Annotated in this window: 101 protein-coding genes, 1 tRNA gene and 1 other RNA gene (2 of these 103 running past the window's edge); 34 read left to right on the top strand and 69 right to left on the bottom strand. The window is 43.9% G+C overall.

Annotated elements, in window-relative coordinates:
• A protein-coding gene (ctlX, locus tag LX99_RS08835; protein ID WP_109607617.1) for a citrulline utilization hydrolase CtlX crosses the window boundary here: on the bottom strand, window positions 1–622 show its 5' portion. 296 nt of this gene lie to the left of the window's left edge; the window shows 622 of its 918 coding nt (coding positions 1–622); it begins with the start codon at window positions 620–622; its stop codon lies off the left edge, out of view.
• Window positions 623–747: 125 nt separating this feature from the next.
• The gene (locus tag LX99_RS08830) at window positions 748–2,193 is read right to left on the bottom strand and encodes an arginine deiminase family protein (RefSeq protein WP_109607515.1); all 1,446 of its coding nucleotides are present in this window, start codon (window positions 2,191–2,193) and stop codon (window positions 748–750) included.
• Between the two features lie 380 nt (window positions 2,194–2,573).
• Here LX99_RS08830 and LX99_RS08825 point away from each other — a divergent pair, with 380 nt between their 5' ends.
• Window positions 2,574–4,826, top strand: a complete 2,253-nt coding sequence (locus LX99_RS08825; protein ID WP_109607514.1) for a GH92 family glycosyl hydrolase — start codon at window positions 2,574–2,576, stop codon at window positions 4,824–4,826.
• A 31-nt stretch (window positions 4,827–4,857) separates the two neighbouring features.
• Here the strand turns inward: LX99_RS08825 and LX99_RS08820 are convergent, their stop codons facing one another.
• Together LX99_RS08820 and LX99_RS08815 are read right to left on the bottom strand one after the other, a co-directional pair.
• Window positions 4,858–5,574: a ZIP family metal transporter gene (locus tag LX99_RS08820; RefSeq protein ID WP_109607513.1), complete on the bottom strand. Its 717-nt coding sequence runs from the start codon at window positions 5,572–5,574 to the stop codon at window positions 4,858–4,860.
• On the bottom strand, window positions 5,574–6,137 hold the full coding sequence (locus tag LX99_RS08815; RefSeq protein ID WP_109607512.1) for a phosphatase PAP2 family protein: 564 nt from the start codon (window positions 6,135–6,137) through the stop codon (window positions 5,574–5,576). The genes LX99_RS08820 and LX99_RS08815 overlap by 1 nt, the downstream gene beginning before the upstream one ends.
• 273 nt (window positions 6,138–6,410) lie before the next feature.
• Here LX99_RS08815 and glmM point away from each other — a divergent pair, with 273 nt between their 5' ends.
• Together glmM and LX99_RS08805 are read left to right on the top strand one after the other, a co-directional pair.
• Window positions 6,411–7,802: a phosphoglucosamine mutase gene (gene glmM / locus LX99_RS08810; RefSeq protein ID WP_109607511.1), complete on the top strand. Its 1,392-nt coding sequence runs from the start codon at window positions 6,411–6,413 to the stop codon at window positions 7,800–7,802.
• Between the two features lie 123 nt (window positions 7,803–7,925).
• Window positions 7,926–9,062, top strand: coding sequence for a cysteine desulfurase family protein (locus LX99_RS08805; protein WP_109607510.1), 1,137 nt, complete (start codon window positions 7,926–7,928; stop codon window positions 9,060–9,062).
• A 156-nt stretch (window positions 9,063–9,218) separates the two neighbouring features.
• On the opposite strand, the gene LX99_RS08800 is transcribed toward LX99_RS08805, so the two are convergent.
• Both LX99_RS08800 and LX99_RS08795 read right to left on the bottom strand, forming a co-directional pair.
• The gene (locus LX99_RS08800; RefSeq protein WP_022830172.1) at window positions 9,219–9,467 is read right to left on the bottom strand and encodes a hypothetical protein; all 249 of its coding nucleotides are present in this window, start codon (window positions 9,465–9,467) and stop codon (window positions 9,219–9,221) included.
• 4 nt (window positions 9,468–9,471) lie between these two features.
• The gene (locus tag LX99_RS08795; protein ID WP_109607509.1) at window positions 9,472–10,170 is read right to left on the bottom strand and encodes a DUF3291 domain-containing protein; all 699 of its coding nucleotides are present in this window, start codon (window positions 10,168–10,170) and stop codon (window positions 9,472–9,474) included.
• Between the two features lie 75 nt (window positions 10,171–10,245).
• On the opposite strand from LX99_RS08795, the gene LX99_RS08790 reads away from it, so the two are divergent.
• Genes LX99_RS08790 through LX99_RS08765 form a run of 6 tightly spaced genes read left to right on the top strand, consistent with a single transcriptional unit; the run spans window position 10,246 to window position 15,049 of the window.
• On the top strand, window positions 10,246–10,722 hold the full coding sequence (locus LX99_RS08790; RefSeq protein WP_022830170.1) for a GAF domain-containing protein: 477 nt from the start codon (window positions 10,246–10,248) through the stop codon (window positions 10,720–10,722).
• Entirely contained in the window at window positions 10,722–11,381 is a 660-nt protein-coding gene (locus LX99_RS08785) for an alpha/beta hydrolase (RefSeq protein ID WP_109607508.1), read from the top strand. The genes LX99_RS08790 and LX99_RS08785 overlap by 1 nt, the downstream gene beginning before the upstream one ends.
• On the top strand, window positions 11,368–11,970 hold the full coding sequence (locus LX99_RS08780; protein WP_022830169.1) for a DNA-3-methyladenine glycosylase: 603 nt from the start codon (window positions 11,368–11,370) through the stop codon (window positions 11,968–11,970). Before LX99_RS08785 ends, LX99_RS08780 begins: the two co-directional genes overlap by 14 nt.
• A 25-nt stretch (window positions 11,971–11,995) precedes the next feature.
• Window positions 11,996–13,279, top strand: a complete 1,284-nt coding sequence (gene kynU, locus LX99_RS08775) for a kynureninase (protein ID WP_109607507.1) — start codon at window positions 11,996–11,998, stop codon at window positions 13,277–13,279.
• A 12-nt stretch (window positions 13,280–13,291) separates the two neighbouring features.
• A complete protein-coding gene (locus LX99_RS08770) occupies window positions 13,292–14,140 on the top strand; it encodes a bestrophin family protein (RefSeq protein ID WP_109607506.1) in 849 nt (282 codons plus the stop codon).
• A gap of 6 nt (window positions 14,141–14,146) precedes the next feature.
• Window positions 14,147–15,049: a histone deacetylase family protein gene (locus LX99_RS08765; protein ID WP_109607505.1), complete on the top strand. Its 903-nt coding sequence runs from the start codon at window positions 14,147–14,149 to the stop codon at window positions 15,047–15,049.
• Here LX99_RS08765 and LX99_RS08760 read toward each other — a convergent pair.
• The 4 genes from LX99_RS08760 to LX99_RS08745 are packed head-to-tail and all read right to left on the bottom strand — an operon-like array spanning window position 15,046 to window position 18,065.
• Entirely contained in the window at window positions 15,046–16,425 is a 1,380-nt protein-coding gene (locus LX99_RS08760; RefSeq protein WP_109607504.1) for an MATE family efflux transporter, read from the bottom strand. The two genes, LX99_RS08765 and LX99_RS08760, sit on opposite strands and share 4 nt — an antisense overlap.
• A 48-nt stretch (window positions 16,426–16,473) precedes the next feature.
• The gene (locus tag LX99_RS08755; protein WP_109607503.1) at window positions 16,474–17,106 is read right to left on the bottom strand and encodes an AlbA family DNA-binding domain-containing protein; all 633 of its coding nucleotides are present in this window, start codon (window positions 17,104–17,106) and stop codon (window positions 16,474–16,476) included.
• Window positions 17,107–17,120: 14 nt separating this feature from the next.
• Window positions 17,121–17,579 (bottom strand): GNAT family N-acetyltransferase, encoded by a 459-nt coding sequence (locus LX99_RS08750; protein ID WP_211318977.1) that lies wholly within the window; start codon window positions 17,577–17,579, stop codon window positions 17,121–17,123.
• A gap of 6 nt (window positions 17,580–17,585) precedes the next feature.
• Window positions 17,586–18,065 (bottom strand): DUF4442 domain-containing protein, encoded by a 480-nt coding sequence (locus tag LX99_RS08745; RefSeq protein WP_109607502.1) that lies wholly within the window; start codon window positions 18,063–18,065, stop codon window positions 17,586–17,588.
• Window positions 18,066–18,235: 170 nt separating this feature from the next.
• On the opposite strand from LX99_RS08745, the gene LX99_RS25345 reads away from it, so the two are divergent.
• Window positions 18,236–18,427 carry a hypothetical protein gene (locus tag LX99_RS25345; protein WP_022831701.1) on the top strand — a complete coding sequence of 64 codons (192 nt, stop codon included), beginning with the start codon at window positions 18,236–18,238 and terminating at the stop codon, window positions 18,425–18,427.
• A gap of 92 nt (window positions 18,428–18,519) precedes the next feature.
• On the opposite strand, the gene LX99_RS08740 is transcribed toward LX99_RS25345, so the two are convergent.
• The 9 genes from LX99_RS08740 to LX99_RS08700 all read right to left on the bottom strand — a co-directional run bounded on the left by LX99_RS08740 (window position 18,520) and on the right by LX99_RS08700 (window position 28,700).
• Window positions 18,520–19,314 carry an SDR family NAD(P)-dependent oxidoreductase gene (locus LX99_RS08740; RefSeq protein WP_109607501.1) on the bottom strand — a complete coding sequence of 265 codons (795 nt, stop codon included), beginning with the start codon at window positions 19,312–19,314 and terminating at the stop codon, window positions 18,520–18,522.
• A gap of 249 nt (window positions 19,315–19,563) precedes the next feature.
• Window positions 19,564–20,826 (bottom strand): tetratricopeptide repeat protein, encoded by a 1,263-nt coding sequence (locus LX99_RS08735; protein ID WP_109607500.1) that lies wholly within the window; start codon window positions 20,824–20,826, stop codon window positions 19,564–19,566.
• 9 nt (window positions 20,827–20,835) lie between these two features.
• Entirely contained in the window at window positions 20,836–21,954 is a 1,119-nt protein-coding gene (locus LX99_RS08730; protein WP_109607499.1) for a tetratricopeptide repeat protein, read from the bottom strand.
• 3 nt (window positions 21,955–21,957) lie between these two features.
• Window positions 21,958–24,555 carry a DNA gyrase subunit A gene (gene gyrA, locus LX99_RS08725; protein WP_109607498.1) on the bottom strand — a complete coding sequence of 866 codons (2,598 nt, stop codon included), beginning with the start codon at window positions 24,553–24,555 and terminating at the stop codon, window positions 21,958–21,960.
• Window positions 24,556–24,715: 160 nt separating this feature from the next.
• Entirely contained in the window at window positions 24,716–25,114 is a 399-nt protein-coding gene (locus LX99_RS08720; RefSeq protein ID WP_146203083.1) for a hypothetical protein, read from the bottom strand.
• Between the two features lie 76 nt (window positions 25,115–25,190).
• Window positions 25,191–26,105, bottom strand: a complete 915-nt coding sequence (gene hemF / locus LX99_RS08715) for an oxygen-dependent coproporphyrinogen oxidase (RefSeq protein ID WP_109607496.1) — start codon at window positions 26,103–26,105, stop codon at window positions 25,191–25,193.
• Window positions 26,106–26,374: 269 nt separating this feature from the next.
• Window positions 26,375–27,607: an MFS transporter gene (locus LX99_RS08710; protein ID WP_109607495.1), complete on the bottom strand. Its 1,233-nt coding sequence runs from the start codon at window positions 27,605–27,607 to the stop codon at window positions 26,375–26,377.
• Between the two features lie 120 nt (window positions 27,608–27,727).
• A complete protein-coding gene (locus tag LX99_RS08705) occupies window positions 27,728–27,925 on the bottom strand; it encodes a cold-shock protein (protein WP_109607494.1) in 198 nt (65 codons plus the stop codon).
• 139 nt (window positions 27,926–28,064) lie between these two features.
• Window positions 28,065–28,700, bottom strand: a complete 636-nt coding sequence (locus tag LX99_RS08700; RefSeq protein ID WP_109607493.1) for a peroxiredoxin — start codon at window positions 28,698–28,700, stop codon at window positions 28,065–28,067.
• A 147-nt stretch (window positions 28,701–28,847) separates the two neighbouring features.
• On the opposite strand from LX99_RS08700, the gene LX99_RS08695 reads away from it, so the two are divergent.
• Window positions 28,848–30,632, top strand: coding sequence for a glycoside hydrolase family 15 protein (locus LX99_RS08695; protein ID WP_109607492.1), 1,785 nt, complete (start codon window positions 28,848–28,850; stop codon window positions 30,630–30,632).
• A gap of 200 nt (window positions 30,633–30,832) precedes the next feature.
• On the opposite strand, the gene LX99_RS08690 is transcribed toward LX99_RS08695, so the two are convergent.
• From LX99_RS08690 to LX99_RS08675, 4 genes are all read right to left on the bottom strand, one after another.
• Entirely contained in the window at window positions 30,833–31,891 is a 1,059-nt protein-coding gene (locus LX99_RS08690; protein WP_109607491.1) for a P63C domain-containing protein, read from the bottom strand.
• Between the two features lie 90 nt (window positions 31,892–31,981).
• Window positions 31,982–32,419, bottom strand: a complete 438-nt coding sequence (locus LX99_RS08685; protein ID WP_146203082.1) for a transposase — start codon at window positions 32,417–32,419, stop codon at window positions 31,982–31,984.
• A 244-nt stretch (window positions 32,420–32,663) separates the two neighbouring features.
• A complete protein-coding gene (locus tag LX99_RS08680; protein WP_109607489.1) occupies window positions 32,664–34,703 on the bottom strand; it encodes a glycosyl hydrolase family 95 catalytic domain-containing protein in 2,040 nt (679 codons plus the stop codon).
• 32 nt (window positions 34,704–34,735) lie between these two features.
• Window positions 34,736–36,064, bottom strand: coding sequence for a vanadium-dependent haloperoxidase (locus LX99_RS08675; protein ID WP_109607488.1), 1,329 nt, complete (start codon window positions 36,062–36,064; stop codon window positions 34,736–34,738).
• Window positions 36,065–36,980: 916 nt separating this feature from the next.
• Between LX99_RS08675 and LX99_RS08665 the strand changes: the two genes are divergently transcribed.
• Window positions 36,981–37,910 carry a hypothetical protein gene (locus tag LX99_RS08665; protein WP_109607486.1) on the top strand — a complete coding sequence of 310 codons (930 nt, stop codon included), beginning with the start codon at window positions 36,981–36,983 and terminating at the stop codon, window positions 37,908–37,910.
• 78 nt (window positions 37,911–37,988) lie between these two features.
• Here LX99_RS08665 and LX99_RS08660 read toward each other — a convergent pair whose 3' ends face one another.
• The 5 genes from LX99_RS08660 to LX99_RS08640 form a co-directional block, all read right to left on the bottom strand.
• A complete protein-coding gene (locus tag LX99_RS08660) occupies window positions 37,989–41,330 on the bottom strand; it encodes an FG-GAP repeat domain-containing protein (protein ID WP_170122658.1) in 3,342 nt (1,113 codons plus the stop codon).
• Window positions 41,317–44,619: a VCBS repeat-containing protein gene (locus LX99_RS08655; RefSeq protein ID WP_170122657.1), complete on the bottom strand. Its 3,303-nt coding sequence runs from the start codon at window positions 44,617–44,619 to the stop codon at window positions 41,317–41,319. Before LX99_RS08655 ends, LX99_RS08660 begins: the two co-directional genes overlap by 14 nt.
• Window positions 44,620–44,690: 71 nt before the next feature.
• Window positions 44,691–46,232, bottom strand: coding sequence for a RagB/SusD family nutrient uptake outer membrane protein (locus LX99_RS08650; protein WP_109607615.1), 1,542 nt, complete (start codon window positions 46,230–46,232; stop codon window positions 44,691–44,693).
• A 10-nt stretch (window positions 46,233–46,242) separates the two neighbouring features.
• Window positions 46,243–49,284: a SusC/RagA family TonB-linked outer membrane protein gene (locus LX99_RS08645; RefSeq protein ID WP_109607483.1), complete on the bottom strand. Its 3,042-nt coding sequence runs from the start codon at window positions 49,282–49,284 to the stop codon at window positions 46,243–46,245.
• Window positions 49,285–49,794: 510 nt separating this feature from the next.
• Window positions 49,795–51,405 carry a DUF6377 domain-containing protein gene (locus LX99_RS08640; RefSeq protein ID WP_146203081.1) on the bottom strand — a complete coding sequence of 537 codons (1,611 nt, stop codon included), beginning with the start codon at window positions 51,403–51,405 and terminating at the stop codon, window positions 49,795–49,797.
• Window positions 51,406–51,797: 392 nt separating this feature from the next.
• Here LX99_RS08640 and LX99_RS08635 point away from each other — a divergent pair, with 392 nt between their 5' ends.
• A complete protein-coding gene (locus tag LX99_RS08635; protein ID WP_109607481.1) occupies window positions 51,798–52,397 on the top strand; it encodes a hypothetical protein in 600 nt (199 codons plus the stop codon).
• A 137-nt stretch (window positions 52,398–52,534) separates the two neighbouring features.
• Complete coding sequence (locus tag LX99_RS08630) at window positions 52,535–52,996, top strand: RNA recognition motif domain-containing protein (RefSeq protein WP_109607480.1); 462 nt, start codon at window positions 52,535–52,537, stop codon at window positions 52,994–52,996.
• A gap of 75 nt (window positions 52,997–53,071) precedes the next feature.
• On the opposite strand, the gene LX99_RS08625 is transcribed toward LX99_RS08630, so the two are convergent.
• From LX99_RS08625 to LX99_RS08605, 5 genes are all read right to left on the bottom strand, one after another.
• A complete protein-coding gene (locus LX99_RS08625; protein ID WP_109607479.1) occupies window positions 53,072–54,808 on the bottom strand; it encodes a phospho-sugar mutase in 1,737 nt (578 codons plus the stop codon).
• A gap of 287 nt (window positions 54,809–55,095) precedes the next feature.
• On the bottom strand, window positions 55,096–56,487 hold the full coding sequence (locus tag LX99_RS08620; RefSeq protein WP_109607478.1) for a serine hydrolase: 1,392 nt from the start codon (window positions 56,485–56,487) through the stop codon (window positions 55,096–55,098).
• 187 nt (window positions 56,488–56,674) lie between these two features.
• The gene (locus LX99_RS08615) at window positions 56,675–56,980 is read right to left on the bottom strand and encodes an HTH domain-containing protein (RefSeq protein ID WP_109607477.1); all 306 of its coding nucleotides are present in this window, start codon (window positions 56,978–56,980) and stop codon (window positions 56,675–56,677) included.
• Window positions 56,981–57,052: 72 nt separating this feature from the next.
• Window positions 57,053–57,817 (bottom strand): universal stress protein, encoded by a 765-nt coding sequence (locus LX99_RS08610; protein ID WP_109607476.1) that lies wholly within the window; start codon window positions 57,815–57,817, stop codon window positions 57,053–57,055.
• 311 nt (window positions 57,818–58,128) lie between these two features.
• Window positions 58,129–58,884, bottom strand: a complete 756-nt coding sequence (locus LX99_RS08605; RefSeq protein ID WP_109607475.1) for a ThuA domain-containing protein — start codon at window positions 58,882–58,884, stop codon at window positions 58,129–58,131.
• Between the two features lie 434 nt (window positions 58,885–59,318).
• On the opposite strand from LX99_RS08605, the gene LX99_RS08600 reads away from it, so the two are divergent.
• The 6 genes from LX99_RS08600 to LX99_RS08575 all read left to right on the top strand — a co-directional run bounded on the left by LX99_RS08600 (window position 59,319) and on the right by LX99_RS08575 (window position 64,786).
• The gene (locus tag LX99_RS08600; RefSeq protein ID WP_109607474.1) at window positions 59,319–59,756 is read left to right on the top strand and encodes a PTS sugar transporter subunit IIA; all 438 of its coding nucleotides are present in this window, start codon (window positions 59,319–59,321) and stop codon (window positions 59,754–59,756) included.
• Window positions 59,749–60,219, top strand: coding sequence for a PTS sugar transporter subunit IIB (locus LX99_RS08595; RefSeq protein ID WP_109607473.1), 471 nt, complete (start codon window positions 59,749–59,751; stop codon window positions 60,217–60,219). Before LX99_RS08600 ends, LX99_RS08595 begins: the two co-directional genes overlap by 8 nt.
• 41 nt (window positions 60,220–60,260) lie before the next feature.
• Window positions 60,261–61,847: a PTS system mannose/fructose/sorbose family transporter subunit IID gene (locus tag LX99_RS08590; RefSeq protein WP_109607472.1), complete on the top strand. Its 1,587-nt coding sequence runs from the start codon at window positions 60,261–60,263 to the stop codon at window positions 61,845–61,847.
• Between the two features lie 13 nt (window positions 61,848–61,860).
• The gene (ptsP, locus tag LX99_RS08585) at window positions 61,861–63,573 is read left to right on the top strand and encodes a phosphoenolpyruvate--protein phosphotransferase (protein WP_109607471.1); all 1,713 of its coding nucleotides are present in this window, start codon (window positions 61,861–61,863) and stop codon (window positions 63,571–63,573) included.
• The gene (locus tag LX99_RS08580) at window positions 63,570–63,836 is read left to right on the top strand and encodes an HPr family phosphocarrier protein (protein ID WP_109607470.1); all 267 of its coding nucleotides are present in this window, start codon (window positions 63,570–63,572) and stop codon (window positions 63,834–63,836) included. Before ptsP ends, LX99_RS08580 begins: the two co-directional genes overlap by 4 nt.
• A gap of 191 nt (window positions 63,837–64,027) precedes the next feature.
• On the top strand, window positions 64,028–64,786 hold the full coding sequence (locus LX99_RS08575; RefSeq protein WP_109607469.1) for a 6-phosphogluconolactonase: 759 nt from the start codon (window positions 64,028–64,030) through the stop codon (window positions 64,784–64,786).
• A 209-nt stretch (window positions 64,787–64,995) separates the two neighbouring features.
• Here the strand turns inward: LX99_RS08575 and LX99_RS08570 are convergent, their stop codons facing one another.
• The 3 genes from LX99_RS08570 to LX99_RS08560 all read right to left on the bottom strand — a co-directional run bounded on the left by LX99_RS08570 (window position 64,996) and on the right by LX99_RS08560 (window position 69,345).
• Window positions 64,996–66,135 (bottom strand): glycoside hydrolase family 18 protein, encoded by a 1,140-nt coding sequence (locus LX99_RS08570; protein WP_109607468.1) that lies wholly within the window; start codon window positions 66,133–66,135, stop codon window positions 64,996–64,998.
• Window positions 66,136–66,159: 24 nt separating this feature from the next.
• A complete protein-coding gene (locus tag LX99_RS08565; protein ID WP_109607467.1) occupies window positions 66,160–67,419 on the bottom strand; it encodes a heparan-alpha-glucosaminide N-acetyltransferase domain-containing protein in 1,260 nt (419 codons plus the stop codon).
• 1,179 nt (window positions 67,420–68,598) lie between these two features.
• Complete coding sequence (locus LX99_RS08560) at window positions 68,599–69,345, bottom strand: hypothetical protein (RefSeq protein ID WP_109607466.1); 747 nt, start codon at window positions 69,343–69,345, stop codon at window positions 68,599–68,601.
• A gap of 225 nt (window positions 69,346–69,570) precedes the next feature.
• On the opposite strand from LX99_RS08560, the gene LX99_RS08555 reads away from it, so the two are divergent.
• Window positions 69,571–71,187, top strand: a complete 1,617-nt coding sequence (locus LX99_RS08555; protein ID WP_109607465.1) for a carboxylesterase/lipase family protein — start codon at window positions 69,571–69,573, stop codon at window positions 71,185–71,187.
• A gap of 271 nt (window positions 71,188–71,458) precedes the next feature.
• Here the strand turns inward: LX99_RS08555 and LX99_RS08550 are convergent, their stop codons facing one another.
• Both LX99_RS08550 and LX99_RS08545 read right to left on the bottom strand, forming a co-directional pair.
• The gene (locus tag LX99_RS08550; RefSeq protein ID WP_170122656.1) at window positions 71,459–72,088 is read right to left on the bottom strand and encodes a dihydrofolate reductase family protein; all 630 of its coding nucleotides are present in this window, start codon (window positions 72,086–72,088) and stop codon (window positions 71,459–71,461) included.
• A gap of 38 nt (window positions 72,089–72,126) precedes the next feature.
• Window positions 72,127–72,549 (bottom strand): DoxX family protein, encoded by a 423-nt coding sequence (locus LX99_RS08545; RefSeq protein WP_109607614.1) that lies wholly within the window; start codon window positions 72,547–72,549, stop codon window positions 72,127–72,129.
• A 157-nt stretch (window positions 72,550–72,706) separates the two neighbouring features.
• Between LX99_RS08545 and LX99_RS08540 the strand changes: the two genes are divergently transcribed.
• The gene (locus tag LX99_RS08540) at window positions 72,707–73,687 is read left to right on the top strand and encodes a GlxA family transcriptional regulator (protein WP_109607463.1); all 981 of its coding nucleotides are present in this window, start codon (window positions 72,707–72,709) and stop codon (window positions 73,685–73,687) included.
• A 102-nt stretch (window positions 73,688–73,789) separates the two neighbouring features.
• On the opposite strand, the gene LX99_RS08535 is transcribed toward LX99_RS08540, so the two are convergent.
• From LX99_RS08535 to LX99_RS08525, 3 genes are all read right to left on the bottom strand, one after another.
• Window positions 73,790–76,162 (bottom strand): response regulator, encoded by a 2,373-nt coding sequence (locus tag LX99_RS08535; RefSeq protein ID WP_109607462.1) that lies wholly within the window; start codon window positions 76,160–76,162, stop codon window positions 73,790–73,792.
• Between the two features lie 198 nt (window positions 76,163–76,360).
• Window positions 76,361–76,864: a glycosyl-4,4'-diaponeurosporenoate acyltransferase CrtO family protein gene (locus LX99_RS08530; RefSeq protein ID WP_146203080.1), complete on the bottom strand. Its 504-nt coding sequence runs from the start codon at window positions 76,862–76,864 to the stop codon at window positions 76,361–76,363.
• 52 nt (window positions 76,865–76,916) lie between these two features.
• Window positions 76,917–77,810 carry an SMP-30/gluconolactonase/LRE family protein gene (locus LX99_RS08525; protein ID WP_109607460.1) on the bottom strand — a complete coding sequence of 298 codons (894 nt, stop codon included), beginning with the start codon at window positions 77,808–77,810 and terminating at the stop codon, window positions 76,917–76,919.
• Between the two features lie 192 nt (window positions 77,811–78,002).
• Here LX99_RS08525 and lysS point away from each other — a divergent pair, with 192 nt between their 5' ends.
• Window positions 78,003–79,724, top strand: coding sequence for a lysine--tRNA ligase (gene lysS / locus LX99_RS08520; RefSeq protein WP_109607459.1), 1,722 nt, complete (start codon window positions 78,003–78,005; stop codon window positions 79,722–79,724).
• 96 nt (window positions 79,725–79,820) lie between these two features.
• Here the strand turns inward: lysS and LX99_RS08515 are convergent, their stop codons facing one another.
• The 15 genes from LX99_RS08515 to LX99_RS26250 form a co-directional block, all read right to left on the bottom strand.
• The gene (locus LX99_RS08515) at window positions 79,821–80,204 is read right to left on the bottom strand and encodes a TraR/DksA family transcriptional regulator (RefSeq protein WP_109607458.1); all 384 of its coding nucleotides are present in this window, start codon (window positions 80,202–80,204) and stop codon (window positions 79,821–79,823) included.
• Between the two features lie 171 nt (window positions 80,205–80,375).
• The gene (locus LX99_RS08510) at window positions 80,376–80,531 is read right to left on the bottom strand and encodes a lmo0937 family membrane protein (protein WP_022833880.1); all 156 of its coding nucleotides are present in this window, start codon (window positions 80,529–80,531) and stop codon (window positions 80,376–80,378) included.
• Window positions 80,532–80,868: 337 nt separating this feature from the next.
• Entirely contained in the window at window positions 80,869–81,231 is a 363-nt protein-coding gene (locus LX99_RS08505; protein WP_109607457.1) for a response regulator, read from the bottom strand.
• On the bottom strand, window positions 81,231–82,778 hold the full coding sequence (locus LX99_RS08500) for a PAS domain-containing sensor histidine kinase (RefSeq protein ID WP_245927877.1): 1,548 nt from the start codon (window positions 82,776–82,778) through the stop codon (window positions 81,231–81,233). The genes LX99_RS08505 and LX99_RS08500 overlap by 1 nt, the downstream gene beginning before the upstream one ends.
• Before the next feature lie 134 nt (window positions 82,779–82,912).
• On the bottom strand, window positions 82,913–83,623 hold the full coding sequence (locus tag LX99_RS08495; protein WP_109607456.1) for a MarR family winged helix-turn-helix transcriptional regulator: 711 nt from the start codon (window positions 83,621–83,623) through the stop codon (window positions 82,913–82,915).
• A gap of 41 nt (window positions 83,624–83,664) precedes the next feature.
• Window positions 83,665–84,732, bottom strand: coding sequence for an oxygenase MpaB family protein (locus LX99_RS08490; protein WP_109607455.1), 1,068 nt, complete (start codon window positions 84,730–84,732; stop codon window positions 83,665–83,667).
• Window positions 84,732–85,979: an NAD(P)/FAD-dependent oxidoreductase gene (locus LX99_RS08485; protein WP_109607454.1), complete on the bottom strand. Its 1,248-nt coding sequence runs from the start codon at window positions 85,977–85,979 to the stop codon at window positions 84,732–84,734. The genes LX99_RS08490 and LX99_RS08485 overlap by 1 nt, the downstream gene beginning before the upstream one ends.
• 3 nt (window positions 85,980–85,982) lie before the next feature.
• Complete coding sequence (locus LX99_RS08480) at window positions 85,983–86,630, bottom strand: flavin reductase family protein (protein WP_109607453.1); 648 nt, start codon at window positions 86,628–86,630, stop codon at window positions 85,983–85,985.
• A 4-nt stretch (window positions 86,631–86,634) separates the two neighbouring features.
• Window positions 86,635–87,351: an SDR family NAD(P)-dependent oxidoreductase gene (locus LX99_RS08475; protein WP_109607452.1), complete on the bottom strand. Its 717-nt coding sequence runs from the start codon at window positions 87,349–87,351 to the stop codon at window positions 86,635–86,637.
• Complete coding sequence (folE, locus tag LX99_RS08470) at window positions 87,348–88,031, bottom strand: GTP cyclohydrolase I FolE (protein ID WP_109607451.1); 684 nt, start codon at window positions 88,029–88,031, stop codon at window positions 87,348–87,350. The genes LX99_RS08475 and folE overlap by 4 nt, the downstream gene beginning before the upstream one ends.
• Before the next feature lie 101 nt (window positions 88,032–88,132).
• The gene (idi, locus tag LX99_RS08465; protein ID WP_109607450.1) at window positions 88,133–88,654 is read right to left on the bottom strand and encodes an isopentenyl-diphosphate Delta-isomerase; all 522 of its coding nucleotides are present in this window, start codon (window positions 88,652–88,654) and stop codon (window positions 88,133–88,135) included.
• A 145-nt stretch (window positions 88,655–88,799) separates the two neighbouring features.
• A complete protein-coding gene (locus LX99_RS08460) occupies window positions 88,800–89,636 on the bottom strand; it encodes a phytoene/squalene synthase family protein (RefSeq protein ID WP_109607449.1) in 837 nt (278 codons plus the stop codon).
• Window positions 89,637–89,879 (bottom strand): hypothetical protein, encoded by a 243-nt coding sequence (locus LX99_RS25340; RefSeq protein WP_146203079.1) that lies wholly within the window; start codon window positions 89,877–89,879, stop codon window positions 89,637–89,639.
• Between the two features lie 522 nt (window positions 89,880–90,401).
• A complete protein-coding gene (locus tag LX99_RS08455) occupies window positions 90,402–90,923 on the bottom strand; it encodes a DinB family protein (RefSeq protein ID WP_109607448.1) in 522 nt (173 codons plus the stop codon).
• Between the two features lie 235 nt (window positions 90,924–91,158).
• On the bottom strand, window positions 91,159–91,287 hold the full coding sequence (locus LX99_RS26250; RefSeq protein ID WP_281270934.1) for a hypothetical protein: 129 nt from the start codon (window positions 91,285–91,287) through the stop codon (window positions 91,159–91,161).
• 122 nt (window positions 91,288–91,409) lie between these two features.
• Here LX99_RS26250 and LX99_RS08445 point away from each other — a divergent pair, with 122 nt between their 5' ends.
• Window positions 91,410–92,951, top strand: coding sequence for a L,D-transpeptidase scaffold domain-containing protein (locus LX99_RS08445; RefSeq protein WP_109607447.1), 1,542 nt, complete (start codon window positions 91,410–91,412; stop codon window positions 92,949–92,951).
• A gap of 65 nt (window positions 92,952–93,016) precedes the next feature.
• Here LX99_RS08445 and LX99_RS08440 read toward each other — a convergent pair whose 3' ends face one another.
• From LX99_RS08440 to LX99_RS08430, 3 genes are all read right to left on the bottom strand, one after another.
• Window positions 93,017–93,781 (bottom strand): murein L,D-transpeptidase catalytic domain family protein, encoded by a 765-nt coding sequence (locus tag LX99_RS08440; protein WP_245927876.1) that lies wholly within the window; start codon window positions 93,779–93,781, stop codon window positions 93,017–93,019.
• 248 nt (window positions 93,782–94,029) lie between these two features.
• Complete coding sequence (locus LX99_RS08435; protein WP_109607445.1) at window positions 94,030–94,611, bottom strand: nitroreductase family protein; 582 nt, start codon at window positions 94,609–94,611, stop codon at window positions 94,030–94,032.
• 64 nt (window positions 94,612–94,675) lie between these two features.
• Window positions 94,676–97,111 (bottom strand): alpha-ketoacid dehydrogenase subunit alpha/beta, encoded by a 2,436-nt coding sequence (locus LX99_RS08430; RefSeq protein ID WP_109607444.1) that lies wholly within the window; start codon window positions 97,109–97,111, stop codon window positions 94,676–94,678.
• Between the two features lie 135 nt (window positions 97,112–97,246).
• Here LX99_RS08430 and LX99_RS08425 point away from each other — a divergent pair, with 135 nt between their 5' ends.
• The 5 genes from LX99_RS08425 to LX99_RS26360 all read left to right on the top strand — a co-directional run bounded on the left by LX99_RS08425 (window position 97,247) and on the right by LX99_RS26360 (window position 100,876).
• Window positions 97,247–97,645: a DUF1573 domain-containing protein gene (locus tag LX99_RS08425; RefSeq protein ID WP_109607443.1), complete on the top strand. Its 399-nt coding sequence runs from the start codon at window positions 97,247–97,249 to the stop codon at window positions 97,643–97,645.
• Window positions 97,646–97,806: 161 nt separating this feature from the next.
• Entirely contained in the window at window positions 97,807–99,039 is a 1,233-nt protein-coding gene (locus tag LX99_RS08420; RefSeq protein WP_031266819.1) for a pyridoxal phosphate-dependent aminotransferase, read from the top strand.
• Between the two features lie 123 nt (window positions 99,040–99,162).
• Window positions 99,163–99,531: a transfer-messenger RNA gene (gene ssrA, locus LX99_RS08415) on the top strand.
• A gap of 311 nt (window positions 99,532–99,842) precedes the next feature.
• Window positions 99,843–100,106, top strand: a complete 264-nt coding sequence (locus LX99_RS26365) for an Arm DNA-binding domain-containing protein (protein WP_342769419.1) — start codon at window positions 99,843–99,845, stop codon at window positions 100,104–100,106.
• Complete coding sequence (locus tag LX99_RS26360) at window positions 100,100–100,876, top strand: site-specific integrase (protein WP_342769418.1); 777 nt, start codon at window positions 100,100–100,102, stop codon at window positions 100,874–100,876. The genes LX99_RS26365 and LX99_RS26360 overlap by 7 nt, the downstream gene beginning before the upstream one ends.
• Window positions 100,877–100,942: 66 nt before the next feature.
• Here the strand turns inward: LX99_RS26360 and LX99_RS26355 are convergent, their stop codons facing one another.
• Window positions 100,943–101,074 (bottom strand): hypothetical protein, encoded by a 132-nt coding sequence (locus LX99_RS26355; protein ID WP_342769417.1) that lies wholly within the window; start codon window positions 101,072–101,074, stop codon window positions 100,943–100,945.
• A 70-nt stretch (window positions 101,075–101,144) separates the two neighbouring features.
• Between LX99_RS26355 and LX99_RS08395 the strand changes: the two genes are divergently transcribed.
• From LX99_RS08395 to LX99_RS08380, 3 genes are all read left to right on the top strand, one after another.
• Window positions 101,145–101,609, top strand: a complete 465-nt coding sequence (locus tag LX99_RS08395) for an ORF6N domain-containing protein (RefSeq protein WP_245927874.1) — start codon at window positions 101,145–101,147, stop codon at window positions 101,607–101,609.
• Between the two features lie 882 nt (window positions 101,610–102,491).
• A tRNA-Ser gene (locus LX99_RS08385) sits at window positions 102,492–102,581 on the top strand.
• A gap of 244 nt (window positions 102,582–102,825) precedes the next feature.
• Window positions 102,826–103,041 carry an Arm DNA-binding domain-containing protein gene (locus tag LX99_RS08380; protein WP_109607439.1) on the top strand — a complete coding sequence of 72 codons (216 nt, stop codon included), beginning with the start codon at window positions 102,826–102,828 and terminating at the stop codon, window positions 103,039–103,041.
• 139 nt (window positions 103,042–103,180) lie between these two features.
• Here the strand turns inward: LX99_RS08380 and LX99_RS08375 are convergent, their stop codons facing one another.
• The 6 genes from LX99_RS08375 to LX99_RS08350 all read right to left on the bottom strand — a co-directional run bounded on the left by LX99_RS08375 (window position 103,181) and on the right by LX99_RS08350 (window position 110,580).
• Complete coding sequence (locus LX99_RS08375; RefSeq protein ID WP_109607438.1) at window positions 103,181–104,809, bottom strand: acyl-CoA carboxylase subunit beta; 1,629 nt, start codon at window positions 104,807–104,809, stop codon at window positions 103,181–103,183.
• Between the two features lie 209 nt (window positions 104,810–105,018).
• Window positions 105,019–105,603 carry an LOG family protein gene (locus LX99_RS08370; protein ID WP_109607437.1) on the bottom strand — a complete coding sequence of 195 codons (585 nt, stop codon included), beginning with the start codon at window positions 105,601–105,603 and terminating at the stop codon, window positions 105,019–105,021.
• 228 nt (window positions 105,604–105,831) lie between these two features.
• The gene (locus LX99_RS08365; protein ID WP_245927873.1) at window positions 105,832–108,216 is read right to left on the bottom strand and encodes a phosphoketolase family protein; all 2,385 of its coding nucleotides are present in this window, start codon (window positions 108,214–108,216) and stop codon (window positions 105,832–105,834) included.
• 13 nt (window positions 108,217–108,229) lie between these two features.
• On the bottom strand, window positions 108,230–109,408 hold the full coding sequence (locus LX99_RS08360) for an acetate/propionate family kinase (RefSeq protein WP_109607436.1): 1,179 nt from the start codon (window positions 109,406–109,408) through the stop codon (window positions 108,230–108,232).
• A 93-nt stretch (window positions 109,409–109,501) separates the two neighbouring features.
• The gene (locus LX99_RS08355; RefSeq protein ID WP_109607435.1) at window positions 109,502–110,074 is read right to left on the bottom strand and encodes an HdeD family acid-resistance protein; all 573 of its coding nucleotides are present in this window, start codon (window positions 110,072–110,074) and stop codon (window positions 109,502–109,504) included.
• Between the two features lie 74 nt (window positions 110,075–110,148).
• On the bottom strand, window positions 110,149–110,580 hold the full coding sequence (locus LX99_RS08350) for an Hsp20/alpha crystallin family protein (protein ID WP_109607434.1): 432 nt from the start codon (window positions 110,578–110,580) through the stop codon (window positions 110,149–110,151).
• A gap of 224 nt (window positions 110,581–110,804) precedes the next feature.
• Here LX99_RS08350 and LX99_RS08345 point away from each other — a divergent pair, with 224 nt between their 5' ends.
• A complete protein-coding gene (locus LX99_RS08345) occupies window positions 110,805–111,665 on the top strand; it encodes a universal stress protein (protein ID WP_109607433.1) in 861 nt (286 codons plus the stop codon).
• A 315-nt stretch (window positions 111,666–111,980) separates the two neighbouring features.
• On the opposite strand, the gene LX99_RS08340 is transcribed toward LX99_RS08345, so the two are convergent.
• The 3 genes from LX99_RS08340 to LX99_RS08330 form a co-directional block, all read right to left on the bottom strand.
• Window positions 111,981–112,859: a universal stress protein gene (locus tag LX99_RS08340; protein ID WP_109607432.1), complete on the bottom strand. Its 879-nt coding sequence runs from the start codon at window positions 112,857–112,859 to the stop codon at window positions 111,981–111,983.
• A gap of 23 nt (window positions 112,860–112,882) precedes the next feature.
• Entirely contained in the window at window positions 112,883–114,220 is a 1,338-nt protein-coding gene (locus LX99_RS08335; RefSeq protein ID WP_109607431.1) for a L,D-transpeptidase scaffold domain-containing protein, read from the bottom strand.
• Between the two features lie 110 nt (window positions 114,221–114,330).
• Window positions 114,331–115,161, bottom strand: a complete 831-nt coding sequence (locus LX99_RS08330; RefSeq protein ID WP_170122655.1) for a universal stress protein — start codon at window positions 115,159–115,161, stop codon at window positions 114,331–114,333.
• A gap of 155 nt (window positions 115,162–115,316) precedes the next feature.
• Here LX99_RS08330 and LX99_RS08325 point away from each other — a divergent pair, with 155 nt between their 5' ends.
• Window positions 115,317–115,343: the start of a universal stress protein gene (locus tag LX99_RS08325; protein WP_109607429.1), read on the top strand. It continues 849 nt past the right edge of the window; the window shows 27 of its 876 coding nt (coding positions 1–27); the start codon lies at window positions 115,317–115,319; its stop codon lies off the right edge, out of view.

Below are 115,343 nucleotides of genomic sequence, written 5' to 3'. Positions count from 1 at the left end.
TAGGGATGCTATCCAAACAAATTACGGCAAAACCGCTGCCTACGCACATCAATACGTTGGTATGATAAATTGGCTGCCCTTTCTCATCGGCGGCATCAAAACTAACCGCGGTGTATCCTGCATGCGCGCAAAAAAGGTTTAACACCTCTTTGTCGGTACGGGGCGAGAGGCAGGCGTAGGCTATTTTATTTTCCCTGTCCAACACCATGCTGCCGGTTCCTTCTAAAAACCTGTGTTCGTTTTCAAAGCGGCTCAGATCTATCACATGGGCTACCTTAAATTTATCTTCAATTCCTGTAATGATATCTTCCCTTCGCTCCAGGCGGCGGTTTTCGGCCTGCATCGGGTAAAGGAACACCGTGCCATCGGCATGAAAGGAAACCCAGTTGTTGGGAAATATGGAATCGGGGGTGTATGGCTCCGGCGTATCTTCAATAACGGTAACGTCAACCCCGTTGTGCCTTAAAATATTAACCATGCTGTTAAATTCCTTTAAAGCTTTTTCTTGTACGCCCTGTTTTTCGGCATTACGGTTTTGAAATGCGTTGCTGGCTGCGGTTTCCTCGTTAAACCCGAAGTTTACCGGGCTTATCATTAATATATGTGATGTTGACTGGCTCATTTTTTTGGTCATTATGTCTGAACCGGGATTTGGGGAGATTTTGGGGATTAACGGGATTCCTGTTTTTGACTATCCAAACAAAATCTTTTGAATCAAATAAATCCCCCTAATCCCGGTTCTGATAATTAAAGTACCTGATCTCTTAATAACGGCATGCTCATGCAGTGAAAGCCGCCCCGCGCACGCGAAAGCTCGGCTGATGGCATCAGGATCAGGGTATCTTTCATATCCTGCGGGTTAAGTTCGTTGTTTTCAAATTTCTGAAGCAGATCTGTTACCCTGATGATGTTAAAACCAGCTTCTTTAAAAGCTTCCGCGGTTTTATCATTACGGTCGTAGCCTACCACAACACCCTCCTTCAGGGCCAGCAGGTTGCAGGAATCGGTCCATTGTTCGCGGGCGTCAAACGGGAATGTATTATTGCCCGAATAAATGAACCTGGTTTTGGTGCCGCTTTTTAAATCATTTTCGCTGATATCAGCCAGCAGGTCTTCAATACAGGCAAACACCTTTGGCTTTTCGTCCTTTTCAAACTGAACAATCTCGGTACGTTCTTTTGATTTTTTATCGGTGAAAAACGAAATCGGCTCGCGTTCTTCAAGTGGCGCTTCGGCAACCGCCAACGAGCGCAATAATACCCAGGTATCGCGTTTTACCTGGGTAAATACCGTATCGATGTGCATGTAATCGCGCTTGTGGGGGATTTTCACGATGGTCACCTTTTTTACCACATTATTGGCAAACAACAGCCTGATAGCCTCGTTGGCGCCGCTGATAGATGTTCGTTCGCTGCAGCCAATCAGTAAATGATCGGGGCTTACCATCATTACGTCGCCACCCTCTAAAGTAGTGCGGCCTTCGGCTTCTTCGCCGGGGCGCAAAAAGTGCTGCGGTGTTTCAGGGATCTCTAAAATGTTATCGCGATAGCCTGCAAACAAAGGATGGTTAAAAAATATATAACGCATGAGCAGGGTTTCGCGGAAACGCGCCTTTTTTGCCGGCTTGTTCAGCAGGATATGATTATTGACGGTAATACCCAAATCGCGCGAAAAAATGAGATTGGGGATAGGGGCAAAGATCATTTCTTCGGCGGTAAGCGAGCCTGAAATGAAGATCTTTGCCAGCTCAATAGGGTCGGTATCTATCAGCCGTTGTTGCAGGCGGTAGTTGCAGCTTTCAATAGCGCAAACAGAAGCTACCATTTTTTTACGGATATCTGCCTGCTGCAAAATATCGGAAAGGAGCGTTTGAATCTCTATCACTTTACCCGAGGCATGAAAAGCCGGGTTGTCCGGTTTAAAAAAGGCACGGCGGGTTTCTGTAGCATCAACCTTGTTCTTCTTTCCTTTTATTTTGGCAGGATCAAGAAAGTAAAGCAGCAGTTTTACGTAGTGGTCGTACTCGTTTTTGCGCATGGTATCCAGGTGCACAATATCTTCAAAAAGCCAATCCTGCGCTTTGGATGGCACCACTTTGCCCAGTCCGCTGTCGGGGCTGTGAATAAGCAGTGAACGCAGTGTACCAAACTCGGACGTTACATCTATTTTAAAATCATCATTTTGGGGTATCATAAATAAGTATCGTGTAATGCAAATCTATCAGAAATAAGATAACAAAATACCAGCTGGAAAAAATTGCAGCCATACGAGGCGCAATTGACTATATAAGGAACTGTTGAATTAGCTAATAACGCTGATATGTTTTGAAGCAGATAAATCCCAGTTTTCCGGGATTTGCAATTCTTTACATATTTAAAAAGACAGGGAATACACGGTGAGGGGGCAATTCTTAAAAATAACTTTTTTAGCGAAAAGTAAAGGCATTGGGGTAGTTCAATAATCCTGGATGCCTTAAAAAAAACCGAATTTTCCAAAATTATTCCTAATCATAAATCATTGCGTGTATTTTTACATCACCTGTAAAAACGTTTTATCAAAAAAAGTAAATAAACATGCCAAGTCCACTTTCCCGGTTGTTAAAACCGCTGTTTTTGTCTACGGTCATCAGTATCAGTACCTTTTTTTCGGCGGCGTATTCGCAAACCAAAGACGACGGCAACCTGCAATACATCGATCCGCATATTGGCAATGTCGGCGCACTGCTTGAACCTACCCGACCAACTACACATCTGCCCAACCAAATGATCAGGATGGTTCCTGTACGTAACGATTACATCGATGATCAAATCTCAAGCTTTCCGCTTAATGTGGTATCGCATCGCCTTGGTGAGGTATTTTCTGTAAAGCCGGATAACCAGGCTTTAACACCCGCCTCCTGGGACGAGCGGATGGCTTACGATCATGATTTAGAAGTTAGCCGCCCCTGGTATTATTCAACCTATCTGATTGATAAAGACATAACCGTTGAGTTTGCTCCAGGAAAAAAAGCAGGCGATTATAAGTTTTCATTTCCCGCCAAAAGCGCGTCGAAAAGCATTTTGTTTGGTTTGTATAACGATGGCGTTGCCAACCTGACTTTCACCGGCAATAATGAATTAACCGGCTTTGAAACCTATAATGATGATATTAGGGTATATGTTTACGGGCGTTTTAACGCGAAAGGAATAGCAGGTGTAGTAAAAGATAATGCTTTGATTAAGCAGAACGCTGCCGATGGAAAAGGGTTGAAATCGTATATCACTTTCACGGCAGACGCGCCAGATGTAATTGAATTTAAATACGCCATATCCTATGTAAGCCCTCAACAGGCAAAGCAAAATTTTAATAATGAGTTTGCCGATGCCGGGTTCGAAATCTTAAAGCAGAACGCAAAAGCCATATGGGCAAAAGTAGTTGGCCAAATTGAAACTGAAGGCGGTACCGAAGCCCAGCGCCGCTCATTTTACACTGCCTTATACCGTTGCAACGAACGTATGGTTGATATTAACGAAGATGGTCATTACTATAGCGGATATGACAAAAAGATTCACGATAGCAATCGCCCGTTTTATGTAGATGATTGGGTTTGGGACACTTACCTGGCTTTGCATCCATTGCGTACGATACTTAACCCTCAGCTCGAATCGGATATGTTGAACTCATATGTTAACCAGTACGAACAAAGCGGTTGGATGCCCACTTTTCCCGTACTTTTTGGTGATAACCCTTGCATGAATGGCTTTCACTCAACGATAATGTTTTTGGACGATTACCGCAAAGGTATCCGCGGTTTCGACATTAATAAAGCTTATGAGGGCGTGTTGAAAAACGCAAGGGAAGCCACTATGCTGCCCTGGAAAAATGGCCCTAAGTGTGAACTGGACGATTTTTACTATGAGAAAGGTTATTTCCCCGCTTTGAAAAAAGGCGAGAAGGAAACCGTAAGCCTTGTAGACGGCTTTGAAAAGCGCCAGGCAGTGGCTGTAACCCTTGGCGGCAGCTACGACGATTGGGCTGTTGGGCAATTAGCGGGTGAGCTTAATAAAACTAAAGATGAGCAACTGTTTGCCAAACGGGCCCTTAACTATAAAAACCTGTGGAATAATGATAAACAAATGTTTATCCCCAAAGATAAAGACGGTAACTGGATTGATATCGACCCGAAGTTTGATGGCGGTTTAGGTGGCCGGGAATTTTACGATGAAAACAACGGTTGGACTTACCTGTGGCAGGTTCAACACGATATCCCTGGTTTGGCCAATTTGATGGGTGGGCAAGATAAATTCCAGAACCGTTTGGATCAGTTATTTCGCGAGAGCCTTGATCGGAGCAAATACCAATTTTGGGCTAAATTTCCGGATGCCACGGGCCTGGTTGGACAATTTTCGATGGGTAACGAGCCGAGTTTCCATATACCGTACCTGTACAATTTTGCCGGCGCGCCCTGGAAAACGCAAAAGCGTGTGAGGTTTTTACTGGATGTTTGGTACAAGGATAATATTTTCGGTATCCCCGGTGATGAAGATGGCGGCGGCATGTCGGCATTTGTAGTGTTCTCTTCGATGGGTTTTTATCCTGTTACACCCGGTAAACCGGTTTATACTATTGGCAGCCCTGTATTTAGCAAGGTTACTATTAACCTGCAAAACGGCAAGCAATTTAAGCTGGTTGCTAACAAATGCTCCGTGATCAATAAATATATCCAGAGTGCTAAGTTTAACGGTCAGATACTTAACAAGCCGTTGTTTACACATAAACAGTTGATGGCTGGTGGCACACTTGAACTGGAGATGGGGCCGAAGCCTAATAAAAGTTGGGGGATCTGATTGAGGACCTTGTCACCTTTATAGGCCGTGGCTACAATTGCTTCAAAAATCCCAACAAGGCAATAGCAACACCTGCCAGTACGGCAATCATCTTCCGCATATTAAACCGGTGATCAGCGCTCGATTCAAACAGAATAGTGGTGGAAATGTGCAGAAAGATCCCGATAACCACGCCCATAATCCGGTTAAAATAATGCTGCAGGTTGCCAATATTGCCGTTGCTTAGCGCATCGCTAAAAAAGTACCCTGCCGGAGCCATCAGCGCGAATACAGCCACGAAAAATATGGTTTTGTTTTTACCTTGTTTATTAGTGAGCAGCACGGTAGCCAGCGCGAAAGCTGCCGGGATATGGTGCAGCGCTATACCGTAAACCAGTTGGTCCTGGTTACCCTGCGCAAGGGGCATACCCTCTAAAAAGGCATGAAGGCACAGGCTGGCCATAATGCCTATCGGGAAAACTGCAAGGTCATGCGGGTGTTTGTGCATATGGCCATGTTCAATCCCGTCTGAAAACTGTTCCAGCACAATTTGAAACAGGAAACCGATCAGTATAAACACGCCAACATAGTTGTCGTTATCATGATAGGCGTCTGGTACCAGGTGTAAAACGGTTATGCCAAACAGGTAAGCGCCGCTAAAAGATAGTACCAGTTTAAGGGTTTTATGATTATCGCCCTTAAATAAAAAAACAGATGTGCCGCCAAAAAAGGCCGCGAAAAAAAGCAGAAGTATTTTCCAGTATCCCATTAAAAGGAAGGTTGTAATTTTTTAAATAATAATGAAAATAGCCAGCCAACAAATGCACCGTAAATAGCCCCGCAAACCACATCTACCGGGAAATGTACGCCTACATAAACCTGCGCGAAGCAAATGCTGCCCGCCCAAAAAACACACCAAAGCCAGATCCATTTCCATTTACGGCCCAATACAAAGCATAGAAATATGGCTATAGCAAAATGGTCGGTAGCGTGCGTTGAGGGGAAACTATAGCCGCTACCGCAAGGTACACGACTGATATCGGTTGCAGCAACAAGCGGATCGCGGCAGGGGCGGAGGCGTTGGATGTTATGTTTCATGAGCACGCCGCTTGTAAAGTCGGCCATGCCCACCGCGGCAATTAACAGCAGGATGATAACCAGGCCCGTTTTTTTATATTTCCATAAGCAGAAAGCGATGATAAAAACATACAACGGGATCCATGTTTTGGGTTCGCGCAAAATAGGCATGATCCAATCAAAAAAAGCATTTGACAGATCATGATTAATAAAATAGAATAAATGCCTGTCGAGGTTTAAAATAAAATCGGGCATTGTTTTTTACTATAGGTGTTTGATGCTGTAAGCTCCAAAGGTATTAAATAGCGTAAAAAATCCCTTAAGTTTTAATGTATGATGGCCCTGATTAACCGTTAAAGCTTTAAATAATGCCAAATAATGACAAACAGCAGGTAATCGCATCGCATGAAAAGCGTTGATTTAACCGTAGCATTGCATGTCGGCAGCAGCGTAATTACGTAAAACGACACTATTTATTTAAGGTATAGCTTATATTTTTTAATTTTACCTCACCAAAAACAGTTCATTTTGACATTAATAAAATCTATTTCGGGTATACGCGGTACCATTGGTGGCGCTGTTGGCGATGGTTTAACACCGCTTGATATTGTAAAGTTCACATCGGCCTACGGTTCGTGGGCCGTTAAAAAATCGGGGATCAAAAAAATTGTGGTTGGCCGTGATGCCCGTCTTTCGGGCGAGATGGTGAACAACCTTGTAATTGGTACTTTACAGGGTTTGGGTATTGATGTGATCGACCTTGGTCTGTCGACAACCCCGACTGTTGAGGTTGCCGTTACCGGCGAGCAGGCCGCGGGGGGCATTATCCTCACCGCAAGCCATAATCCTAAACAATGGAATGCCCTTAAGCTTTTAAACGCTGCCGGCGAATTTATAAGCGACGCCGACGGTAAGGAAGTATTAGCCATTGCGGAGGACAGCGATTTTCAATATGCCGAGGTAAACAATTTAGGCAAAGTAACCCACAGTAACGCCTGGCTGCAAAAGCATATCGATTTGATATTGGCCTTACCGTTGGTTGACGTGGCCGCTATAAAGGCCGCCAATTTTAAAATAGTAATTGATTGCGTTAACTCTACCGGTGGTATTTTCGTTCCGGCTTTATTAAAGGTACTGGGGGTTGAAACAATACACGAGCTATATTGTGAACCGGATGGGAACTTCCCGCACAACCCCGAACCGCTTCCTGAAAACCTGGTGGCATTATCGAAAGAGGTTTTAAACAAACGCGCCGATCTGGGTATAGCTGTAGACCCGGATGTTGACCGACTGTGCTTTGTTTGCGAAGACGGTAATATGTTTGGCGAGGAGTATACGCTGGTTGCCGTAGCCGATTATGTGTTGAAAAACAATGTGGGTAATACGGTATCAAACCTGTCGTCGACCCGTGCCTTAAGGGATGTGACCGAAAAGGCGGGCGGTGAATATCATGCTGCCGCTGTGGGAGAGGTGAACGTGGTTAACCAGATGAAAGCGGTAAACGCTGTGATTGGCGGTGAAGGAAACGGTGGGGTGATCTATCCGGAATTACATTACGGCCGCGACGCATTGGTAGGCATCGCTTTGTTTTTAACGCATCTGGCTAAATACGGCAAGTCGGTTTCGAGCCTGCGCGCTTCATACCCGGGTTATTTTATTTCGAAAAACAAGATTACCTTAACGCCCGAAATGGACATAGACGCCCTTTTGAGCAAGGTAGAAGAAAAATATATCAAACAGCCACACTCCACGATAGATGGCCTGAAAATAGAATTTGATAAAGAATGGGTACATTTGCGTAAGTCAAACACCGAACCTATTATCAGGATTTATTCTGAAGGCAATTCTGAAACGGTGGCAAACGGGCTGGCCAATAAGATCATCGCTGATATCAAGGAGATCTTACAGCTGAAGGGTTAATTTTTCCGGCATTCAAATAACGGGCAACCGGCGATAAAATCGTTGGTTGTTCGGCATTTATCGTATTTCCGGGTTTGTGTTTTGAAGTTTACTGATCCATTAATTTATAAATTTTAAAAAAGAATGCGCGTTTATTTTGATAATGCCGCTACTACACCGCTTGATCCTGACGTAATGAAGGAGATGTACAAGGTAATGGAGAACCAGTTTGGTAACCCATCATCAATACATGCCCACGGCAGGGAGGCCCGCACCCTCATTGAGCGTTCGCGTAAAACCATAGCCGGTTTGCTGCACACCTCGCCCGCCGAAATTTTCTTTACATCAAGCGGTACCGAGGCCGATAATACCGCTATCAGGTGTGGTATTATTGATCACAACATTACCCATGCCATCACCAGTCCTATTGAGCATCACGCAGTGCTCCATACCCTGGAGGCCATGGAGAAATCTGGTTTAATTAAACTGAGCCTGGTAAATATCGATAGCAAGGGCGCTGTTGATTATGATCACCTCGAAACTTTGCTCAAGGAAAACGAGCGTAGTTTTGTATCACTGATGCACGCTAATAATGAAATAGGCACACTATCGGATATGGAACGCGTTGGTGATCTGTGCGAAGCGTACAACGCTATTTATCATTGCGATACCGTGCAAACCATGGGGCATTACCCGCACGATCTGAGTAAACTAAAAGCTCATTTCCTGGTATGTGCAGGGCATAAATTACACGGCCCTAAAGGCGTAGGCTTTTTATACATCAACCATAAAATAAAGATAAAACCTTTTATTTACGGCGGCGCTCAGGAACGCAACATGCGCGGCGGTACCGAAAATATTTACGGTATAGTAGGTTTGGCCAAAGCGCTGGAGCTGGCTTATCGCGAAATGGAGCAGCACCAAAACCATATTCAAGGCTTGAAATCTTACATGATGGAGCAGTTGACTGCCCATGTTCCGGGTGTAAGCTTCAACGGCGAAACGGATCCGGCTACAAGTTTGTATACGGTATTAAACGTAGCTTTCCCCGAAATGGAAATGAGCGACATGTTGTTGTTTAACCTGGATATTGCCGGGATCTCGGCATCGGGTGGCAGCGCGTGTAGTTCGGGTAGTGATATTGGCTCGCATGTATTAACCGCTATCGGTGCAAGTTCATCCAGGCCATCGGTGCGTTTCTCGTTCTCAAAGTATAACACTAAAGATGAGGTTGACTTTGTGGTAGCCAAAGTGCGTGAGCTTTGCGCGGTGAATGTGTAGTGCTGAAATTTCAAGAGAAATAGCAAAGGCGGATACAAAACCTATCAGTATTTATAACCGAGCAATACATTCGTAAACAACATAGCCGGATTTTAAACCGGCTATGTTGTTTACGAATGGTTCGAAAAAAAACTGTTACCGGTATTTTAAAAATACCTAATAGTTGTACCTGAAATAGGCGTCCTTATAATCGTTGCGCATATCAATAAACCGGGTTGACACTTTTTTTAGAAATTCTTCATCCAAAAGTTCAAAAACACTGTTAACACCATCTGTTAAATCCATCTCCGGGATCTTGTAACTTTGCTCCAGCGCGCCCTGTTCTATCTTCACAATAAATTTATTGTTCATGCTGAGGATAGATATTTTAAAATCGGGGTGTGGTAATTCGGCAATAATTCTCATTTTTTTAGTTTAATAATCCGTTTAAAGGATCCCGTCCGTTTAATGTTCCGAAGCTTGCAATAGGTTTAAACCGGGCGAATAATTCTTCGCTGTACCAATTTTCGCTTCTTGTTTTTTTTATCACTTCCGCGTGTTCCCTGCTTTGGTAGGCAAAGGCCTTTACATCGTCCATGTTTTTCCAAACCGAAAAGGTAGCCTGTTTGTAAAACGGCGCCTCTCCAACTCCGAACGAGGTGATATAGCCTGGGGCCCTGGTCATGATATTGGCTACGGTATCAACATTGGCCCAAAAGTTTTTCAAGCGGCTAAACCTGATGGTGGCGCGGGTGAGCACGGCCACCGGCCCGTCGGGTATGATTTCCTTTGGATGGCCGAAGGGTTCTTTGCTGCTCCATTTGCCGTGGCTTTGAAGCGGAATGCATAACATCGTCCATTGTTCGGTGCCGAAAAACTTCCACCAACCCGCAACGAATGACGTATTTCTGAATCTCTCAAAATCCTCCCGGCTATCCCAGCAGGCCAGTAAGCCCCATTGCTGCCAGTCGGGTGCGAGATCAAATGTGCCGTTTTTGCCCGAGCCAAGTAACTTGTAAAAACTGCAGCCTTTTTGATAAAATAAAGGGAGCCGGTGTATAGCCATGGCCAACAAGGCAAAAGGCATAAGTAACCTGCGGTAGCGCACAATGGTAAGACTAACGATCATATAAATGCGAAATAAAAAATTTAATATGATATTAGACTTATTTACTTTCAATACTACATTATTAAGTTTGCAGCTATGGCAGAAGATTTGAAAATAACCTTATCGACAAATAAAACAGAGCAATACACCACACTGATTCCGCAGATTGAAGCTCTGCTTTCGGGCGAGGCAGACCTTGTGGCAAACCTTGCTAACATTACCGCAGCACTTAAAGAGCAGTTTAAATGGTTTTGGGTAGGTTTTTACCTGGTAAAGCATAACGAGCTTGTTTTAGGGCCTTTCCAGGGGCCGGTAGCCTGCACAAGGATCGGTTTAGGCAAGGGAGTTTGCGGAGCGTCATGGCAGCAGGCAAAAACTTTGATAGTGCCCGATGTAGAGGCTTTCCCCGGACATATTGCTTGCAGTTCACTTTCGCGTTCGGAAATTGTTGTGCCTGTATTTAAAAACAGCGAGGTTGTGGCAGTGCTGGATGTTGATAGCGAACACCTTGATCAGTTTGACGAAACCGACGCCCAATATCTTGAGCAGATTGTTAAACTCGTTAATTTTTAATGGACAGGATATACCTGATAGCCGGCCTCGGCGCCGATACGCGCGTTTATAATAACATCAGCTTGACCGGCGACTGCGAGCTGATCCGTGTAGATTGGGTTGAACCTGATTTAAACGACACTTTAACAGCTTACGCGCAAAGGCTTATCTTTCAATATAATATAAAGCCTGGTTCGGTATTGATAGGTAATTCTTTAGGAGGTGTAATCGCGGTTGAAATGGCCAAATTTATGCCTGTTAAAAAAGTGATCCTGATCTCAAGCATCAAAACAAGCGATGAGGCGCCCTGGTATTTTAAACTTTTTCGCACGCTGCCGGTTTATAAACTAATACCCGGTAAAGTTTTTAATTTGATGGCGGTATTTATAAAACCGGTGTTTGGGCATATGAGTGCAGAGGATGCGTGGCTGTTTGGCGATATGCTCAGAAAGTCATCGCTGGTATTTATTAAATGGGCCATGTATGCCATACTACATTGGAAAAACAGCGTTGTTCCTCCAAATTTATATCACATCACCGGCGATAAAGACCTGGTTTTTGATTACAAGCGGATTAAAGGCGCTACCATTGTTAAAGGCGGTACCCATATCATGATCTTTGATAAAGCCGAAGAGATTAATAAAATACTTAAAGGTATCCTCGAAAATGAAGCTTCCTGAAAATTATTATTTGGGCAATGATGTAGTGGCCATCAGCAGAGATTTGATAGGTAAGTTTCTGTTTACCTGCATTAACAATGTAGTTACCGGTGGATATATTGTTGAAACGGAGGCTTATAACGGGGTTATAGATAAAGCATCGCATGCTTACGGTAACCGCCGTACCGCCCGTACCGATACCATGTTTAAGCGGGGAGGGATCAGCTACGTTTATCTGTGTTACGGTATTCACGAAATGTTTAACATAGTAACTTCGGTAGAGGGAAATCCCCAGGCTATCCTGATCAGGGCCATTCAGCCAACCGAGGGCATTGGCGAGATGCAGGTACGGCGCAATATGCCCCAGCTTAAACCCACGGTAACCAAAGGCCCCGGATCTGTAGCTAAAGCTTTAGGTATTTCACGTAACATCAACGCTTTCAGTCTTCAAGGTGATGTTATATGGCTCGAAGACAGGGGCCTGACTTTTCCTGACGATCAGGTAGCCGCCGGTCCGCGGATTGGTGTGGCTTACGCACAGGAGGATGCTTTACTGCCTTACCGATTTTACGTAAAAGGCAATATTTACGTAAGCAAGCCCAACAAATAAGAGTTTGAATTTGTAATATTGGGCAATGAATTACCAGAATGATTTAGCTTTTGCCCGGGAGCAGGACCGCCTCGACCCGCTTAAAAACTTCAGGGAACAATTTCTTATACCTCAGCATAACGGGGCCGATGCAGTTTACCTTTGTGGAAACTCACTTGGCCTACAACCCGTGACGGCCCGAACCTATTTGAATGACCAGTTAAACAACTGGCAAAACCTGGCTGTTGAAGGCTGGTTTCAGGGTGAAGATCCCTGGCTTGATTATCATCAATCCTTATCAGGATCCATTGCAAGGATAGTTGGGGCGCAGGAGAATGAAGTAGCGGTGATGAATTCACTTACAGTGAATCTTCATTTACTAATGGTAAGTTTCTATAAACCAAATAGTAAAAGGTTTAAAATAATCATAGAGGGAGGCGCTTTTCCTTCAGATCAATATGCCGTGGAGAGCCAGGTAAAACACCATGGTTTCGATCCGCAAAGCGCTGTCATTGAAATTTTTCCTCGCGAAGGTGAGCTTACCTTACGTACCGAAGATATCGTCAATACCATCGAACAGCATAAAAACGAGCTGGCGGTTGTACTTTTTGCCGGCATCAATTATTACACAGGGCAGTTTTTTGATTTAAAAGCTATAACCGATGCCGCTCACCAGGCCGGAGCTTACGCGGGTTTTGATTTGGCCCATGCTGCCGGTAATGTGCCCTTGCAGCTCCACCAATGGGGCGCTGACTTCGCTTGCTGGTGTTCTTACAAGTACATGAATTCGGGCCCGGGCGGCATAAGCGGTATTTTTGTACATGAACGGCATTTTACCGATACTACAATGAACCGCTTTGCCGGATGGTGGGGATACCGCCGGGATATGCGTTTTTTAATGGCCCCTGGCTTTGATGCGGAGCAGGGAGCCAATGGCTGGCAGGTAAGCACAAGTCCAATACCTCTTCTTGCGCTTTTTAAGGCCTCTATGGCAATTTTTGATAGTGCAGGCAATATGAGTATCATCCGCGATAAAAGCTTGCGATTGACGGCTTATTTGGAGTTCCTGATTAACGAAATTAATTTAAGGCAGGGAGAGGAGCTTTTCAGGATCATAACCCCGGCAGATCCGCAGGCGCGGGGTAGCCAGCTTTCGGTGGTTTGCAAGCGCAACGCCAAGTCGACGTTTCATTTTCTTGCCCAAAACGGTGTAATAGGCGATTGGCGCGAACCCGACGTAATCCGCTTAAGCCCTGTGCCTTTATACAATACTTTTGAGGATGTTTATAAAACGGCGGCACTCATGGAAGCCTCAATTAAAGCTATATAGAAATTTCATAACATGGTATATTACAACCCAAAAGAGTGGTTTTCTTCAATATTTAAAATAAACAGGGCCGATACCGTACGCGAGCTTTTTCCGCTCATTTTGGCGGTTAGCGCTTATGCCGGTGTAGTTACCTACCTGTTAACGGATGTATGGGAATTGCCCGATAACAGCATCTTGAAAAAAGTAAGTTTTATCCACCAAACCATCGGGTTTGTGTTTTCGTTGTTACTTGCCTTTCGTATCAACTCCGCTTACGACAGGTGGTGGGAGGGTCGCAAGATCTGGGGTAGCCTGGTGAACAACAGCCGCAATTTCGCCATCAAACTAAAACATCTCGTAAGCGAACAGGATATGGATTTCTTCAAATTCGCTATTCCGTTTTATGCCCGCTCGCTTAAAAATCATTTGCGTGACGAATATGTACCTGAAGAACAGCAGTATATAGTGATTGATCCTAAAAAGCATGTGCCCAACCAAATTGCTTCGGCAATGGTTGAGCGGGTATACAACCTCAATAGGGCGCAGGTGATTAACCCGGAGCAACTGTTTAGTATAACATCCGAAATCACTTCTTTTACAGATAATTGTGGCGCCTGCGAACGGATCAAAAAAACACCGATACCTTTCTCGTACAACGTATTTATCAAAAAGTTTATTTTTACTTATATCATGACGTTGCCCTTTACCTGGGCCTTTGAATTAAAGTATCTTATTGTTCCGATCATCGGCTTCGTGCTTTTTGTATTTGCAAGTATTGAAATCCTGGCAGAAGAAATTGAAGATCCGTTTGGCCGGGATGCCAACGATTTGCCATTGGAAGGAATTTGCGATACCATCAGGAAGAATATCGAAGAGTTATAAACCGATATGCTCAAGATAGCTTACGATCCCAGTTATGCGCATCCGCTGCCTGAGGGACACCGTTTCCCGATGCTTAAATACGAGCTTATTCCTGACCAGTTGTTACATGAAGGCGTAATCACTTCCACAAACCTGTTTTCGCCAGGTTTGCTTGCAGAGAATGTGATCACACAAACACATGATGTTGATTACTGGCATCAGTTACGCGATTTAACCTTGCCCGCTAAAGAACAGCGCCGCACCGGCTTTCCGTTATCCGCCCGGCTGGTTGAGCGCGAAATACGTATTGCCCAGGGAACAATTGATGGTTGCAGGTTTGCTGCTGAGTACGGCGTAGCCTTTAATGTAGCCGGTGGTACACACCACGCGGGCAGTAACTGGGGCGAAGGGTTTTGTTTGCTTAATGATCAGGCTATAGCTGCTAATTGGTTGTTAAATAACAATTTAAACAATTCTATCTTAATTATTGATTTAGATGTACACCAGGGTAATGGCACCGCGCAGATATTTGAAAACGACGCGCGGGTGTTTACATTTTCTATGCATGGCGCCAACAACTTTCCGTATAGAAAGGAAAAATCAGACCTTGATATCCCCTTGGCAGATGGAATATCGGATGATGAATATCTCGGGACGCTCACCGCTGTACTGCCACAGCTGATAGCCCGGCATCAACCCGATTTTGTTTTTTATCTTTCCGGGGTGGATATCCTGGCTACAGACAAACTTGGTAAACTTGCCTTAACCAGGGAAGCTTGTAAAGCCCGCGATCAATTTGTGTTTGAACAGTGTATCAAAAACGGCCTCCCGGTGCAGGTAAGCATGGGAGGAGGCTATTCGCCGGATATCGGGGATATTGTAGACGCCCACTGCAATACCTTTAAAGTTGCCGCCGATCTGTATTTTTAATCCTGAGCTACTATCGGCACTTCGTGATAATGCCTGGTTTTGCTAATGATGTTAAAGCGGATAAACAGCAGCACCGATGCTGTGGCGAGGCCCAATACCAGGCCGTACCAAACACCATTAATACCCCAATGCAGCGTAATACCTAATACATAACCAATTGGTAAACCAACTACCCAATAGGCCAGAAAGGTGATAAGCGTAGGGATATTCACGTCACCCATTCCGCGTAATACGCCAAGGCCAACAACCTGGGCGCCATCAAACAATTGAAATAGTGCCACGATGATAAGTATCTGTACTGCAATATGTATAACACTTTCATCTGAAGTATAAATCCATGGTAGGTAGCTGCGCAAAACGGTGAACAGCAAGGCAGTTATGCTCATAAAAATCAACACGATGTGGTAGTTGGCTATTGCCGAGAGCCTTAACTTATCGCGTTTTTTTGCCCCGAAATAATTCCCCGATTTGATCGCTGCTGCTGCCGAAATTCCGCTCGCGGCCATATAGGTCATGGATGCCAGACTGATAGAAACCTGGTGAGCGGCCTGCTGTACTAAGCCTATAGTACCAACTAAAATAGCCGCGCCGCCGAAAGCGCTCACCTCAAAAACATATTGAAGCGCAACCGGCGCACCTATTTTCATGATCCGCAAGCCACGGATGCGGTCGATGTTTCTGATAGAAAAATCCTTTAGGTATGCTTTGAAGTTCTTTGATCTGAAAACGTAGAAAGCCATTACCACGGCCATCACACAACGATCAATTAACGTGCTGTACCCAACGCCCCTGATCCCCATTGCAGGTATCCCGAACAAGCCCTTAACAAAAGTGATCCCGAGGCAGATATTGATTACGTTTCCCCAGATAGAGATCATCATGGCCTGCTTTGTAAAGCCTAAACCTTCGGCAAACTGCTTAAAGGTATTAAACACCAAAAGCGGGATCAACGATAAACTCAGCAGCAACAAATAGGGCCTGGCTTCGGCTACCACAGCGGGCGATTGACCAAGGTGACCAATCAGCAGCATCGTACCAAAATAGATCAATGCAAACAACAGTACCCCGCTAAGCATATTGATCAACAAACTGTTTGATAACAGCATTCCGCATTCGCGCTTATTACCGCCGCCGTTATTTTGTGCAACCAGTGGCGTTAACCCGTACGAGATGCCCATCCCGATTACCAGCGGAACCATAAATAAACTATTAACCAGCGCTACAGCCGCCAGCGACGATGTGCCCGCAAAGTGCCCCACAATAATGGTATCCGATGTTTGCACCAGCGTATGGCCCACGTTGGATAGTACAACTGGGATGGCAAGCTTAAGGCTTTCGCGGTAAAATGGTTTATATTTTGAGAAGGTACCAGACATTACTTTTAACACAGGGTGCCAAAAGTAGCTATTTACATGTTAACAAATTCAGCAGGCCGTGTAATATTCTTCTTTTTCGGTGGTGTTTATTTTGATAATACCTGAAAGGATCAAATCTACCAGCAAATTTTGCGCCCTTCGCCTGCCCACTTTTAAAAGTTCGGCACATTCTTTTATGGTAACACGCCCTGCTTTTTCCAGGTGCCCCAGTAAGGTTCGTTCGTTGTCTGAATATTCAATTAAAACACCCTGATCATTTGATGAGCGCTTCAAAACTTCCAGTACAATTTTACTGGCCAGTACGCTTTTATCCTGCACGCGCACATACACCCACCACTTGCCGTCTTCGGCAAGCGCGTAATGGGGTTTGAGGTCGCTTGGCGGGATATCAACCAGTAGCACTACTTTATCATCAACATAAACTTCCTCAAAAACGGGTTCGAGTGCCGGGCGAGAAAAAAGGTGCGCGGCCCGGGTTATCATGTATTTTTCCTCTTCTTCGGATTTTACGCCTTTAATAGTGCCGTCATCAGCAACGCCGATCAATAATTTGCCGCCCTTGTTATTGGCGAATGAAACCATGGTGCGGGCTATTTTTTCGCAACTTGTAATTGTTTTTTTGAAGTCGAGTATCACGCTTTCGCCTTCAAATATCAGCTTCTTTACGTTTGTTTTATTCATAGCCTGGGGGTTAATTATTGCGGTTTACTGTAAGGGGTATAAATCTCCATCCAGCTTTCGGGCTTGGCAATGGGCGAAAAACCAAATTGGCTGTAAAGGTTATGCGCATCGGCCGTAGCCAGCGACCATCTTCTTAAACCTTTTAAGTCGGGATGTTTAACGATAGTTTGAATCAGCCATTTTGATAGGCTTTTGCCGCGATATTTGGGTAACACAAACACATCGCATATATAGGCAAAAGTTGCGTTATCGGTAACAACACGGGCAAAACCGGCTTGCTCGCCATTATGATAAATACCAAAGCACATGGAGTTTTCAATTGCCCGCGCCATTTTTTGACGTGGGATGCCTTTTGCCCAATACGAGTCGTTATTTAAAAAATCATAAATAACGTCAACATCCAGCAAGTTCTTATCTGTCGAAATTTTAAATCCTTTTTTTTCAAAGGCCTCGTCATTCATGATCACAGTCATCAGCAGCTATATATTAGTAGTATCAATAAAGTTTAAGTTTCGTACGTATACCTCGTTCATCAACGATACGCATATTTCGCCATCTTTATCGTAAATGTCAATAGGGAAGGAGCTTATAAATTTTCCGGCTGTATTTAAAACCTGTTCTGCCTGCTCAATGTCACTGTCGTTCAGCCTGATACTGAAATGTAAATTTGTAGTAGCCGGTTTTAAATACTGTATGGTGGCTGATTTTGACCATACAATCAACTTATATCCTTTGCGGGTTAACAGTTGGTGAAAGAGTAGGGGGTAAAAGGGATCGGCCGCGCAAAAAAGCGTACCGCCAAATATGCTGTTATTATAATTTTTATTCAGAAAACTTTTCCTGATCCGTACATCAACGCCCTGGTAGCCACTTAAAAACTTAACAACCCAAATACGTTGAAAAAGGAGAGGGGGATAGAGCCTCATCACCCATTTCAATAATCCTTCGGATATTACCATAGCGCTTAAATATCAGAAAAAACGGCGGATAAAACTGAAAATGTTGATCAAAACGCTCAATGTTAAAAAAAATGCCGCCTTTTTAAATATTGGTTAAACAATAAGCGTATCACCGGGTTTATAGTAAGGTTCACCATAAATTGACAATCTTAATTCTAAAACAAATAACTATGAAAAAGCAATTTTTAAGTTTCGCGCTTGTCGCGGCAATGATCGGCGCTGTTGCTACCGGCTGCAGTTCAGAAAAAAAAGCAGGCGACGGCTCAGACACTACTAAAATGGATTCAACAAGCCAGAGCGCTCCGGCCGGTGCCGATACCATGAAAACAGATACTACTAAAAAAGACACCACCAAAATGTAATTTTAAAGGTGCATTCATAAAGAACCCCCGTACTTGAATTGGTACGGGGGTTCTTTATTTCGTTAAACTGACGATTTAAAACGAAATGACGTTTAAAAAGCAGTTTTTATAACACCACCATCGGCACGTAAAGTTGCTCCGTTGGTGGCTGCCGATAAGGGACTGGCAACGTAGGTTACCAGGTTGGCGATCTCATCTGTAGTAATGAAGCGTTTTAACAGCGAAGTACCGCGGATATTTGCAAAGAAGTCTTTTTCAATCTCGGTTGTGGTAACACCTTGTCCGTCGGCTAAGGCTTTAACAAAATCGCCTACGCCTTCAGATAATGTTGGCCCAGGTAATATGGTATTTACGGTAACGCCGGTATTGGTAGTAAGTTCGGCCAGGCCGCGGGCCACGGCAATCTGGGCGGTTTTGGTCATGCCGTAATGAATCATTTCGGCAGGGATTTGGTAAGCAGATTCGCTGGAGATAAAGATGATCCGGCCCCAGTTTTTGCTCAGCATTTTATTGAAATATGCCCGCGCCATGCGCACGCCGCTTAAAACGTTAACTTCATAAAATTTCAACCAGTCTTCATCAGTTATCGCCAAAAAATCTTTAGGTTCAAAAATGCCGACGTTGTTTACCAAAATATCAACCTCGGGCAATTGTTCGATCAACGCGGAAATCTGCGCGGGGTTAGCAAAATCAGCGGCTATTCCTTTGATATTTTCATTGCCGGTTTCTGCAATCAGTTTCCGCGCGGCTTCATCAACCTTAACCTGGCTGCGGCCATTTATATAAACGCTAACGCCTTCGGTTGCCAAAGATTTTGCGATAGCATATCCAATACCGGCTGTTGATCCTGTAATCAGCGCGGTTTTATTTTTTAAATTAAGATCCATTTCGTGGGTTGTTTTTGGGGTTAAGTTTACAACTGTAATGCCGCTTTGGGCGTTTGGCAGCGTTTTAATCTTAAAATTAAACTAAGCTGACATTTGATGAGCTTTGGCGGTTAACTGACACTGAGAACTAATGATTATGTGTTAATTATACCGTCGATTTTTGCTTAATGATTTATTTACTATAATTAACATTATGTTAAATAGTAATTTTAAGAGAAAAGGCTTTTGCAAGCCCTTTCTCTTTTAGTTTTATTGATTTGCCGGTAAAGCGTCAATCTGTGCTTTGATCTTTGCAGCATTGGCATCATCCCTTACACCCTGGTAGTAAGTTCTGAGGTTTTGTAATGCATCAAGTGATTTTGGCTGTAACTCAACTGCTTTTAACAAATATGGTTTAGCCAGGTCAAACTGTGCTTTCGCTTTAGCGATAGCCGCGTCATACTCTTTTTGTTTATTAGCCGGTAATTTATTGGCCGCGTTATACGAATCAATGGCCGGGTTCAAAATAATATAGCCCAGGTTTAAATTGGCTTCAAAATAATTCGGATCTAATTCCAAGGCTTTTTTATACATCTCGCCAGCTTTGCCGTAGGCTTCGGCTTTTGATGCCTGCAATTTGGTTTTGGTAGCCGGGTCTTTAGCGGTTTTCGCCGAATTTGCGTAACCATCGCCTGCCTGCGAGTAAGTTAAGCCTGCGTAGTAGTACAAGGTTTTATTTTTTGGATCATTAGCTAAAGCAGCCTGAATTTTATCAACAACCTCCTTTTCCTTGCCGGTTTGCAGGCTGATCTCGATTTCGCGTTTGCGTAACTCACTGTTGGCCGGATATTTGGCAACACCATCGGTTACGGTTTTCAGCGCGTTTGTGGTATCTTTGCTTGCCAGGTACAACGACGAAAGATCAAGGTAAGTTGTTTGATTTTTTGAAAAGTTGGTTGTAAGCAGTTTAGTGTAGTTGGTGATAGCAGCCGGGTAGTTTTTCGCGTTAGCGGCAGCCAAACCGGTGTAATAAATAGCGTTGGTATCCTCAGGCGCAACGGTACGGTAAAAATCGAACGATTTGTAAGCCTGGTCATATTTGCCTGCTGAGTATTCTTTAACTCCTTTGGTAAGCTGGTATTGGGCCAGGTTTAAATAAGCATCGTTAATCATTTTAGCGTTATCGCCTTTGGTATCTACTTCCTTGGCTTTTTTCAAAGCTTCTTCTGCCGTGTTAAATAATGGAAGCGAAGTTGCCGCAACGGTATCCTGTAGCGCGAGCGCTGAATAAATCGAACCTTTTACCGCGTAGGTAAGCGGCATTGTTGCGGTTTTTTCATTTGCCGCAGCTTTATCTATAGATTCTTTGGCGGTGCTTAAGCTTTTATTCGCCATTGTTGCCATAGCTGCCTGGCCCCTTAAACCGGAATATTTTTCGTATTCTTCTTTAGCCGTGTTAAGCTCGCCTTTTTGTGCAAACGCTGTTGCTGAAACTAAGCCCAACAGGCCCGCCATCAAAAGTTTGATTTTCATGATGCTTTGTTATTGATTGGTTAACTGTTTTAGTTTATTGTTTACTCTTTCTAACATGTCCTGGTTGTCAGACCGTTGATAGGCCGTTCGTAATACCTGCAGACTTTTAACGTTGTTCGGTGATATTTCATTAGCTTTTTCAAGCCATTGTATCGCCCTGCCTAAATCCTGGATGTCGCTTCCCTCCTTTTTGCCAGCGCTTTGTTTTAAATATAACAGGCCAAGATTAAAAGCCGGATCGAAATCGGTGCCGCCCAGTTCAATCGCACGTAAATATAATGATTCGGCCAATTCAAATTTATTTAAATGATCATAGCAATTAGCGGCAACAAATGCTATATCCGCGTTATTGGGGTTGATGTCAAGCAGCGAAGGCAACAGCGGCTCTAACGCTTTATAATCTTTTTTGTTGTTGTAGATATTCGCCTCATCCAGCAATAAAAACCTGTCGTTAGGTAACAATTTCCTGCCTTTTTGTAGTATTTGCAGGGCTTTGGCGGTATCACCCAAGGCTTTATAGATATTGGAAGCGGTTTCGATATACTCGGTTTTTGCGCTGTCTGTTTTTAATAAACTGGTATAATATTTAGCGGCGTCCTGTAAATTTCCGGCTTTATTGTTTGCAAAAGCTATATAGGTATTGATCTGGTTCATGCCCGGAGCATACTTTTTTGCATTTTCAAACGAGGTTTTGGCGTTGTTGAAATCGGAGTTATTTACAAATTCAAAACCTTTACGGATATAAACATTGGCCAGGCAGCGTTTGGAATAATCAAGTTCCGGCTGATACCTGAAAGCTTTACTCTTGGCAGATAGTTTATCAACCAGTTGCGAGGTTTGCGTAAGTAAATCGGCCGGCATGCCCAGCTTGTTCAGCGAATCGATATATAAAATGCTTGAATTTACAATTGCCCTGTAAAGGTTTTTTTCGATATCGGTGGTGTCTGATTTTTTAATGATCAAACTATCAGCAGATTTCTTTGCCGCCGCCAGGTATTTCAGATCGCCTTTTTGTTTATAAAAGGCCAGGTTGTTCACTACAACTTTCAGCGCCTCCTTTTGGGCAAACGCGAAAGTTGTAGTAATAAATGATATTAAAACCGTTAAAAAGATTCTGCGGTAATGCATAATTTATTCAGTTGTATCGTCGGATGATGTTTCTGCGTTATCATCGGCCGTATTGCTGTCGCCGGTCGTTTCTCCGGTAGCATCAGTGCCTTCAGCAGCAGCAACATCCCCCTCGCCTACTTCTTCCTGCTCTTCGTCGTGCTCAATTTTGGCTACTGAAGCAATTTCGTCATCGTTTTTAAGTGTGATAAGTCTTACGCCCTGTGTAGCGCGGCCCATTACCCTCAACTCGCTAACTGCAATCCGGATGATAATACCTGATTTGTTGATGATCATCAGGTCTTCCTTATCTGTAACACCTTTTATGGCTACAAGGTTTCCGGTTTTTTCGGTAATATTTAAAGTTTTTACACCTTTACCGCCACGGTTGGTAACGCGGTAATCTTCAATATCGGTACGCTTACCGTAGCCTTTTTCAGATACCACCAGTACGGTAGTTTCAGCATCGTCAATACTGATCATGCCTACTACTTCGTCCGTCTCATCATCAAGTGTAATACCACGAACGCCGGTAGCTGTACGGCCCATCGGCCTTACTGTTGATTCGTTAAAGCGGATTGCACGGCCCGATTTCAAAGCCATCACAATCTCGCTGTTACCGCTGGTTAAGCTTGCTTCCAGCAGCGAGTCGCCCTCATTAATGTTAATGGCATTAATACCGTTTGAACGCGGACGCGAATAGGCTTCGAGCGAGGTTTTCTTGATGGTACCTTTTTTGGTACACATGATGATGAAATTATTTTCAAGGTAATTCTGATCTTTCAGGGAGATCAGTTTAATATAGGCCTTGATCTTTTCTTCTTTAGGGATATTAATGATATTCTGGATGGCGCGGCCCTTGGAGGTACGTGTGCCTTCCGGAATTTCAAATACCCTCAGCCAGAAACATTGACCCGACTCAGTGAAGAACAACATGTAGTTGTGGTTCGAAGCGATGAGCAGGTGCTCGATAAAGTCTGCATCACGGCTATTGCTGCCTATCGCGCCTTTACCACCTCTGCCCTGCCTGCGGTATTCGGTAAGCGGGGTACGTTTGATATAACCTTCGCGCGAAATGGTGATTACTACGTTCTCGTCCTCAATAAAGTCTTCAGTCTGCATTTCGGCAGATGAATGAACCATTTCGGTGCGGCGCTCATCGCCATATTTTTCTTTGATCTCGGTCAGCTCATCTTTGATAATCTGCATCCTCATGCCTTCGTCGCTCAGGATGTTTTTCAAATGCTCGATGAGTTTCATTAAAGCGGCGTATTCGTCTTTGATTTTATCACGCTCAAGTCCTGTTAACCTGCGCAGGGTCATATCAAGGATAGCGCGGGCCTGGATATCTGTCAGGCCGAAGCTGCTCATCAATCCTTCCCTTGCTTCATCCGGGGTTTGTGAAGCGCGGATCAGGCGGATCACTTCGTCCAGGTGATCTAAGGCGATCAACAAACCTTCAAGGATATGCGCACGTTTTTCGGCCTCGTTAAGCTCAAATTTGGTGCGGCGTATAACCACCTCATGACGGTGCTCCACAAAGTGATGAATAAGGTCCTTTAGGTTAAGCAACATCGGGCGGCCATTTACCAGCGCGATATTGTTTACGCTAAATGAAGTTTGTAAAGCCGTATATTTGAATAAGTTATTCAGCACGATAGCTGCGTTGGCATCACGTTTTATTTCGTAAACAACACGTATACCTTCCCTGCTCGATTCATCGCGGATGGCTGAAATGCCTTCCAGTTTTTTCTCGTTAACCAGTTCGGCGGTACGCTCAATCATCAGGGCCTTGTTTACCTGGTAAGGTATTTCGGTTACCACAATGCGCTCACGTTCGCCGCCATAAGTTTCAATTTCAGCACGGGCACGGATCACTACGCGGCCACGACCGGTTTCCAGCGCCTCGCGTGGGCCGTCATAACCGTAAATGATACCGCCTGTAGGGAAATCGGGGCCTTTTACATATTTCATTAACTCGGCAACCTCAATCTGGCGGTTATCTATCAACGCTACGGTGGCATCAATAACTTCCGAAAGGTTATGCGGAGCCATGTTGGTGGCCATACCTACCGCTATGCCCGAAGCACCGTTAACCAGCAGGTTAGGGAATTTTGACGGCAGTACAGTGGGTTCCTGTAACGAGTCGTCGAAGTTTAACTGGTAATCGATGGTATCTTTGTTGATATCGGCCAGCATCTCTTCGGCAAGCTTTTGCAGGCGGGCCTCAGTATAACGCATGGCCGCGGGCTCATCGCCGTCAACAGAGCCGTAATTACCCTGGCCTTCAACCAGCAGGTAACGTAAGCTCCATTCCTGGGCCATACGTACCATGGTGTCATAAACTGATTTATCGCCGTGCGGGTGGTATTTACCCATCACCTCACCTACTATACGGGCTGATTTTTTGTAGGGTTTGCCGTTGGTTAAACCAAGGTCGAGCATACCATATAATACACGCCTGTGCACTGGTTTCAGTCCGTCGCGGACATCGGGCAGCGCCCTCGAAACGATAACCGACATTGAATAATCAATGTAAGCCGATCGCATTTCTTCATCAATATTTATCGAAATTATCCTGTCTTCTGCGTGTGAATTATCGTTTTCTGTTCCTTCAGCCATTTTTAATTATTTGTAGAACCTTCTCTTATAATTGCGTTTTAAAATTGATTTTTCAACGACCTGCGAAGTTAAAAAAATAGTTGAAACCACGCCACTTTTCGTAATAATAAACGGTGGATTTACAGGTTTACGTATCAAAATTCCGTTACACTAAGCCGGTTTATTTCAGCTTAACCCAATAGTCCTCAACCTTGTTCCCGTTTGGTAACACCGACAGCAATTTCAGGGTATCGTTAGTAAGGATATAGTTGTATTTGATGGTTTTATTAAGCAGCTTTGATTCCTGCATGCAATAGGTTTGCGTTTCAAAGCAGGTATCGGCACTGAGGCGGTAATCGCCTTTTTCATAGATCTGCGTTTTCTCCCCATCTTCTATCACCCTGGCTTTATAGTGCTCATCATCATAAACTCTTTGAAGCCTATAGTCTTTTGGAGCACCGTCAAGCTTGCCGTTGATCATGCCGCCGCGGTATTCCCAGGTGCCTTTTAGCGGACTACCATCGGGCCGGAAGGCACATAAAAATAACGTAAAGATTATAGATAGAACAGATTTCCTCATAGGTAATGATTTTAACCCCAAGCCCTCATATTTTATATAGGCTTCCAGCTTTAAGCCTTTCGCTTTTAGCTCCAACCTAAGCCCAGTTAATCCCTTTTTTTAATAAAGATAATGTTTTTTCTTCGTCACTGCCGGGCTGCGGGTGGTAATCGTACAACCATTTGGCGGTTGGCGGCAGGCTCATGAGTATGGATTCGATCCTGCCATTGGTTTCCAGGCCAAATTTGGTACCGGCATCATATACCAGGTTAAACTCGGCGTAGCGGCTGCGGCGCTGGTATTGGAAAAGCTGATGCTGCGCGGTAAATTCCTTGTCACGGTTACGGTTTACCAGTTCGGTGTATAACGGCGCAAATGAGCGGCCTACTGATTTTGAAAACTCAAAGATCTGTTCCCAGCTCAGTTCGTCGTTGGCGGTAAGCCTGTCGTAAAATATACCGCCTATGCCGCGGGTTTCCTGGCGGTGTTTGATGAAGAAGTAGTCGTCAGCCCATTTTTTAAAACGTGGGTAAAAATCGGCATAATATTGATCGCATACGGCTTTAAGTCCGCCGTGGAAAAAGCGGGCATCCTCCTCAAAAACATAATGTGGGGTGAGGTCGATACCGCCGCCGAACCAGCGCACCGGTTTGCTCTCGCCGCCCATGGTTGATGGCATTTCAAAATAGCGGATATTCATGTGGATGATGGGCACCATCGGATGGTTGGGATGGATCACGATGGATACGCCGGTGGCAAAAAAATCGTCCTGCTCAACCTGAAGGGCTTTTTTCATGGTATCGGGCAGATGGCCATGAACCGCCGAAAAGTTAACGCCGCCTTTTTCGATGATACTGCCGTTTTGGATAACCCGGGTACGGCCCCCGCCCCCGCCTTCGCGCTCCCACAATTCCTGTTCAAATCTGGCTACACCGTCTAACTGTTCAAGGGCGGCGCAGATCTCATCCTGTATCAGTTTATAATCTTCGGCTATTTGTTCTTTGCTGATCATAGGGCGTAAAAGTAATGAATTTTGAGGACTGCCGGGGAGGTGCTATACAGGCCTGTGTTATAAAAAATGAAGGTGTTCATTTTTTTAAAGTGTGAACACCTCGCAAAAATATCATTATTGATAATCAGCGACTTATGTGTTCGGTTTACATCAGGTAAAATGTTAAGTTATTGGTAATCAACACATAAATATTTTTTATTATAAAACCATGAACACCCTGTTTTTAAAAAATGAACACCTGCTTTTTACACATTTGACCAGTTGCCGGTTTAGCTTATCTCCAGGTAATCCAAATCCTTACCGAAGGTTTCTTTTAATTGGCTTAAAGCAAACAGAGACACAATGGTAAGTATCACCATCATAATATAACCGGCATGGATATATCCGTATTTGTCTTTAAAAGCGTTAAATGCCAGGGTTATCGGTATAAGTGATCCGCGTACAAAGTTTGGAACTGTAGTGGTAACGGTAGAGCGGATATTAGTACCAAACTGCTCGGAGGCGATGGTAACAAAAGTTGCCCAGTAACCAACGGTACACCCCATAAAAAAGCTTAGTACCGCAAACCTTTCGGGAGTAATACCGGTATCGCTCAGGTAAAAATATACACTTACCAACGACAGGATTAAAAATACAGCCATAGTGAGTTTCCGCGACCTGGTGAACTGGGCAAGCAGGCCGGCTACGATATCGCCTATCGCGATACCTATGTAACTGTAAAAAATGCCGTCGCCGGGTTTGATCAGCGTTTTTGCACCCAAGGCCGCGCCAAATTTATCTGAAAAACTGATGAGCACTCCAACAACGTACCATAACGGCGCACCTATCAAAATACAAAAAACATACTTTTTCAACCTTTCCCAATTGGTAAAGAGCATCAGCATGTTGCCTTTAGATACCTTGCTGTTTTCCACGTTTTTAAACATGCCCGATTCAAAGGTACCTACCCTTAATAACAACAACAGTATACCCAGCCCGCCGCCCACAAAATAAGCGTTACGCCAGCCAAATTTAGCTACCGCATAAGCCGCGGTGGCCCCAAATAAACCAATAACAGCTACCATCATGGTGCCGTAACCACGGTTCTCCTTACTTAAAGTTTCGCTCACCAGGGTTATACCCGCGCCCAATTCGCCCGCCAGGCCGAGGCCAGCAATAAAGCGCACCAAAGCGTAAGTATTTACATCATGCACTAATCCGTTGGCAAAATTGGCTAACGAGTAAAGCAATATCGAACCGAAAAGCACTTTAATGCGGCCAAGTTTATCGCCAATTATGCCCCAAACAATACCGCCTATGAGCAAGCCTGCCATTTGTACGTTGATGATAAACAGGCCTTTGTCAGTCACATCCTGGTCATTTAAACCTATAGCTTTAAGGCTCGGAATCCGGACAATCGAAAAAACCAAAAGATCATAGATATCAACAAAATAGCCAAGTGAAGCTACAAGCACTAAAAAAAATGCGTTCCGTGTATTTTTGGAAGCAACGCTGTCAATCATATATAAAGTGTAAAAATTGGTTGGCTAAAGTAGTTGATTTATAAAAATAAAAGCAAAAAATCAGGCACAAAAAAACCCCTGACCGTGCAGGGGCTCAATTAGTAAAGTTTATCAATAATTTTATACTTTTTTTACGTTAACGGCCTGCAACCCTTTTCTTCCCTCTTCCACTTCGTACGTAACGCTGTCGTTATCTTTTATGGCATTTACACCGCCTTGTACATCTTTAAAGTGAACAAAAAGGTCTTTACCTTCTTCGGTAATTATAAAGCCATAGCCTTTTTGTGTGTTAAACCATTTTACTTTTCCAGTTTTCATAATTATAATAATCGTAATAAAAAATTCAATTAAAGTCGACTAAAACCAAACTGAAAATAAAATAGGTTTATATTGTTCAGGAGAATTAGCTATTCAGTCTTTACCAAATATATAAAATTATTAAATAAACCAAATAAAATTATTTATTTGGTTGAGGGGTTATGCGTAAATAGGGTTTAACCGCTGTATAACCTTTCGGAAATTTGGCAGGGATGTCTTCAGTTTTAATGGCAGGCACCACTACAACGTCCTCTCCTTCCTTCCAGTCGGCCGGTGTAGCCACACTGTAGTTGGCGGTTAATTGCAGCGAATCAATCACACGTAAAATCTCCTGGAAGTTACGGCCTGTTGATGCCGGGTAAGTGATGATCAGCTTAACGGCTTTATCCGGCCCGATAATAAACAGCGAACGCACGGTAGCGTTAACCGAAGCATTAGGGTGGATCATATCATAAGCTTCAGAAATTTTGCGGTCTTCATCGGCAATGATCGGGAAGTTAACTTCAACTCCCTGGGTTTCGTTAATGTCGTTGATCCAGCCATGGTGCGATTCTACCGAGTCGACACTCAGCGCCAGTACCTTAACATTACGCTTTTCAAACTCATTTTTTAAAGCCGCGGTTTTGCCCAGTTCGGTGGTGCAAACCGGTGTATAATCGCCCGGGTGCGAAAATAATACGCCCCAGCTATCGCCCAGATATTCGTAAAAGTCAATGTCGCCTGCTGATGTTTTTGCCTGGAAGTTTGGCGCCTTATCGCCTAATCTTAAACTCATAATGATAGATTTTTATATTAAATTAATACTACTAAGTTACTATACATTATTACACAAATGCAAACAAACTTTAAATAATCCTATTATTTACGCCAACATTACAAAGGTTGTGTTGTTGAGTTTGGAAAATAACCACAACCGCTACCAATGAGCAAACACACCTATAATACCGGCATTATTGGCAATTGCGCCTTTTTAGCCCATATTAATAAAAATACCAATGTTGATTGGCTTTGCTGGCCCCGTTTCGACAGCACATTTATCTTCGGCGGCTTGCTTGACCATGATAAGGGAGGCGAGTTTTCTATCCGCCCCGAAGGCGAGTATGAATCAGAACAGCATTACCTGGAAAACACCAATGTACTGATTACCGAAATAACCCCCAAAAGCGGCGGCAAGTACCGGATCACAGACTTTGCGCCGCGCTTTTACCAGCACCAGCGGTATTACAAACCTTTAATGCTGATCCGTAAGATAGAAGCCATAGAGGGCTCGCCAAGAGTGATCGTTAAATGCGAGCCGGTATCTGAATACGGCGCGGTAAAATTAACCGTTAACCGCGGCAGCAACCATATCCAGTACCAGGGCGGCGAAGAGAATATCCGCCTTACCACCAATATCCCGATCAGTTATATTTTTGATGAGCAGGCTTTTGTGCTTAACGAAACCAAATACCTGGTAATGACCTATGGCGAACCGCTTGAAGCGCCGCTGAACAGCACTGCCGAGCGTTTTTACTCCGAAACGGTTCAGTACTGGCGCACCTGGATCAAGCATTCATCCATCGCTACCTATTTTCAGCCCTTCGTAATCCGGTCGGCCCTGGCCCTTAAAATACACCAGTACGAAGATACCGGCGCCATCATAGCCGCAAGTACTACCAGTTTACCCGAGTCGCCGGGAAGCGGCCGTAACTGGGATTACCGTTATTGCTGGCTGCGCGATACCTATTATGTGATCACGGCGCTTAACCACATCGGCCATTTTGAGGAGATGGAAAAATATTTCAGCTATGTTACCGATATTACCATCTCTGAAATGGAGCGTTACCAGCCCCTTTACGGCATCACCGGTAAAAAAGACCTGGTAGAAACTATCCTGACCGACCTGAACGGCTATATGGGCAACCAACCGGTACGTATAGGTAACCAGGCTTCAGAACATATTCAAAATGATATTTACGGCCAGGTGCTCATCTCCCTCCTGCCATTGTATACCGATCACCGCTTTGTGTTTTCTGAAAGAAAGGATTCGGTGCACTGGATCCAGTTTTTACTGGATAAGATAGAGCACACCATCGATGAGAAAGACGCCGGCATCTGGGAGTTCCGGAACATGGCCAATATTCACTGTTACAGCAACCTGTTTCAGTGGGCCGGCGCATCGGCTGCCGAGAAAATGGCGCGTACCATTCAAAACCAGCAACTGATTGATAAAGCCGTTTCGTTAAAAGAACGCGCGGCGGCACATATAGAAAGCTGCTACGACCCGGTGAGGAAGGTTTATACCAATTCGGCAGGGAGCAGTAACCTGGATGCCAGTACCCTGCAACTGATCATGATGAATTACCTTGATCCGGCTTCAGAAAAAGCACGTGACCATTTAGCTGCATTAGAGAAAGAGCTAAGAACACCCAATGGTTTATTTTACAGGTATTTATATGCTGATGATTTTGGCAAACCTAAAACCACTTTTCTGATTTGCGCATTCTGGTATGTAGAAGCTTTGGCAGCCGTTGGCCGTTTGGATGATGCCCAGCGCGAATTTGGTAACCTGCTGCAATACTCAAATCACCTGCAGCTTTTCAGCGAGGATGTTGATGAAAACGACGGCAGCCAGTGGGGTAATTTTCCGCAGGCTTACAGCCATGTAGGCCTGATGAACGCCGCTTACCGCATAGCCATGAAGCTGGACAGGCCGATATTTTTGTAGGGCATGATTTGGGTTGGGTATTAATTTGCTGATTCTTTTGCAGGGGGATTTAACATAGGGTTGCGTGGTTTTTTAAACGCAAGCTTATGTTAAGCAACCCGTTATAAACACTAACGGATATTTACAGATAATTTGATAAGTATATATTAGTTTACAGCAATTGGTTATCATTAAAGCACTGCTTTTAGTGGGCTTATTATTTATTCTTCTTTTTTCGGATTAAAACTAAGCGCTGTTTTCAGATTTGTGTTGAAATCTGATAGAGGCTTTTCTTCTTCTGGTATTTGCCCTATAGGTTTTCCAAATAAATCAGTTTGGCCAGGTTCAAACATCAGATATTGTTTTGCAGATACTTTTGGAGTTGACTTTTTGAATTTGGGCTGCACCGATAATTGCATTAAATCCTTTTGAAACTTTTTACCGAATAACCTCAAAAATTCATCCCAATTTGATGAAATATTCATTAACGTTATAACAGATATAAGTTGCTTTTCGAGGTGTGGTTCTCCAATATCAAGTGTGAGGCTTTGATGAAATCTCGCAGTTCTGTTTCCAGCTTGGCTTATAGGCGTTTTTCTCTCTAATTCTTCCAAAACGCCCTTAGGCAATAAATTATAGATTAGCTTTTTTGTCCATGTCCCTATTACTCCTGGTCTATTCTGTATGCCGTTTACAGTATAATCCCATCCGTTTAACCTAAATATTTCCTGATAAAATTCGTCGGGAAAACGTTTTTGCCACGGCAGTAATTCAGCAGCTATATAAGCACTTAAAATCTTTTGAAGTTCATCCTTTTCACGATTATGCTGATAGCCGGTAGCCTCGTCAATTAAGGCAATTATACCTACCTTTGCTACCGATCTAATTATGACCTCTGCCTGCTCCGCAAAAATCTTTTGATTATCTCTTAAAATGCCGGCTTTATTTAGGGTTATCAGTGCGTCACACAAGTCTATAAGAGCCGTAGCGTCATATCCATAAGTAGTTGGCTGTGAGCCTCCTGCGTCAACTCTTTTAAATTTTATTGGCTTTAAAATGCCGGCTAAAATTTCAGGAGGAATATTATTATTGATGTTTTTATTGGCAATAAAATTTTTAAGCCAATCTCCACTACTACCTTCATATCCAAGGGCCTTTTGCATAGCTCTGCCGGATAAAACCCTTGTGCCGTCTTCTAACACATAACATGGTATTTCAACTGCCCCTAACTTTAAAGGGGTCTTGTCAGAGCCGTAAGCGGCTTTTAAAATCTTACTCATTTTGTTAATTGGTTATTATTGTGTCTGCCCGCTCCTTTTCCAGATATAACTTTATTGCGCTTTTTAATATGTTCTTAACCTTCCCTCTTCTTATGTTTCATCCTCCTCAAATATTACATCTGAACCACTTAACTTGCCATCGTTATCAATATCTGTTTCAACAGAATCAATACCAAAGCAATTACGAATCCTCTTCAACATAAACCAAGCAGTTTTTTGGGTTACATTTAGTTCTCTGCCTAATTGGATAGATGAAATGCTTTTTTTATGAGCGGTTGCTAAAAATATGGCTAAAAACCAAGTCCTTAATTGAATCTTAGTATTATCGAAAAGGGTTAAGGTACGAACGTTGAAATATTTGCCAGTGTTACGACATTTGTATTTATTCCCGGTACATTTGTAAACCTTAGAAGTTGCGTCAAATGGGCTAACAACATTACCATTCCAACGTAATTGCTCTAAATGGTTAATGCAAGTTTGCTCATCGGGGAAAGCTTTTATTAACTCCCTAACTGATTTAAACTCCATGTTTATCATATTGCAATTGGATTACAATATAAATATAGTAGTTATTTACACAATTTGCAATTTTTATTTGTGTAAAATTATATATTGTCGTAATTTTCTGAATTGTCGTCTCCCTTAGTTAAACTGTTAAGTAACCTATATTTAGTCAGCGTTACCTTGTTGTTTTCGGATATTTAGGTTTACCAAGCATCTATAAATAATGTGTATGAAAACAAATATCAATCAAATCCGGATGGTAAAAAACTCACTTAATGGTGTACGTTTCCTTATTCATGCCCACGCCGGTTATTTTTAATGATTTCCAATTACCCGGCAATTTACTTTTAACCTGCACAATACCCGCCGGGGTAATATCCAAACCGCCAAAACCCATCAATAAACTCTGAATAATACCGCCTGCTCCTGTGGCAAAATAAGGATTGGTGCCGCCTTTGGTTTCGGCAATTACCCTAAACGGCGGGTTCAGGTTTGGCTCATAGGCGTCTTTAAAAAAGTGATAAGCCTTTTCGCCGTTACCCAAACGCGCATAAAGTAAGGCGAACACCGCCTGGGTCATGGCCGGGGTGCCCTCATTAGGCACACGCGTTTCATAATATTCCAGGTCTTTTTTTATCTGTACCGGGTTTGTTATGGTTTTAAGCGGGTAAGCCAGCAGGTTTACATCGGCTTGTTTAATGCCCTCGCCGTTGTAGGAAGCATGTTCGCGGGTAACGCCGTTATCCAGTTTTAGTATCGGGATATTCTGAGCAACGTTAGCCCAATCGGCATCGGCCTTTTCGCCTAATATTTTCGCCGCGGCTGCTGCGTTTAGCAGGTTGGCTTTGGCTGCGGCATTGGTAAACGCATTGTTGTCAATATTTTCGGCCCACTCATCGGCTGCTACCACATTTTTGATATCATAGTGCCCCGGCCCGTTGCGTTCAACGCGACTGGCCCAGAAATCGGCAGTGGCCGAAAGGATAGGCCAGCCTTTTTCGCGCAGCCATTGTTTATCCTGGGTAACGCAATAATAATTCCAGGCGGCAAGTGCCACACAAGCGGTGATATGGTGTTCAAAGGGGCCGCTCAGCGCCCAAACAGGGGTTTCCTCTACCCCGCTGTCGGCGCTCTCCCAGGGGAACATGGCCCCTTTATAACCGTGCGAAAACGCGTTTTTGCGGGCCGCCTCCAAACGCTCAAAACGGTATTCGATCATCGATTTCGCTATTTCGGGATGTAAAACCAGCATGGCCGGGTACATCCACACATCGCAATCCCAAAAAACATGGCCATTGTAGCCCAGGCCGGATAGGCCCATCGGCGATGGCGAATAAGCCGTACCCGCGCGCGAAAAGGAATATAAATGGTAAAGCATGCTATGGATATCCTGCTGCGACTGGTCGTCGCCCTCAATCCGGATATCGCTCGTCCATAAATCATCCCAGGCCTGGTTATGGAATCTGATCAACCTGTCGCGGCCCTCCAGTTTGGCAAAAATGGTAAGGCGCTCGGCTTCATTGAGCGGATCGGCATGGTGAGCCGAAGTTATGGACGAGCCCGTTACCGCGTAACTGTAAGTTTGCCCGGCGCTTATCGCCTTGCTAAACTTCATGAGGTGCATGTTGTTATCCCACATCTCATGTATAATGCGGGGCTCCTGCCCGTGCGGTTCGTTAAACAAAAACGACGTTGACGCGCAGAGTTGCATTTTGCCGGTTGGGCTTTTAGCTGTTGAGGTGAGCAGGCTGATGGTAACATGCGGCCTGTCAATCTCATTATAATAATTCTGCACATCTTTTAGGGCGTCGGGCGCTTCCATCACGCTGGCCGATGTGATATTGATAGCCTGTTTGGCAGTTATGGAAACATCCATCAGCACCGTAAATGGCAGCTGCCTTAATGAGTAGTACGTGTATTTGATAGCAGCCTTATCACCATAATCAAAACTGGTGGTAAAGGCGGCATGCTGCATATCCAGTTCCTGTTTAAGGTTGCTTATATTTTTGGCGTCAATGCGCCTGCCATCAATCTCGAGGTACATATTGAGCAGGTTGAAACTGTTCAGAAAGTTGCTCACCCTGCCCCTGCCGTAAAGATCATAAGCGCCGGCCAGCACCACGTTTTTAACCTTAAAAGGTTCGGGGGCCGATACGATGCCGATCATGCCGTTGGCTACGGTTATGCCGTAGTAATTGGCCGGATCAATCTTATCCGCCTTTATCTTCCAGGTATCGATATTTTGCGCCCTGCTTATTGACGGCAATAGTAAAGCTAGGTATAAACTATATTTTAATTTCAAACTCATTATCAGTAACTTAAATTGCTAAAACTAAAATATTACTTAACCTTCAATTGCAGTTTTTTAACAACCAGCTGCCCAATCTCTGCTCCTTGTTTTGTTCCGATTAAACAGGCGTTTTTAAAGTGTATCCCACCCAGCACCCGCGACATGGATGCCGATCTTGCAGCTTCGCGGAAAGACTTGAAGGATAAGGGCTCGATGCCAAACTCCATCTCCGACGAATCGGTATAGGCGAAATGATCACCGATCCTGCTGGTTAGCACTTCGGCCGCGGCCGACGAAATTACCGCATGCCCGCTGCTGTATTCCGGGAAAGGCGGGGTTTGAATATATGGCCGCCAGTCGGCATTGATATACTTGGTAATAATGGTTTCAGGGCGTACGTAGTTAGACCGGTACTTGAGGTACCAGCAATTGATAAAACCATCAAACAGGGCTATCGATGTTTCGGCATAAACGCTTACCGTGGTGCCAAAGTCCATTTTTTTGGCGCGGGTGGCCATGGCGGTGATATTCATCCAGTGCCCTCCCGGCGAAAACTTTTTGGTGGCGAACGAGGCATGCCCCACTACATTAAGTTTGAAGGCATTATCATCCCAAAAATCGGCCTGGTGCTTTTGCTCTTTGGTAAGGCTGTCTACAATCTGCATCACCTCAACCGCCTGTTTATAAAAAGGACTGTTATGATCTTTAATATTGAAAACCGGCGGATCGGGCGGTATAAACTGGGCCGTGGAGTCAAGCACCATCGGCCTGATTTCGCCCCAGTGCGCTTCGAGCGCCTGGGCGTACATAGGCGGCGTGGGGATCCAGCGCCCATCCTGCTGTTTTACCACATATTTACTGGCCGAACGGGTTTGCGCGTAATTATCGCCCTTGCTCCATTTCAGTATAAATTTGGCAACTTTAGCGGCGTAATTTACCGAACCTTCAAACAAATCAGAGGGCATGCCCGCGTCTTTAGCCTTTTGTTTCAGGCTATCAACATATACGTCCATACTGCCTTCAGGAAAGGTAACCGCGTTACCAACCGTACAAAAGGCCAGTAAAGCGGCAAACTGGTAATCAACCGCTGTATCTTTTGATGCCGCAGGCACTGCGGGCAGGTGCCTGATCTGCCCGGATAAGGAACGGTAATGCGCCGGATCGCCGGAGGCTATTACCTCGTAGGCGGCTATGTTGGCATATACATAATTACGCGAGGCCGTAACCGGGGGGAAGTTATTTTCCAGCACAATATCGTTCAGTTTTTTTACTGTGGCACGATATAGTTCAGGATCATGTATTACTTTTTTATAATCAGTTTTTTTACAGGATGTAAATAAAAACAATATGCCCAAAAGGTAAAATACAAAGGGTTTCATCAGTTATAAAATAGGTTAAAAATCAGGAAGGGGTACCGGGAGATAGCCACCATTCGCTTACATTGATCAACAGCCAATATAAGGTTTTTTTAGCAGGCTGCCGCATAACCGGCACCGTTTTTAGGTAAATAAAACAAACTTTTTGTTTTATTTTTCGCTGCTGTTTTTGGGAGAATTGCTTTTAAGATAGTATGCTACTTATAAAAAATTGTATGGAGAAATTTTCACACGGATTATCTTTTAAGTCGGACACAATCAAGGGAAATCTCTTTTAAACAACATCCTAATTATAGCCTCACCTAAATTCTCTACAAAGGAGAGGACTTTAAGAAACAAGGCGCTCCCTCTCCTTGGGAAAAGGTCGGGGTGAGGCCTTTTAGCACAGGCGATGACAACTTCTTTTAAAGTGATTTCCCTGGGCCCAATTAAACGAATTACACGAATGGTCATTTTCCTGTTATTACAGCATTCGTGTAATTCGATAATTCGTGAAGTCAGTAGAAATTTTTAACACGAATGCTTGGCACGTCGTACACAATTCAACAAATTACACAAATCATGGCACAGAATAATATTCGTGTAATTCGATAATTCGATAAAATTCGTGTAGAAATTTTTAACACGAATGCTTGTCACGTCGTACACAATTCAACAAATTACACAAATCATGGCACAGAATAATATTAGTGTAATTCGCTAATTCGATAAAATTCGTGTAGAAATTTTTAACACGAATGCTTGTCACGTGGTACACAATTAAACAAATTACACAAATCATGGCGCGGAATAATATTGTTAGCTATACAGATCGATGGTTTTGTAACAGTTAAAAGCAATTCGCTGCTGTTTTTATCCTTGAATGCGCTAAATATTATTTAAATTTATCACCCTTGTTACCCGTGCTCTTATAAACCAAATGAAGAAGATTGTTCTGATTGTTTTAGCTGTTATTATACTATCCGCGGTGAAATTGATGTTCATGTCCGCAAAACTTAATATTAACCAGGGAGTTGCTATCGACGCTTCGGATGCGATCGCCTCGAAATTCCTGATCAACAAAAACGGATGGGATAAATGGTGGCCGGGACAGAAAGTGAACGATAATCATTACCGGTTTAAAGGCTCAGACTTTTATATCACCAAAATAACCAATGGCGATGTATACCTTCAAATAAAAAATAACGGACTAACATATGACAGCGACATCAGTTACCTTGCCGGTGAAGAGGGTTCGGTTAATGTTAGCTGGACCGGCCGGGGGAAAGGAAAAACAGGCTTGCTTTCGATTGTAAACAATGCCACTACCAACAGAGCGGTAAGCGAACAAATCGTGGAAATATTAGACAGCATGAACCATTTTTTAACGGATGAACGCAATACCTACGGCTATAAAATATACCTGAACCATGCAAAAGATACCGTTTTGCTTGCAACATCGGGCAGTTACGTTGCCGCGCCATCTATCGAATCAATTTACCGCATTATTGATAGCTTAAAATACCAGGCAAAGCAACAGGGCGCAACCCCAACCAATTTCCCGATGCTTAATGTTACCCAAACAGATCAAGATGCATACACGTTAAACGTTGCGCTGCCTATCAATAAGCCAATTGCCCCGGCGGGGAAGACAACCATTAACCATATCCCTAAAGGTGGGAATTTATTGGTGGCCGATGTGCGCGGCGGGCAAAAAACAATTGATAACGCCCTGGCACAGATGAAAATGTATATGAAAGATCATAGACTGATTTCGCCGGCCATGCCTTTCCAGTTACTCATTACCGACAGGCTGACCGAAAGGGACACATCAAAATGGGTTACTAAAATTTATTACCCTATCTTTTAAAGGCAAACTTTCCACCGCGAAAAGAACGTAAAGTCATGTAGTTTTTGCTGTAGATGAACCCGGAAAGTTTACTGTTTTTCAGCGGTTTATCAAAATCACCCTACCGTCGTAAGTTACCGCTATATAACTATTTGGTTTGCTGCCTTTAAGTTCAGCAAAATACGTAAGCTCCTGTCCGTTAAGCGCGGCATTGACAAAATACTTTGGCGCTTTAAGTTGTTTTTGTTGCTGGTCATAACCAAGCGAAACCAAACCAAGCGCATCGTATTTACCTTCGTACGGCACAACACCCCAGAAATTTCCATTCAGCAGGATTTCGCCAGTGCTGCTTTTCAATATCGATTTAACCGGGGCTTGCTGATATAAATAAGGCAACGCCGTTGACGACGATGCATGCAACACATCGCTTACAAAAATGCTGTTAAACTGGTTTGCAGAGAGCTTTTTGCTATCATCCAGTTTATCTTTAAAAACCTCGTCGGTGGTTTTATCGGCCATTTTTTGATAGCTGAGCCATTCTTTTTTGATATAGGGCAGTTCCTGCTCCAGGTCGTTTTTGGGGCGGAAAGGATAGTAAAGCCCTTTGTAGCAATATGATAAAATCAAATCATTTTTGCCATCGTTATCCAGGTCATTATTGTAGGCATAAAGCGGGGCATCGGCGGTTACATTGTATTTGTTGTTTTGCCCCCAGTTTCCGGCAATTAAATCCGCCTTGCCATCGCCGTCAACATCGGTAATTAAAGCCGATTGCCACCAGCCCTTTTCCTTATCCAATACCGGCGAAGCAAACCGGTTTAATTTTTTTCCGTCGTTTAAAAATAAATAAACAGGCTGCCATTCGGCAGTAATCAGTAAATCCGGCTTACCGTCGTTATTGGCATCTGTAACCGATATATCGGTTATGTGCGATAAATTGCGGATTTCGTCGTAGTTTTTATCCGTACTTATTTCAAACCTGCCGTTGCCCTTGTTAATCAATATTGTCGAGGGTACCGTAGCGGTATAATCTCTGAAGGATACGGCGCTGGTAAATAAAAGATCTTTTAAACCGTCTCCATTAAAATCAAACGGGGTGATTTTTGAAGCCTGGTAGTTGAGCTTAGGCAAAGGTTGGTATTCAAACTGTAAATCACCTTTGTTGATGTAGAGGCGAGGCTGTACCAGTTTTCCAGGTTCTAAAAAAGGGTGATTGGCAGTGATCACGATCAAATCGGGCTTACCATCGGCGTTAACATCAGTCCAGATTGCCTGCTCATCGCCGAGCTCTTTATCATGATCAAAAGCCGGTACGGTAACCTTCTTAAAATCCCCGGATTTATCGGCAACAAGCAGATATTTTTCTTCACCTGCGGTGCCGCCCACATAAATATCATCAAGGCCGTCGCCGTTCGCGTCGGCTACGGCTATGGCTGAGGTGTGCGGCAAATAGGTATGCGGCAATAAAGCGTAGTAGTTAAAATCGGGCGTATCAAAAGTTTTTACTTCGGTTAAAACTTTTGACCGGACAGGCTGCGTGCCGAACTGTTTACTATTGCTGATGAAACCGGCAATTACCTGCGAAATCTGCTTGCCGGTATCAACCGATTGCCTGTTGTAACTGATGGCGATCTTTTCGCCGGGCATAAAATCATTGATCACCTGGTAACTGTTATCCGGCCAAACCACTAAAAGCTGCTCGGGCTTATCGCCGGGCGCGAAAGTAAATAGCAATTCGTTATTCAGGTTACTTTCATAAGCGCTGCTGGTTTGAATTTCCTGGTGATCTATATGTCCGCCCGATTTCAGGAATAATTTAGTGCCAATACCGTCGCGGTTTCCCCCCTTGTACTTCACATTGTATTTCAAAAACAGTGGCCTTGCACCCTTTTGGTTTTCGGCAGTGGTATTTTGGTAGATGTAAGCCGGTTCGTCCATATTATTGGTTACGATATCCAGATCGCCGTCGTTATCAAGATCCACAGCTACCGAGCCGGCAGATATGGAGGCCCGCTGCATATCATTAACCGATGAAACATCTGTAAACTTCAGCTTGTCCCCGCCGTGATAAAAATAATTGTGAACGCCGCCTTCGGGCATTTTATTGATCTTATCTTTATCAAACACCCGGCTTTCTTTGTAAGCCTGCATCACCGAAGGATCGCCGAGGTATTTCAGGTAGTCCATATCATTAAGGCGGCGCTTAATGCCGTTGCTAAAAAACAGGTCTTTGGTTCCGTCCATATCAAAGTCCTGCACCAGGGGGCTCCAGGTCCAGTCGGTTGCGGATACGCCGCTGTACAAGCTCATGTCTACAAACTTTTGGCCGTTGCCCACATTTAATTGTAGGCAGTTTTTTGAATATTGATAGTAGTACCCGGCGTTAACTTCCTGGTTGTAAATATCCAGCGGTTCATCGTTAATGGTGGATTTAAGCACCTTCATTTCTTCGGGTAGCATATCGGTGGTAAGCACATCAAGGTAGCCATCCTTATTGATATCGCTGATGGCGTTCCCCATCGAAAAGAGGCTGGTATGCCCGAAGGCGCTTTTCAACTGCTCCTTAAACGTGCCGTTGTGCTGGTTGATATAGTAATAATCCTGCTCAAAAAAATCATTGCTTACGTAAATATCGTCCCAGCCATCATTGTTTAAATCGCCAATGCTAAGGCCGAGGCCGTAACCTATCGGGGCCGAGTAAATGCCCGAGCCGGCGGTAACATCGTTAAAATGACCGTTATCGTTTCTGAAAAGGTGGTCGCCTGCATCATGGCTGTATTTAAACCTCTGGGTCGAATCGCCGTAGGTATCATTGCTATGCACCGATGATGTTAGCAGGAACATATCCAGGTCGCCATCTTTATCATAATCAAAAAATGAAGCCTGGGTTGAAAGGCCCGCAAAATCAAGGCCGTATTTCGCTGCACTTTCGGTAAAGGTAAGATCTCCGTTATTGATAAAAAGCTGGTTTTTACCTTTAAAAGTTTTGTAGCCCGATACCACACTCAGGTAAATATCCTTTAAGCCGTCGCCATTGATATCCACAACGGTTACCCCTGTTTTCCAGTTACCGGTACCCGCTACACCAGCCTTTACGGTAATATCCTCAAACTTCATCCCTCCTTTATTGAGGTAAAGTTTGTTATCGCCCTGGTTAGATACAAAATACAGATCGGGCAGGCCATCGTTATTAAAGTCGGCTGAGGCCACGCCTGCTCCGTTATAAAAATACAGGTAGTCTAAAATATTAACCGAGTCGGTTACAATGTTTTTATTGACAAAGCCAACCCCGGTTTCGGCAGCAGGCAACAGTTTAAATATTTTAGTCTCCACCGCTTTCTGTTTGCACGAAAACCAACAGGCCATTGCAAGCCACACACCAATACAAAGCAGCAAGCGTTTTTTAACATTCAGCATTGAATTGATATTAACGTAGTTCATAAGCTTTAAGCGGTTGGTCATTAATACCAAAAAGGTAATATTTGCTACCCTTGCTGTTTTTTATTGTTAAAGATGATCGTACCTGCCCGTTCAGGTCCAGGCCCGTTACTGCGGCAGGCGAATACACGAACCCGTTTTTGGCGTACCGGTAAACCAAACCACGGTTGGCGTCTAAACGCCCAACCTCGGGTTTAAAGCCGTAAAAGTTACCTCCCAGTATTATTTCTGTCGACCCGGTGTTGCCTATATCATCGCACAAAATGGTATTCACCATGGATAGCTGCGCATCGGCAGGTAAGGGTTTGCAGGTAAATTTGCCGCCCTTATTAAAAAATACTGCCGAAGCCAGGAAATTCATCTGGTGGGTTTCGGCGCCATCCAGCATATCGTTGGTAAACACTTCGTTAAAAGGTTTCCCGGCATAGTCCACATATCTCAGAAAACGCTTTTTCAATATGGGCATCTGCCCTACCAAATCGGGCTTCATATGGAAAACGTAGTTTACACCATCGCTTTTATACATGGATGTAACACACTCTTTGGTGCCGTTATTGTCAAAATCCTTGATATGAATTTCCATCGGCTGCGTAAACGAAGCCTTGAATTTGGAGTTGAGACCTATATTGCCGCCAATAATATCCAGGTTACCATCGCCGTCAACATCGGCTACTTCTAAACTGCTCCACCAGCCTTTATAATTATTAAGCTGCTTATCCTCAGTAAATTTGCCTTTGTTGTTTTTAAAGATCCGGATGCCCATCCAGTTACCGGCAACTATTAAATCGGGCGAACCATTTTTGTCGATATCCACCCATTTTGCGGCTGTTACCATCCCAAGTTTTGTATCGGCTCCCAAAACCTGCTTTGATACATCGGTAAAATGGCCGTTGCCATCATTATGAAAAACATACGATTTTGGGTAACAGCCATAGAGCCCCGGTACGCTCCTGCCGCCGATAAACAGATCGGGCTTACCGTCGCCATCATAATCGGCAGCTACAATTACCGAAGCATTAACGGCCGCAGGCAAGGTGCGGCCCGCGTCGCGCGTGAAATTCCCTCTACCATCATTTACAAAAAAGCGGGGGGTGTAAACCGGTGTTTCCGCCTCGTCGGCGTTGCCACCAACGCCGATAATTAAATCCTGGTCGCCATCGCCGTCAAAATCACCAAAAACAGCTCCGGCGTTTTCGATGTACTCCTGTTTGGCAAAATCGGCAGGGATAGTTTGTTTAAACCTGCCGTCCTTTTGTTGAATATAAATAGCGGCGAAGCTGTTTTTAGAACTGCCGAAGTAAAAATCAGTCAGGCCATCACCGTTAACATCGGCGGCTGCCATGTATGGATTTTCGGTAGAGAGCATCTGCAGCATCAGGCGCTCATTATCAAAATCGATAAAATCATCTTCCCTGTGCTTCGGGATGCTATCAAATATGGCTTTGGTAACATCGGCAAACAGGGTTTTAGCAGTGGGCTTATCCCAATTATATTTTAAGTGCGCGTTAGTTTGTTGAAAGGTATATGCGCTATCGGCCTTTACATTTTTTATCAACTGGTAGTTGCCCCCCGGCCAAATTAACTGTACCGAGTCGGCAATGGTATTTTTACCTATTCCTATGGTTAGCAAATTGGGCGCGGTGCAGCTTTCAAAACCACGCGTAGGCTGGTTGTAATACAATACCGATGTGCCTTTCATAAATACTTTCACAGTAGCGCCTATGCCCGAAGTATTTAATCCACTGCCTTTTAGTTTGATCCTGATATAATGATTACCGCTTTTATCGGCGTTGTTTTTATACACGTAAACCGGCGAATTCTCGTTGTTAACAATCAGGTCGTTATCCCCGTCGTTATCCAGATCGGCATAGGCCGATCCGTTACTGAATGCAGGCTTGTCCAAACCAAAATCTGCCGATTTGTTGGTGAAGGTAAGGTTGTGATTATTCAGATAGGCGTAGTTGGATAATGGCGTTGAAGCCATTTTGTCGGTAAAGTCTTTATAATCAAACTTCTTCCTGCCCTCGGCTATTTTGGCCATGTTATCGCGGTTACCTAAAAACTCAATATAGTCCTGATCGGTAAGGTCTTTATAAATACCGTTTGATACAAAAATGTCTTTCCATCCGTCGTTATCCATATCAAACATCAGGGCACCCCAGCTCCAGTCGGTAGCTGCTACGCCCGAGTAAAACGCGGTTTCGGAGAAGGTACCATCTGCATTGCCGATCTGTAAACAGTTTTGCATGTATTGATTGTAATAACCATCGCGCTGTTTGGCCTTGATCACGTCGTACGATTCGAACGAGGTCATTTTTTTGAGGCGTTTATCGCCCTCTGGCAGCATCTCGGTGGTAAAAATATCATAACGCCCGTCGTTATTGATATCAGCAATATCCGATCCCATCGAGGCCAGGCTCAGGTGACCTGCAACATTCTGGATCTCTTCTTTAAAAGTTCCGTTTTTTTGATTGATGTAGAGGTAATCGCGCTCAAAAAAATCATTGGAAACATAAATATCCGGGTACCCGTCCTGGTTGATATCGGCAACTGATACGCCCAAACCGAAACCGATATCGCTTGAATAAATGCCGGCCTGTTTGGTTACATTGGTGAAATGGCCCCCATCGTTGCGATATAGGCGTGCACCGCCCAGTTCATCAACCACCGCCCGGAGGTTTTTACTGAAATCGAACGATTCGATAGGCCTGAACGAGTTATTCAATACAAAACAATCGAGGTCGCCATCGTTATCATAATCAAAAAATATGGCCTGGGTTGATAAACCATTATCTACCAGCCCATATTTTTCGGCTTCTTCTTTAAACGTGCCATCGTGTTGATTGATGAAAAGTTCGTTCCCTTTTTCTTTACCGTGGGCGTTACCGCTATGGCAAACATAAATATCCAGCCAGCCATCGCCGTTAATATCAACCATGGTAGCGCCGGTGCTCCAGTATTTGGTGCCCTTTACCCCCGCCCTATCCGTCACGTTCTCAAATTTCCAGTTCCCCTTGTTAATATATAACTGGTTACCCCCCATGTTGGAGGTGAGGTAAACATCATTAAGCCCGTCATTATTCACATCGCCGATGGCTACGCCACCGCCGTTGTAGTAATTGCGGTAGGTAAACACATTGGTGCGGTCCTGATCGTTTAACTGATTGATGAAATTGATACCAATCGCTTCATTATCCTGCAAGGTAAACAAGGTTTGCTTGTTGCCCCCCTTGCATGAGCACAGGATAACCATCGCGGCAAAAAAAAGTAACCGGGGTATTTTTGGAAGCATATACATGAAGATAAAACAAACGTAGCGGAGTTTTTCCGCTACGTTGCTTTCAATCAAATAAATCTCAATTATTAATAACCTGCGTTTTGTTTCAAGTTAGGGTTGGTGTCGATAGCGCGTTGTGGTATCGGATAAACAGTTTTGCTTTTGTCTGTTTTGTTAGGACGCTGATCAACCGGGTCATTAAATTTCTCAAAGCGGATCAGGTCGTTCCTTCTCCAGCCTTCCCAGTAAAGTTCACGGCCACGCTCAGCAAGCATCACAGTCAAGTCTACTGAAGTTAAAGCCGAGGCACCACGGGGAACCCGGATCTGGTTAACAAGCTGCAACGCGGTCTGACCTCCTGTAGGTGTACCTCCACGTAATATGGCTTCTGCTTTTTCAAGCACCACGTCGGCATAACGTAAAAGCACATAGTCGTTTGACGAGTTGTCGTCGTTAACGGTATTATCGGCTTTAGGCTGAGGGAAGTACTTAAATACCCTGATACCCTGCGCCTCGGTAGAGAAGTTAAGATTTACATCCGGCGTAAAAACCAGGGGTTTACCGCTACGCTGTGTTAAGGCTTTATGGCCGGGACCATATTGCTGTCCAACGGCAAAGCCTGCCCTTAAACCAACCCTGTCGGTAAGGCCCGGATAATCTACGCCACGGCGTTCGTCGGTAGCTTCAAACGAATTGTAAAAATCGGCAAGCGTAGTAAAACCGTTCCATCCATCAGGAGTCTGGTTGTAGTGCAAGCCCATCCTCCAGCGGTTTTTAGCAGAAGCCGGCGCATTGGTTTCGGTGTTATAAAAACCAAAAATATTTCCGTGCGATTTTTCTGAGTTATCCCAGGCAAAATCCTGGAAGTATTTACCGGCTGGCTCTAAGGTATATCCTGCCGCAGTTACCTTATCGGCATATTCAATAACCTTATCCATATCGGCCTTATCAAAAGTAAACGGGCCGCCTACTGTAGTGGCTTTATAAACAGCTTTATTCAAATAAATTTTTGCCAATAAGGCCTGCGCAGCAGCTTTATTAGCTATACCTATATTGGCAGTGGTTGTAGCCAGGTTAGCTTCAGCAAACTCCAGGTCTTTGATCATGAAATCTGTGGCCTCCGGGCGTTTCATAACTGTTGGTATAGATGATGTTGGGGCATCAGGATCGCGAAATGGCTGTTGTCCGTACAAATCAACTATCTGGAACATAAAGTAAGCCCTCAGGAAACTGGCCTGTGCTTTGATATTATTATCAGTAGCTTTATTTACAACCTGCGTTGCTCGAAACACACCTATATTCAACTGGTCCCAGGTATCATTAACCTGGTTATGTATCGGTGTCCAGGTATGGGTATGCAACTTACGCCAGGTACCAAAATCTCCCCAGTCTGTACCACGGGTCGGTCCCATCATTTCGTCTGTTGGGTGCTCTTGTAAGGCATATGTATTTGCCTGGTCAGTTTGTCCGTAAAGCTGAGAGTAGACACCGTTAAGCTGAGCGGCAGACCCGGTAGGGTTATCATCTATATATTTTGACCCGTATGTTTTCTCATTCAGTTTTGCGCAACCGCTTGCGACCATCAAAGCAAAGCAACCGATAGCTGCCTGTGATGTAATTTTTTTCATTTTCATGTTGTTAAAAACTTGCGTTTACACCTAAAGTAAATATTCTGGCCTTGGGATAAGAGGTATAATCAATACCCTTAGATGCCACGTCGTTTCGTTGTTTATCTGTATTAACTTCAGGATCAAGACCTGAATAATTGGTGAACAGAAGCAAATTCTGTCCTGTAAGTGATACCCTAAGCGTTTTAATCGCATTTGATTTAATTGGGAAAGTATAGCCTAACGTAGCGTTACTTAGCCTCAGGAAATCGCCTTTTTCAAGGAACCGGGTAGATACCTCACCCGAGTTAAGCGGATTTTCGTTAGTTGCCGCTACTGCTTTAGTTACGTTACGGCCGCTAAGCAGGTTGCCTTTGTAGAAGAACGCGTTGGCTGTATTGTTGTAAATATAAAAGCCGGTAGCCGCGTTTAAGAAAAAACTGAAGGTCCAGTTTTTATAACCAAAATTGTTGGTTAAGCTGGCGGTAAATTTAGGATTCGGACTACCCTGTAATGACGGTACGTCAATACCTTGCGGATAAATACCAAAACCATTTTTATCCAACCCTGCATAGTTTGGCATGTTGAAAGTATACAAAGGTACGCCATTGGTAATAATCTGCGCGTAAGCACCGGAAAGGCCCTGTCCATCAATATTACCGGTAACAATATATGCATTGAAATTTTTAAGCGTGTTTTTAATAAACGTCATGTTATAGGCCACATCCCATGAAAAATCTTTACCCTGTACCGCGGCAAAATTCAAACCTACTTCGACACCCTGATTGATCACGTCGCCATCAAGGTTTCTGTAAAGGCGTGGCGCGGCTGTTGGTTGAGGAAGATCCTGGAGGAACAATAGGTCTTTTATAGACTTATGAAAATAATCTACCGAACCGTTCAAGCGTCCGTGAATGATTGAGAAATCCAAACCGGCTCCATAGGTAATGTTAGACTGCCATTTTAAATCAGGGTTGTTTTGGTGTAATTGTTCTGTTCCATCACGAGGGAAAGTTATGTATTGCCAAAGGTTTTGTGAACCTAAATCAGGAATTTCCTGATTACCGGTTTTGCCGTAATTTAACCTCAAACTTAAATCATCAAACAAACCGCCCTTAGGCATAAATTCTTCATTGGTAATACGCCATTTTACCGCAACCGCCGGAAAATTGCCATATTTATGACTATCACCAAAACGCGATGAACCATCTCTCCGGATAGTTCCAGTTACGATGTACCGGTCTTTATATGAATAATTTACACGCGCAAAGTATGACTGCAGCTTGTAGCTTGAACTATCGCCAACAGGGTAAGGCAGATGGGTTTTAAAATCGTCATAATTTTTAACCAAAACTCCCGGCGTAGAGGTTCCAAAGCCAAATTCGTTGCGGTTAAAGTTTTTGAAAGTCTGGTATGAATAACCGGCCAACGCTGTGATCGAACTGCCGTCCTTCCACTTCTTATCATAATTCAAGGTATGTTCGGTAGTGTAATTGGTAACCTCGTTGTGCGTGATAATAGCTGTACCATTACCGGTTGGTGAAGGGTAGTTTATTTGCTTAATACCTATTGCATCGGTAAAACCCACGATTTTAGGATCATAGAAAGCTTTTCTTTGTCCTCTTGATATATCCGCGCCGACGTTGCCCTTATAGTAAATGCCGCCAAATAACTTTAAGGTAACAGTTAAGTTGTTCAGGAACCTGTTGATGTTATCACGGTCATCTAACTGATTTAGTAACGAAACCGGGTTCCTGAAACTATTTCCGTTTGGATATCCTGCATCATTATACCCGTTTATATCATAATACCTGCCCTGCGTGTCAAACACCGGAACTGTTGGATTTAATTGTATCGCCGCACCAATTAAACTACCATTAAAACCGGCGTTGTTGGTAATGGGCGCAAACTGATCTTTTACATTTGAATAAGTTGATTGCAGATCAAACTTAAGCCTGTCGTTTAGGAAAGATTGTGAAGCATTGATACGACCATTCAAACGTTTTAAACTTGAATTTTTAACTATACCCTGTTGATTGTCATAGCCAAAAGAAGCACGGAAACTCCCTGTGTTATCTTTACTTGCACCACCGAAGCTAAGGTTATAGTTTTGCGATACCGAAGTGCGGAAAATCTCTTTCTGCCAATCGGTATTACCGCCATAATCAACACCACCCTCAGAAACCGGCCCTGCATTGGCACCAACTGAGGCAACCGCCTTCAAAAAGGCGTCCCGGCCAAGCACATCGTAACGTTTTGCCGGCGATGAAACACTTGTATTTGAAGAAAACTGGATACCCTGACCTTTGCGGCCTTTGCGTGTAGTAATTAAAATTACACCGTTTGCTCCACGAGAACCATAAATTGCTGCCGAAGAAGCATCTTTTAAAACAGATATATTTTCTATATCTGCCGGGTTTAAAAATGATAATGGGTTACGTGCAGACGAGCTACCGGCACCAACGCCATAGCTGCCAGTTGTACCGCCGCTGTTATCGATGGGGATACCATCAATCACATACAGCGGTGCATCGTTTGCACGAAGTGAACCGGCTCCACGTATAGCGATAGTTGCACCTGCACCGGGTTCACCGCTTGAAGGAGTTACCTGTACGCCAGAGATACGACCCTGCAGTAACTGATCGGGAGTTGAAATAACGCCTTTGTTAAAGTCCTTTGTACCCAAAGTAGCTACCGAACCTGTTGCGTCTTTAACTTTTTGGGTACCGTAACCAATTACCACAACTTCGTTCAGAGCGCGGTTAGCCTCTTCCATCTGTACGTCAATAGCGGAGCGACCGTTGATAGGCACGGTTACATTCAGGAAGCCTACATAAGTAAACGTAAGACTGGCAGCGTTTGCAGGTACCGAAATTTTGTAAGCGCCGTTTGCATCCGTAATTGCGCCGCCCCGGGCACCTATGGCTGTTACTACCGATACCCCTATTAAAGGAGAGCCATCTTTTTTGTCAGTTACTTTACCTGTTATCACCTTATTCTGCGCCATGGCGGGCTGCAGCATAAGGCATAACACGGCAAAGAAACATACACTGAGTAAATGTTTAATTTGCATAAAACTTGAGATTTAGTTGAAATTGGTTTGTTGTTTGGCTTAGATTTTAACAGGTAAAATTGTTAGCCGCTGTTTTATACGAAGTTGCGCTCATATAGTTCGGCATTATATTGAAAATAATACCTAAAATATAAGCATACAGTTAGCCAGGCATCACAGGCACCAAACAGCTGTGCAGGTTAGTACAGGACCAAGGTTAACAAAAACAAGGTTGTTTAAAACGTAATGGTTTACAATTATTACAGATCAAAATCTAACGCAATTTAGATATAAAAAAGATCAGAAAAAGATGTTGCCGGGGCCGGAAAGTTTAAAACCGCTTATTTTAATATTTTTATAACTTTTTTCGGCGTTTTTAAAATGTAAATAATTGAAAAACAAATTTTTATATTTTATGATAGGCAAAAAAATATAACGCTTTTTTAATGCTTTATAATACTGAAAAAGCAAAAAAGCGGGCTAAAATCAGGTTTAAGCCGACTTGCGGGGCATAGTGATATCGCGAAATAATCAATCATAGTCGAAAGCTTTGATATCCATAATGCGTTGCTCAAAATGCTCGGGGTGTAATGATTTGGCTTTGATGCGCATTTTATAAACGTAAATGGTATTAACCGAATACTCCAGTATTTTTGCTATGGTTTCGTTATCGTTAATACCCATCCTGATAAGCGCGAATATCCTCAGGTCGGTATTTAATACTTCGTCTTCGTCCGGCCAGATCTGGTCTTTCTCGGCGAACAGGCTGTTAAAAACGGTTATAAAGTTAGGGAAGATCTTAAGGAAAATATGGTCAAAGCTGTAATATAAACTTTCGCGCTCCTTTTTAATGTCTATCGCATCAATAAACGTATGGATAGCATCATACTTTTTCATGGAGAGCTTGGCATCTATTGAGATTTTTAAATTTTCGAGTTTAACAATGTAACCCGATATCGCTTTAAAAAACTGGCCGATATACTCTTCCTTGATCCTGGCATCTTCAATCAGCTTGCCGTTGATGTTTTTTAACTGGATGTTTTTAGCCTCTATTATACTTTCCTTAACTTTAAGTTTCTTTAACTGCTTCGCTATCATCACCAGGAAAAACACAACCAGAACAGCCAGCAACGTGATGATGATTAAAAAAACCAGAAACCTGTTTTTTTGATGTTCCGTGTTATCCAGTTCGGCAGCTGCTATGAGCGGTAAAACGGCAGCTATCCTGATTTTGCGTTGCCGGGCGCCATAAAAATCCGCGTCTTCTTTTGCTATCTGTATAAAATTATAGGCGTCCTTGATATCGCCTTTTTTGTAAAGAATTTCCGCTACGCTGTGTATTGCCATGTTTTCGCGGGTGGACGACCTGATGTCAGCAATAGCAGACTGGATCATCTGGTCAAGCGCCTCATCACTGCGCCCATCTTCGAGGTTGATTAAACCAAGGGTACATGACACCATCGCCCTTAAATGCATAGAAATGGGCATATTTCGTTCCAGCAGCGCGGCAAACCTCGCCCTACCCTCTTTAAAGTCCTTTTTGTGAAAACCCTGTAATCCGATGAGGTAGGTTCTGGAAATCTGATCTGTACCGCAATAAACTATCGCCGAATCGATACTTTTATTACCGGCTTCAACATAACGGGGACTAAAATACCGGTCGTCGTTATAATTGGCGAGATCGTAATAGCATCGCGCCAAAAAAAAGTAATAATCAACTTTATCCGGGTTACTGAGCGCCTGAACATTAATTTTGCGCAGGTAATCGAAAGTTTCGTTAAACATGCCCGAAGAAAGCAGGATGAAGGCCATTTTAACATAACTGTGGTATTCTTTAGGTTTATTGCCTGTAGCCTTGCTCAACCCGATCATCTTATCAACATAAACGTAAGCCGAATCGAACTGGTATGATTTATATTCGGTGTACAGCTTATCCCAGGCATCAAAGCGCGCATCCTGCTCTGTAGACGGCAACCTGAGCAATAATGATTTTATACTTTTTATCCGTTGCTCCTTCGCCTCCTCATACGCCGGCTTCTTCGCTATTTCGGTTTTCAGTTCTTCCAGTAAAGCATCCGTGTTGGTAAAAGCATTTACATTCACACTTATCAATAAGAATAGCAGGCAAAAAAAATATCTCATTTTGGTTTAACAGCTGAAAGAATAAGCAGGCTTTGCTTAATACCGGTTTATATATCCAAATATATACATTACAGGCATTGCTAATACCTGTTATAATCGATTTGTTTTTAACATAAGCCTCTTGTTAAAGCATATTGGTTGATAGTTACCGGTAATAAACAAACCACATGTATCAAATTAAGAATTTTATTAAATAAAAGCTAAAGTGTTAGTAATAAAAACTATACGCTGTTTGATTTTTGATACAACAAATAAGGTGCAACGACAAGCATTTTTTGATAAATTATCGCTTAACAGACCTGAATTATATGAATTACATAAAAGTTAATAAAAATTAACCTATAGGCAGCTATGGCATCGGCCTTGTTTGGTTTTGTTTAAAAAATCCGACTATGAAAACAAGCCAAAGCTCCGCGGTTCACAGCCTGTTAACCGGGCTGATCTTAGTTATAGCCTGCCTTTCGCCTTTATCGGGCTGGTCGCAATCGTCAAAACCCGGTTCGGTTGAATATCTGAATTTTTGTAACGGCATCGGGAACCTGCTGCTCGGTCAGAACATTAAAGATCTACCAGCCGGCAATCTCAGCTATCTTGACGGCGACAGCCGTATTGACCAGGATAGCTGTCTAAAATATCAATACCACGACGAAAACCTGATGGCCCTGGGCGACAGTTTATCGTTAGATGCTATCGGCTTACGAACCTACCGGGATAAAATAGTTAATATATACCTGTTTTTTAAAATACGTGATGCCTACAAAGTGCTAAGTAACTTTTTAAAAGCCTACGGCCCCTGCACCTCCCGGCCCGATGATTACGCCGATATTTATAATTGGGATACCAACCAGCTGAGCCTGAGCCTTAGATATGAAGTCAAAACAGATCTCGGGGTGGCCATATTTACCAGCAGAGACCTTGAAAGCAGGATCACTGCCAATAAAACCAATCAGGGCATCAGCACTTACAGCCAGTCATTATCTGCATTGCGTTGATTATCATGGCATGCTATAATTTCTCGTTAGGTGAAAAAAACTTTGTACCAGGTTGAAAACATCCTTTTATTTTAAAAAAATGAAACGAAATTTGCGCCAGGTGGTTTTTTTATCATCATAAATATTTAATTTTATAAATGGTCAAATTATTTGTCGGCGGATTTCCATTGGAAATGACCGAACTGGAAATTGTTAAAATGATAGGTCCGCATGGCGATGTGGAAACGATTAAAATTGTACGCGATAAAAAAACCCGGGTTTGCAAGGGTTACGCCTTTCTTGAAATGAAAGATAGGACCGGCGCTGAAAACGCCGCAATAGCCCTTGATGGTATGCAGATAGGAGACCGTGTGCTGAGCGTTAAAATAAACGATGATTTTGTAAAAAAGGCACCGCCTCCACGTAAATCATTCGGCGGCGGGTATGGTAACAATAACCGGGGTACTAATTCAGGTCCGCGCAGCTATGGTACAGGTAGTTATGACCGTAATAAAAGCGGCACAAATTACGGAGCCAATAATAACAACAACAACAATGGTAACCGCGATTCATCAGGGGTACCATCTGAGCGCCCGCGCCGCCCGAGAAAAACAATGTAAAACCTTTTACCTGCAAATAAAAAATCCCATCGGTGTATAACACCGATGGGATTTTTTATTTGTGGAACGTTTATATTAAACGCCCAGGTCCTGCATAATTGAAGCTACTTTGGCATCAAGTTGCTTGTCGGTTTCGGCATAAGCCTCTTTACTTTCCAACTTGCCATTCACGCTGCAATAAAACTTAATTTTAGGCTCGGTACCCGATGGGCGGGCCGAAATGATGCTGCCATCTTCGGTAATAAACTGCAGCACGTCTGATACGGGCAGTTCGATAGGCCTGGTTGTATTGGTGGTTAAATCAGTTTCCACACGTTTTTCGTAATCTTTCAGCGTAACCACTTTTGATCCGCCTAAGGTAGCCGGAGGATTAGTGCGGAATTTCTCCATCATCTCTTTAATCTCTTCGGCGCCGGTTTTACCTTTTTTGGTTAAGGAGATCAATTTTTCTTTATAAAAACCGTATTGCACATAAGTTTCAAGCAGGGCTTCGAACAGGCTGCTGCCTTTATCCTTGTAATAAGCGGTCATCTCGGCAATAAACGCGCTCGATACTACGGCGTCTTTATCCCTCACCAGTTCGCCAATTAAATAACCGTAACTTTCTTCGCCGCCGCCGATAAAGGTTTGCTTGCCCTCAAATTGGGTCATCAGCTCGCCGATATACTTAAAGCCGGTAAGCGTATTGTAGCAGGTTACATTTTTGGCTTCGGCGATGCGATCAATTAAATTAGTGGTTACAATAGTTTTTACAATATACTCCTTGCCGGTGAGCTTGCCTTTATCTTCCCAGGCGCTTAACAGGTAATTGATGAGCATGGCGCCGGTTTGGTTACCATTCAGCAAAATAAACTCGCCATCGGTATTTTTAACGGCTATACCTACGCGGTCGGCATCAGGGTCGGTTGCCAGTACCAGGTCGGCATCGGTTTCCTGCGCTTTTTTAAGGGCAAGCGTTAAAGCCTCCTTTTCTTCAGGGTTAGGATAAATTACGGTCGGGAAGTTACCATCAGGGGTAATCTGCTCTTCAACCAGGATCACGTTTTCAAACCCAAAGCGTTTTAAGGCCTGCGGTGTTAGGGTGATACCGGTACCATGGATTGGTGAATAAACAATTTTAAGGTCTTTCTGACGCTGAATAGCTTCCGGAGAAACAGATAATTCAGCAATCTTGCTCAGGTAAAGCTCGTCGATATCCTCTCCTATTTCTTCGATGTTGGCATCAACGCGGGTAAATTTAATTTCGTCGATGCTGCTGATGGCTGCAACTTCGTCCATCACCGCTTTATCATGCGGCGCAACAAACTGGCCGCCATCGGCGCCGTAGGCTTTGTAGCCGTTATACTCTTTCGGATTGTGCGACGCTGTTAACATTACGCCGCTTTTGCAACCTAACTGGCGCACAGCAAACGAAAGTTCGGGCGTTGGGCGCAGGGCTTTGAAAAAGTAAACGTAAATATCATTGGCCGAAAACACTTCGGCGGTAATAGTTGAAAAAAAGTCGGCGTTATTGCGGCTGTCATGCGCGATAGCAACCTTGATCTTTTCGCCGGGATAAGTTTTTTTCAGGTAGTTGGCCAGGCCCTGTGTGGCCGCGCCAATGGTGTATTTGTTGATACGGTTTGAGCCGGGCCCCATAATGCCGCGTAAACCACCGGTACCAAATTCCAGGTCGCGGTAAAAAGAGTCTGTAAGTTCGGTGTACGCTTTGTCATCAATTAACTGTTGAATTTGCTGCTTTACATCAGCATCATAATTTCCTTCGAGCCATGAATTGGCTTTGGCGAGAATGGTAGGGTCTAACTCCTGCATAGTGGGTATGTGTTTTCAGTTTTTCGGGTTTGGTCCTGTTTTACTGCCGACCATAAGTGCCGGTTTATAAACAGGCTAAAGTTAAATCATCTTTTTCAATATGCCAGTTCAAAATACAATAAGTTCAAAAAAATGCTGTCAATTTCGGTACGGCGCGTCTTTGGCAATCAACAATACCGGCAACGTAAAGTTTGAATGGGCCTATATATTAAAACGATGCAGGCTGAGTAACTACCCTACTCCTGCCGGTGTTACAATTCAAATTTCTCACTCTGATGAGTTCGGTACTATTTATCGAGTTCGGCTATTATCTTTTTTGCGTTATCATTGGTTGGGTCGAGCTGCAACGACTTTTTGTAGTTGAGCAACGCCAACGGCTTATTTCCCTGGTTATAATACGCTTCGCCTAAACTGTCGAAAACATTGCCGGATTTAGGAAATAATTTGGTGTTGTATTCAAAAACGGTGATAGCATCGGCCAGGCGCTTATCTCCCATCAGGTAGTAACCTAATTGGTTAAGGGTGTCCTCACCGTCAAAGCTATATTCATCCGCGTGTTTAGCTTTAACATCATTATAAAAAGCGATGATCTGTGCACCATTTAAAGAATCAATTTTAGCTCGAAATTCGTCTGTAAACGATTTTTTGATCTGCGCGTAAGGTTTTCCTTTTAAAATAGCTTCTATTGATCTGCTGATGGCGTAAAGGTTTCCTTGTTTGTTGTTGGTCATTAAAATGATGGTGACACCCTCGGGTACTTTGCTTACCAGTAATGCCTGGTAATTCCTGCTGGTGCCATCATGAATGTGGCTTATCATTTTATCGCCACTCATGCTCCCACCGCCAAGCCCCGATTGCCGGTTTGCGCTAACGCCGTTAATGATCTCGCGGGTGGTTTGAGGGGTAATTAGTTTAAATTTGGTTATGGCGTTCGCCCAGGCATAAAAGTCATCAAGTGTTACAGCCGTCCATCCCGATATGGGGTTAAAAAACGGATCGGTGTTGCCTTTATTATCATAAGCCCGTGCTATAAGAGGATCTTTTTCTGTAGGATCGATAACCGCTGTGTTCATTCCTAAGGGTTTCAGTTCGTAGTCTTCAACAAACTGTTTAAAGCTTATGCCTGTTATTTTTTCGATAACCCGGCGTTGCAAAAACACATTGTTATTGTTGTAGTTATATTTCTTTCCCGGTTCTGAATTAAGCTGCTTGATCTTCATCAAATCGGCCATATTATCGGCGTCGCTTTTAACCGTTTTCCATTTTACATCTGGCAGACCGCTGGTGTACTGTAGCAAATTAATGATCCTGATCGAATCTGCCCAGGAAGGTAATTCGGGCAGATATTTGGATAGCTTGTCATCCAACTTAAGCTTTCCCTGCTGTTGCAGCATCATAATGCCAACTGCGTTAAACTCTTTGGCTATCGAACCGATGTGAAAGCGGTAAGCCGTGGTTAACTTCGTTGTTTTGGAAGCATCGGCATACCCAACTGCTGCTTTGTATATTATTTTGCCCCCTTCGGCCACCAACACGTTACCATTAAACATCCCGAGCCGGTTTGCGCGGCGAATCAGCGTGTCAATCAGTACCTCCTTGTTTTGTTGTGCCTGCACGAAGCTTGTCGCCGATAAAAAAACTATGATTGACAGCAAGTTGTATTTTAATTTCGATTTCATAAGTAAGTTGATGATGATGATATATAGACAACAACAAAACTCTTATGTTACAAGGAAAGTGGTGGTGATTTCATTACTCCAGGCCAGGTTCCGGCAAAAATAATGCACTTCAGCAAACTCAAGAAAAATCAGTTTGATTTTACACCATTTAATTAATGATGAGGCCGGTTACGATGAGAAACTATGATCATCTTGGGGCTCCTTTGGTGAGGGCGATCTGAAGGGTTTCATTTTTAATGGCAGGCGGCACAATCAGCATCGGCTTCGAAACAATTTCTTTACCGCTTAACGGCGAGGTACAACTTCCTGTTAATACAAAGCAACCTTTAGTATCGTTAAAGGTTACCGTTATTTTTAGTTGTTTTAATGCTTGCAGATCCTGATAAGCTGTCCGGGTACTTATCCGGAAATGTTGTTTGAGCAGGTCGATGGTTGCTATCTCCCTGCTTTGCAGCAATACCAATATTTTAAGCAACCTGTCGGCCCGGTTCATACCTTAACACATTTTTTCATACAAATGTGTTAAGGTACGATGACAACAGTATGTCAGCAGATAATTCTGTCCTCAGCACGGAAATATTAAAAATGGGAATTGTGTATGGGGCTCCCCGGCATGCGCTTCATAATGCTCCCAAACCGCGCTTAGCTGCGAACTGCGGTTGCAGAGCACAAAAAGATCAACCTGCATAATATTGGTCAATACATCGATTGTTTTGTTCATGTTTCTTTCCCTGATGTTTATGAGGTTTAGGCCATGGTTTCCGAAGGTTTCTGCAAATAAGGTTTCGGCGTAACCCTCGTGCATAAAAGGAACACCCGGTTCAGCTATGTTAAATAAACCGGCGCTGATGTTTGCCGACGAAACAAGTTGATTAATAAAACAGGTGATCGATTTTTTGGCAAACCTCAAATCGGTTAAGTAGCCCAGGTTATGGAGACTGCAAGCTGCATCTTCCGGAATTGCGAGCACAGGGCAAACGGTATGGTGCAAAACCGGCTTAAGTTCTTCATATGCCTCCTGGGCGGTACCTGAAATACCTTTTACAATAATCCCGATGTCGTACCTCACGATGATGTCATGAAGCGATATGCCCATCGTATCGAGATAGCCAAGGTGAACTATATTGTCGGCATTATGTGCATGCTCGTGCGCATCATCACACAAAAGACTATCGTCGAAAACCGTATGTTGCGTGGATAAACTGCGCGACTCAGGCACCGTGTAGGTAACTACAACCTTAACATTCAATTTTTCACTTAATTCACCGGCATAAGCAAGGGCGTTCCGGCTCTCACTTTTAAGGTTGTGAATTACCAAAATAGATTTCATATATAGCAGATGTTAGATGAGATGTATTTTGATATAACGACAGAAAATTGGATTAGTTTTATTTAATTTCTAATTAATCCGTCATGAAATTGTCAGTTCATTATTGAAAACAAATAATTGGGATTTTCAAGTTAAAAAGGTAAGTAATCCCGGCAAAACAAATATTAACTATAGATTAAAAATACAGATTTTAAAAATAGATAAAGCCTGTAAAGCCTTAATAATTAGGTGGCATGTAAAAAGTATTGTTTCTTTCCGGATAACAAGGGAGTAGCGTGTTTATAGCATAGCATTGCGGGCAATGCCCCACTTTACTTTTCAGCCGCCCAAAAAATAGCGTTACTGAACAAGGTCGTATAGTCCTTGCTATCGAAAAGTACGGGCGAATGCCCCATAAAAATGTAGACATTGCGCGCTTTTTTAACGGGGTTAGTCCAGATCACCGGGTGATCGCCCATGGTGATGCCGTCTTTAGGCTCATAGGTAGCTTCATCCACCGAGGCCAATACATGGACATTGGTCCGCGGACTTTTATCATACGTATACCATTCCTCCTTCTGCACCATAAATGACGGAGATACGCCTTTCATCACCGGGTGTTTTTTGTCTTCCACATTTACCGTCCCCTTAGCAAAGGTGGCTATGTAGTTTTTAAACCTGATGCCGCCCATATAATTCCAGAACCAGTTCCACATGGGGTAGCCGTCAAACTCACCCAGCAGGGTTGCGTGGTGAAAACCGATCCAGCCGCCTTTGCCCTCATCAATATACTTTTCAAAGGCTTTTACAGCCGGTTCCTTCCAGGCATAGGGCGGATAATCCAATTGGATAAACAATTGGTAATTAGATAAGAAAGCGTCATTGATCTTATCCGTATTCTGAATATAATCGATAGAAAAATTACTGTCGGCAGCCAGTTTATTGAGCCAGACTTTAGCCGCTTTTGAATATTCAACGTGGTGGCCGCCGTTTTCGTAAAGGGCGATGACTTTAAAACGCGGCGCTTTTTGCCCGAAAGCGGCTACAGTTAACAGGCAAAAGCTGAATAGCAGGGTTATTTTTTTCATTTGATGTTTACGGTTGATGTTCTATTTATAGATTCTGCCCATCATGGGTATGACTCTCAACTATTCAAAATTAAAAGATAAAGCCGCCGAAGGATATTTTACTGCCCCTACTTTAGCACTACGCTTTGGCAAAATAGCCCTAAGTCTTTAGTCTTAAGTTCAAAGTGTTAAGAATTAAGTCTCAAGTCCTGAGTTGGAAGTCTTAAGTGCGGGGGGCTCCTAAATCTTTATTTTAGGCTCACTGCTTAGAACTTAAGACTTCATACTCAAGACTTAGCACTATTTAACTCAAGCGTAGTGCTAATGTAGTGCCTTCAAAATAGCAATTGAACAAAGTTTCGTGGATAATTGCGGAGGATTAAATTTCATCCATGATATAAACCAATGTTGAAACGCCGCGCCGCAAAGCGCGGGTATAAAACCTTAGATTGTTAATGGAGCATACCAAAAGCACACGAAAATTTCTGATAGCAACGCATGGCAGGCTGGCCGGCGGTGTAAAATCATCCCTTGATTTGATTACCGGCGCTGTAGATAGCATTTTTTTGATAGAGGCTTATGTAGATGAAAACAGGTTGATTGAGGATGATATTAAAGCGGTGATTGACCAGGTTGGCGATCATGAGGAGTTGATTGTTTTCTCGGATATCATGGGCGGCAGCGTTACCAACCAGATTTTGCAGTATGCCCGCAAAAGCAATGTACACATAGTATCGGGCTTTAACCTGCCTTTGGTAATTGAAATTATACTGGCTGATACCAATACCTCCGCCCCGAAAGTGATTGCCGAAGCCATTGAAAACGCCAGACAACAAATAGTTTATGTAACCCAGATTTTAACCACGGCAAAACAGGAGGACTACAATGATTAAACTAATTAGGATTGACGACCGGCTGGTACATGGCCAGGTGGCTTTTACCTGGACACCCGCCCTTGGTGCCGATTGCCTGCTGATAGCCAACGACAAAGTAGCAAAAGACGAATTTATGAAGATGACGCTTAACCTGGCCAAACCGGCTGGCACCAAACTGCTCATCAAAACCGTAAAAGACGCCGCCAATTTTTTAAACGACGAGAAAAGCAGGAACGCCAAAGTGCTGGTACTCACTAACAATATCAAAGATGCAGCAGCTTTAGCTGCCGATGTGCCTGAAATTACATCGATAAACTTTGGCGGCTTACGCTCTAAAGAAGGTTCGAAACTGATCTCCAAAGCCGTAGCGGTAAACGATGAAGATCTTATCATCATCCGCCAAATGCTGGCCAAAGGGCTTGAACTGGAAGTGCGCCAGGTACCTACCGATAACAGGCGGCTTGTGGAAAGCCTGATTTAATTAAACAAATTTAAAATCCATATAAACAAATACTTATATCCTTGTCAGCATCATACTTACTCATCGCGCTGATAGCGATGTTCGGACATTCGGAAGACTTTTTGGGCACTACCCTGCTTAGTCGCCCGCTGGTGCTTGGTCCGCTGGTTGGCCTTGCGCTTGGCGATGTAACGCAGGGCGTGATCATTGGCGCAACCCTGGAGCTTATTTTTATGGGCAACATCAAAGTGGGCGCGGCCATTCCGCCCGATGTAATTACCGGAGGGGTGTTGGGTACCGCTTTCGCCATGATCTCCGGCAAAGGGCCTGCCATCGCCTTAGCCATAGCCGTACCGGTTTCCATCCTTGCCGAAATGGTGATCAGCGGCTTGTTCGTATTGCGGGCTATACTCAATAAAAAGTTCAGCCAATATGCCGATGAGGGAAATTTTGCAGCGATCCAACGCCTCCATATCCTATCCGGCTTGTTAAGGCCACTGCTGATGGGCGTTATCATTCTGCTTGCGCTGCAATTAGGGGCTGGAGCAATGAAATCGTTTTTAGACATGATCCCCGCATGGGTACAAACCGGCTTACAGGTTGCCGGTAATATGCTCCCCGCGTTGGGTTTCGCCCTGCTCATGAACCTGATGTTCAGCAAAAGCATGGCTCCTTACTTTTTCATTGGCTTTCTACTGGCCGCTTATTTAAAACTCCCTGTAATTGCCATCGGGGGTTTTGGGGTGATCATCGCCCTATTGGTGAAACAGGTTGCCCCTAAACCGGCTATGGATGATGATGACAATTTCGGTAGCGAAGATGAACCTGCCGAACCCCTGAAGCTCAATCCCAAACTAAATAAAAAGGATCTCCGTTCGTTGTTTTTCCGCTCGCTGGCTTTAGAGGCCAATTTCAATTTTGAAACCTGGCAAAATACCGGCTTCGCTTTTTCCATCATACCGGTTTTAAAAAAGCTTTACCCTGCTAAAGAAGCAAGGGCGGCGGCCTTGAAAAGGCATTTGCAGTTTTTTAATACCAGTCCCTACGGCTCGACCCTTATTATAGGTATCACCGCTGCAATGGAAGAGCAAAATAGCAGCGACGAAGATTTTGATGAAGAATCCATCAATTCTATAAAGCTTGGTTTGATGGGCCCTTTAGCCGGTGTGTTCGATTCCCTGTTTTGGGGAACTTTTAAGGTGATAGCTGCCGGGGTTGGCACCTCGCTGGCCATTAAAGGGAATATCACGGGGCCGTTATTGTTCCTGCTGATTTTCAATGTTCCTCACTTGTTGCTCCGTTATAAATTAACTTTTGTAGGGTATGGCGCGGGCACAAGGTTCCTGCAAAACCTGGCCAAAAACAATGTGATGGACAGGCTCACTAAAGGCTCATCTATTTTAGGGTTGATGGTTGTTGGCGCGATGCCTGCCACGCTGATGAACATCACCACGCCGCTGCACATCGGCGCGGATAAATCGGCGCTGGGCATCCAGGGTATTTTAGACCAGGTAGTGCCGGCCATGATCCCACTCGGGCTTACCTTTTTAGTGTACTATTTTGTTAAAAAAAATATAAAAACCACCTACCTGTTGTTAGGCCTGCTGTTGCTTGGTTTTGCAGGGAGTATCATTCACCTTTTTGCATAAAGAAAAGAATTAAATGAAGGGAGTTGGAGTTTCACCGGGCATAGCCATAGGCAGGGCGTTTGTAATCAAAAAGAATGCGCCTGCCACCAACGGTATTGTGTTAAAAAGCCAGGCAGAGATAGCGGCCGAGATCGATCGCTTTGATAGCTCGGTGGTAAATGCTTTGGGCGAGATCGATGCCATCAAAAACAGCTCGCAACTGATGCTGACTGATGATGATATCGCGATACTGGAAACACAGGTGGAACTGATCAACGATCCGCAGATCCGCGAGGATGTGGTGGCCAAAATTGAAACCGAAAAAAAGACTGCCAACGATGCTTTAATAGAAATTACGGCGGGCATCGTAGCGCTTTTTGAAAGTATGGATGATGAATACATGCGGGCCCGCTCGTCCGATTTCCAGGATATCGGCAACCGCATCCTTAAATATATTAACCGTACCGGCGATATCAATGCCCGCTCGTTCCAGCCGGATACCATTGTTATTGCTGATGACCTTACCCCTTCTGATACCATTACATTAGACCTTAACCTTGTTACCGGTTTTGCAACACAGGCAGGCAGCCGTACTTCGCACGCGGCCATCATAGCCAAATCAAAAGGGCTGCCTGCAGTTGTAGCCTGCGGCGATGAGCTAATGACCATCAACCATAACGATTTTATTATCCTCGATGGCCTGAGCGGATTGGTTTATGTAAACCCCGGCGAGGAGATCATCAGCCGTTATTCGGCCAAATCGGCATCCTTCAGGCAGCAAGCCGAAGTGCTGAAAGAAGTAAAAGACAAACCGGCTATCACCGCCGATGGCAAACGGGTGACCTTATTTGCCAATATATCCAGCGCCGAAGATTTAGATATGGTGCATGATAACGGCGGCGAAGGCGTGGGCCTGTTCCGTACCGAAATGTTGTTTATGGATAGGGATACTTTCCCTGACGAGGAAGAACAGTTCGGGTTTTATAAAAAGGCTGTACTGCAGGCCAAAGGCAAACCTATTATTATTCGCACTATCGATATCGGCGGAGATAAACACCTCTCCTACTTTAACTTACTGCCCGAACTTAATCCATTTCTTGGCTACCGAGCTATCCGGATCTCGTTGGACCAGGAAGGCTTATTTATGGTACAACTGAAAGCCATATTACGCGCTTCGGCGTTCGGACCGGTAAGTATCATGTTCCCGATGATCTCGAACGTAAAAGAGATCCGCGATGCTAAACTTGTCCTCAATAAAGCTAAAACCGCGCTTATTGAAGCCGGAATTGCTTTTAGCGATGATGTAAAAGTTGGTATGATGATCGAGATTCCATCGGCTGCCGTCACGGCGGATATTTTGGCTAAAGAGGTTGATTTTTTCAGCATCGGCACCAATGATCTTTGCCAGTATACTTTGGCTGTAGACAGGATGAACGAGAAGATCACCCACCTGTACGATCCTTTCAATCCGGGCGTATTGCGACTCATCCTGAACGTAATTGAACAGGGCCGGGAGCACAATATCCACGTAGGTATGTGCGGAGAAATGGCTTCCGACCCATTGGCTACCTTGCTGCTGTTAGGAATGGGGCTGGCAGAATTTTCCATGAGCGCGGCGTCCATCCCAACAATAAAAAACATCATGATCAATAATACCGAAGTCCGCGCCAAACAGGTATGCCGACAAGTTATGGCTATGGATAGCTCGGACAAAATTATTGCTTATTTAAAAGAGATAACTCAATGATCACCAAACATTATGTAATTACATCTGTACAAGGCATGCATGCCCGGCCTGCAACCCAATTGGTTAAACTGGCCAAAGGCTTTAAAGCCACCACCAGTTTAAAAAAAGGCGATAAAACCGTTAAACTTAACAGCCTGCTCAATATCCTCTCACTCAGTATTAAAGGCGGCGAAACCGTTTCGGTAATTATTGATGGCGAGGATGAAGTAAGCGCCGCCGTGATTATTGATGATTTTTTCACCAAACAGCTTAAAGAGCTATAAACAGCATCAATAAAGTAACCATAACCGCTGTCCGAAGTCTGTAACTTCGGAAGACTATGAAAGTAGCTTCGACTACAGTGCCGTTCAGGTAAATACGATTATATGCCGGTAGTTGCAAACTACCGGCATATAACATTCGAACAGCGGAGGAAACTTTGAGTACCTTTTTATCTTAAACATTAATACCATAAATGAAAGTAACCATAACCAAAAGCGAACAGGAGTTTGATGTAACCGCGGCATGGCGCATTATAGCGCAGATGCTGGAGAAAAGAAATTCGGTAATTGGCCTCTCAACCGGGCAAACCACCATTGGCATGCACCGAATTGTATCTGAAATACATACCAGATATCCATTCGATGTATCGAACATCACGCTGTTTAATGTCGATGAACTTACCAACCTGGAGCGGGAATATGCTGGTAGCTGCTATACGATGATATTGAACCAGATTGCCGGTCCGCTGGGGATACCTGAAGAGAATTTTATTATGCCGCCTACCCTTTCGGATGATTTTGTAGCCGAGGCCATCCTGTTTGAAAAACGCCTTGCCGAACGCGGTGGTGCCGATCTGCAGATGCTGGGCATAGGCAGCAACGGCCACATCGGCATTAACCAACCCGGTACGCCTTTAGAAAGTGAAACCTGGGTATCGCCTATGGACCCGGATTTTGAGGCCCGCGTTCGCCGCGAAACCCAGGTTCCGCCCGAGATTGAGCTGGGCGGCTTAACCCGTGGAATTAAAAACATCATGCATACCCGCAAGCTGATCCTGATTGCTAAAGGCAGCCACAAGGCCGAGATTGTGAAACAGGCCATACTTGGTCCCGTAGGCACAGAGATCCCGGCCTCGGTAGTGCAATTGCATCCCAATTGTGAGATTTTGCTGGACTCGGATGCGGGGGCTTTGGTTGCAGATTATGCCCGGGAGCGCGGGTATAGTTGGTGATTTTATGGCTAATTGCGTTACAAACGCAAACTCATGTTAAGCGCTCATTACAAATGAGCGCAAGAATAAAGCTGGGGTACAGTTGGTAACCTAATCGCTAATTGCGTTACAAACGCAAACCCATGTTAAGCGCTCATTACAAATGAGCGCAAGAATAAAGTCGCCCCTATACCTGGCGACTTTATTCTTGTATCAGATTTTGCTTGCTGTTAGTTCAAATGAGCATTTGCAGCATCCAGTAAATATTCTTTTTTATCGTCGGAATATTCCCAGAACATCACGCCTGCCATTTTATGTTTTTTAACGTATTTGCATTTCTTTTTAACCGACCATTCATCATCAAATGATATAAATTGGCGGGTAGTTGGATTGTATAGATATGGTGCCTGCGCGCTTTTGTCGCGGTAATATTTAAAGGCTTTATCACTTAAAATACTATCCCTGATCAAGGTATAGCCACCGCCGCGCATCCTTTCTAAAACTTTTGAGCCAAGGCCCGTTTGGGTACTGTCAGATACCCTGGCCGAGCGGCCATAAAAGGCCAAGCCCATCACCAGTTTTTCGTTCGGAACACCGGCATCAATAAAGGCCTGCGTACCCGCATCTGCGTTGTTTTCAGTTTTAAGATACTTTGAAGCGTACAAGCCGGTGTGGTGAACAGCCACATCCGCGCCGTAATCGTAGGTCATGAGGTTGATGTAATCCAACAGTTTGCTTACTTTATCCATTTCGGTATTTTGCGTAAAGCGTTTAAAGGCCCCTACGGCAGCTGTAAGTAAATGCTTTTTGCCGGTTTCTTTTTCCAGTTTATCCAGTTCGGCACGCAGCTCACCAAACATCAGGGTATAGTTCACTTTATCTTCGGGACGGTAGATGTTGCCGGCACCGTAGGCGTTAGGGTACTCCCAGTCAATATCCACCCCGTCCATTTTAAACCGGCGAACAATATCTGCCGCGCTTGCGGCAAAGGCTTTTCTGCCGGTATCGGTAAGCGCCATATCCGAAAAATTTTTGCTCCATGTCCAGCCGCCAATAGAGATCAGGATTTTGAGCGCCGGGTTTCTTTTTTTCAGGCTAACCAGGTACCGGAAATTAGTTGTGTCGGTGCGGCGGTGCGTTAACCAGGCGCGGTTATGCTGTACATCAACAAAGGCATAATTAATATGTGTGAGCTTTGCCGGATCGACCATGGTGGTGTCGATAAGCCCCCGGTAGCCGCCAACGTAGCCTATAATTACATGTTTTTTTTGCTTTATTTTTTGTGCATCCGCTTTAAAGAAGCAAGCAAACAGGCACATGATCAGCGCCGCGGGGCGCAATGCCCTGTTAAATTGAAAAGTTGTTGTCATTATATTGATTCAGGTAGAATTGGTTTAAATTTTTAGGCGTAATCGTTTCTTTTCCATCAGCCCTACCAGCAGGACGATTAAAAAAGCCGTGGCCAATGACCGTAACAGGCCGGGGAAACCATTATTGAAAAAGCTGGGGTACCGTACATTCAGCAATTCGAGGATAAACACCTGGAAATAAGGAATCAGGTAACAGGTTAAGGTGCTGGTGCCGGCAGGTTTGATCCACTTAAAGGCATTTGCCTTGCCTTTAAAATCAACTACATAAATCAATATCAGGAACGCCAAAGTGGTAATGCCAGAGCAAATCAGCACCCAGGCGGGTGTTGAGCGAATTTTAGAGATCCCCTCGGTATAAGGCCTGATGGCAAAGCCTGCAGCCAAAAATAATATGCCGATGATAGCCAGCGTAGCCCAGATCCGTTGTGTTTTACTCTGATTAACCAGCTTTGCATAAATGCCGGAGATCACTACACCACCCATAGTTAAGGTCATGGTTGATGCATCGTGGATAATCCAGAGTGGTTTCAGAAATATAATGGCATTGCCTATGAAAGTGCCTGTCACATCATCACCCGCAACGTTCACTATCGATTCATCGCGCGTTATTTTTATTTTGAATACACTATGGGCGATGATATTGATGGCTGCCAGCACTATCCAGGCTACAATAAGTGAATTAAGCTTCCCCTTAACTCCGAAATAAATGAGCGCGCACACCAGGTACGACCAGCCGATCAGCCCCAGGATGCCCCACCACGAAGGTTCCATGCCATGCACATCGCCATCTTCGCCGCCTTTATAAACAACGGCCATAGCTACAAGCATGGTTATTCCCAAAATCTGCAAAGTATACCTTTTACCCTTAGCCATAGTTTCGGGATAATCCAGCCAGATCAGGAAGAACGCGGTAGTGATTACCAAAGCCCAAATTGCCCTCGAAATCATTGCCGCCTCTTGATTAAATTCCTCCAGGTTTACATGGAAAAACCCCATAATAAGGAGCGCCGCGCTACGCACAAGGATATAGAACAACACTTGTTTGGCTGTATCGCCTTTTTTGATGCGGTTATTGATAGCGAAAGGCAACGACAAGCCAACAATAAATAGAAAAGCCGGGAAAATAGTATCGGCAAAGCCCATCCTGTCTTCAAAGCCTTTGGCATGGTCAATCCATTCGGGGATGTGCCTTACACCGCTGGCATCGTTAACAAATATCATCAGGAGCATAGTGATTGCCCGCAGAACATCAATAGATAAAAGGCGCTTGGGTAATTGTTGCATTATAATCAGCTTGTTGTTTTGTTATGACAAGAATTGTATTGGCGACCGGTAATATACAAAGTATCGTTGTCCGGCAAAGGTTAACGATCTTTAAAAATTACCGGTAATGCCTTAGCTAAGTCCATTGTACGTAGTTCAGAAGCATCAAAGGTTTTAGATGGAGATATTATTATTACACACCGACAAATGTACCCGATATCGATAAGTAATAGGATTGTAAAGACACTACATTACCACTACGGTAGCATATTATAGCCTGAATAATTAATCAGGCTGGCGGATATCAACCGGAGGTAAAAGCCGGTGAAGAGAAAAATCGGTTGCAAAAAAAATGGGCAAGCCGGAGGCCGCCCATTCCTGATTTTTTTCAACCTTAAATTACTTGGCAGTTTTTCTGGCAGGAGTTAAGGGAACGATAATTACAGCTAAGAAAAGGGCAACTTCTAATACGGTTAACATGACTTTAATTTTTTATATTTTGATTATTGAATTATTTTACCGGAATAACACAACCGTTCCTGCAGGCATGCCTTGCGGCCGGGATGCAAGAACAATTGTACCTATCCCGGCAGCCCTTGCACTAAAGCTGTGCCAGTAAAAAATCAGGCCTATAAATCAATTGATTAGCTAAAAAAATGAGTGTTTTTAAAATTGACTTTTTGTTGAAATGAAAGATAAAAACAAGATTTTGAGCTATTAAAACTTATTCTTTGAATAAAGAATAAGAAAAACACGTCGATTTTGAGCTCTAAAAAATTGAAAAGCCGTTTTTTTCAAAATAACTTCAGCATAAAACAGCGAATACACGGCAATTTATTTTTGAAGAAATATTTTTCGCTGCTTACGATGATGCTAAACAAAACAGCCATCTAAAAGTGAGAGGTGGACATCTGTTTGTAACAAAATATCATAAGTTTTAAATAAAAAATCCGGCTTATGAATTTATAAAATAAATTACGCCATTTTGTCACCTATATGACAAATAGATATTTTGGCAGAATTCTAACTAACTAGTAGCTGACAAAGACTGCCATAAACATGACACGTTGCCCAAAATACACCCTAAATAAATTGCATACCCCTGTGCCAAACTCTAAATATTACCAAAGTACTTTAACGATGTTTTTGGAGTGGTAAATTAACTACCAATTTTGATAGACATGCCGGATCAAATTCCGGTTAAAGCCGAGGGTGTTTATCCTTCAACTTGACAATAATAGTATCGGATGATATTTCAGGACTGCGGTATACGATTTGTAGTTTTTTATTATCGATCTTTTTGACAAGGCCCTTAAATTTACCAATTTCTTTTAACAGCCGTAGATCCCCCGTATCGACAACGTCTTCCTGTACACCAAAACATTTAAAATTATATGCATTCAGGGGTAAATCAGGCAATTGCCACTCCCAGATCGGGAACCAATATAAAGTATTCCATTTACCATGCCTGTAGGTCATGATGGTATATTCATTAAGGTTCGACCAATCGGCTTTATTCGTTACAAGAGATATCTCATCCTTGCCATCTCCATTCAAATCGCCTTCATTTTTCAGGAAATACAGTCCGAAATTCGGTAAAGGTTCAATAGGCGGCGCATCCATCAAAATGCTATCGCATTTCAAAAATGAATAACACTTTCTGCTGCCAAGCATTTTTAAATTATAATCATAATCGCCGGTATAAAATTTATTTACTTCTTTACCGGTACTATCACAAAAATGCTCTGTTAATTTTTCCTGCTTACCATCCCCATCAAAATCTCCGGAAATAACAAAACGATAGCCAAATAATGGGGCAGGCTTTTGGGCCGTTGGCTCTTTTACCTTTCCTGTATTTAATTGCGGCTGGGGATGAGCCCGGTTTTCCGGCTGATGGCTGCATGAACACACACATAAAAAAAGGAAGATGATAAAGTATAGGCGCATATAATGTTTTTAATTAGCTAAAATTAATCAATTATATAGCAGTATTAATACACGCAGGTATAATTTATCCGTCTGAATTTTCCGCGTAAAAAATATGTTATAAATTGGTTTTACAAAGCTCATTGTGTTATATTCACACAATAAATCCGGTAAACGGATTTGGCTTTATCCCTGTTATCCCCGCCACAGGGATAACCTGCTTTGTAACCAATTAACCAATATATCATGAAAAGAAACAGTACATTTTTGTTGCTTTTATTCACATGTGCTTTATCATTGGCGGCTCATGCCCAATCCAATAACCCGGTTATAGCCGGGAATGACATTGCAGTAACCAATACCTTAAGCGGCAAGGTAAAGGGCTACATTCACAACGGTATTTTTACCTTTAAAGGCATCCCCTACGCCAAAGCCGACCGCTTTATGGCGCCGCAAAAGCCTGACGCCTGGACGGAAGTACGCAGTTCAAAAACCTACGGCCCTGTTTGCCCTACCGACCCGACCCTTACCGTAAACGACGAGTTTGAATTCGCCTTTCAGCACGACCTGGGTTACCAGAACGAACACTGCCAATCGCTAAACGTATGGACACAAAAACTAAACGATGGCAAAAAACGCCCGGTAATGGTATGGCTGCACGGTGGCGGCTTTACAGCAGGCTCATCTATCGAGTTACCATCTTATGATGGTGAAGCACTGGCCAAAAAAGGTGATGTAGTGCTGGTATCCGTTAACCACCGCCTAAATGTTCTTGGTTTCCTTGACCTATCAGCCTATGGTGATAAATATAAAAGCTCGGCCAATGCGGGATTATTGGATTTGAAGCTCGCTTTACAATGGGTGCATGACAACATTGCCCAGTTTGGCGGCGATCCGGATAATGTAACCATCTTCGGCCAATCGGGCGGGGGCGGTAAAGTTACCTGCTTAATGAACGCGCCATCGGTTAAAGGTTTGTTTAAAAATGCCATTGTAGAAAGCGGCAGCTACATCACCAGCTTTAACGAAAAGCCTGTTACACAAAAAGTTGCCGCTGCCTTACTGGCCGAGTTGCATTTGCAGGCATCGCAGGTAGATTCACTGCAAAAGATCCCTTATGACATATTGAATGAGGCCGGCAAAAAAGCCATGACTAAGGTATCTGCCGAACTACGTAAAGAAGGTAAAAGTATGAATGGTTGGGGGCCCGCTTTAGATGGCGATTTCCTCCCCTATCAGCCATCTGACCCTGCGGCTAAAACCATTGCGAAAGATGTGCCCTTATTGGTGGGCACTACCAAAAACGAGTTCACGCCATTTTTTCCGGGTTCAAAAAACCAGACGATGGATGAGCTGAAAGCCGCCATGCAAAAAAAATACGGCGATAAAACAGAGGCTTTTATGGCTGCCGTAAAAAGCGCTTACCCTACCATTTCAACCCCGGCAGGATATACTGATATTGATTTTAGCTTCAGGCCGATGGCTGTAAAACAGGCAAATGATAAAGCGGTAAGCGGCGCCGCGCCGGTTTACATGTACCTGTTTACCTGGCAATCGCCGGTAAATGGCGGTATGTATAAAGCCATGCACTGTATGGATATCGCGTTTCAGTTTAACAACATTGCCCGCTGCCAGGAAATGACAGGCGGAGGTAAGGAAGCTTATGCATTGGCCGATAAGATCAGCAGCGCATGGATCAGTTTTGCTAAAACCGGTAATCCTAATACCCCGCTGCTACCAAAATGGCCCGCTTACACCGCCGAAAACGGGGCAACCATGATTTTGGATAATCAGTGTGTGATTAAAAACCACCCGGATGATGAATTGCTGAAAATAGTGGCATCGGCTACGCCGAAACCATAAAAAGGCCGTGCGCCAACAAAAAAACTTGCTCTACTCTTGCGCTCATCTATGATGAGTGCTTAACGTGGGTTCACGTTTGTAACGTGAGCCTATATGCTAAAACGCGTTACAAACGCGAAACCACGTTAAGCGCTCGTTACAAACGAGCGCAAGGTTTTAGGTAATTCAAAAAAACTTTACTCTTGCGCTCATCTATGATGAGTGCTTAATGTGGGTTCACGTTTGTAACGTGAGCCTATATGCTAAAACGCGTTACAAACGCGAAACCACGTTAAGCACCCGTTACAAACGGGCGCAAGGTTTTAAAGGTTTTGCTTTTAGGATGTACCTGTGCGCCGCTGAAAATCATCAAAATTACACCAGATGAAAATACCTTGCTTAATACCGGAGTGAGTGCCAAACTATGTTTCAAATTATTAAAAATTGGCAAACCTTTACCTAAAGCAACCGGATGTACCCAGATCTGGTATTCATCAACAAGGTTAAAGGCAATAAGGCTTTTTACCAAGCTAATGCTTCCGTACGTAAGAATATCGCTGCCCAGCTGATTTTTTAGATTAACCACTTCCTGCTTTAAATCCCCCTGCAACAAAACTGAATTATTCCAGGCCACAAGCTGCGTTCCCGACGAAAAAACCACTTTCCGGCAACTGTTCATCATTTCGGCATAGGCGATATCCCGGCGCGGAAAGTTTATATTTTTTGCCTGCCCTGGCCAGTAAGCCGCCATGGCCTGGTATGTTTTACGCCCAAGCAACAAGGTATCTGCATGGCTTAGGATTTCGGTAACGGCATCGGCCTGCTCACTGCTCCAGCTTTGCAGGTGCCAGTCGAGGCCACCATTTATATCAGCCACAAAACCATCAAGGGTGATATTTACAGACACAATGAGCTTGCGCATGGAGGTATGATAAACCGGCCCTGTGCCCGGCATTCTGATTAAGCCGCTTCGGTATTACCGGCAAGCGTGTTATTGGTTATTTCCAGATCTTTTACCTGTTCGTATTTTTTCCACAGATAATAGGTGAACAACATGATTGCCAGCATTACTACAGGAGGTACCAGGTTTGCGATATCCGGCGCAACCGCGGCCCATGATAAAACCGCGCCCACAAAGCTGATGGTAAACCCGGCGTAAGCCCATTCTTTAATAGCTACATACCTTGTTTGCAGGATTGCGGCAACACCCAATATCTTGGCCGATCCCATAATTACCAGCAGGTACATCGGGTAGCCCAACCTGGCCAATGAATCTGTGCCCGCTTGCTGCATAGTTATACCGCCATAAGCATCGGCAAGCATAGCGAGGGCGAAAAGCACAGTGAAGATGTAATATAGAATTTTGATGGTTTTTGGTTTCATGATCATATGGTGTTAGCGTGATTTGATGTAGATTGATTAATGATGCTAAAGTATAATCGCCATGCTGCAAACATGGTGTGCAAAAAGGACAAATAATGGGTTGATTGCGACTTTTGTGTTTTCTATCTTTATCAAAACCAATTTACAAAATCTATATATGAAACACGTAAGCATCCTGATCCCTAATGAAGCTGTTTTGGCAAGCATTGTTGACGCCCGCACCATTTTTACCGGCGCTAACGATTTTTTACAGTCGATAGGCAGGGAACCTGTGTTTGAGGTGCAGATGATTGGCCTGGCCTGGGACACCAAAGTACATAATGGCATGTTCTCGGTACACTCGGATTTGTTACTGAGCGATCTGCACCGTACCGATATCATCATTATCCCGGCCATCAGCGGCGACCTGGAAAACGCCGTTAAAATAAACCGGGAATTTGTGCCCTCGATCATCAATCAATATAAAAACGGCGCCGAGGTGGCCAGTTTATGTATCGGTTCGTTCATCCTGGCATCAACCGGGTTGCTGAACGGCAAGGAATGTTCAAGCCATTGGCTCACTGCCGAAAAGTTCAGGGCCATGTTTCCGGAGGTTACACTGGTTGACGGACGTATTGTTACCGAGCAACAGGGGCTTTACTCCAGCGGAGGAGCCACTTCTTACTGGAGCCTGCTATTGCTTTTAATAGAGAAATATGCTGGCCGCGAAATAGCCATTATGGCCGCTAAAATTTATGCACTGGAAATTGACCGGAAAAGCCAGTCGCCTTTCGCCATGTTTACGGGGCAAAAGAAGCATGAAGATAACCCGATAAAACAGGCACAGGAATACATCGAGAACAATGTAACCGAAAAGATATCGGTTGAAGAGCTTTCCTCAAGATACGCCATCGGCAGGAGGCACTTTGAGCGAAGGTTTAAGAAAGCTACCAACAACACCCCGGTTGAGTATATCCAGCGCGTGAAGATTGAGGCCGCCAAAAAGCAGCTGGAAACCTCGCCTAAAAACATTAACGAGGTAATGTGGGAAGTTGGTTATACCGATGCCAAAGCCTTCAGAACGGTGTTTAAAAAAATCACAGGCTTATCCCCTATTGATTACCGTAATAAGTATAATAAGGAAGCGGCGGTAGCTTAGGCGGCTTCCGGATGATGATTTGCAGGGTTGTCTCATTACAGGTCAGGGTTTAGTGCTTTCAGGTTAATTCAGACAACTGAAAAATTCTGTACGGAACGATATTCAACCTTGCCTGCGCTTAAAAACATGATACAGAACCTTGCCCCGCAATTCATCGGGTAAAAAGGGTTTCATCACAATATCATCAAAACCAACTTTAATGGCATCTTCCTCTACATCTTTGGGTAAATTGGCGGTAAGCGCTATAACAGGGATGTCTATGCCATTTGCCCTGATCCGTTTGGTGGCTTCGTAGCCATCCATCACCGGCATCTGTAAATCCATCAGTACCAGCCGGTGCTTAGAGGTATCCAGCAAATCTAAAGCTTCCTGGCCGTTTACTGCTACCTGGGTAATGGCCCCCCAGCGCTTTAAGTAGGTTTGGGCAACCAGCACGTTCATGGCGTTATCATCAACCAGCAGTATGTGGATCCCGTTAAGCAGTTTATCGGCATCTTCGGTATTCGCTTTAAGCTCGGCGGGCTGCGGCTCACCGGCTACTTTTACAAATGTTTTGATGAAATAAAATATCGATCCGACACCTTCCTGGCTAATAAGCTGCAGCGAGCTGTCCTGCAATTCGAGGATTTTTTTGCTGATGGCAAGGCCTAAGCCCGTACCGCCAAAGCTGCGCGAAATGGATGAGTCGGCCTGCGTAAAGCGTTCGAAGATAAGCTTTTGTTTCGCATCCGGAATACCGATACCCGTATCTTTTACAAACACCATTAGTGTAACGGATGTTTCCGTTTCCTCTTTTACTTCTATCCCTAACACCACCCCGCCGCTCGGCGTAAACTTAATGGCATTGTGTACCAGGTTAGTAACTACCTGCGAAATACGGGTAGGGTCGCCCATTACTTTATGCCGCAGATTTTTATCAAGGTCGAGCCTCAGGCCGATCCCCTTGTCGTGAGCGTTGGTTTGCAGGCCGCCCACCACGTTGCGGGCAATGGCTGCAAGGTCCATTTCAATATATTCGAGGGTGATTTTGCCGGCCTCTATCTTGTTATAATCAAGCACATCATTCACAATAGAGAGCAGGTTATTAGCCGAAAAAAGCATCACATCAAGCTGCTCTACCTGGTCGGGCCTGGGATTGTTTTTTAGCAGCAGGTGGCTCATCCCGATCACCGAGTTTAGCGGCGTGCGAATCTCGTGGCTCATGGTACTTAAAAACTCGCTTTTGGCTTTAAGGCCTTGTTCGGCATCGGCCTTCGCCTTTTTCAGCACAAACGATACCCGGTGCGCCAACACCAGCGATTGCAAAAAGAAAAAAGTGAGGTAAGCTAAAAAACTCACTATTTGCAGCGGGGGGATCAGCCCCCAGTAATGGAACAGCGAGATACCGAATACCGACATCAGCGCAAGGGCGCTCCACAAAGCGTAAACCGAACCCGGGCGCTGGTTACGCCAGGCCTGCGAATAAACATAGGGAATATACACCAGGCAAAACAGCATTACCACTAAAAATGGGTTAACCAATTGCGTAAAAAAGCGCGGGGGTAACACCAGCGAGGCCAGCGCGAATAAGGCGCAAATGCTGTTAACAACGGCAACTATACGCTTATTTATATCAAGCGGATACAAATAAAGGGTGTATAAACCAAACAAGCCTATCCCTAAAAACAGGCTGGCGTATTCTATCCTCGCGGTTACGTACCAGCTGATGTTGGGCAACAGCGAATGAAGCACATAATTATCGGTGCCGATGATGCGGTAGCTGTAAACCAGCGAGAACAAGGCGAATAGTAGGATGGCCTTATCCCGGCTGCCTAAAAGGTACAAACCCAGGAAAAACAGCCCTCCCATAATCAAACAGCCGGTCAATAACAGGTCAATGGCCGCTGCACGATACCGGGCCAAGGCAATTACCTCGCGGGGGCCGATAAATATCGGTTTACTGACGCCCCCTTTGCTGTGTACAAAATTGGCTACCTGGAGCGTTAGCCTGATGGTATCGATATTGGCAGGCAAATCGACAGCTTTATATTCCCAGTGAGGTACAAAACCCGTTCGGGAAGTGCTTACCTGTCCGTTGGATGCGCATTCTTTATCATTAACATACAAACGATATGCGCAGTATACGTCGGGCATGGCTATGCTGAGATCCTTGCTTCCGCGGGGTAATAAAATGGTTAAGAGGTAAGTGGCATAGCCGTAAGGCGGCAACTCCTGCCCCTTCCGGTTAAAGCCGTTCCATTTAAAAGGGAATTCAACCAAAAGCCTGTTTTTAATCCCGGCGGTATCATTGGGGCTAACAAGCCGGTTCCAGTAAAACTGCCAGTAGCCGCGAAGTTCAATTTTACTGGTTACAGGATGATTACGCAGATCGAGCACGCCATGTACAGCGGCTACATAATTGGTGGCTCCCGCAGGTTTAATAACTAAACCCGAGAGGTTAAAAAATAACAAATAAACAAACCACCTGATTTTCATCGCTTTTACAAGAACGCTAAACAACACTGCCTCATGGGTTTAGCATTGCACTTATACGTAAGTACTTCACCAAAAGTCATAGCGTTTTTATAACATTCTTTCTAATAGGGTGTGAATATAACAACCACTGTGAATATTTTTAATTATTTGCTTAGAGTAAGTGGCTGATATAAACAATTGGTTAATATTGACAGCAAACTAAATAGTTTCAGTTAATTTCAGGATCCTGATCCGGTTATACTGCTGCAGCAAAATGGGGCACAAATTATAGATGATGTTACTGATCATGATAATTAGCGCTATCATAAATTTATTTTCCAACAATGCCCCTGTAGCGGTAAAAACAAAAAACAGCAGGCACAGGAGATGGAAGCGCTCATACATGGCAATGGTTTTAAGGTAAGCGCGGGCGGCGTTTTTGGGACCGGTAACCCGGTAACCGGGTTTGTTTTTGCGCGAAAAGCGATTAGCGATATCGCCATGCTGCACAAACCTGCGGATAAATTTCACGCCCAAACGTTCGTAAAACCGGGTACTTCGGCTTAGCTGAAACCGGTCAAACACCTGTCGCGGTAAAAACACCGGGACAAAGCTGATCATGATAAAAACATAAAAACCGGTTGATAATCCCGCGGCAGTCCAGTACAGCAATACACCGGCGAAGCAAAGTATTGTCCAGAAAAAACTGATAAACTGGTTCATGTCATAATGAAGGTGATCGGACAACCTAATTTTTTGCTTTGTAACTAACGGTTTAATTAACGCCCTTGACATTCATTTTAAAGGTGTAAACCGCTTTGGATGCTGTGATAAACAAGGTATCCATATCCTTGCCGCCGAAACAGATATTGGCAGTCCATGGTTCGTCGATATCAATGTGCCCTATTTTTTCACCCTGGGGGTTAACAATGGTTACGCCCTGGCCGCACATATAGATGTTGCCCAAACGGTCAATAGTCATGCCGTCGCAGCCCATGGCTATAAAAAGCTTACGGTTGGTGAGCGAACCGTCTTTATTAATATCAAAGCGATAGGTTTTATTGTCGCCAATGTCAGCCACGTACAGATATTTGCCGTCGGGAGTGCCGATAATACCGTTAGGCTTCACAAACTGGTCGTTAACTATTACTGCCGGTGCCTTTCCTTTGGCCAGGTAGTACAATTTCTGCCCGTCCAGGTCGGGTTGCTTACGTGTCCAGTAATCGCGTTGGTAATAAGGGTCGGTGATGTAGATTCCGCCGTCCGGGCGCACCCAAACATCATTAGGGCCGTTAAATTTATGGCCTTCGTAATCCTTTAATAAAACGGTCACCTTTCCCTTAGGGCTGATGGACCATAGCTGGTTATCCGCGTCGGCGCAGGTAATCAGGTTGCCTTTTTTATCAAAGTACATCCCGTTTGATCTGCCTGCGCTATCCATAAATACCGAAAGTTTGCCATCGGTATCATATTTCCAGATCTTGTTATTGGGTTGATCGGTAAAATATACATTGCCTTTCTTATCCACCGCCGGGCCTTCCGTAAACGAGAATTGTTTAGCCACGAGTTGCGCTTTGGTTCCCGGTTCATACAGTTTTGTTTCGGTTTGCGCGGATAAACCGCCGCTGAACGCGGAGAATAATAATATAAGTGCAGAGAGTTTTTTCATGGCCGGTGCAGGTTACGTTTTACTTTAGCTAAAGTAACTTATTTTTCGGCGTGGTTATTTTACGGGGGTAAAATATTTGATACAAGCGATGTTTGGGTATTGCCTGTTGAAATCAACAGTATTCAAAATCTCATTAAAAAGAACAATTAAAAAAACCTATTTTTGCCCCTTTATTAAAATACCGTACATCACATGAGTATTGCATTATCCGAACAGGAAATTATTCGTCGCAAATCGTTGCAGGAATTACGCGCGTTGGGCATTAACCCCTATCCCGCCGAAGCTTTTAATGTTAACGCCTGGGCTCAGGACATTGCCGATAATTTTAAGGATAAACCCGAGGCCTACCAGGATGTTGTAATTGCCGGCCGGATCATGACCCGCCGTATTATGGGCAGCGCTTCGTTTGCCGAGTTACAGGATTCAACCGGCCGCGTACAGATTTACCTGAAACGCGATGATATTTGCCCCGTCGAAGACAAAACCTTATATAATACCGTATTTAAAAAGCTACTTGATATTGGCGATTATGTGGGTGTTAAAGGTTATGTTTTCACCACCCAAACCGGCGAGATCTCGGTTCACGTTCGCGAGCTGATTGTACTATCAAAATCATTGAAACCGCTTCCGGTTGTTAAACGTGAAGAAGATGGTACCATCCACGATGGTTTTACCGACCCTGAATTACGTTACCGCCAGCGCTATGTTGATTTAACGGTTAACCCCGGCTATAAACAGATTTTCATCAACCGTTCAAAAGTGATCAGCGCCATGCGCAATTACTTTAACGCGCAGGGTTGGATGGAAGTTGAAACCCCTATTCTGCAGGCTGTACATGGTGGCGCCGCGGCCCGCCCGTTCGCTACACACCACAATACGCTGGATATGCCCCTGTTTTTGCGTATAGCCAACGAGTTGTACCTGAAAAGGCTGATCGTAGCGGGTTTTGACGGCGTTTACGAGTTTGGTAAAATGTTCCGGAACGAGGGTATGGACCGCACCCATAACCCGGAGTTTACCGCCATGGAAATTTATGTAGCTTACAAAGACTACATCTGGATGATGGCCATGGTTGAAGATTGTTTGGAGACTGTAGCCCGTGCCGTTCACGGTATTCCGGTTGTACAGGTTGGCAATAACGAAATCAACTTCGCGGGGCCTTACGAAAAACTATCGATGTATGATTCGATCCTGAAATATACAGGCATCGATGTATCTGCTATGGACGAGGCCGGCTTACGCCGGGTTTGCGCCGAACTGAAAATAGAAGTAAACCCAAGCATGGGCAAAGGCAAACTGATTGATGAGATCTTCAGCGCGAAAGTTGAGCACCACCTCATTCAGCCTACCTATATTACAGACTATCCTATAGAAATGACACCGCTTGCCAAAAAGCACCGCACTAAAGACGGACTGGTAGAGCGCTTCGAACTGTTTGTTAACGGCAAGGAAATTGCCAATGCCTACTCCGAACTGAACGACCCGATCGATCAGCGTGAACGCTTGGAAGAGCAACTGATCCTGGCGGGCCGCGGTGATGATGAGGCGATGGCTATGGATGATGACTTTTTACGCGCCCTTGAATATGGTATGCCGCCAACATCGGGTTTGGGTATTGGAATCGATCGTTTAGTCATGCTGATGACCAACCAAAGCACCATCCAGGAGGTATTGTTCTTCCCGCAGATGCGCCCGGAGAAAAAAGTAAAAGTGGCAAGTGCCGAAGATTTTGTTAAAATTGGTGTACCTGTAGAATGGGTGCAGGTGTTAAACAAAATGGGCTTTAACACAGTTGAGGAATTAAAAGCTGCCAACCCTAACAAAGTGTTTAACGATTTGGGGGGAATGCGTAAAAAATTAAAACTGGATATTTCCATGCCTACTAAAGATGAGGTAATGGCCTGGTTTAATTAATAAAGCGCGTTAAGCCTCAAAAAACAAGTTGATTTATACAAAAAAGGCGCGGCATCTAAATATGCCGCGCCTTTTCTGCTTTCGCCAATGCCTCGCTTATGCCTGTTTAAGCTTTGCTTCCATGCTTTGCGTGGTATGTGGCACAGCACGCAACCGCTCTTTAGGGATCAGCTTGCCGGTAGAGCGGCAGATACCGTAAGTTTTGGTTTCAATGCGCATCAATGCGGCTTCAAGCTGTTCTATGAACTTTTTTTGGCGTGCTGCCAACTGATTGGTTTGCTCTTTCTCAAAGGTAGCTGAGCCATCTTCGAGCGTTTTGCCTGCTATCGCGGCATCATCGCCGTTTGAGTTGGATGCGCTAAGCATACCAACCAGTTCCTGGAGTTCTTCACGTGCCATGCTGATCTTGTCTTTAATCAGTATTCTAAATTCGTTTAATTCCGTGTCGTTGTATCTCGTTTTTGTATTTTCCTGTTGCATGATGAGGTTAACAATAATCTGTATAAATAGTTGTATAAATTTAAAAGGGAATAGTTCTGATTAAAAAATACCGTTTATAGTATGTAAATCAGCACCGAAATAAAATTAAAAAGCTCCTTTCGGAGCTTGATTAATTGTAGATTAAATTCCAGATACATTAATCGTATTCGCTTAAACTACCGATCTGCCCCGGATAACACCCAGTAGCACGGCAATTATGGCAATTACCAGTAAGATGTGAATTAAACCGCCTGCTGCGTAAGCAAATGTACCGATAGCCCAGCCTATTACCAGGATAACGGCGATGATGTAAAGAATAGAGTTCATGTTTGATATAGTTAAATGTTATACCAACAAGTCTTTAGTACCCCAAATTGTTTTACATTAATAATTAATTTTTTTTCAGAAAAAATTAATTACATCGATATAAACACACCCATCTGCATCGTGATGCTAAGAAGATATATAACGAATTAAAAACGATTAACATGAAAGCTAAGTAAAGTTGCAGAAAAAGAGAACGACACCTAACGCATGGTAGTTGAAAATACCTGGTTAAACAGAAAAGTCCCACCACAAAATCTGACAGCCTGGCGCATAAGCATGGTTAGGTAAGTTACCTGTTTAAGCAGGCGTATTTAGCGTACCCTAAGGATGCAAAAATTTAGTTTACATACTGTTCAATCTTCTTCAACAGGAAATCAAGGTCGAAAGGTTTGGCCATAAAATCGGTGGCGCCTGCATCTGCCGCAATCTGCTGACCATCCCTGCTGGCAGAAATCACTATAACCGGAAGCTGGTTTGTCTGCGGGTTTTTACGCAGGCTTCGTAAAACCTGGTCGCCGGATAATACCGGCATCCATAAATCCAGTAGTAAAAGATCGGGATGCTCCCGTTCTATCACGTCGTAAATATGCAGGCTGTTTTGCACCGGAATGATGGTATAACCGCTACCCTCTAAAACAATCTCCAGCATATCCAGGATGCCTTCGTCGTCATCACATATCATAATTCTTTTTGTATCCATCAGGCAGGCTGTTTACTTAAGGGGAGTGTAAAATTGAAGGTAGATCCGTGTCCGGGTTCGCTTTCTACCCAAATGGTACCACCATGGTTTTTGATAATCTGATCGCAGATGTACAGCCCGATGCCCATACCTGGGAAACGTTGCTGTATATCACCTACACGATAAAAACGGTCGAAGATTTTTTTATGGTCTTCCACCCTGATCCCCATTCCCTGGTCTTTGACAGATAATTTAACAAAGTTACTTACCCGCGAAAGATACACGTCTATATCCTTATGGTCGGGCGCATATTTGATAGCGTTGGATAAAAGATTGTTGATCACCTGCAAGATGTGCGATTCATCGGCAGACACCATTTCGCCGGTGCTCCCGGTTATCCTGATCTCGTGATATTTGGTAGCAGCCTGTATGGTATCTACTGCCTCCTGCACCGCCTTATCAAAGTCAAAAACTTCTTTATGTAATTCGATATTACCTGTCTGGATACGGGATACATCCAAAAGTTCGGCTATCAGGTTATTTAACCGGTCAACATAAACGGCTGTTTTATTCAAAACAGCTCTGAACTTTTCGCTCGCTTCATTAGGCACCATGCGCTGCATCAACTGCACCAGGCCCTTTATGGTAGTTAGCGGTGTTTTAAGTTCGTGGCTGGCTATTGATAAAAAGTCGTCCTTACGCCTTTCAATCTCGCGGCGGTCGGTAATATCCTCAATGGCGATCAGGATCCGGTCTCTGTATTGGCCATCCAATTCAATACGGTGGGCGTTAAGCACCATGAGTTTCTTGCCGATATATGGAAAATCATGCTCCACTTCAAATTCCTCTACGGGGTTATTAGTAGGCAGGATATTCTCCAGCAATTCTTTAAGTGCCACGATATTCCATTGGCCGTTACCGAGGTCATAAAGTAATTTACCTTCGGTTTCCTCTGCGGTTACTTTAAACGTTTTTAAAAAATGCTCGTTTACGCTTAAAACTTTAAACTCCTGGTCTAAAACGATCAGGCTTTCCCTGAGGGTTTGCACAATACTGGCGAGATAATCTTCGCTTTCTTTCAGGCTTTTTGTACGTTCATCAACCCTGCGTTCCATCAGCTCCTGCTGGTAACGGAGATCGAGCTCCGCCTTTTTGCGGAGTGTTACATCGTTTTGAACGCCTATAAAATAATCAACCTGACCGTTAGCGCCCTTGATGGGCGACATGTACAACTCGTTGTAAAACAAGGTGCCATCCTTGCGGTAGTTGCGAATATCAACGATACAACTTTTACCATCACGGATGGCGGTACGCAGCGTTTCACGCTCTTTCTGATCGCGGTCTTCCTTCTGCAAAAACCGACAGTTATGTCCTATAATCTCATCTCTGCTATATCCTGAAATATTCTCGAAAGCCTTATTGCAGTAAATGATGGGATTGTCGGGAAGACGATTATCCGTTATGATGATACCCGAAATGGACGCATCCAGCGCCTGTAAAAGCAGGCTGAAGTCCTCTTTCGCCGTTTCATGAGAAATATTAAACTTGCCGTTGTGTAAACTGTCCACTTAAAAAAATTTATATAATTGATCGCCGGTAATACAAAATCCTTGCCACTCAATTTTCATCCTGATACAATACAATAATTCTCCTCATAGGTTTTGTAAAAAATTAATAAAAGTCGTATCAAGGCGGATAAAAATCACTTTGAATTTCGTGGTCTCCCCTCCTCCCGGGTAATTTCCTCAGCCAAAGCTTTAAGGTCTTCTTTGCTGCTTATCGTTTTCTTTTCGTAATGTTCAAGGTGAAAGTTTTCTAACTTTTGCAGCAGGTATTGCAAGGTGAATTTCTCCGCTACAGTTAATTTGCCTGTAATGATTTTACCTACATAGCTGGTATGTTCAAATATGCGGTATAACAATGCTTTTCCCTCATCGGTAATGGCGATGTGTTTACTTCTTTTATCTATGGCATCGTCCCATTGCCTCACCAAACCGTTAGCAACCAACCGCCTGATCACTTCGGTGCCGGATGTTTTTTCCTGCAGGTTATAGCTGATCAGTTTACTCTTGGATAAATGTGGATGTGTAAGTAAGATGGCCAGCGCCGTAAAATCTTCGGCAGTTTGCAAAGGTGTACCTTCCAGCGCTTTTTTGATGTATGATTTTGCATAACGGCTCATAAATACAAACAGCCGCCCTATGTTATTATCCAACTGATAGGCTATATTCAAGGCCGTGCTGTCGCCATCGCCAAAACGCACCTCGTTAATAGATACATCCCCGTTAATGTTCCCAACCTTATTCATTAAAAAACCCGCAAAATCCTGTATCGAAATTTCATGCCCTGAATTTTCTGCTTCCAGTTCTTCAACAAGGCTGATCAATTGGTGAATAAGTTGGTAAGATTTCATATTTTCATAAAATTAGGTTCAAAGGTATCGCTAAGTTTATTTTATTTTCTTTTCACTTGTTCAGGGTTCTGTAATTTAAACGCGGAGTAGGCTTTTCTGTAACTTTGCCTGGTGTCCGGCTGCGGTTTAAGGCCCTTTAAAAAGTTCAGTGTTTTAATCATCGTTAGTTTGTAGGCAGGCAGAGCAGGCGCTTCAATTCCCAGCATACCGGCAATTTCCGGGCCAAGGAGGTAACACATTAAACCAAGGATATCATTAGCAGTAGCTTTGCTTTTGTTAACCGATAAAATGTGAGTGGTTAAAGCGCTTGTCAATTCCCGGCCATGCGCGGAAACTGCAAATTGCCGCGATTTAATAACCGTGTCCAACTGTTGGGCCATTTTGGAGTTATCCGGAATCAGGTCCTCATCCAAACCGGTGAGGTAACCCACCACCGCCCAGATGTGCATAAAGGCGGTCTGATCATCCTCGCTAACCGTGTAACCCAGCATCCGCAAACCGCGGATCACGATGAGCGAAAAGGAAAGATTAGTGCCCGCCATGTCTTCCTGGTTAACAGGTAAGCCCCAGCCCATATCCCATTTACCACTATTCAGGGTATAGTATCGTGCCGCTGCATGCATCAACCTTACTTTCAGGATCTCCTCAAAGGCATTGCCCTCCGGGCCGAAGGCATCAGGACCCATAACTTCCCACACAAAAACAGCAGTATCATAAAGCCTTTTGGTGGTTTGTTTACGGATCAGCTCCGATAAATAAAGCACCATAGCGCCGTTAGCAGCCGTATAACAGTAAGGGAGCGAAAGCAAGCCCAGCAAGCTCATGATAATCTCCGAATGGCGGGCATAAAAACGGGCACCAGCCTTCATCAATCGTGGTTTGGCCCATGGCGGCAGCTGACAGGCATGGTCAATTAAATTAACACCCGGGAACAGCGCTTTCAGCTCCGACAGGCCACCTGCGCCGGGCCGACCGGCCATCCATTGATATAGCTGTTGTTTCTTTGCGGGATCGGCAAATACGGCTTGTATAAAGGCATCAGCCCGGGTATCGCCCGATAGCCTTTTCCTGTCTAAAAACTCTTCAGTATATAATTCCGAACCGTTCATTAGCTCATGGTGTTTATAATTGCTTCCGCAGCCAGTCTTCCGCTTTTCATAGCTGCATTAATCGAGCCATTCATCAGGTAATCGCCACAAACAAAACATTGCTCATTCAGTTGCAGCGCTTTACTGTCAGGCTGATTCACAACATGGTCGTCGTTCGGGAGTGCATACTTGATATGGTATGTTTTCAGGTGCTTCCAATTCACCGCGTCCGGGTACCAGAATTTCAGTTCGCTGATCACATTCGCCTGCAGTTCAGCCTTATCGGCACCGGAGTGGTCGCCGATAAGCGATAAGGAGATTAAGCTTTTACCATCAGGAGCATAGCCCGGAGCTATCCTGTCCATTACCGCTATGTTATTAACCAGTTTTCGCGGCAATGTATTCAGGGCGATTAACGGCTGTTTAAATGGCCTTTGCCCGGCAACGAAATACATATTGCTAACCGGGTGATAGCTGATCGTTGAATTTTTATCACCTAAAGGTGAACTTAACGGGTCTGTAGCTACAAGTACAACGTCGGCTTCGTAGTTAACCCCTTCTGTGGTTGAAACCGTGCCACCCGCTATTGCGGAAACGTTTTGATGAAACAGTATTTCATGCGGTTCAAGGCAGCTGGCAAGTTGTTTAGGGATCATCCCCATACCTTTTGCAGGGATGCACGCATCGCCCTCGCTGAACATTTTGAAAACAAATTCAAACATCCGGCTTGAAGTACTTAAATGATTTTCGAGAAAAATACCGGTCATGAACGGGCGGAAAAAGTTATTCATGATGGTGGCGCTGAAGCCTTTGTTTTTCAGATATTCGGTGGTGGAGATTTCCTGTTCTGAAAAGATTTCGTCTATACGTTTTCCGGATAACATCAGCTTTAAACGGAGCATCCGCATTTTATCAGCGAATGTAGCTGCGCCGGAAAACAGGGTGCTAACCAGCGAGCCCGGCCGCCTGATCGGATCGCCCAGCTCGGTAATTCCATCCCGGCTCAGGATCAGTGCGCCGGGGTCAAATTTGCAAAGATCAAGCGCTTTATAGTCCAGGTGTTTTTGGGCTTCGGGGTATGCCGTTAAAAAAACCTGGAACCCCCGGTCGAGCAGGAAACCGTCTACCTCGTCTGTCCGTACCCTGCCTCCTACCGCATCGGATGCCTCCAGAACCAGCACAGATTTTCCGGCGGCTTTTAAAACCTTGGCTGCTGTCAAGCCCGCAAGCCCGGCACCAACTATAATTACTTCTGCATTTTTTTTCATACGCTAAGCTTTTGCAGGGGCTTCTTTTACGTGCGGTTCAACGCCAGGCTTGGCGTAAGCCAGTTGCCCCAGCGGCTGTGGCAGATAATAGGTATCCAGTCCGGCTACCGTCAGGGTTTTGGCAGCGCTGTGTAATACGGTGCCATCTTCAGCAATCAAATCATTTTCCATTAAAATATGTAGGATTTCGCCAACCACGATCGTTGTGCCATTAATTTCCATGTCGACCACCTCCCGAAGTTCAAGGCCGATGCGGATATTTGATTCACGCACAAACGGTGCCTTAAAATCCGGAAGATACAATTTGTGAAAACCACAGGCATCAAATTCGGATACCCCGGAAGCATAGCTGGCACTGGTTTGATGCGCCTGCATATACCATTCGGGCAGTACATTGTTAAGCGTATACTGCCCGGTAGCCCTGATGTTACGTAAAGTATCGTTATGTTCACGTTCGGGCCGGATCACCAACCCGATAAGCGGCGGGTTTGCCCCCAGGTGAAACGTCGAACTGATGATACACAAATTGGTAATACCGCTAACCCCTGCCGTACCCAGCAGGTTAAGCGATCGGTAACCTATCAGGCTATTGATCAAACTGATCCGGTAATATTTTTCTAACCGACCGATTTCTTCACTCGTGATCTTCATGCTATCAGCTTGTTTTTAAATTTCCTAAACCACCGTCAACCCCAATAATCTGACCTGTCATCCAGTTGCTTTCGTCAGACAATAAAAAAGCGATCAGCTGGCTGATATCCTGGGGCCGCCCTATCTTGCCCATGGGGTGGCGCTTTGCCGAAGCTTCCCGTTTTTCGGGGGTATTCAGCAGGTTCTGCGCCAGCGGCGTATCGGTTAAAGCGGGCGCGGCTACATTTACCCTGATCTGTTGCGAGGCAAATTCGGCAGCCAATGAAAGCGCCATACCCTCTACAGCGCCCTTGGCCGCGGCAATGCTGGCGTGGTAAGGCATACCTGTTGCGGCGGCAACTGAACTAATTAATACAATGGATGCGCCCCCGGCTTTTTTGAGCGGCACAACCGCATGCCTGATCACGGCGGCTGCCCCCAAGGCGTTAAGTTTAAAGTCGTTTAAAAAATCTTCGGCAGTTAACCTTGTAAAGGGTTTCAGGTTGATGCTGCCCACCGAGTAAACCAGGCCATGCAGCACTTCCGGCAAAAACGCCTCCAGCGCATCCAGGTTACCTGTTACATCTGCTTTGAGGTAATGAACCGCCTCCGGCCACTCCTGCGAGGCTGATCTCGACACCACATAAACATTGGCATTTTGCGCATGTAGCAATTTAACCAAGGCTAAGCCGATGCCGGAACTGCCGCCAACTACGACAATGTTTTTTTCGTTAAAATTCATGATCCGATGTATTTCAAAAATTCGGTTTTGGTTTCCGCGTTTAAAAATCGGCCGCTGTATTCGGCCGTGAGCGTTGTACTGCCTGCATCCCTGATCCCCCGGCTGGAAACGCAATGGTGGTGCGCGTCAACAATAACGGCTACATCCTCGGTTCCCAAAGCTTCTTTCAACATGCTTGCAATCTGGATGGTCAGCCGTTCCTGCACCTGCGGCCTTTGACAACAATATTGTACAATCCTGTTCAGTTTGGATAAGCCGATTACCTGCCCGTTGCTGATGTAACCAACATGGGCTTTGCCTACAATAGGCACAAAATGGTGCTCGCAATTGCTAAACACAGCTATATTGCGCTCAACCAGCATCTGGTTATAGTTGAATGGATTTTTAAATAAGGTGGGCCTGGGTTTATTGGCGGGGTTAAGGCCGCTGAATATTTCCTTCACATACATTTTGGCAACGCGCCGGGGCGTATCTTTCAGGCTGTCGTCGGTCAGGTCCATTCCCAGGGTTTCCATAATGGCGGTAAAGTGCCGGGATATCAATTCAACTTTGGTATCATCGTCCATTTCAAAAGCGTCGGGACGGAGCGGCGTGTTCAATGAATAATTGTAATGGTTATCGTCAAGATCAGGAACTATCTGTTCCAGGGTTAAGTTGTTTTCAGCTTCGTTTTTTAACATGAAATTGCATCAGCATAAGTTAACGGATAAGACCGGCGGGTAAATTGCCGACCAGCAAATATGTCTTCGGGACAATAGCATTTGTGTAAGAACATTCATCGTTACACAATTTGATAATAGATCTCTAATACCTTTTCTACACAAATCTTGAACCAGGCGGTAAATTCATCCGGCCGCTCTGATAATTCCAATGCCAATTCATCTACAGAAAGGTATCGGAAACAGGCTACCTCCGCCGGATCTGGCAGCGGCAGATCATCAGTAATGCCCAGGAATACATGATCATACTCATTTTCGATGAGCCCGTTATCAAATTCGTGGCGGTAACTGAACGCGAATAGTTCTGTCAGTTCGCAGTCCACACCCATTTCTTCCCGCAAACGGCGGTGTGCTGCGTCGGGTGTAGATTCCCCAAAACGCGGATGGCTGCAGCAGGTATTGGTCCATAACCCTGCCGAATGGTATTTATCCAGGGCACGCTGCTGGAGCAGCAACCGGCCTTTGCTGTTGAATATAAACACAGAAAAAGCGCGGTGCAGCGTACCCGAACGATGTGCTTCCATTTTTTCCATGGCCCCGATGGATTGACCATCAGCATTTACAATGATTACACTTTCCTTCAATTCTAACTTATTTAATTTTTTAGCTAACCGGCGGCGGCGCGAATCAATAGGTTATTGCAGCGACGCCACGGGTTTATTATATTTTATTGATGATTAAAGACATTTATCATGGTTCTGTATATCACACAAAACCGGCAGCGAATTACTACAATACATTTAGCTTATAACGTACAAGGGAATCGAACATTAAGTAAAACTTATGACCATTAGATACCCGGATTCTTTCCTGCATTACTTTTTGCGCAGGAACCTTAGCTATCTTGGTAAATAACTTGCGATAATAAACATAGGCCAGATAAACCCCCTTGCGGCAGGAACGCGGTAATTGCCTGATGCCGCCCAGCGCCTCATCAAATTCCCTCAAAATATCGTCCTCGATCTCCCGCTTGTCGGCATCCGAAAATGCGGACAGGTCGACATTGGGAAAATAGGTCCGGTTCAAAGCCTCGTAGTCCGCGTTCACATCTCTCAGAAAATTAACCTTTTGAAAAGCGGAACCCAATTTCATAGCAGGGATCCTCAACCTTTCAAACTCATCTTGGTTACCTTTAGTGAATACATGTAAGCACATCAGCCCAACCACCTGCGCAGATCCTAATATATATTCATCATACTTTTCCGGATTGTAAACCTGGTCGGCCAGATCCATTTCCATGCTTTTCAGGAACAGTTCAATCCATTCGCGTTTGATGCCAAACCTGTTCACCACCTGCTGAAAGGAATTGATGACCGGGTTGATACTGATGCCGCGTTCAATGGCGGTAAACGTTTCTTCCTTTAATTCGGCCAGCATTTGGGATTTGGGATAATCGTGAAAACTGTCTACAATCTCATCGGCCAACCTTACAAATCCATAAATGGCATAAATAGGGTGACGCACCTCCTTATCGAAAAAAAGTATACCTAAAGAAAAGCTGGTACTGTAAAGGCGCGTTGTTTCCCGGCTGCACTTGGCAGATAAAACATCAAATCGTTCTTTCATTTATGATTGAGGTGTTGAATGAGTAATTGAGTGGTAACCCTTGCCGTTAATGACAAAGGGAACCATACATCGGTGAGTTTCAAGAAAACTACCAATCCGCCGGAAAGTATTTTGATCTACCCTAAAAATAACAGCAATTGTTCCAGGAAAGCCGACTGCCGAGCCTAATCCTGAAAGTATGGAATCAAGGAAAGCTATATTTCCTTTTGTGATAGTAAAACCAGGTAAGGCGAAACGAATCATAACAGTTATATTTTACGTAACAAAAGAATAAGCTCTACCAAAAGTAATTCAATATTGTATTAAAATCAAAACATTAATACAATATCATACTATTTAAAAACAAATGAACGAATCTTTTAAGTAATTGTTCTTTAAAGCTCAAACTTTTGTGGATATAATGCTTCATTTGTGAAATAAATGACTGATATAGAAATTGTTAAATCAGATGCTTTTTTTTTACAAACAGAGCATAAAACCATCATCAAAAGGATAATCAGGCTTATTAAGCGCCTGCTTAAGCAAATTTTGATGATTAGAAAAAGAAAAAATTTAACAAGGAAATGACAGCTTCAATTATAGCAAATCAAAAAGTACCCTTTCTGCAAAAAATATTGATTGCATAAATGCCTTATCCAATATAAAGATTATCAATATTTTGAATAAAAAAAAGCCGGACAAAAGAATTGATGCGATGATTTGAAATCTTTAAAAAAATGTTGAGGACAAGTATTTATCAAGCAGGCCGAAACCGATTAACCTCGGTTACAGCCCTTTTTTAAGTACTTTCACCGTAACAATCATCTGCCCCAAATGCCGCATGGTATGCTCGGCAGCATGGGTATACAAACCGATAACAGTGGATGGCAGTTGAGCCCGGCCCACCCCTCTCCAATCGGTTAATGTAGCTTGCTCTGTAGCCTTGAGTTGTCGCAAGGCTTCATCAACCTGATCATTAAAGGCTTTGATCAATTGAGATGTAGTTATTCCGGTATCATCCGGCTTGCCTTCGGCAGCAAGGTAAGCCAATTGCTCCCCGCTTAATAACTCCCCTTTTGCATAGGTAAACAGCCTGTTGAGCACCCCCGTTAAGTGCTGTAAATGAAAACCAGGCGATGCCATACCGGCAACCTTTTCCCAAAGCAAGTTATCCGGAAAACCAGCCATCAGTTCGTTCAGCTCTTCGCGGGCTTGCAGCAAAGCATGCGCTACAGGTTGCAGCAAAGCCGGTATATCATTCAACGGACCGCGAAGCCATACTTCAGGTAGTTTATCGGCAGATTTCATTGTTTTTTATAAGGCTTATATTCGTCGTAATTAACTGTTATGAGCAACCGTCAATGCCCGTGCTTGATGTCCGCAGCCGGTTTGTTGAATCCGCACCGAAGTGTTCGTCTCCATAAAGTACAGAGTCCAAACTCCATGTTGCCGGGAACCGACCGGTAACAGCGCTGGCAATGTCTGAAAAAACGTCACAGTCACCACCATGATTTCGCTGAACTGACAAAATATATTTGCCTTTTTACCTGAACAAAACCCCGGGCAATTTATTTACCTGCAGCGATGCTTCTTTATTTACAGGTTTAAAACCTTGTGCTAAACCCATGAAACGCAGCAACATGATTCGGGCATAAGGCAACAGCGTTTTCATTTTAATTAAAACGGTTCGCGCCGGTTTAAGTTTATTAACGATTGTGTCCAAAAATAATTAAAAATGATGGCGTTTTATGGTATGGCTATTGCTATGCAATATTTAACTATCTTCAAAGCAATATGATACCTATCCCTATAAAAAAGCATTTTATACCTATTATTCTTTCCACGTGTTTGATCGCCTTGCTTACCCTGCCCGGTTGTAAAAAAAAGCACTCGGTCATCGCCGACGAAATGTTCAGGGTTACCCAAAACCCGGTCTTTAAAAAAGCCGACACCTCCGAATACATCGCGGTTTTCAATAAGGTGTTTGCCAGGTACAGGAAAAAGATAGCCAACCCTTTGGTTATCGAATCGTTTTTCAAAAAGAACGAATACGAACCACTGCTGGTGGTAAACCACTTGAACAACGGCGATTTTGATGCCCTTACCGAATATATCGGCAGGCTAAACGAACATGGTTTGGATCCATCCATTTATCCTACTGATGAAATTAAAACGCTTACCGCTAAACTAAAGGATAAAAAAGCCATAAAAACCATCGAAGATGGGTACGAAACGGTAGCCAAACTGGAAATCCTGACCGCCGGCGCGTTTGTTAAATATGCAAACGCCGTGCAATACGGTGTTATTAACCCTAAAAAAATATACTCGAGATACTTTATGGCAACCCGCCGGCCCGATAGCCTCGGGATGCTTGCTACCCTTGGTAATCATGATTTTAAAGCCTATCTTGACAGCATTCAGCCCAAAAATCCGCAATATTTAGCCATACAAAAGGCTTATCGCGACAGCGCCACCATTGAGGGTTTAAGCCGGGAAGAAAGTAAGCGTTATTTATTAGTGGCACTTGAACGTTTACGCTGGAGAAACAAGCCTTACGAGCCTAAATATGTGATTGTTAATATCCCGGATTACCGGTTAGACGTAATGGAAGACGGCAAATCTGTTTTAAACATGAAGGTTTGCGTTGGCCAGGGCCGCAACATGCAGAATCAAAATACGCTTGAACATTTTGACGATACCGCCCGTGTTGATAAACCCTTCCCGCGCGAAACGCCGATATTAAACAGCGTGATCCATAGCGTACAGGTAAACCCGGTTTGGAATATCCCGCGCAGTATAGCCACCAAAGAGATCATTGTGGAGGCTGCAGAAGACCGCTATTACCTGGCCAATAAAAACATAGATGTATTTAAAAACGGGAAACGGATAGCTGACCCGGAAACAATTGACTGGTCGCAGGTTACGCCCGATAACCTTGAGTATGAGTTTAAGCAACGCCCGGGTGATGATAACTCATTAGGCAAAATTAAGTTCCTTTTCAAGAACCGGAGCAGCGTTTACCTGCACGATACCCCCAATAAGTCGGCTTTCGGGCATGCCATGCGGGCTGTAAGCCACGGATGCGTACGTTTGGGCGATCCGCTGGGCCTGGCCAGGAACCTTTTTGGCGAGGGTGCCGTCCTGGATACCATTGCTAACGACATGGTGGTTAATAAGCCAGAGCCAACCAATATAGGCTTGCCGAAGAAAACCCCAATTTACATTACTTACGTGACCTGCTGGGCGGACGAAAACGGCGTGATCCAATATCGCCCGGATGTTTACGGTTTGGATATTGTACTTTATTCGCATTTGCAGGGTTTATTAGCCAGATAAATAAAAATGCCCGGCGAACTGTTAAGTAAGCCGGGCTCATGATTTGGTTTATACTTGGTTTGGATTTAAAATTTAACCGAATCAAATGCTGTTGTATCGGCGCTGGCCATTAAGCTGAAAGGCCCCGCCTCATCAAGATATTTTGAAGTGTACGAAATATCGTTGCCATTAATAAAAATAACGGTTTTGCCCTGTATGGTGTTGATGATCTTATTCACCAATTTTGGTGATACCGCAGGACAGCCAAAACTTCTGCCTAAAAAACCCTGCTCATTAATTGCTGACTGGCTTACGTAATTAGCGCCATGCAATACAATGCTGCGCATACGCGCGCTACCGTTAAAACCCTCGTCCATACCGTCAAGATATAACGAACGGCCATGTTTGCCAATATAAGGTTTGTCGGTAACGTAAAAACCAAGGCTGCTTTGATGCGAATCATTCCTGTCAGAAAAACTGTTCGCCATTTCTTCGCCGCTGCCGGAACCATGGGCCACCCAAGTATTTAATACCAATTGCCTGCTTAACAGGTCAATAATCCACATGCGTTTTTCCCTGCTGGATTTTGCAAAATCAATCACCGTTAATACCGAGCTGTTTTCGGGTACTATATGATTTAATTTCAGATTGGTATAGCCCATAACCGCTTTCTCAAACACGTTAAAAGCCAAACCGGCCTGCTGTAGCTGCGCGGCCTGGTAAAGGGTATTTACGTACTGATCAAATAACTCTTTGGGCGTAAACCTTCCATTTTTTTTCGCTCGCACTGATCTGCCTGTACCATCCGATTTCCAACTTAAAATTGTAGCCGAAAATAATAAAATCGACATGGCGACCCACAAAAAATTTTTCCTCATACACTTTGCGTGAGTTTAATTTATTTTAATTAATTAGGGTATAGTAACAGGGTTTGGATATTGGGTTAACCTGCTGTTAACAGATCGATACAAAAATATGGTTTAAAACTTTATTTGCAAGTCTAAAATCTATATTTTTTTTACTAAAATGAAAATTACTTAAAATTTAAGAAATAAAACAAACATCCTACGCCATAGATCAGAGAAAGTATCGGTAGAATTTACTTCACCCATTTTATTTTATCCTCTAACGGGATGGTACGTTTCCCTTCAGGATATTGATCGGCATAGCCAAGATATAATACCCCCATCACTACATCTTCTTCGCGAAGCTCTAAAAACTCCTTGAACGCCGGTTTAAGGATGGCGCCGCCGGTACTCCAAAACGAAGCGATATTTAAGGCAGTTGCCCCCAACAGGATATTTTGGATAGCGCTCGACGCGGCTGCGATCTCTTCAAAAGGCGGAATCTTCGGCAGGTCGCCACGCTTCATGATTGAAATAATGACATGCGACACCTTGTTACCCAGATTTTTAAGGTTGTTATAGGTAGTTTCGTTGAAATCATCCGCCGTTACACTTTTCTTGTAAACTTCGGCATGTTCAGCAGCAAAAACGGCCGGGTCTTCATAAACTGTAAAACGCCACGGCTCTGTGTATCCATGGGTTGGTGCCCAATCGGCCAGTTCAAGCAGCGCGGCCACATGAGCATTAGGAATTTTATGACCGTTCATTGCCGCAGGTTTAACAGAACGGCGTGTTTTTATAACTTCAGCTATATTTGAAAATGTTGTAGAATCCATAAAAGTAAAATAACATAAGATATTGTTGATTAGTGATTTAAATACACTAATCAGCAATAATTAATTAATAAATGGCCGGATATTTTGAGGGGTTTGCCTCGTTCATCATGGCGTATACCGTTTCGATCACATCATCAACAGATGGTTTACTAAAGTAATCGCCATCCGATCCGTAAGGTGGCCTGTGCTCTTTAGCCGTTAGTGTTCTGGGCTGAGCATCCAACGAATAATAGCCATTTTGAGCTTCCAATATCTTTTGAAGAATATAGGCAGAGCCCGCACCCGGAAGGTCTTCATCAACCACTAATAACTTATTAGTTTTCTTTAATGAAGTACCGCAAATATTCTCTTTATCAAACGGATATAAGGTTTGCGGGTCAATAACTTCAATATGGATGCCCATTGCAGCAAGCTCTTCAGATGCCTCCTGTACAATGCGTAAAGTTGAGCCGTAAGATACCACTGTAATATCATTGCCCTCGCGTAAAATTTCGGCTTTACCAAGCGGCACGGTAAACTCGCCGACATTAGCCGGTAATTTTTCCTTCAAACGGTAACCGTTGAGGCACTCAACCACCAATGCGGGTTCATCCCCCCGTAATAAAGTGTTATACATACCGGCTGCCTGCGTCATGTTACGAGGCACACAAATATGAAAACCACGCATAGATCCTAAAATAACACTCATTGGCGAGCCTGAGTGCCAGATACCTTCCAAACGATGGCCGCGGGTGCGGATAATTAACGGCGCCTTTTGCCCGCCCATAGTGCGGTAGCTTAAGCTGGCAATATCATCGCTGATGATGGTTATGGCATAAATCAGGTAATCCAGATATTGGATCTCGGCTATTGGTCGTAAACCACGCATGGCCAGCCCCATGCCCTGCCCTATAATACTGGTTTCGCGGATGCCGGTATCGCTGATCCGGATATCTCCGTATTTTGCCTGTAAGCCGGCAAAGCCCTGGTTTACGTCGCCTATCATACCCAGGTCTTCCCCAAAGGCTACGATACTTTTATCACGGGCAAAGTTGGCATCGAAAGCGGCGTTGAGCACTTCCCTGCCATCCATTACCTTTGCATCTTCTGTATAAATAGCGGGCACAACAGGCACATAAAGAGGCGATTGTGGTGTACCAGTGAATAGTTTTGAGTTATAGCGCTCGTTGTTTTTATCCTGCTCGGTTTTTAACCAATCAACCAAACGCGTACGTTCCGGGTTATTTTCGTGCGTGGTTAAGCGCAAGGTTTTACGGATAGCGGTAAAGATCTCACGCCGACCAGCGTCAAAGGCCGACTGTAAGGTTGCCGACACAGCCAGAATATCGTCTTTTTTTAAAGGAACGGTTTCGGCAAACTGATTGATCAGTTTAACCGCTTCTTCAAGCTCGGCTTTAAGAATAACGGCCAGCTCATTGGCTGCTTCGCGCTGGCATTCACGAACGTATCGTTTAGCTTCGCCCTCCAGTTCTTCCAGTTCAATTTCGGTAATGATAGCCGAAGCGATCATCCATTCGCGCATCTTTAGCAAACAATCGTGCTCTTCCTCCCAGGCCAGGCGCTCTTTACTTTTATAACGCTCGTGCGAACCTGAAGTTGAGTGCCCCTGGGGTTGAGTCATTTCGGTAACGTGGATCAGCACCGGAACATGCTCCTCGCGGCAAATATTGATTGCCCGCTCATAAGTTTCGCAAAGGCCTATATAATCCCAACCCCTAACCTTGAATATCTCATAGCCGTTACTGCCGTTTTCACGCTGAAAGCCTTTCAATACTTCCGAGATATCCTCTTTGGTAGTTTGCAGGCTTGCCGGAACCGAAATGGCATAGGCATCATCCCAGATAGAAAGCGCCATAGGCACTTGCAATACGCCGGCCGCGTTAAAAGTTTCGAAAAAAGAACCCTCAGAAGTAGCGCCGTTACCTACACTACCAAAGGCCACCTCGTTGCCGTTAACCGAAAATTGTTTCAGGTAATCAAGTTCTTTATTTTGACGATATAGCTTTGAAGCGTAGGCCAAACCTAACAACCGCGGAATTTGCCCGGCGGTGGTGGATATATCTGATGAACTGTTCATCGTTTCGGCCTGGTTAACCCAGCTGCCGTCGGTATTTACAAAACGTGTGGCGTAATGACAGTTCATTTGCCTGCCGCCCGAAGCCGGATCTTTTTCAATATCAGGATTTGCATAAAGCTGGGCGAAAAACTCCTTCAGGTTGCTCATGCCGGTGGCAAACATGAAAGTTTGGTCGCGGTAATAGCCCGCGCGCCAGTCGCCGGGTCTGAAAGCCTTGGCCATAGCCAGTTGTGCAACCTCTTTTCCGTCGCCGAAAATACCGAACTTTGCCTTGCCCGTTAGTACTTCCCTCCGACCGATTAAACTGGCCTGGCGGCTCTCATAACCAATACGATAATCATTAATAACAATCTTTTTGAAATCATCAAAACTGAGCTCGGCAGCAGTAAAACCGCTGGTAGCTCGTGTTGTAGTTTCAGGCATATAAAATTTTGTTTAGACCGTAAAAGTATAAAATTCTATTTTGTATCGGGCAAACTAACAGATAAAACCCGGAGTTTGAGTAATAGTTTTGTAATTACATTAAACCTTTTATATTTGTAATAATCAAATAAACATATGAAAAAGATACTAATGATTTGTGCGGTGGTATTAGGTTTTGCCTTTACCGCTTCGGCGCAGGATAGCGGTAAAGCCGAGTTTAAATTTAACGAAGAAAAGCACGACTTTGGCAAAATTCCGCAAGGCACCCCGGTTACCACTGTATTTGAATTTACCAATATTGGTAAAGAGCCCCTTATTTTAACCGAAGTAAGGCCAACCTGCGGTTGCACTATTGCCGATTACACTAAAACCCCTGTTAAAAGCGGCAGTAAAGGTGTAATTAAAATTACTTACAATGCAGCTGCAGCCCAGCCATTTAACAAAACAATTGTAGTTAAATCAAACGCTGTAACGCCTGAAAAGTACCTCAACATTGTTGGTGAGGTTGTGGCTAAACCTGCTACCAGCAAGTAAAGCCAGCACCACCCAACCCTCCCCGGAAGGTAGGGCTATAGATAATATTTGAAGCATCGCTATGGCGGTGCTTTTTCTTTTTATGATAAACTCCAAAAAGTCTCCCTTTCCGGGGGAGATTTAGAGGGGCATATATTTTACTTTTTTAGTAATTTTGCAGGATGCCAAAAATATCTGACAAGGGGCAACGAATGCCCGCATCGCCGATACGTAAGCTAACACCTTACGCTGATAAAGCCAAGCAGGACGGAAAAAAGGTTTACCACCTCAATATCGGTCAGCCCGATATTGCTACTCCCGATGGGATGCTTAACGCTATTAAAAACATCGATTTTAAAGTTTGGGCCTATACGCCAAGCGAGGGTACATTAAGCTACCGCAAAAAGCTTACCGAATACTACAATAAATTAGGTTACGGCATTACCCCCGACGATATTATTGTAACCACCGGCGGTTCGGAAGCTATTACCATAGCCATGATGGCCTGCCTTGATTCGGGCGATGAGGTAATTATTCCGGAGCCATTTTATGCCAACTATAATGGTTTTGCCAGCCAGGGTGATATTGTTGTTAAACCAATATTATCATACATCGATAACGGTTTCGCGCTCCCTCCTATCAGCGAGTTTGAAAAACTGATCACCGAGAAAACCAAAGCCATCATCATTTGTAACCCCAACAACCCTACAGGTTACCTATATTCTAAAGAGGAAATGGACGCGCTTAAAGAACTGGTTTTAAAGCATGATCTATACCTTTTTTCGGACGAGGCTTACCGCGAATTTTGTTATGATGGCCGCACTTTCATTTCGCCAATGCACCTGGATGGACTGGAAGAAAATGTGGTAGTGATGGATACTGTAAGTAAACGCTATAGCGCATGCGGTGCGCGCCTGGGCTGCATGATCACCAAAAATAAAGAACTGCGCAAAACAGCGCTGAAATTTGCCCAGGCCCGTTTAAGCGCAGGTATGGTTGAACAAATTGCAGGCGAAGCGGCAGTTGATACGCCCGACAGCTATTTTGAAGCGGTAAATAAAGAATATACCAGCCGCCGCGATACGCTGGTTGCCGCTTTGAACAAAATGGACGGCGTTTACTGCCCTAACCCGGGCGGCGCATTTTACGTTGTTGCCAAACTGCCGATAGACAATGCTGATCAGTTTTGCCAGTGGATGCTTGAAACATTCAGCCTGAATAATGAAACAGTGATGATGGCACCTGCAACCGGTTTTTACAGCACACCCGGAGCAGGCGCAAACGAGGTGCGTATGGCCTATGTTTTAAATAATGATGACCTAACCAAAGCCATGGTTTGTTTAGAAGAAGCTTTAAGGGTTTATCCCGGGCGCGTTGAAGCCGCAAGCCTAAATCAAAAAGCAGCAACTGTTTAACAGAAACTAACGGCGGGCGTTTACAATATGTAAAACGCCCACCGTTGACTAAAGAAATTTTTTGTATATTTGTAATCGCTTAACTGCGATTACTGCCCGCTGGTTGGTGCAAACTAAAAAAATGGGGTCGACCGGAATTGACAGGATGGAGATAAGTAGGTAAGCATGCAGCGCGTTGGGTGAATTAGCGCTTTAATCTGAACGCTCAAACTTACAAATGGCGAAAATAACTACGCCTTAGCTGCCTAATTTAGAATTAGCATAGCTTTTGTCCCGCCGGTTTTCTGTTTTGTTGGATCGGCAACTGGGGCATCGAAAAACGAAACTGGTTTGCTTAGGGTGTGATAAGCAGATAAGATAAAGCACCTAAGGAAGACGGTACAGGTAAGCGGCTGACCTTCCCCTTCCCTACAATTAAACAGAAGCTAAGCATGTAGAAAGCTTACCTTATACCATGTTTGGACGAGGGTTCGAATCCCTCCGGCTCCACTTAATTCAATGTCAAAACAGACTAAAGGCCTGCAAATCAAATGATTGCAGGCCTTTGTTTTTTAGTCAAATGACCATATTATTCACCAATTCGCAATAAAAAGGAGCGTAATTCGGTGAGTTAGTTTTATAAACTCCTTACTCACCAAAAAGACATATTGCTTTGATAATCAACGTGTTCATATTTTGAACATCTTGTACAGATGTGATTGCAAGCTTAATTTTGTTTCACTTTTTAATGCTTAAAACATTATGAAAACTAATTTCAGCTTGCTTTTTTATTTAAAAAAACCAAAAACTATCAAAGCGGCTTGGTGCCGATTTATCTACGTATTACCGTAAACGGTAAACGTTCCGAAACTACTACAGGGCGGGAATGTGAGCCATCTCAATGGAACAGCATTGCGGGAAGATTAAAAGGAACTAAAGAGGACACCAAGTCTTTTAATGCCTATTTAGACACATTGCAAAAACAAGTGTACGAGGCGCACAGTCAATTGACTGAAACAAAAAGCATTATTAACGCTGAAACTCTAAGGGATAAACTATTAGGAAAAGCGAAAAAACAAGAATGCTGATAGACATATTTAAAGACCATAATAAGAAAATTGCCACGTTAGTTGGTAAACAGTATGCCGCAGGTACGTCGATTCGCTATCAAACCTCACTAAAACATACACAAGAATATTTGCAGTGGCAATACAAAGTGTCGGATATAGATATTAAAAAAATCGACTATGATTTTATTACCAATTACGAGTTTTATCTCCGTTCAGAACGTAATTGCGCTAATAACTCTGCTTTTAAATACATAAAGAATTTTAAAAAAATTGTTGGTATTTGTTTATCAAGCGGGTGGTTGGATAAAGACCCTTTTATCAACTACAAAATAAGAATTAAACAGGTCGACAGAGTTTTCCTTAATGGGGATGATTTACAAGCAATGGCTGACAAATCATTTTCAACAGAACGCTTAAACCAGGTAAGGGATATTTTTTTATTTTGCTGTTTTACGGGCTTAGCTTATGCAGATGTAAATAAGCTCAGACGCAACGAAATTGTTAAAGGTCTAGACGGAGAAATGTGGATCTTCACTAAACGTAAAAAAACGGATACTCCAAGCCGTATTCCGTTATTACCGTCTGCTTTAAGTCTACTTAATAAATATACTGATCATCCGGTTTGCAGTAACTTAGGTAAAGCACTTCCAGTAAGTACCAATCAAAAAATGAACGCTTACTTAAAAGAAATTGCGGGTATCTGCGGTATAGATAAACCTTTAACATTTCACATTGCCCGACATACTTTTGCCACTACCGTTACACTGTCCAACGGTGTACCTATATAGACCGTAAGCAAAATGTTGGGGCATACCAATATTAAAACAACACAACACTACGCTAAAATATTGGATTTAAAAGTTAGCCAGGACATGGCCAAACTCAAAAAGAAGTACGGTAATACTAAGCCATGTAACCATGCCCGTCCACTGGATCCAATGCAGGCGATTAACAATAAGTAACAAGCCAATAAAACTGACCGTCATGCTCGAACAAATTTTAATATCCGACAGTAACATACAGAATAAGATATACTTAATCAGAAATCAAAAGGTAATGCTGGATTTCGACTTGGCCGCACTATATGAGGTTGAAACGAGAGCCTTAAAACAGTCTGTTAAAAGAAACTTGATACGCTTTCCCGAAGATTTTATGTTCCAATTAACTAAGAATGAATGGACAGAGGTTATCACAATTTGTGATAACCTCCCAAGAAATATTAAGTTCAGCCCTTCTACCCCATACGCCTTTACAGAACAAGGTGTGGCTATGTTATCAAGCATATTGAACAGTGAAAGAGCGATAATAGTAAACATCCAAATTATTAGGGTATTCACCCGTGCAAGGCAGTTTCTTTACGACAAAGCTGAATTGCGGATTGAAATCGAACATATCAAAACCAAATTGAGCAATCATGACAAAAACATCGAACTAATATTTCAGTACCTCGATGAGTTATTGGTTAAAAAGGATGATCTAAAACAACGTAAAAGGATTGGATATAAGCCTGATAATTTATGAAATTGCTAGTGGATGGGACAATAACTTTTTTTCATAACATCCTGAATTTCGATATTTAATAAATTGCAAAAGGGTAGTTCCCCAATTATCCACAAAAACTTTGCAATAACTTGATTACTGACGATTTACAACAAAGACAAGCGTTAATTCTGATTGATGCAATATGTACGGATTGAAAAAGGCATCTTTAATTAGTTACAATTAAATTAGCTAAACGGAAACCAGGTCTGTACTTTTTGCTATGCACAGTTATTCAAGCCCTGTAATAAAGATCGATGGCGATACCGCTACAGAAAATAGGTTATTTTGGATAGTGAGTAAAATGGAAGAAGATAAAACAACCCAAGTATTCATGAGCCAGGATATCGTATATATAAAAACGTCTAATGGATGGCGCATAAGTAATATTATATTACATTTTGGCACCATTATAAAAAATCAAAATCAGGAATAAATGAATTGACCGCCGCGTTTGCTACCGTAATCACGACGTAATACGAAGGGTTAAAAAGAGGTATATGGAGTTTCGTGGCAATAATTTTATTCAATTTTCGCAAACGTACAAATCATTTCATTTCATACGCCATTGCCCATGATTTAACTTTCAAAACGAGCGATGAGCCTTACTACCAAGCCCATTATATATTATATCCTTTGTTAAAGCATTTAAAAACTTGCAATTGAGCAATTTTTTATACATTTGTATTGTAGCATTTGCAGCTGTTACAAAGCGGATAAAAGGTAGTGAGTAATTCGGTGAGTACAGAATTCAAAACCCTGAAAATATCAATATAGAGCGGAAATTAAAGGGTATTACAAAACCCTCTCTCCGCCAAAAAATCCTGTTGAAAACACGGGATTTTTTTCTTTTATAAAATATACGGAGAGGTGTCAGAGTGATCGAATGTGCCTGATTCGAAATCAGGTGTACTGTAACAGGTACCGGGGGTTTGAATCCCTCCCTCTCCGCCAAGTATTACTTAATTGAACCTAAGCACCGTAAATAAATGATTTATGGAGTTTTTGGCTTTTAACCTACACCAAAACGAACCAATAAATCGCTTCGTCCCGGTGACTTGTAGGTGACCTGATTTAAACGTAAAACTACGGCGCACCTTAGTGCTTATAAGTTGCTGTAATTGAGTTTATTTAGTATTTAAACATCTTGATTGCAGGAGGATATATAACTAATTCTATTCCCTTTAAAGCTTCGCCGATGAACAAATCTTTTAACCTACTCTTTTCCGTAAAGAGATCAAAAACAAATACCGAATGCTTCGCCCCTGTTTACCTATGCATCACCATTGATGGTGTGCACATCGAAATCTCCTCTAAACGCTATGTCAATCCCGACAAATGGAATATAAACGGCCAGAAGTTAACCCATAACAATGAGGATAAAAAAGTATCAATGCTTACCTCAAAACTTTAAAACACGAGGTGTACGATGTTCACTGAGATAGGATACTTTACATTTTGTCATCTTTCCTTCCTCTTTTGTTAACATTTTCTATAAATCTATTTCAGGACAGGACAATCTCCTCTAATCTCTGAACTCCAACCGCTAATCACTAAGTCTGTATCAACCCAACATTAAACGCCTTTTCAATCGGCGCATGGTTGGCGGCCTCAATCCCCATCGAAATTACTTTACGGGTTTCTAAAGGGTCGATAATTCCATCCACCCAAAGCCTCGCCGCGGCATAATAGGGAGTTGTTTGAGAATTATATTTTTCGGTGATCTGTTTCAATAACTCTTCTTCTTTGGCTTTATCAACATCCTCGCCCCTGGCCTTTAATCCTGCCGATTGAATCTGCAATAAAGTTTTGGCGGCCTGCCCCCCGCCCATCACTGCTATTTTTGCTGATGGCCAGGCATAGATCAATCGTGGATCATATGCCTTGCCGCACATGGCATAGTTACCGGCGCCGTAACTGTTACCAACCACAATGGTAAACTTAGGCACCACCGAGTTAGCCACCGCGTTCACCATTTTAGCGCCATCTTTAATAATCCCCCCTTGCTCAGACCGGCTACCAACCATAAAACCGGTAACATCCTGCAAAAACACCAGCGGAATTTTTTTCTGGTTACAGTTCATAATAAAACGAGTGGCCTTATCGGCCGAATCGGAGTAGATTACCCCGCCAAACTGCATCTCACCTTTTTTTGATTTGATCACTTTACGTTGATTGGCTACAATGCCTACTGCCCAGCCATCTATACGGCCGAGGCCGCAAATGATAGATTGCCCGTAACCGTCTTTATAAGGTTCAAATTCCGAGTTATCCAGCAGGCGCGAAATGATCTCCATCATATCGTAAGCCTTTTCGCGGTTATCGGGCAGTATACCGTAAATCTCTTTTTCATCGAGTTTCGGAGCAATGGATGTTATCCTATCGAAACCGGCTTTGGTATAATCGCCGGTCATGCTCATAATGTTGCGGATCGAATCGAGGGCAGCCTGGTCATTAGGCTGTTTATAGTCTGTAACGCCTGAAATTTCGCAGTGCGTGGTAGCGCCACCCAACGTTTCATTATCCACATCCTCGCCTATAGCAGATTTTACCAGGTACGATCCAGCCAGAAACACCGAACCGGTACCCTCCACAATCATAGCTTCGTCGCTCATTATTGGCAGATAGGCCCCACCGGCCACGCATGAACCCATGATGGCGGCAATCTGAATGATACCAATGCTGCTCATAATGGCGTTATTGCGGAATATGCGACCAAAATGCTCCTTGTCCGGAAAAATCTCATCCTGTAAAGGCAAATAAACACCCGCCGAATCCACAAGATAAATAACAGGCAAACGATTTTCGATAGCTATCTCCTGCGCCCGCAGATTTTTTTTGGCGGTTATCGGAAACCAGGCCCCCGCCTTTACCGTAGCATCATTGGCAACAATTACACATTGCCTGCCGGATACATAACCTATCCCGCAAACAACGCCTCCCGAAGCGCAGCCGCCATGCTCAGCGTACATGCCTTCGGCTGCAAAAGCGCCTACCTCAAGCCAGGGTTTATCTTTATCAATTAAATACGCAACCCGTTCACGAGCCAGCATTTTGCCTTTTTCCTTTTGTTTGGCCGCGGCTTTTTCGCCGCCGCCCTGATATATTTTATTAAGCCGGGTGTTCAGTTCAAAAACAAGCTGCTTATTAATATCTTCATTTTTGTTGAATTCGATATTCATAACTGGTTTCAGATAACTCAGGTAATTTAGAAAATTTCTTATCAGAAAAATGAAAATGCGGGCTGTTTTGTTTTAAGCAACAGCTACCGGATCAGGAGGTGTATCACTTCAGGGAGATTAGCATCAGAGGTGGTCTTAATACGTTTTATATAACGGATCTCAATATTTTTAACGCCAAAAAGCCTAAATACTAAAGGCGCGTTTTCATGCTATGTAATATTTTTGTCTTTAAACCAAACTTCTTCAGGCTCAGGCTTTAAATTATCCATCAGGTTTACCAGTTCAATGGCATCGGCCGAAGTAATAATCAAATCGCGGTTCACTTTTTTCATAAAGCGCTGCTCAACCATTAAATCCAGTTGCTGCAACAGCAAATCGTAAAAGCCGTTAACGTTTAGCAAACCAATGGGGTGGTTGTGCAGCCCAAGCTGTAACCAGGTAAGTACCTCAAAAAATTCTTCGAGGGTGCCTAAACCGCCCGGTAATGTTATCACCCCATCGCTCAGATCATTCATCATTTGCTTGCGCTGGTGCATGCTTTCAACAATGTGCAACTCGGTTAAACCGGTATGGCCAACTTCCTTATCCATTAAAAACTGTGGGATAACGCCAATGGCTTTTCCGCCACGGTTTAAAACGGCATCTGCAATTAAGCCCATAACACCAACTTTTCCGCCTCCGTAAACCAGGCTTAGGTTACGGCTAACCATCACTTCGGCCAATTGATCAATAGATTGTTTTAATACCAGGTCGCCATTATAGTTGGCGCCACAGAAAATGCAGATTGCTTTCATGCTCAATTATAATGAAAATTGAATGATGCATAAATTAAGATTTTATTAATATCTCTTAATCATTTATTGCTGCATACCCGGGTATTATTTAAGTTAGCAAAAAACGATATAAACGAATTATTTACATCGTTTTTTGTTTTCAGACTTACAAACGGATAAATCAAAAAATCGCTTAGTTTCGGTACCTATAAATAATATTTCAGGGATATTACCAGCCGACTATCCAAATTACCCTTCCCATTGCCAGTCCCTGATCTCAGGCATATCCTCGCCGTGCGTGTAGATAAATTGTTTATGTTCAATTAGCTTGTCCATTAGTTTTTGTTTTAAATAAACGCCTTTACTGCCGGGGATATGCACCCGGTCAATAACGTCAATCGCCAGGTGAAACCTGTCCATTTCATTTAACACAGTCATATCAAAAGAAGTGGTTATAGTTCCCTCCTCCTTATATCCCCTTACATGGATATTGCTATTATTGGCGCGGTTGTAGGTAAGTCTGTGAATGAGCCAAGGGTAACCATGGAAAGCAAATATTACAGGCTTATTGGTAGTAAACAGGGCATCAAAATCATGATCGGTTAAACCGTGAGGGTGTTCAGATTTTCTTTCGAGTTTCAAAAGGTCAACCACGTTAATCACCCTTATTTTTAAATCAGGCAAGTTTTCCCTTAAAATAGATACCGCGGCAAGAGTTTCGAGGGTTGGCACATCCCCGCAGCAGGCCATCACAACATCCGGTTCGCAATCCTTGTCGTTACTCGCCCAATCCCAGATCCCTATCCCTCTTGTGCAATGATTAACGGCGTCGTTCATATTCAGCCATTGTGGTGAGGGATGTTTCCCGGCGATCATAACGTTTACGTAATGACTGCTGCGGAGGCAATGATCCATAACGGATAAAAGGCAATTTGAGTCGGGCGGTAAATAAACCCGCACAATCTCCGATTTCTTGTTGATCACATGGTCTATAAAGCCGGGGTCCTGGTGCGTGAAACCATTGTGATCCTGCCGCCAGACGGTAGATGTAAGTAAAATATTTAATGAAGCTATCTTTCTTCGCCAGGGTATTTCGCGGGTAAGTTTCAGCCATTTGGCGTGTTGGTTAAACATCGAATCAACGATGTGGATAAATGCTTCATAACAATTAAATACCCCATGCCTGCCGGTAAGCAGGTAACCCTCCAGCCAACCTTCGCATTGATGCTCGCTTAGCATTTCCATTACCCTTCCGGCTGCTGCAAGGTACTCGTCGTTTGCTTCAACGCGGGCATTCCATTGGCGGCTGGTAACTTCAAACACAGCTTCCAGTTTATTTGAAACCGTTTCATCCGGTCCGAAAACGCGAAAATTTTTAGGGTTGAGCGTGATGACGTCACGCAGAAAACGACCGGAAACATGTACGTCACCCTCTCCTGCAATGCCCGGAGCCGTTACGCTAACCGCGTATTGCCTGAAATCCGGAAGGCGCAAATCTTTCAGCAATAATCCCCCGTTAGCGTTCGGATTCGCGCCCATCCGCCTGTCACCTTTCGGGGCAATTTCCGCGATGTCCCTATTCAAAGTACCATTTGCATCAAACAACTCTTCCGGCCTGTAGCTTTTCATCCAGCTTTCAAGCATTTGCAAATGATTACCAGAGGTTGATGAAACCGTAAGCGGGATTTGGTGCGAGCGGAATGTACCTTCTATCTTTTTGCCATCAACAACCTTAGGGCCGGTCCATCCCTTCGGCGACCGGAGGATGATCATCGGCCATCTCGGCCTTTCGATGCCGGGATGCTCCTTAGCGTTGTATTTAATTTGTTTAAGGTAGTGGATCGATTGCTCTAAAGCCGCCGCCATAGGCTGGTGCATCAGTTCGGGCTCTGATCCTTCAACAAATATCGGGCTATACCCGTAACCCTGAAATAACTGTTCAAGTTCATCATGTGGTAAACGGGCCAGCAAGGTAGGGTTAGATATTTTATACCCGTTGAGGTGCAATATCGGTAATACGGCGCCATCAGTAAGCGGATTTAAAAACTTATTGGAGTGCCATGCAGTTGCAAGCGGCCCGGTCTCGGCCTCTCCATCGCCAACTACGCAGGCAACTATCAGGTCGGGGTTGTCGAGCGCGGCACCGAATGCGTGGCTTAGCGAATATCCCAGTTCCCCGCCTTCGTGCATCGATCCCGGTGTTTGCGGCGACGCGTGACTGGAAATACCGCCCGGAAACGAAAACTGTTTGAATAGCTTTTTCATCCCTGCTTTGTCCTGCGTAACTTCAGGATATATTTCGCTGTAAGTGCCTTCAAGATAGGTACCGGCAACAACTGCCGGTCCGCCATGTCCGGGGCCCGAAACATAAAGCATATGGAGATCATAACGGTTGATCAGCCTGTTAAGGTGGGTATATATAAAGTTTTGCCCCGGCGTGGTACCCCAATGCCCCAATTGCATTTTTTTGATATGTTCTATTTTTAAAGGCTCATCCAAAAGCGGGTTATCGCACAGGTACAACTGGCCGACTGATAAATAATTAGCCGCACGCCAGTAAGCGTCCAGTTTCCTCAAACAATCTTCTGTTAGCGGCGCGCGTTCGTTTTGGGTAATATCAGCTATCATTTTCATTTATTTTTCAGCTTTAAACGTTAATCAGTTCTTTAACAATCTCGGCCATCACCAGCTCTTCATCCGTAGGCAACACGTATGTTTTAACTCTTCCGCCGGTAACAGATATCTTATTTTTGTTTTGCTGGTTTGATTCATCATCCAGCTTGATGCCCAGAAATTCAAGCCCAGTACATATTTGTTTCCGGATTTCGGGGGCGTTTTCCCCTATCCCACCGGTAAATACCAGCACATCAATGCCGCCCATGGCTGCGGTAAACGCACCTATGCTCTTTTTAACATAATAACAAAAAAGATCTACAGCTTCCGCCGCGAATCGGTCGGTTGCATATTTTGAAAGTAAATCGTGCATATCTCCGCTGCTTCCTGAAATACCCAAAAGCCCGGATTCGTGGTTTAGCATCCGGATCAACTCATCGGCATTAAATCCCTCATGCTTCAAAATATGCCAGGCTACTCCCGGATCAATATCTCCCGACCTGGTGCTCATCGGCAATCCGGATGCCGGTGTAAAACCCATAGTGGTATCCACGCTTTTACCATCTTTTACAGCCGCCAGGCTCGAACCATTCCCCAGGTGCGCTATGATAATTTTGCCGTCGGCCTTACCAAAGGATGTTAACCTTTGCATAATATATTGGTAAGAGAGGCCGTGGAAACCGTAACGCCTGATGCCGGATTGCGTAAAACGCCTTGGTAAAGGCAGCAGGCTCGCTACCGTTGGCATATCCTGGTGGAAGTAGGAATCGAAGCAAACATATTGGTTTACCTGCCTGTAGCGGGATGCAAAAGCTTCGATGAGCTTAATTTCATTTGGAAGATGTTCTGGATCATCCCCCGCTTCCTTTTTTAACCTGGATAACAAACTATTGTTAACAATAGCTGGCGCGCAATTCGGCATACCATGTACCATCCTGTGCGCTATCACCGTAAACTGAGAAAATAACGGGTGGTTCCCCAGCCAATCAACCACAAAGTTTATCGCCGATGCATAATCAGTAACTTCATCCGGGAGCGGTTCAGTTTGTGAAAGCCTGTTCTCCGTAAATTCAAACAACATTCCGGGCAAACCGATCCGGCTTATCCGCCCCTCGCCTATCTTTTGAATTTTAGCAGCCAGGCTAAACAAAGAGAATTTTATACTTGACGAACCCGCGTTAATTGCAAGTAATTTAGCCGTAGCTGTATTCATTTTTCAGATTTTTAAAAGAAATAAAAACTTTGAAAGCCTGATAGTTAAAGCAGCAGAACCTCTATTTGTTTCTCATCCCGGTTATTTTACTTTTTATCCGCCTATGCGATGGCTTAGTTCTTTGATCTTAATTGAAATCACTACCCTGAATATTCCGGCACCAAAAAAAGCAAGTCCGGTCCAGATAATCAGATTTGCGATGCCAAAGGCGGGATAAGCCAATATGCCTACCGAGAAGAAAACGACAACGAGGCTGTTAAACAGGATCCAACCCCAGTTTGAAATGCCGTAAGCGCGCATATCGATGGCGCTTCCAATTCCCATTATCCCCCTAACCAGCAGCCAGAAACCTACAATTACGGGTAGCAGCATCATGGTTATGGCAGGATAACTAAACAGGTAACTCCCGATAGCGATATCAATAAGCCCGCTTGCCAGGAGCCATCCCCAGCGCTCAATATGCCTGGTACTCATTACAGATACAGCAGTTTCGAAAAATCCTGTTGCTATCATGCCAATAGCAAACGTGAGGCTGAGCGAAAGGTAGGATTGCAGCGGGGATAAAATGATCCATACACCTAACACCGAGAGTAATATCCCCGAAAGCAGCATCAACACCCAATATCTTGAAGGGATTATCGTTCTTTTATCAATTACATTTTCCATCGCTTGATTTTTTTAAGGCTTCATTCAGATAAAAGTTGCACCCGTGCAGCGAGGCACAGGCGCAACGTATTTGATCAGTCAATGTTAATCTTCTTTTTGGCTGCTTTATCCGGCGTAGTTTTGCGCACCTCAATAGTTAGTAAGCCGTCGTTGTAATTTGCCTTGATATTGTCTTCATCCACGTTATCCGGCAAACGAAAGCTGCGGGTAAACGAAGTTTTAGTAAATTCCTTACGGGTATAATTCTTCTTTTCCTCGTTGTGCTCTTCGCTGGTTTCGGCGCTTATGGTTAGCAGGCCATTTTCGGTACTGATATTAAAATCATCTTTCTTAAACCCCGGCGCGGCCACTTCCAACTCGTAATTGTCATCAGTATCGCGGATGTTTACCGCAGGTAGCAATTCCTTGTTGAAAAAAGGACGTGTAAAAAACCTGTCGTTGTTCCGAAAATCTTCCATCATTGAACGCAATGAAGGTGTGCTGTTTGATTTTACCAATGTTGACATAGCTGTATGTATTAAGTTTATAACCCAAAGTTGTGAACAAACCAATCAACTCTACATGACCGCCGTCATGTAGTTAAATGACCTTGAGCATCAAATCATTACAAGCTACCGGCAGCAGGTGCCCAATGTCAGTATTCCGGGTGACTACAGTCATTTGCGCCCCGGCTGATTATGCGAACATTTGTATAACAAAGTCGATAACATAACATTAAAACATTATCATCATGAAAACGATTTTCGCACTTACCGATTTTTCTGATAATTCAGTAAACGCCGCCAACGCCGCGGTGCTGCTGGCGGGTAAAATACACGCCAATGTACTATTGTACCATAATTATGAAACGATGGCGGTAGCATCCACCTTTTCAGGCGGCCCGTACGTTAATGAGGAGTTCTTTTTAACCACAACAGAAACAAAGAAAAACCTTGATCACCAGCTAAAGGGACTTCAATACATTGTCGACAGCATTGATAAAAACGACCGCCAGCCAACACTTAAAGCCCTGAGCGGCGATGGCAACCTGGAAGACAATCTTAAACAGGCCATTGATGAAAACCAGATAGAGTTTATTATCATGGGTACGCCATCAGGTACCGCTATTGATCATCTGTTTTTTGGGAGTGAAACCAACACTATATTACAGCATGCCCACAAGCCCGTATTGATCATACCGGCCAATAAAACTTTGGGCGACATTAAAAATGTGGTATTTGCAACAACTTTTGATGAACCTGATATCCAGGCCCTGCACTACCTGATAAACCTTGGCAAAACATTTCATTTTAACATCGAAGTTGTACACGTAAACCAACCGGTTAAAGACAAGGCGCAACAAATTGAAAAAGAAGCTGCTTTCCAAAAGCACATCGCCAGGTTTGGATATGATAAGATCTCTTTCAAAGATATTGGCGGGCACGATGTTGCCGACAGGCTGCACCTGTATTGCGCCGAAGAAAAACCGGACATATTGGCTGTGGTTCATCACCAGCATTCATTTTTACGGCGCATTTTTGAACACAGTACAACTAAGGATGCCCTTACTGATTTAAAACTACCGTTGTTTATATTCCCTACTGTTTTATAAATATTTAAAAGCCCAATACCTTTTTTCAATAAAAGAGGCTGTATCATCAAAATGATCAGCCTCTTTTTCTTTGATCTGGCCGGGGGATGTTTTAAGTCGGACATAATTAAACGAATGGTCATTTTTCTGTTATGGCAGCATTCGTGTAATTCGGTAATTCATGATAATTAGTTTGAAATTCAAATCAATATATACGGGTAATTTTGTGACGAATCAAAAGCGATCTCCGCATTTATGCCATACAATTAACCCGGTTTACGCAACAGATTTAAGTTGGGTAAACCGGGTTAAGGATTGTTAAAATTATAGGCTTTATTAAAAGTGTACAGGAGCTAATTTTTCCGGCAACACCAGCAGGGGTATATGAATATGATGAGAGAGTTTTTGCGTGTAGCTAATGCCAAATAACCGTTCAATGGGATTAGCCCTTCGGTGCACCATTACCAGCATATCAATTGCTGTATGTTGGCACAGCCAGTCCAGGCCGTGCATCACATCCTTACTTTTGATGTGCCTGTAGTAAATTTTAGGGTAATTGGCTTTGCAGGTTACATCCTTTAAAAAATCATCGGCTTTTTGTTTATCATCAGCCTCTTCAAACTGCTCGTCGGTAATGTGGGCTATCAGCAATTCGGCGTTAAAATAATTGGCCAGGCTTGCGGCCGAGTAAATCAGTTGGATATCGCCGCTGTCCAGATCGGTAGCGAAAGCTATTTTGGTGATGGGATGAAAACCTACCCCCGCCGGGATCAGCAGTAATGGGAAGGTTGCCTTATTGATCACATCCCGGGTATTACTCCCTAAAAAGAACCTGTTTACAGCCCCCGCCCCTGACATCCCCATTACTACCATGACACATTTTCGCTCTTCAACTGTGTTTCTTATCATATCCATTACCTCGCCGGTAGCGCTGCTGGTATTGATAAATTCGTGGCCGGAGCTTGTTTGCTCAATTCCCGCTTCATGGTACAGGCTTGCCGACAGACTGCGAAGCTCCCGATCGGTTTCTACTTTTAATGAAGTATAATCTTCCAGCGGCCACGCCACCTGGGCGGCCATTGGCGCCTCCGACGGCACCTTAATGGCATGGCACAAGGTTATCCCCGCGCGAATATTTTTTGCAAAATTTGCCGCGTAGCTCGCCGCGTTATTGGCGGTTGCCGAAAAATCTGTTGGTACCAGGATGGTTTTCATAACTGATTGATTTTAATACACCGTTATTTGGTTTTACTGTTAGGCTTAATATTATAAAGCATATTTTCTATGCGGCTATCCAAATGGTAAACGTCGTTGTATTTAACAAGCTGCCCGTTTACAATAGCGGCTGTAATATAAGTGACGCTCAGGGGGATGGGCTTTTTCAAACCAAAAACCCTAACATCATGGTTGATCAGGGCACGGCGCACAGCTTTAATATCACTTTCGCTATCGCCTGTTTTCAGCAATTGTTTTGCAAGTTCCTCACTGCGCTCAATTTTTATCGCACCGTCAGTCAGCGCTCTTTCACGTTTGTTGAATAGATTTTTGTTTGATACGCCCAGCAATTCAATACCCGCTTTATTACCGGGCATAAGGTATATGTTGCCATCCTTATTACCTGCAGTCGGTTTAGAAGATACATCCCCGGAATTAAACTTATCCGGGCTGCCTTTTTCCGCTACCACCGGCCGTGCCGAAGTGGCAAAATCCCGGAGCAGGCCAACCATTATCGGCGTAGGCGTGCTGCGCTTCCCTACCATCACTTTAAAGTGAAAAGTTGTATCCCGCGTGGCCAGTTTTAATGAATAGGTTGGGATGTTGATCTGGATATAGGTGCTGTCATTTAATTCGGCCCAGCGTAAGCGCTCCATATTCACGGCTATTTTTCTTACGTCAGCTTCCGGTGTTTCATAGCAGTCGCCTTCATAAACACCTTTAATCAGGTGTAATTGATATTGAAGCGCCTTGTAATCGGCATTGGCAGGCTGCGCTTTTAGTACAGCGTCCATAAAAGCAGGCTGATTAAGCGCGTTAGCTAAAACATCAGTGGCGTTAAAGCTCTTCACCGTTTCTCTGTCAGTTTTTGAGGGTGGATAATAAGGGTTTAACTTGCCGAAATGAACGTTATTGATAAAATTCAGCATGGCGTCGGTAAGCAATATTTCAAAACGGGCCTTTTGTCGGCTGCTTATTTTTTCGGGCTGTTCAAGTATTTTATGCAGCAGCGGATACTTTAGTTCTTCAGGGTGGTAATCTTCATGTCTTAAACCAAACTGCAATACACAATCAACCAGCAGCATGGCAGCCCAGGTTTTATTCTGGTCTTTTTGCTGCAAGGTCCAGATGGGGGCATAACTACGTTTAGCGTAAAAGCGCTTTGTTGATAACGGGAAATACAACAAGCTGTTTACCGCCCTTTCATTCAGTTGCCGGGTGATCTCCGCCTTCACCGAAGTATCGCCATTTAAGGTTACCGGGCCATTTGCTTTACAGCTAAGCGGAGTAAAAACACTTAAAGCAAAAAGGCAGGCCAAGGTTTTTTTAATTGCCGCATGAGTAACTGCACTTGTTTTCATAACATCTTCTTTATAACGTAAAGTTGCGTTGAACCGGCTACCAAATAAGTGATAACGATCACATTTTCCGCTGATCCTCAACACGCTACCACACGCTAACCCATTCTGAATCAATAAGGAAAAACTATCAGCGGAACGGTAATATGAACCGGCACCGAGGCGTCGGCACCCTCTGCAATCAATTCCTGGCAATGAAAACGGTGATGAACAACGGCCAGCAGATCTGCATTCATGTTGTGCACCATAACATCTACGGCGCGGGTAACGTCCCGTTCTCGGGTGTTGTTAAAATACAATTGCCCATAATTAACACGTTTACTTATTTCGTCGTTAAATAGCGTGAGCGCGTAACCTTGTTCAATATGGGGCAACCCCTTTGCCGATAAGTGCGCAAGCAAGATCTCGGCTTTACAGGGCCCGGCCAGTTGGGCAAGGTACCTGAGCACATTTAAACGACAATACCGCAAATCGGCAATATGGATAATATGCTTAAAGCCCAGGCCTTCATATTTTTCGGGGATAAGCATCAGCGGGCAGGCTATTCTGTTTAAAATAGCATGGATTTTTACGTTGTTGCTTATTGATTTAAATTCCGTTACCCCTTTCATCAGCAACCAGGTGTTGTTTTGGTTGATATAAGAAATTAACCGGGCTTCGGTATCAAACATCGCGTCAAGCTCGCTGATCAGGGGCATAAAACCGCCTTTTTCCGCCGATTTCCCTTTCAATTCTTCAAAAAGGCTCCGCCGCGATTTATAGGTATGAAATTCAGTTGTACTCCGGCCTGCCAGTTGATATTGTTTAAAAACCGCAGGTTGCTTTAAAGCACAAACACGTGCCAAAACCAGGTCTGCCTCCACCTGAAGTGCAAGGTCAAGCGCAAAATGTGCTGCGTGCTGTGCTGATGCTGAGCCATCGTCAATTACCAGGATCGTTTTCATAATCATGTTTTTTTAGGTTAATAACTGGGTAACAACAGCAAAATAAAGCATAGCGTAAATTTTATTCACTGATGATTATCAGTTATTTATGTGATTTTTATCATGCTGTTTATTTACCTTAAACAGCAATTTTATAATCATTAAATCAGCTCATCATGAAAACTGTTATAGCCCTTACCGAT

It is taken from the genome of Mucilaginibacter oryzae (assembly GCF_003148845.1).
Taxonomy (GTDB): domain Bacteria; phylum Bacteroidota; class Bacteroidia; order Sphingobacteriales; family Sphingobacteriaceae; genus Mucilaginibacter; species Mucilaginibacter oryzae.
Note: the sequence above shows the minus strand (reverse complement) of the source record. Positions and strands in the feature narration are given on the sequence as shown.

What these genes read in the sequence shown, in the direction of transcription:
- LX99_RS08830 (WP_109607515.1), bottom strand. Translation starts at nt 2,193, where the DNA reads ATGATACCCCAAAATGATGATTTTAAAATAGATGTAACGTCCGAGTTT.
- LX99_RS08825 (WP_109607514.1), top strand. Translation starts at nt 2,574, where the DNA reads ATGCCAAGTCCACTTTCCCGGTTGTTAAAACCGCTGTTTTTGTCTACG.
- LX99_RS08820 (WP_109607513.1), bottom strand. Translation starts at nt 5,574, where the DNA reads ATGGGATACTGGAAAATACTTCTGCTTTTTTTCGCGGCCTTTTTTGGC.
- LX99_RS08815 (WP_109607512.1), bottom strand. Translation starts at nt 6,137, where the DNA reads ATGCCCGATTTTATTTTAAACCTCGACAGGCATTTATTCTATTTTATT.
- LX99_RS08805 (WP_109607510.1), top strand. Translation starts at nt 7,926, where the DNA reads ATGCGCGTTTATTTTGATAATGCCGCTACTACACCGCTTGATCCTGAC.
- LX99_RS08800 (WP_022830172.1), bottom strand. Translation starts at nt 9,467, where the DNA reads ATGAGAATTATTGCCGAATTACCACACCCCGATTTTAAAATATCTATC.
- LX99_RS08795 (WP_109607509.1), bottom strand. Translation starts at nt 10,170, where the DNA reads ATGATCGTTAGTCTTACCATTGTGCGCTACCGCAGGTTACTTATGCCT.
- LX99_RS08790 (WP_022830170.1), top strand. Translation starts at nt 10,246, where the DNA reads ATGGCAGAAGATTTGAAAATAACCTTATCGACAAATAAAACAGAGCAA.
- LX99_RS08785 (WP_109607508.1), top strand. Translation starts at nt 10,722, where the DNA reads ATGGACAGGATATACCTGATAGCCGGCCTCGGCGCCGATACGCGCGTT.
- LX99_RS08780 (WP_022830169.1), top strand. Translation starts at nt 11,368, where the DNA reads ATGAAGCTTCCTGAAAATTATTATTTGGGCAATGATGTAGTGGCCATC.
- kynU (WP_109607507.1), top strand. Translation starts at nt 11,996, where the DNA reads ATGAATTACCAGAATGATTTAGCTTTTGCCCGGGAGCAGGACCGCCTC.
- LX99_RS08770 (WP_109607506.1), top strand. Translation starts at nt 13,292, where the DNA reads ATGGTATATTACAACCCAAAAGAGTGGTTTTCTTCAATATTTAAAATA.
- LX99_RS08765 (WP_109607505.1), top strand. Translation starts at nt 14,147, where the DNA reads ATGCTCAAGATAGCTTACGATCCCAGTTATGCGCATCCGCTGCCTGAG.
- LX99_RS08760 (WP_109607504.1), bottom strand. Translation starts at nt 16,425, where the DNA reads ATGTCTGGTACCTTCTCAAAATATAAACCATTTTACCGCGAAAGCCTT.
- LX99_RS08755 (WP_109607503.1), bottom strand. Translation starts at nt 17,106, where the DNA reads ATGAATAAAACAAACGTAAAGAAGCTGATATTTGAAGGCGAAAGCGTG.
- LX99_RS08750 (WP_211318977.1), bottom strand. Translation starts at nt 17,579, where the DNA reads ATGACTGTGATCATGAATGACGAGGCCTTTGAAAAAAAAGGATTTAAA.
- LX99_RS08745 (WP_109607502.1), bottom strand. Translation starts at nt 18,065, where the DNA reads ATGGTAATATCCGAAGGATTATTGAAATGGGTGATGAGGCTCTATCCC.
- LX99_RS25345 (WP_022831701.1), top strand. Translation starts at nt 18,236, where the DNA reads ATGAAAAAGCAATTTTTAAGTTTCGCGCTTGTCGCGGCAATGATCGGC.
- LX99_RS08740 (WP_109607501.1), bottom strand. Translation starts at nt 19,314, where the DNA reads ATGGATCTTAATTTAAAAAATAAAACCGCGCTGATTACAGGATCAACA.
- LX99_RS08735 (WP_109607500.1), bottom strand. Translation starts at nt 20,826, where the DNA reads ATGAAAATCAAACTTTTGATGGCGGGCCTGTTGGGCTTAGTTTCAGCA.
- LX99_RS08730 (WP_109607499.1), bottom strand. Translation starts at nt 21,954, where the DNA reads ATGCATTACCGCAGAATCTTTTTAACGGTTTTAATATCATTTATTACT.
- gyrA (WP_109607498.1), bottom strand. Translation starts at nt 24,555, where the DNA reads ATGGCTGAAGGAACAGAAAACGATAATTCACACGCAGAAGACAGGATA.
- LX99_RS08720 (WP_146203083.1), bottom strand. Translation starts at nt 25,114, where the DNA reads ATGAGGAAATCTGTTCTATCTATAATCTTTACGTTATTTTTATGTGCC.
- hemF (WP_109607496.1), bottom strand. Translation starts at nt 26,105, where the DNA reads ATGATCAGCAAAGAACAAATAGCCGAAGATTATAAACTGATACAGGAT.
- LX99_RS08710 (WP_109607495.1), bottom strand. Translation starts at nt 27,607, where the DNA reads ATGATTGACAGCGTTGCTTCCAAAAATACACGGAACGCATTTTTTTTA.
- LX99_RS08705 (WP_109607494.1), bottom strand. Translation starts at nt 27,925, where the DNA reads ATGAAAACTGGAAAAGTAAAATGGTTTAACACACAAAAAGGCTATGGC.
- LX99_RS08700 (WP_109607493.1), bottom strand. Translation starts at nt 28,700, where the DNA reads ATGAGTTTAAGATTAGGCGATAAGGCGCCAAACTTCCAGGCAAAAACA.
- LX99_RS08695 (WP_109607492.1), top strand. Translation starts at nt 28,848, where the DNA reads ATGAGCAAACACACCTATAATACCGGCATTATTGGCAATTGCGCCTTT.
- LX99_RS08690 (WP_109607491.1), bottom strand. Translation starts at nt 31,891, where the DNA reads ATGAGTAAGATTTTAAAAGCCGCTTACGGCTCTGACAAGACCCCTTTA.
- LX99_RS08685 (WP_146203082.1), bottom strand. Translation starts at nt 32,419, where the DNA reads ATGGAGTTTAAATCAGTTAGGGAGTTAATAAAAGCTTTCCCCGATGAG.
- LX99_RS08680 (WP_109607489.1), bottom strand. Translation starts at nt 34,703, where the DNA reads ATGAGTTTGAAATTAAAATATAGTTTATACCTAGCTTTACTATTGCCG.
- LX99_RS08675 (WP_109607488.1), bottom strand. Translation starts at nt 36,064, where the DNA reads ATGAAACCCTTTGTATTTTACCTTTTGGGCATATTGTTTTTATTTACA.
- LX99_RS08665 (WP_109607486.1), top strand. Translation starts at nt 36,981, where the DNA reads ATGAAGAAGATTGTTCTGATTGTTTTAGCTGTTATTATACTATCCGCG.
- LX99_RS08660 (WP_170122658.1), bottom strand. Translation starts at nt 41,330, where the DNA reads ATGAACTACGTTAATATCAATTCAATGCTGAATGTTAAAAAACGCTTG.
- LX99_RS08655 (WP_170122657.1), bottom strand. Translation starts at nt 44,619, where the DNA reads ATGCTTCCAAAAATACCCCGGTTACTTTTTTTTGCCGCGATGGTTATC.
- LX99_RS08650 (WP_109607615.1), bottom strand. Translation starts at nt 46,232, where the DNA reads ATGAAAAAAATTACATCACAGGCAGCTATCGGTTGCTTTGCTTTGATG.
- LX99_RS08645 (WP_109607483.1), bottom strand. Translation starts at nt 49,284, where the DNA reads ATGCAAATTAAACATTTACTCAGTGTATGTTTCTTTGCCGTGTTATGC.
- LX99_RS08640 (WP_146203081.1), bottom strand. Translation starts at nt 51,405, where the DNA reads ATGAGATATTTTTTTTGCCTGCTATTCTTATTGATAAGTGTGAATGTA.
- LX99_RS08635 (WP_109607481.1), top strand. Translation starts at nt 51,798, where the DNA reads ATGAAAACAAGCCAAAGCTCCGCGGTTCACAGCCTGTTAACCGGGCTG.
- LX99_RS08630 (WP_109607480.1), top strand. Translation starts at nt 52,535, where the DNA reads ATGGTCAAATTATTTGTCGGCGGATTTCCATTGGAAATGACCGAACTG.
- LX99_RS08625 (WP_109607479.1), bottom strand. Translation starts at nt 54,808, where the DNA reads ATGCAGGAGTTAGACCCTACCATTCTCGCCAAAGCCAATTCATGGCTC.
- LX99_RS08620 (WP_109607478.1), bottom strand. Translation starts at nt 56,487, where the DNA reads ATGAAATCGAAATTAAAATACAACTTGCTGTCAATCATAGTTTTTTTA.
- LX99_RS08615 (WP_109607477.1), bottom strand. Translation starts at nt 56,980, where the DNA reads ATGAACCGGGCCGACAGGTTGCTTAAAATATTGGTATTGCTGCAAAGC.
- LX99_RS08610 (WP_109607476.1), bottom strand. Translation starts at nt 57,817, where the DNA reads ATGAAATCTATTTTGGTAATTCACAACCTTAAAAGTGAGAGCCGGAAC.
- LX99_RS08605 (WP_109607475.1), bottom strand. Translation starts at nt 58,884, where the DNA reads ATGAAAAAAATAACCCTGCTATTCAGCTTTTGCCTGTTAACTGTAGCC.
- LX99_RS08600 (WP_109607474.1), top strand. Translation starts at nt 59,319, where the DNA reads ATGGAGCATACCAAAAGCACACGAAAATTTCTGATAGCAACGCATGGC.
- LX99_RS08595 (WP_109607473.1), top strand. Translation starts at nt 59,749, where the DNA reads ATGATTAAACTAATTAGGATTGACGACCGGCTGGTACATGGCCAGGTG.
- ptsP (WP_109607471.1), top strand. Translation starts at nt 61,861, where the DNA reads ATGAAGGGAGTTGGAGTTTCACCGGGCATAGCCATAGGCAGGGCGTTT.
- LX99_RS08580 (WP_109607470.1), top strand. Translation starts at nt 63,570, where the DNA reads ATGATCACCAAACATTATGTAATTACATCTGTACAAGGCATGCATGCC.
- LX99_RS08575 (WP_109607469.1), top strand. Translation starts at nt 64,028, where the DNA reads ATGAAAGTAACCATAACCAAAAGCGAACAGGAGTTTGATGTAACCGCG.
- LX99_RS08570 (WP_109607468.1), bottom strand. Translation starts at nt 66,135, where the DNA reads ATGACAACAACTTTTCAATTTAACAGGGCATTGCGCCCCGCGGCGCTG.
- LX99_RS08565 (WP_109607467.1), bottom strand. Translation starts at nt 67,419, where the DNA reads ATGCAACAATTACCCAAGCGCCTTTTATCTATTGATGTTCTGCGGGCA.
- LX99_RS08560 (WP_109607466.1), bottom strand. Translation starts at nt 69,345, where the DNA reads ATGCGCCTATACTTTATCATCTTCCTTTTTTTATGTGTGTGTTCATGC.
- LX99_RS08555 (WP_109607465.1), top strand. Translation starts at nt 69,571, where the DNA reads ATGAAAAGAAACAGTACATTTTTGTTGCTTTTATTCACATGTGCTTTA.
- LX99_RS08550 (WP_170122656.1), bottom strand. Translation starts at nt 72,088, where the DNA reads ATGCGCAAGCTCATTGTGTCTGTAAATATCACCCTTGATGGTTTTGTG.
- LX99_RS08545 (WP_109607614.1), bottom strand. Translation starts at nt 72,549, where the DNA reads ATGAAACCAAAAACCATCAAAATTCTATATTACATCTTCACTGTGCTT.
- LX99_RS08540 (WP_109607463.1), top strand. Translation starts at nt 72,707, where the DNA reads ATGAAACACGTAAGCATCCTGATCCCTAATGAAGCTGTTTTGGCAAGC.
- LX99_RS08535 (WP_109607462.1), bottom strand. Translation starts at nt 76,162, where the DNA reads ATGAAAATCAGGTGGTTTGTTTATTTGTTATTTTTTAACCTCTCGGGT.
- LX99_RS08530 (WP_146203080.1), bottom strand. Translation starts at nt 76,864, where the DNA reads ATGAACCAGTTTATCAGTTTTTTCTGGACAATACTTTGCTTCGCCGGT.
- LX99_RS08525 (WP_109607460.1), bottom strand. Translation starts at nt 77,810, where the DNA reads ATGAAAAAACTCTCTGCACTTATATTATTATTCTCCGCGTTCAGCGGC.
- lysS (WP_109607459.1), top strand. Translation starts at nt 78,003, where the DNA reads ATGAGTATTGCATTATCCGAACAGGAAATTATTCGTCGCAAATCGTTG.
- LX99_RS08515 (WP_109607458.1), bottom strand. Translation starts at nt 80,204, where the DNA reads ATGCAACAGGAAAATACAAAAACGAGATACAACGACACGGAATTAAAC.
- LX99_RS08510 (WP_022833880.1), bottom strand. Translation starts at nt 80,531, where the DNA reads ATGAACTCTATTCTTTACATCATCGCCGTTATCCTGGTAATAGGCTGG.
- LX99_RS08505 (WP_109607457.1), bottom strand. Translation starts at nt 81,231, where the DNA reads ATGGATACAAAAAGAATTATGATATGTGATGACGACGAAGGCATCCTG.
- LX99_RS08495 (WP_109607456.1), bottom strand. Translation starts at nt 83,623, where the DNA reads ATGAAATCTTACCAACTTATTCACCAATTGATCAGCCTTGTTGAAGAA.
- LX99_RS08490 (WP_109607455.1), bottom strand. Translation starts at nt 84,732, where the DNA reads ATGAACGGTTCGGAATTATATACTGAAGAGTTTTTAGACAGGAAAAGG.
- LX99_RS08485 (WP_109607454.1), bottom strand. Translation starts at nt 85,979, where the DNA reads ATGAAAAAAAATGCAGAAGTAATTATAGTTGGTGCCGGGCTTGCGGGC.
- LX99_RS08480 (WP_109607453.1), bottom strand. Translation starts at nt 86,630, where the DNA reads ATGAAGATCACGAGTGAAGAAATCGGTCGGTTAGAAAAATATTACCGG.
- LX99_RS08475 (WP_109607452.1), bottom strand. Translation starts at nt 87,351, where the DNA reads ATGAATTTTAACGAAAAAAACATTGTCGTAGTTGGCGGCAGTTCCGGC.
- folE (WP_109607451.1), bottom strand. Translation starts at nt 88,031, where the DNA reads ATGTTAAAAAACGAAGCTGAAAACAACTTAACCCTGGAACAGATAGTT.
- LX99_RS08460 (WP_109607449.1), bottom strand. Translation starts at nt 89,636, where the DNA reads ATGAAAGAACGATTTGATGTTTTATCTGCCAAGTGCAGCCGGGAAACA.
- LX99_RS25340 (WP_146203079.1), bottom strand. Translation starts at nt 89,879, where the DNA reads ATGATTCGTTTCGCCTTACCTGGTTTTACTATCACAAAAGGAAATATA.
- LX99_RS08455 (WP_109607448.1), bottom strand. Translation starts at nt 90,923, where the DNA reads ATGAAATCTGCCGATAAACTACCTGAAGTATGGCTTCGCGGTCCGTTG.
- LX99_RS26250 (WP_281270934.1), bottom strand. Translation starts at nt 91,287, where the DNA reads ATGAAAACGCTGTTGCCTTATGCCCGAATCATGTTGCTGCGTTTCATG.
- LX99_RS08445 (WP_109607447.1), top strand. Translation starts at nt 91,410, where the DNA reads ATGATACCTATCCCTATAAAAAAGCATTTTATACCTATTATTCTTTCC.
- LX99_RS08440 (WP_245927876.1), bottom strand. Translation starts at nt 93,781, where the DNA reads ATGTCGATTTTATTATTTTCGGCTACAATTTTAAGTTGGAAATCGGAT.
- LX99_RS08435 (WP_109607445.1), bottom strand. Translation starts at nt 94,611, where the DNA reads ATGGATTCTACAACATTTTCAAATATAGCTGAAGTTATAAAAACACGC.
- LX99_RS08430 (WP_109607444.1), bottom strand. Translation starts at nt 97,111, where the DNA reads ATGCCTGAAACTACAACACGAGCTACCAGCGGTTTTACTGCTGCCGAG.
- LX99_RS08425 (WP_109607443.1), top strand. Translation starts at nt 97,247, where the DNA reads ATGAAAAAGATACTAATGATTTGTGCGGTGGTATTAGGTTTTGCCTTT.
- LX99_RS08420 (WP_031266819.1), top strand. Translation starts at nt 97,807, where the DNA reads ATGCCAAAAATATCTGACAAGGGGCAACGAATGCCCGCATCGCCGATA.
- LX99_RS26360 (WP_342769418.1), top strand. Translation starts at nt 100,100, where the DNA reads ATGCTGATAGACATATTTAAAGACCATAATAAGAAAATTGCCACGTTA.
- LX99_RS26355 (WP_342769417.1), bottom strand. Translation starts at nt 101,074, where the DNA reads ATGACGGTCAGTTTTATTGGCTTGTTACTTATTGTTAATCGCCTGCAT.
- LX99_RS08395 (WP_245927874.1), top strand. Translation starts at nt 101,145, where the DNA reads ATGCTGGATTTCGACTTGGCCGCACTATATGAGGTTGAAACGAGAGCC.
- LX99_RS08380 (WP_109607439.1), top strand. Translation starts at nt 102,826, where the DNA reads ATGAACAAATCTTTTAACCTACTCTTTTCCGTAAAGAGATCAAAAACA.
- LX99_RS08375 (WP_109607438.1), bottom strand. Translation starts at nt 104,809, where the DNA reads ATGAATATCGAATTCAACAAAAATGAAGATATTAATAAGCAGCTTGTT.
- LX99_RS08370 (WP_109607437.1), bottom strand. Translation starts at nt 105,603, where the DNA reads ATGAAAGCAATCTGCATTTTCTGTGGCGCCAACTATAATGGCGACCTG.
- LX99_RS08365 (WP_245927873.1), bottom strand. Translation starts at nt 108,216, where the DNA reads ATGAAAATGATAGCTGATATTACCCAAAACGAACGCGCGCCGCTAACA.
- LX99_RS08360 (WP_109607436.1), bottom strand. Translation starts at nt 109,408, where the DNA reads ATGAATACAGCTACGGCTAAATTACTTGCAATTAACGCGGGTTCGTCA.
- LX99_RS08355 (WP_109607435.1), bottom strand. Translation starts at nt 110,074, where the DNA reads ATGGAAAATGTAATTGATAAAAGAACGATAATCCCTTCAAGATATTGG.
- LX99_RS08350 (WP_109607434.1), bottom strand. Translation starts at nt 110,580, where the DNA reads ATGTCAACATTGGTAAAATCAAACAGCACACCTTCATTGCGTTCAATG.
- LX99_RS08345 (WP_109607433.1), top strand. Translation starts at nt 110,805, where the DNA reads ATGAAAACGATTTTCGCACTTACCGATTTTTCTGATAATTCAGTAAAC.
- LX99_RS08340 (WP_109607432.1), bottom strand. Translation starts at nt 112,859, where the DNA reads ATGAAAACCATCCTGGTACCAACAGATTTTTCGGCAACCGCCAATAAC.
- LX99_RS08335 (WP_109607431.1), bottom strand. Translation starts at nt 114,220, where the DNA reads ATGAAAACAAGTGCAGTTACTCATGCGGCAATTAAAAAAACCTTGGCC.
- LX99_RS08330 (WP_170122655.1), bottom strand. Translation starts at nt 115,161, where the DNA reads ATGAAAACGATCCTGGTAATTGACGATGGCTCAGCATCAGCACAGCAC.